The sequence below is a fragment of the Pseudomonas sp. Marseille-Q7302 genome (assembly GCF_965111925.1).
Window position 1 is genome coordinate 3,032,947 of record NZ_CBCOPK010000001.1, and the last position, 113,873, is coordinate 3,146,819.

The following is a 113,873-nucleotide window of genomic DNA, read 5'->3' on the forward strand; positions in this document are numbered from 1 at the left end:
CTTCCCGCAGATGATGAGATTCGCCCTGCCCGGCATCGGCAACAACTGGCAGGTGCTGCTCAAGGCCACCGCGCTGGTCTCCATCATCGGCCTGGCGGACCTGGTGCGTGCCTCCCAGGAAGCCGGCAAGGGGACCTTCAAGCTGTTCTACTTCCTGATCGTCGCCGGCGTCATCTACCTGCTCATCACCGCCGTGACCAATGCCATCCTCGGTGCCCTGGAACGGCGCTATCACGTCGGCGTGCGGGAGGCCAAGCGATGATCGAACTCCTGCAGCAATACTGGAAACCCCTGCTGTGGACCGATGGCTACCACATCACCGGACTGGCCATGACCCTCTGGCTGCTGGTGGCCTCGGTGGTGATCGGCTTCCTGGTCTCGGTGCCCTTGTCGGTGGCGCGGGTATCCGAACGGCGCTGGCTGCGCTGGCCCATCGGCTTCTATACCTATGTCTTCCGCGGCACCCCGCTCTATCTGCAGCTGCTGATCTGCTACACCGGCATCTACAGCCTGGGTTTCGTGCGCGACCAGCCACTGCTGGGCAGTTTCTTCCGTGACGGCCTGAACTGCACCATTCTGGCCTTCGCCCTGAACACCTGCGCCTACACCACCGAGATCTTTGCCGGGGCCATCCGCAACACCCCCCACGGCGAGGTGGAGGCAGCCAAGGCCTACGGCCTGGACGGCTGGCGGCTGTATGTGCACGTGATCCTGCCCTCGGCGCTGCGTCGGTCGCTGCCCTTCTACAGCAACGAAGTCATCATGATGCTGCACTCCACCACCCTGGCCTTCACCGCCACGGTGCCGGATCTGCTCAAGATCGCCCGCGACGCCAACACCGCGACTTTCCTGACCTTCCAGGCCTTTGGCCTGGCCGCGTTGATGTACCTGGCGGTGTCCTTCATCCTGATCGGCCTGTTCCGCCTCGCGGAACGCCGCTGGCTGGCCTTCCTAGGCCCGACCCACTGACCCAAGCGGCCGCGTCCTGCGCGGCCCCGGAGTAGTCATGCGCCATCTCACCCATCAGCTGGTCGCCCCGGTTCCGGGCACCGAGCGCAGCATTCACAGCTTCCACTTCGGCCCCACCGACAGTGGCCGCAAGGTCTATATCCAAGCTTCGCTGCATGCCGACGAATTGCCCGGCATGCTGACCGCCTGGCACCTCAAGCAGCGCCTCAAGGCGCTCGACGCCGCGGGCGAGCTGCTGGCGGAAGTGGTGCTGGTGCCCGTGGCCAACCCCATCGGCCAGGACCAGCAGGTGGCCGACGTCCACCTGGGTCGCTACGAGCTGGAGACCGGCCAGAACTTCAACCGTCGGTTTCGCGACATGACCGCTCAGGTCGAAGCCGCCGTCGCCGAGCGCCTGGGTGACGACATCGCCACCAACCAGGCCCTGGTGCGCGAGGCCTTCCGCACCGCCCTGGCCGCGGAAACCGCTACCACCCAGCTCGACAGCCAACGCCTGATCCTGCAACGCCTGGCCTGCGACGCCGAGGTGGTGCTCGACCTGCATTGTGACTTCGACGCCGTGGCTCACCTCTACACCACGCCGGAAGCCTGGCCCCAGGTGGAGCCGCTGGCACGCTATTTCGGCTCGCAGGCCAGCCTGCTCGCCACCGACTCGGGCGGCCAGTCCTTTGACGAATGCTTCACCCTGCTCTGGTGGAACCTCAACCAGCGCTTCGGCGAGCGCCTGCCGATGGGCAGCCTGTCGGTGACCCTGGAGCTGCGCGGTCAGCTGGACGTGCGCGATGAGCTCGCCGGTCCGGATGCCGATGCCATCGTCCATTACCTGCGTCATCAGGGCTTCGTGAGCGGCCAGGCGGCTCCCCTGCCGCCGCTGCTGGAGCCTGCCACGCCGCTGGCGGCCGTCGAGCCCGTGGCGACCTCCCAGGGTGGCGTGCTGGTGCTCAAGGCCCAGGCCGGCGAGCGCATCGAGGTGGGCCAGGTGCTGGCGCAGGTCATCGATCCCATCAGTGATCGCGTGGAGGAGGTACGCAGTGCGGTCGCCGGTATTCTCTATGCGCGCTCCAATCGCCGCATGGCCACGGCCGGCATGGTGATCGCCCATGTGGCGGGCACCGAGGCCTATCGCAGCGGCTACCTGCTCTCGCCGTGACCCCTATTCCTTTTCACCTGTGGAATCCCTATCCATGTACAAACTGACCGTCGAAGGCCTGCACAAGCGTTACGGCGACCACGAAGTGCTCAAGGGCGTCTCGCTCAAGGCCAAGACCGGCGATGTGGTCAGCCTGATCGGCGCCAGCGGCTCCGGCAAGAGCACCTTCCTGCGCTGCATCAACTTCCTCGAGCAGCCCAACGCCGTGACCATGACCCTGGACGGCGAGACCATCCGCATGGCCGATGACCACGGCGCGGTGCGGGTGGCCGATGCGGCTCAGCTGCAGAATCTGCGCACCCGCCTGGCCATGGTCTTCCAGCACTTCAATCTCTGGAGCCACTTGAGCGTGCTGGACAACATCACCCTGGCGCCACGCAAGGCCCTGGGTGTCGGCAAGGCGGAAGCCGAAGACCGCGCACGCAAGTACCTGGAGAAGGTCGGTCTGGCCGCTAGGGTTGCCGATCAGTACCCGGCGTTCCTGTCCGGTGGCCAGCAGCAACGGGTCGCCATCGCCCGTGCCCTGGCGATGGAGCCGGAGATCATGCTGTTCGACGAGCCCACTTCCGCGCTCGATCCGGAGCTGGTCGGCGAAGTGCTCAAGGTCATCCGCGCTCTCGCGGAAGAAGGTCGCACCATGCTCATGGTGACCCACGAGATGGCCTTTGCACGGGAGGTATCGTCCCAGGTGCTGTTTCTACACCAGGGTGTGGTGGAAGAAGAAGGTCCGCCGAGCGATGTGCTGGTCAATCCGCGCAGTGAGCGGCTACGGCAATTCCTCAGCGGCAATCTCAAGTGATCTCAGGTCCCTGTCGAGGGGCCTCCGCGCAAACCTGGCGCCCTTGGGCTTTCAGGTCCGCGCCCGATCACACTTGAACGCGTCGCTCAGCGACGCTGCTGCTCGTGGCGACGCTGAGCCGCCAACCGCTCCCGCTCCTGGCTGCGAATCGGGATGGCCTTCACCAGGCCGAAACGGGCAAACAGGTCCAGCACCAGGGCTTGTATACGGTCGTTCATGAAAACTCCTCGAGCCAGTGCTCTATCAGGACAGCCACGTCGGGACGGGCCTTGCTGCCCGTCACCCTAAGATATTGAGTCTTCTGCTGCCGATTCAATCCACCAGGCCGCGGTTGTTCGTCGCAATGGCCCTACGCTTTGTCAAAAAGTATGTCCTCGGGCCTGGCAGCCAGGGCGTCATCCGCACCACCCTGCCAGTTGGTGTGTCGATGTTTATTGTTGGAACCCATATCAAATTCGCCTGTCTGGTTACTCTTGGCGAGTTCAATGGATGATCTAGAAACTGACGAATGGCGAAAAAAACCTTGGCCTCGTTGGTTATCATCCAATGGAGATAACGGGTTAGCCGCGGTTTCTCATCTAATAACAACGATGCCATCAAGGTGGTTGCACCCTGGTGTTCTCCCTGCTTGTTGTTATCCCCATCACATCTCCATCAATTGCGCTATCGGCACGGCAGGAGTGCTTCCATGACCAGATCCTTACCTCTACTCCTCATCCTCGGACTCCTGGCGAGCCCGGCGATGGCTGCCAGCTGGGGCATGCAGCGTGAAGTGGGGGATTTCGATCTGAAGATGAGCACGGCGCCGTCACGCAGCATGGCCCAAGGCCTGGTCGCCCCTAACTCCGCCGGCATGGGTGGTGGCTTCGATCTCACCCACGACAGCGGCCTGTACTTCGGCCAGTGGACGACCAACAACGCCTCGTCCGCCGAAGCGCCGCTGCTGGAGATGGACACCTACGCCGGCTACAAGCATCGCTTCGCCCCCGGCTATGGCTACGAACTGGGTGTGATCAACTACAGCAACCTGATCCAGAACGTCGATCCCAGCCGTGAGCTGTATTCCGGCATGACCGTCTACGGCAAGCGCCTGGGCGCGGCCTTCGCCAACGATCCGGGCCGCCACAACGCCTCGGTCTATGCCGACCTGGGTACCCTGCCCCTGATCAAGACCGGCGTCTCGCTCAAGTACACCAATTACGTGCTGGATGTGCCCTCTACCCTCGACAGCGGTGGCATGGTGCGCAGCTTCAACGACTGGTCGGTGAATCTGAGCCGCAAGTGGGTGAACACCCTGTTCAACCTGACCTACAGCGGTACCAGCCTGAGAGGCGCCGACTGCTCGGTGTATTCGGGCCACAACACCTACTGCGACAGTGCCCTCATGCTCAAGGCCTCGCACCCCTTTTTCTAAACACCACGGCTGTCCGCTACTGCCGCAACAGACTGCGCCCAAGCCCCACCTGGGGACGCTCCCGCCCCAATTGCTGCAGAGCCTGACGCGCCCGCACCTGTTCCCCGGCCTCCAGCTCGACCAGCCAATTGACCTTCGTCCCTACCCGGGTGGCGATGGGTACGCCATCGCGATAGAGCAGGCGATTGCCAGCCACGGCAGGCACCTTGGCGCCCGGCAGCAGGGTGCCGACCAGATTGAGCGGATCCAGCGCCGACACGCATACCCATAGATCCTCCGGCGGGCGCTGGCGCCATTCCCGCAAGGGTGCGATGGCCGCCGGATCGGCGAACTGCTCGCCGGACAGGCCGGCGATGAAGCGACCGCCGCGGATCTCGCCACGGGCTTCCAGACGATGACAGGCGCGCAAGAGATCGCGCCAGGGGGGCAACACCTCGCTCTCACGCTGCAGCAGCTGCCAGCAGAGCACGCCATAGCGGCGCAGCAACAGCCAGACCAGCCGCTCCAGCAGGGCATCCGGCAACCGCTCCTCGGTAGGGCCCTCGGCCAGTCGCAAGGCCGCCCAGCGCCCGGCGTCGTCCATGCCGCCATAGAGAGGCATTCGCCCGCGGCGCAGACCGGTGCGGCTGCCGCGCTTGGCTGCTGGTAGCAACAGGGCGCGCAGACCGGCGAAGCTGTCGGCGTTGACCGCGCCCATACCAACCAGCTCGCCCAGGGCCGTTTCCAGCTCGCTGCGCAAGAGGCGCGCTTCGCCGAGCAGCTCATCGAAGTAGGAGGCACCGCGACGCGTGAGCACCTCCAGCACCCGCTGCCCCTTGGGCGACAGGGCCTCGGCCAGCGGGGGCGTGGTGAGGCTGTTCCAGTCGGCGAGATGACGTCGGGGCAGCAGGACGATGGGTGAGCCCTTGACCGGGCCGCCGCCACCGCGTCCGGGTTGCGGCAGGCGCAGCCAGACGACCCGGCCAGCGCGGCAGAGATCATCGAGGTGGGTAAACTGGTAATCCGGTAGACGACTGGGAAGGACCTCCCCTTCCCAGCCCGCGGCGGCGACCTCGAAGCCCTCCAGCAGGCCGATGACCTGTTCCAGGCCTTCTCCGCCCCTCAGGGTCGCCGGACCGGCCAGATGGTGATGCTCCAGCAGGAACCTCAGGTAGTCGGCCAGCGCCACCGGCTCGATGGCCTTGCGCAGGCGTCCCAGGGTATAGCGATGGATTCGCGCCAGCAGGTGGCGCTCGCACCACTCCACCGCGTCGTCCGCCTCGGTAAAGCGCCCCTGCAAGACGTAGCCTTCGCTCTGCAGCACCAGCAGCGCCGGGGTGAGGCGCTCCGGCGGCAGGCCGAGGCTCGCGGCCAACGGACGCTGGTCCACCGGTCCAAGGGCGGTGAGGCGCGCGCGCAAGAGCTCCACCAGTGCCGTTTCAGGATCCACAGGCGCCTTGAATCCGGGCGGCGGGCTGAGCGGCGGCTCCGTGGAGGCCTCGGGAAACAGCACCTGAAAGAGCGGTAGGCGCTCGGCCGCGATCCACAGGGTCGCCTCCGGCAGCCGCAGGCAACCGGCTCGGCCGGCCTTGACCAGCTGGCGGACCTGGGACTGGTGCCGCGTCAGCTCGGCCTCGGTGAGAAAGCCCACACCCAGCAGGGCTTCGTGCAGATCATCCGCCGTCTCCAGACGTGGCCAGGCTTCGTCGCGCACCAGGGCGATGGCGGCGGAATCCAGGGCGCCCAGCTCATCGGGATCGGCGCCGCCAAAGCGACGATTCTGCACCGCCAGCGTCCGCCGCTCCTCGACCGGGGCGTCGTCCAGATAGGCATAGGGCTTGGCCGTGAGTACTTCGGCAGCCAGCGGCGACGGCCCGGGCAAGTCGCGGGTCAGCAGGGTCAGCTGCCCACCGGTGATACGCGCCAGCAGGGCCAGCCACCCCCGGCTGTCGAGGGATTCGTGCAGGCAGTCATCCAGGGTCTGGCGGACCAGTGGATGGTCTGGCACCTGACGCTCGCCCGCGAGATTCTCCAGACAGGCGACCTGGTCGGGAAAGACCGTGGCCAGGAGGTCTTCGCTGCGCATGCGTTGCACCTGGGTAGCCACCTTGCGCCCGGAACTGAAGCGCGGCAGCGCCAGCGCCGTGGTGGCGTTCCAGCGCCAGCGCACGGCGAACAGTGGCGCATCGAGCAGGGCCTGGACTAGCACGGTCTCGGCGGTGGCCGGATGCAGGTAGCGCCAGACCTCGTCGAGCACGAAGCTGTGGCTCGTCGCCAGCGAGAGGATCAAGGCGTTCTCCGTGGCTGCTGCTTGCAGCTCCACATTGAAGTTGCGGCAGAATCTCTTGCGCAGGGCCAGGCCCCAGGCGCGGTTGATGCGGCTGCCAAAGGGGGCATGGATGATCAGCTGCATGCCGCCGGCCTGGTCGAAGAAGCGCTCCATCACTAGCGTCTGCTGCGTCGGTAGCGCACCCAGCGCCTGCCGGGCACGACCCAGATAGTCCACCAACTGGCGGGCGGCACCCTCCTCCAGCTCATAAGCCGCGCCGATGCGGGCGATGGCCGGTTCCGGCGGCTCGTCGGTGCCGGGCAGCAGCGGTTCGAGTTCCGCCCGCAGCCGCGCCAGGCCCGCCGACAACTCGTCGCTGCGCCCCGGCGCCTCACCGTGCCAGAAGGGAATGTTGGGCGGCTGCCCCTTGGCGTCTTCCACCCGCACCTTGCTGCCTTCGATCTTGATGATGCGGTAAGCGGTGTTGCCGAGCTGGAAGACGTCGCCTACCAGGCTTTCGAAGGCGAAATCCTCGTTGACGCTGCCCACCGTATGGCCCTGGGGCTCCAGCAGTACGCTGAAATCACCACTCTCGGGGATGGTGCCGCCGCTCATCACCGCCGTGGCCTTGCCGCCGCGCCGACCGCGTAGCAGGCCATTGACCGCATCCCGGTGCACATAGGCGGCACGCGGCCCGCGGCGGTCCGTATAGCCCTGGCTGAGCATCTCCACGACCGCGGTATAGTCCGCCTCTTCGAGAGCGGCATAGGGTTCGGCCTGGCGTAGCACGGCCAGCAGCGCTGTCTCAGACCACTCCTGGCAGGCCACCTCGGCCACCAGTTGCTGGGCCAGGACATCCAGCGGTGCCTGGGGGATGTGCAGGGTGTCCAGTTCGCCCCGGCGCACGCAATCGAGCAGCGCGACGCATTCCACCAGATCGTCGCGCGAGGTGGGAAACAGTCGTCCCTTGGGCAGGCCGCCGACCTGGTGATTGGCGCGCCCGACCCGCTGCAGAAAGGCGGCGATGGAGCCTGGCGAGCCGATCTGGCAGACCAGGTCGACATCACCGATGTCGATGCCCAGTTCCAGGGAAGCGGTCGCCAGCAGCAGGCGCAATTCGCCGCGCTTGAGGCGCTGCTCCGCATCCAGCCGCTGCTCCTTGGCCAGGCTGCCATGGTGGGCGGCGACCTGGCCATTACCGAGGCGATCCGAGAGCTGACGCGCCATGCGCTCGGCCAGGCGCCGCGTGTTGACGAACACCAGGGTGGTGCGGTGTGCCTCGGCCAGTTCGGCGAGGCGGTCGTAGACCAGCTCCCAGGCCTGGGTGGAGAGCATCGCCTCCAGAGGAACGGGGGGCACCTCCAGGGCCAGATCGCGAGCACACTGGTGGCCGATGTCGACCACCGTACAGGGCCGTGCCTGCCCCTTGGCATCGCGCCCGACCAGAAAGGCGGCGACGGCGGCCAGGGGTTTCTGGGTAGCGGACAGGCCGATGCGTTGCAGTGGACGCCCCGCCAAGGCCTCCAGTCGCGCCAGGCTCAGCGTCAGGTGACTGCCGCGCTTGCCGTCGGCAATGGCGTGGATCTCGTCGACGATCACACCGCGGACGCTACCCAGCATCCGCCGCCCGGAATCCGAGCCGAGCAGCACATAGAGGGACTCGGGCGTGGTGACCAGGAGGTGCGGCGGCCGCCGACGCATCGCCGCCCGCTCCTTTTGTGGCGTATCCCCGGTCCGCACCGCCGTGCGTAACCCCAAGGGCGGTAAATCCCGCGCCTCCAGCGCTGCACTGATGCCGGCCAGGGGTTCTTCGAGATTGAGACGGATGTCGTTGGACAGAGCCTTGAGCGGTGACACATAGAGCCAGAGGCAGGTCTCGGGCAGGCCGCCTTCCCGCAACGCCTCCTGCACCAGGCCATCCAGCACGGCGAAGAAGGCGGTCAGCGTCTTGCCCGAGCCGGTGGGGGCCGCCACCAGCACCGAGGCGCCGGCGCGAATGGCCGGCCAGGCCTGCAGCTGCGCCTCGGTCGGTGCGGGAAAGCGCGTCGTGAACCAGCTGCGCGGCGCGTCGTGAAAGTCCGCCAGGACGGCGGCAGGCGATATCGAGGTCATGAGCCCAATATGGGAGTGGCCATCAGGGGCCACAACCCAAGCCGACCGGCGGCGAATAAGAGCCTGTTTAAAGTCTAGCGAGCTAGAGCCAAACAAGGCGAAGAGACCTGAGGAAGCGGACCGGGCTCGCGTGCGAGTTTACGAGTGGTAAATGAGCATTCCGACCGGGCTGGCGATCCAGGGTGTATTCAACGCCGTTTGGCCGACGCGCAGCAGACTTTTAACAGGCTCTCAGGCGATGCGATTGTGCAATTCGCCCCCCTCCAGCATGGCTTCGAGGTTGGTCAGCATCACCTGTTGCTGGGCCTGTTGGGCCGAAGCCGCATTGGCCGCGACATGGGGGCTGAGCACCAGGTTGGGCTGCTGGCGCAGGCGTTCGGGCACCTCGGGTTCGCGGGCGAAAACATCCAACGCCGCACCGGCGATGACCTGCTGCTCCAGGGCCGCCGCCAGGGCGTCCTCATCGACCACGCTGCCACGGGAGATGTTGACCAGATGGCCCTCCTCTCCGAGGGCGGCCAGGACCTCGGCGTCTATCGCCCCCACGGTCTCGGCGCTGGCACGCACCGCCACCACCAGGACATCGCTCCAGCGCGCCAGCTCCAGCAAGCTGCCGTGATAGGCATAGTCCAGCCCCGTGCGTGGCGAGCGATTGAAGTAGCCGATCTCCATGTCGAAGGCCTCCCCGCGGCGGGCGATGCGCCGACCGATCTCGCCCAGGCCATAGATGCCCAGTCGGCGCCCGGCCAGGCCCGGAACCTGGGGCATGCGCTCGACGGCGTTGCCCTGCCAGCGGCCGCTGCGGACGAAGGCATCGCCCTGCAACAGGCGGCGAGCGCTGGCCAGGATCAGGCCAAAGGTGAATTCCGCCACGGCGGTGGCATTGGCGTCACCGGCGGTGGTCACGGCGATGCCACGCTCGCGACAGGCTGCCAGCTCCACGCCCTCGTAGCCGGTGCCATAGCAGGCTACCAAGCGCAGTGCCGGAAGCGCGTCCAGCAAGGCCGCGCGGGTCGGCAGGCCGCCAATAGTCAGCAGGGCCACCGCCTCCTCGGCGCCGGCAGGCAAGGCGGCGGGATCCGCGGAAGGAAAGGGACCCAGTACCCGGTAGCGGGCTTCGAGCTGGGTAACCAGTCCCTGAGGCAATTGCGGGGCCATCAGCAGCGTCGGTTTCATCTTGTAATACTTTACCTGGCCAAAAAACCCAGCGTCGCCAGCGGAGGGCATGGTCGTCAACCATTCTCTTTAGGCCGCCGCTTTCAGCCTGGCCCACCATGGCGTCGACGCTACTCCAAGTCCTTGATAGGAGAAGCTTTTCGCGCAACTTGTCGACCTGACGCCAGGTCCGATCGGCGTTCGCCAACCACAGAGGGATTTTTGGGATGAGTAGAGTTCTCCGCCAGGCCGGCACCGCCTCCTGCCTCGCCTTGCTTGCCAGCAGCCTGCCGCTGACCGCCATGGCGCTGGAATTCAACGGCTACGGACGGGTGGGCGTCGGTGGCGCCGACACGGGCGGCAAGCAGAGCTGCTTCCAACTGCCCGGCGCACCGGCCAAGTACCGTTTGGGTAACGAATGCGAGACCTACTGGGAACTCGAACTGCACCAGACGCTGTACAAGGGCGTCGATGGCACCGAACTCAAGGTGCACGGCATGGCCAGCCTCTACAACGTCTACGACCAGACGCCCACCTTCAGCGGCGACAACGGCAACGTGCGCCTGCCGCAGATCTGGACCAGCCTCAGCCTGCCGGCGCTCAACGGTGGCGGCGTCTGGGCCGGCCGGCGCTACTACAAGCGCCACGACATCCATATCAACGACTTCTACTACTGGAATCCGAGTGGCACCGGCTTCGGCATCGAGGACTACGGCCTGGGCGACAGCGGTGTGCGATTGAGCTACGCCTTCAGTCGGGAAGACAACATCAACCAGCCAGACAAGGCCAACCGCCATGACCTCAACCTCGGCGGCATCAAGACCAACCCTGGCGGCGAGATCGAACTGGGGTTGTCCTATATCCAGCGCGCCGGCCAGATAGAGGGCGCTCACAGCGGCTGGTCAGCCACCGCCGAGCACAAGCAGGCGCAATTCTTCGGTGGGGTCAACGTCTTCACCGTGCAGTATGGTCGTGGCCCGGGAACCGGGCTGGGCGCCACCGGTAGCCTGACCGCGGATCAGGAATATGAAAGCCTGCGTATCCTCGAATCGCCGCGCTGGCAGATCACGCCACGCTTCGGCGGCCAATTGCTGGCGCTCTACCAGCGCGACCGGGCGCCGGGCGACGGTGGCCAGACCTGGTATTCCTTCGGCGTGCGCCCCAGCTATGCCTTCACCCGGCTGTTCAAGCTGCAGGTGGAATTCGGCCATGACCAGATCCATCCGGACAGCGGCGCCACCCGTACCTTGAACAAGGTCACCGTCGCGCCGACGCTGGCCCTGGGCGGCATGGGCCTGATGGACCGCCCGGAGATCCGCCTCTACTGGACCTATGCCAGCTGGAACCGTGGCGCCCAGGACGCTGCGGTAGCCGGCACGGCGCTATCCGACAGCGGTGCCTTCGGCGATGCCCGCCACGGCAACAACTTCGGCGTGCAGCTGGAAACCTGGTGGTAGAGACCGGCAAGCGAGACCGCCCGTCATAACCGGGCGAACTAAACTTATGCTGCCCGGTCGGTTTCCTGACCACAGGACGACCGATCAGGGAGAACGCCATGAATCCTCTCGCCCGCGAACTGCCCGCCGCGAGCCATACCGCTGCCACCCCGCTGGAGCGTTTTCGGCGGGTCCGGGCCGCCAGCGAGGCGCTCTGTGCGCCCCTGACCACCGAAGACTACGTGATCCAGAGCATGGCGGACGTCAGCCCGCCGAAATGGCATCTGGCGCACGTTACCTGGTTCTTCGAGGCCTTCATCCTCAAGCCCTTCCTGAAGGGCTACCAGACGCCCAATCCCGCCTACGACTACCTGTTCAATTCCTACTACGAAACCCACGGCAAGCCCTTTCCCCGGGCGGCCCGTGGGCATCTGTCGCGCCCAGGCGTGGACGACGTCTATCGCTTTCGCGCGGCCGTGGACGAGGCCATGGCCGAGCTGCTCAGCGCCCCGCCAGTCGAACACACCGCCGAGATCGCGCGGCGGCTGGAACTGGGGCTGCACCACGAGCAGCAGCACCAGGAACTGCTGCTCATGGACATCAAGCACATCCTGGCGCAGAACCCGCTGCATCCGGTCTATCGCGCCGACCTGGCCAAGGGCAGCACGCGCCAGGTCGCGCCTCTGGGCTGGGAGACGCACCCGGGCGGCGTCCGTCATGTCGGCCATGGCGGCGAAGGCTTCGCCTTCGATTGCGAAACCCCGGTTCATCGGCAGTTCGTCGATGACTTCCAGCTGGCCGACCGCCTAATCACCAATGCCGAATACCTGGCCTTCATCGAAGACAACGGCTATGGCCGCAGCGACCTCTGGCTGTCCGACGGCGCGGCGGCCATCCGCAGCCTCGGCTGGCAGGCGCCGCTGTACTGGCAGAAGCTGGATGGTGTCTGGCACCACTTCACCCTGGGCGGCCTGACCCCCGTCGACCCCGCGGCGCCGGTCTGCCACCTGAGCTTCTACGAAGCCGATGCCTATGCCAGTTGGGCCGGTGCCCGCCTGCCCACCGAGGCGGAGTGGGAAACCGTGGCGGCCCGCCAGCCGATCCTGGGCAATTTCGTCGAGCAGGACCGTCTGCAACCGGTCGCCAGCGAAGGCCAGGGCATGCGCCAACTGTTCGGCGATGTCTGGGAATGGACCGGCAGCGCCTTCCGCCCCTACCCCGGCTTCAAGCCACTTCCGGGTAGCCTGGGCGAATACAACGGCAAGTTCATGTCCGGTCAGATGGTGCTGCGCGGTGGCTGTTGCGCCACCCCACAGGACCATGTGCGTGCCACCTACCGCAACTTCTTCTATCCCACCATGCGCTGGCAGTTCTCCGGCCTGCGCCTGGCCAGAGAGGTCTGACCCATGGCCCTTGCCGTGCGCTTCTTCGATCAGCAGCCGGTGGCCAGCGCCGGCATCTCGCTGCGGGACGATGTGCTCCAGGGCTTCGCCCAGACCCCCAAGGCGTTGTCGCCCAAGTACTTCTACGATCAGCGCGGCTCGGAGCTGTTCGAGGCAATCACCCAGCAGCCCGAGTACTACCCTACCCGTACCGAAGAGAAAATCCTCGCCACGGCGGCCGGCGAGATCGCTCGGCTGGCCGGCCGGGACGCCGCGCTGGTCGAGCTGGGCAGTGGCGCCAGTCGCAAGGTGCGCCTGCTGCTGGAAGCCATGCGCCCGGCGGGTTACCTGGGCATCGACATCTCGCGGGAATTCCTGCTCAGCAGCACTCAGCGCCTGGCCGCCGACTATCCCTGGCTGGACGTCAGTGCCGCTTGCGCCGATTTCAGTCAGCCGATGACCCTGCCCGACAGCCTCGACGGCCTGCGGCCCATCGCTTTCTTTCCGGGTTCGAGCATCGGCAACTTCACCCCCGAGGAAGCCGGCGTTTTCCTCGGCAATCTGCACCGGATGCTGCCGGCTACTGGCGGCCTGCTGATCGGGGTGGACCTGATCAAGGACCGGGCCCGACTGGATGCGGCCTACAACGACGCCGCCGGAGTCACCGCGGACTTCAATCTCAACCTGCTGCGGCGCATCCGCCGTGAACTGGATACCGACCTGGATCCGGCGCGTTTTCGCCATCTGGCCTTCTTCGAGCCCATCGCCTCGCGCATCGAGATGCATCTGGTCAGTACCCGCGACCAGACCGTGCGTCTGGAAGGCGAGAGCTTCACCTTCCACGAAGGCGAACGGCTCCATACCGAAAATTCCTACAAATACAGCCTGGAAAGCTTTCGCGCCCTCGCCGAAAACGCTGGCTTCAGACAGATACAGGTATGGACCGACCCGGCCCGGTTGTTCGCCGTTTTCTACTTCGCCGCCTAGGCCGCTGGAGGTGCCGGCGGTCGTGATGCAACCAACAAGGGAACTCTCGATCCGATCACGCTCTAAGTAGCAATCTGCTACTACAGCGCACCGAGACGTTGCTATGGAGCCTGCTCCACTCACTGCGGCCAATGAACGCCAGCGTCTTGCACTGCTGCGTGATCTTGCCTTGATCGATCGTCCCTCCGACCGTGCCTTCCAGGATCTCACCGACCTCTGCGCACGTCTGTTCGACGTCCCCTACGCCATGATCTGCTTTCTCGATGGCCAGCAGGTCCACTGCCGGGCCACGGTGGGCTGCATGCCCTTTACCGTGCCGCGCTCCCAGTCGTTCTGCCAGCACCTGCAGGAAACCTCCCTGCCACTGCAGGTGGAAGACGCCCGCAGCGATGCGCGCTTCGCCGAGCTGAAAGTGGTCAAGGAGGAGCCGAACATCCGTTTCTATCTGGGCGCACCGCTACGCACGGCCGAAGGCCTGATGCTGGGCAGCCTGTGCCTGTTCGATTCGGCACCCCGGGCCGCCCTGCCTCAGGACCGCCTGCTGGCACTGCAGCAACTGGCGGCGCTGGCGGCCCAGCACATCGAGCTGCTGCGTACCGAGGCCTTCTGGGACCCGGTCACCCAGCTGCCCAATGGCCAGCGCTTCATCGAGGACGCCGAAGCCCTGACCCGCCAGGGCACCCGGGTGGTCGCGGTGGCGGCCGACCTGTTCGCCCAGAGCTATCTCAACGACTTCATCAAGGCCATGGGCCAGGCGCACTTCGATGGCCTGCAGCGCGCCATCAAGCAGCACCTGCGCCGCCTGCTGCCGTCCGACCAGCCGCTGTATCGGCTGGGCGCCGCGCGCTTCGGCTTTCTCCTGCACGACGCCGACGAGGCCGCCCAGCGGGACCTGCTCGAACGTCTGCAGCACGAGCTGACCGGGGTGCTGGATTACAACGGCATTCCTATCCAGAGCCGCCTCGGTCTGGGGGTGATGTCCCTGACCGACGACCATCCTACCGACTGGCTACGCGCCCTGATCGCCACCGCGGATGACGCCCGCGCCGAAATGCGCGGCTGCCGGCACTTCGATCCGCAACACGACGCCAGCTACCGCCGCGCCTTCGCCCTGCTCAGCGCCCTGCCCCAGGCCCTGCGTGCGGATGACCAGCTGAGCCTGGTCTATCAGCCGCGTATCGACCTGTCCACGGGGCGCTGCCAGAGCGTCGAGGCCCTGCTGCGCTGGGAGCATCCGCACCTGGGACCGATCAGCCCGGCGGAATTCATTCCCCTGGCGGAAAAGACCGCGCTGATCACCGCCTTGAGTCGCTGGGTGATGCAGAACGCCATCAGCCAGGCCTATGCCTGGCAGCGCGAGGGTCGCGGCCTGGGTGTGGCGATCAACATCTCCGCCCATGACCTCAACGATCCGGACTTCACCGACCAGACCACCGCGCTGTTGCGGCGCTATCCGGTCAATGCTCGGCGTCTGGAATTGGAGGTCACCGAGAATGCCCTGCTGGGCGATGCGGCGCTGATCCACCGCCAACTGGCCGCCTTGCGCGAGCTGGGCATAGGGATCGCCATCGATGACTTCGGCACCGGCTACAACAACCTCTCGCACCTGCGTGAACTGCCGGCCGATACCATCAAGATCGACCGCAGCTTCATCCGCGAGCTGACCCATCGCACCAAGGACCGGCTGATCGTGAGTTCCCTGATCGAGCTGTCCCATCAGCTGGGCTTTCGCATTACCGCCGAAGGGATCGAGACCGCCGAAGCGCTGGCCAGCCTGCTGGCCATGGGCTGCGACGAGGGCCAGGGCTTCTGGATCGGCAAACCCATGCCAGAACCGGAGCTACAGGCCTGGCTGCTGGTCCAGCAACCGGATCTGCAGCGGCCGACCCGTCGCGCGACGGTCTTCCAGCTGTTCGACAACGCCGCCAAGCACTAGCCTGCCCTGCCGTGCGTGAGCGGTACCCGCCTCACGCACGGCGCCGGATCACTCCTGGGTGCGCTTGCGCGGCGGCGCGAAGCCGTCGGCCGAGGTCGGCACCAGGGCACCGGGGCGGCGCTCGGACTTGGGTTTGGCCTTGGTCTTGGCCTTGCCGTCCTTCTTGCCCTCGGTCTTTTTCTTCTTGACGCCAGCGGCCTTGCCCGAGGCCTTGAGCTTTTTCGGACCGTTGTAGCTGGCCTTGAGGCCCGGCAGCTGACGACGCTCGAATCTCAGCTTGAGATAGCGCTCGATGCTGGACATCAGATTCCAGTCGCCATGGGTGACGAAGGAGATCGCCGTACCCGCCTCGCCCGCGCGACCGGTACGGCCGATGCGGTGGACGTATTCGTCGCCACTGCGCGGCAGGTCGTAGTTGATCACCAGGTCCAGGCCTTCGACGTCCAGGCCGCGGGCGGCCACGTCGGTGGCGATCAGCACCTTGACCGCACCGCTCTGCAGCCGCTCGACGGCCAGCTTGCGGTCCTTGGTGTCCTTGTCGCCATGCAGCACGAAGACCTTGAGGCCCTCGGCCACCAGGCGGCCGGTCAGGCGATCGGCCTGCACCTTGGTGTTGGTGAAGACGATGGCCTTGCGATAGGTCTCGTTGGCCAGCAGCCACTGCAGCAGGCGCTCCTTGTGCGGCGGCTCGTCGGCCAGGATCACCTGCTGCACCACGGCTTCGTTCAGTTCGCCGGTACGGTCCAGCATGAGATTCTGCGGCTCGCGCAGGACCTGCTCGACCACCTGGCGCAGGCTGTTGCCGCCGCTGGTAGCGGAGAACAGCAGGGTCTGGCGACCCTCGCGCTCGCAGCTCGCGGCGATCTGCAGCACGTCCTCGGAGAAGCCCATGTCGAGCATGCGGTCGGCTTCGTCGAGCACCAGCATCTCGATGTCTTTCAGGTTCACGTTGCCGGCGTTGCGCTGCTCCAGCAGGCGACCGGGGGTAGCCACCAGGATCTCCGGATTCTTGCGCAGGCCGGCGGCCTGGACGCGGAAGTCCTCGCCGCCGATCACCACGCCGGCCTTGAGAAAGGTGAACTGGCCGAAGCGTTCGATTTCCTTGGCGGTCTGCTGGGCCAGCTCGCGGGTCGGCAGCAGGATCAGCGCACGGGCCCCCGACCGGGGCTGGGGGTCCTTGAGCAGGCGATCCAGCAGCGGCAACAGAAAGGCCGCGGTCTTGCCGCTGCCGGTCCGGGCGGTGACACGCAGATCGTGACCTTCCAGGGCCGGGCCGACGGCAGCGGCCTGGACCGGAGTGGGCGTCTTGAAGCCCAGGGTATCGAGGGCCTTGAGCAGGCGCTCGTGCAGAGCGAGTTCGGTAAACACGGGTAGACCTCGGTAAAGAAAGGGCGGCCGCCGCGGGGCGACCACGGGTGATCAGGGGACCAGACGGCTGCGGAACAGCGCCTGGTGCTCGCGGCATTGGGCGGCGGCGAGCAGGAAGACGCCATGGCCGCCGCGCTCGAATTCGAGCCAGGTGAAATCGACTTCCGGATAGAGCGCCTCGACGTGGACCTGGCTGTTGCCCACCTCCACGATCAGGATGCCCTGCTCGGTGAGGTGATCGGCGGCCTCGGCCAGCATGCGTCGCACCAGATCCAGGCCGTCGTCGCCACAGGCCAGGCCCAGCGCGGGCTCGTGCTGGTATTCGGCCGGCATGTCGGCGAAGTCCTCGGCATCCACATAGGGCGGGTTGCTGACGATCAGGTCGAAGCGCTGCCCCGGCAGACCGGCGAAGCCATCGCCCTGCACGGTATAGACGCGCTCCTCCAGCCCGTGCCGCTCGATGTTCTGCCAGGCCACTTCCAGGGCGTCGTAGGACAGATCACCCAGGGCCACCTCGGCCTCGGGGAAGGCGTAGGCGCAGGCGATGCCGATGCAGCCCGAGCCGGTGCAGAGATCGAGGATGCGCGCCGGCGTGGCCGGCAGCCAGGGCGCGAATTGCGCTTCGATCAGCTCGCCAATGGGCGAGCGCGGCACCAGCACCCGCTCGTCGACGGTGAACGGCAGACCGCAGAACCAGGCCTCGCCAAGCAGATAGGCGGTGGGTACCCGCTCCTGGATGCGCTTGTGCAGTAGCACGCCCAGTTCGTAGCGCTCGTCGTCTTCCAGGGCGCAGTCCAGGTAGCGGTCGGCGGTGTCCCAGGGGAGGTGCACGGCGCCCAGCACCAGGGCGCGGGCCTCGTCCCAGGCGTTGTCATGGCCATGGCCGAAGAACAGCTCTTCGGCATGGAAGCGGCTGACGGCCCAGCGGATGTGGTCGCGCAAGGTGCGCAGGCGGGATTCGCTCATGAAAGGCTCCGGATGATCAGCCGCGCATTCTAACCCGCGCCCGGTCCGGCTGCAGGAACTTAACGTCCGGGCCCTTCTTCCTAAGCCTAGACCTTCAACGAGGAGAACGACATGAGCAAGACCGTAGCCGACCATCTCTGGGAACGTCTCGGCCAGTGGAACGTCGAGCGCATCTTTGGTTATCCCGGCGATGGCATCAACGGCATCATGGGCGCCCTGGGCCGGGTGGCCGACCAGTTCGACTATGTGCGGGTACGCCATGAAGAGATGGCCGCCTTCATGGCCTGTGCCCATGCCAAGTTCAGCGGCGAGGTGGGCGTCTGCCTGGCTACCTCAGGCCCCGGCGCCATCCACCTGCTCAACGGCCTGTACGATGCCAAGATGGACCATATGCCGGTGGTTGCCCTGGTGGGCCAGCAGGCCGCCTCTTCGCTTGGCAGCGACTACCAGCAGGAAGTCGACCTGCATACCCTGTTCAAGGACGTCTCCGCCTACGTGGAGACGGTGGTGCACCCGGCGCAACTGCGCCATGTCATCGACCGCGCCTTCCGCGTGGCCATCGCCGAGCGCCAGGTGGCCACGGTGATCATCCCCAACGACATCCAGCAGCTGCCGGCAGTGGAAAGCCCACCACACCAGCACGCCAATGTACTGTCTGGCGCAGGGGCCATCCCACCCCGGCCCTATGCCCAGGAAGACGATCTGCAGGCCGCCGCCGATATCCTCAATGCCGGCAAGAAGGTCGCCATGCTGGTAGGCGCGGGCGCCCTGCAGGCACGTAGCGAGGTCATGGCGGTAGCGGAAAAGCTCAGCGCCGGGGTAGCCAAGGCACTGCTGGGCAAGGGCGTGGTCTCCGACGAACTGCCCTACGTCACCGGCTCCATCGGCCTGCTCGGCACCGAGGCCAGCGATGTGCTGATGAAGGAATGCGACACCCTGCTGATCGTTGGCTCGACCTTTCCCTATACCGAATTCCTGCCCAAGGAAGGCCAGGCGCGGGCGGTACAGATCGATCTGCATGCGCGCAACATCAGCATGAGGTATCCCATCGAGCAGCCGCTGCTGGGCGATGCCGCGGAAACCCTGCGCCGACTGCTACCGCTGCTGGAGAGCAAGCCCCACGATGGTTGGCGCACGCGCATCGAAAAGAGCGTCGCGGAATCCTGGCACTCGATCAAGCAGCGCGCCCTCGCGCCGGCTGATCCGATCAATCCGCAGCGGGTGTTCTTCGAACTGTCCAGCCAGTTGCCACGCGACGCCATCCTTTGCGGCGACAGCGGCTCCCACACCAACTGGTACGCCCGCGACATCCGCATGAGCGGCCAGATGATGGGCTCGCTGTCGGGCAAGCTGGCGACCATGGGCTGCGGCATTCCCTACGCCATCGCCGCCAAGTTCGCCCACCCGGACCGCCCGGTGATCGCCCTGGTGGGTGACGGCGCCATGCAGATGAACGGCAACGCCGAGCTGGTTACCCTGCAGCAGTACTGGAAGAGATTCAGCAACCCGACCTTCATCGTCATGGTGCTCAACAATGGCGACCTCAACCAGGTGACCTGGGAGCAGCGCGCCCTGGCCGGTGATCCCAAGTTCGCGCCGGCCCAGGACGTGCTCGACTTCCCCTATGCGCGCTATGGCGAGCTGCTGGGCTTCAAGGGCCTGCGCATCCATCGACCGGACGAGGTGGCGGATGCCTGGCAGCAGGCCTTCGAGGCGGATCGCCCGGTCGTGCTGGAATTCGTCACCGATCCCAGTGTGCCACCGTTGCCGCCGCACATCAGCTTCGAACAGGCGCGGGCCTTCCTTGGCTCCATCGCCAGCGGCGATCCGAACGGCTGGGACATGCTCAAGCAGGGTGCGCGGCAGTTGCTGCGCTAGCCCGGGCTTTTCAGGCTCGCCAAGGCACGTCGAGGCGTATAACCTCGGCGGCCTGATAAAAAGCCTGGGGTATGAGCATGCAGTTGCCCGAGCACGACCATTTCGATCCGCCGCCGCTGCGCTTGCGGCGGCCCTTTCTGACCTCCCTGACCGCTGGCGTGGGGACGCTCTCCGCACTCACTGGCCTCGCCGCGTTGCTTGTCGGCACCGTGGCCTGGTTGCAGTTGCCGCAGGTGACGCCTTACCTGCCAATGGCACGCGAGACGGCCCAGGGTTTCCTGGGCGGGGGTATCCTGTCTTTGTTGATCGGGCTCTGGCTCCGCCGAAGCAGCCAGCACCGTGGGCGCTATCGCAACGCCCTGAGCCTGGCCCCGGAACTCAAGCGGCGGCGCTGATCAGCGCTGGCGCAGACGCGCCAGCGCACCGCCCAGCAAGCCGGTAAGGCAGCCCAGCACCAGGCCGCCGACATGAGCGCCATTGGCGATGGAGCCGAAGCCGAGCAGGTCGAAGACCCCGGTGAGGCAGATCAACAGCCAGATCAGCATCATGGCCACCACGCCGCGCGGCATGCGGTAGGCCGGATTGGGTGACAGCCACTGGAACAGCCAGCAATGGCCGAGCAGGCCATAGAGCACGCCGGACAGGCCGCCGAACAGCGCCGGCCCGGTCCAGGCGTACTGCACGAGGTTGGAGCCAATGGCGAAGACCAGCGTCAGGAGCAGCAGCATCAGGCCGCCCTGACGGAATTCGATGCGTCGGCCCAGCTCCCAGAACCAGAGCGCGTTCATCGCCAGGTGCAGCAGGCCGAAGTGCAGGAAGATCGGCGTGACCAGGCGCCACCATTGCCCTCGGGACAGGCTGACGTCGAGATCGAGAAAGGCGATGTGCTCAGCATCGATCAGGCGGAATTCCTGCAGCGTCAGGTAATGGATCAGCGCCAGGTTGTCGCCCAGTTCGGTGACCAGGCCCAGGACCAGGGTGACGATGAGGAAAACCGCGGAGACCGGGCTGGCCTTGAGCTGCGCCAGCAGGCCGAAGCCGCGTAGCCGCCGGGTGATCTGGACTTCGCCCTGGGGATCGCCATCGGGATAGCGCTCATAGAGGCTGCGGGTTTCCTCGACGCGCAGAGGGTCCAGCACCCAGAGCACCTGGCTGTCGCCCTCTTCCACCACGCGATGGCGGATCTGCAGCCGGCGCAGCAGGCGGGTGAAGCCCAGCAGATCGCGGCTCAGCGGCACGCGTAGCACGGGTTGCGGCTGGTTCATCGGCCCTCCTCGCGCTGCACGTCGATCCAGACGAACTTGTCCGGGTCGATCTGGCGCTCGTCATCGAGGCGATAGGCGACCAGCTTGCCGTACTTGACCGCGCTGTAGTCCAGGCAGGCCAGGTTGGGCCGCAGGGGTTCGGGATGACCATCGCGCCAATAGTGACCGACGAACAGCAGCGGCTCACCTTCGCCATAGCAGAGCAGCCCGGCCTTTTCCTCCTCGCTCAGACGCTCACAGGCGATTTCCGCCGGCAAGGCATCGGGCTGGAAGACCACGTCGCCGTAGGTCTGGGGATCGCTCTCCCAGAACTTGGTGCGAAAGCGCGCTCGCACATAGCCATCGCTGCCGGTGAGGCGCAGACCATGAGGCAAGGGCAGTGACACGCCGTTGAGCAGTCGCGAAGCGACCCGACTCGGCAGGCTGCCGGCGATGATGGACTGGCGCACGAAATCCTCGTCGATACAGGCATCGGGATAGTGATGCAGCAATTCATCGATCAGCGGCTGATCCCAGCAGGCGTGGACGATGCGGAAGTGGCCGAAGTCCTTGCACAGCGGCAGGGTGTACAGCCAGCGCAGGTGGTCCTGCCACTCCTGGGGATGATCGGCGAAGGCGGCCAGGGTCTCCTGGATCAGCTGGCGGTGCCGAGGGGTGTGTTCACGCACCCAGGTCTGGCCGGTACCGGGACTGGCCGGGGTGTGCCAGGCCAGGGCGTTGAGTTCGTGGTTGCCGAGGATGCAGTGGGCATGACCGCCCTCAACCATGGCGCGCACCCGGCGCAGGGAGCCGCGGATGCGCGGCCCGCGGTCGACCAGGTCGCCGAGAAAGATCGCCTGGCGCTCGGGGTGCTGCCAGACGCCGTCCACCTGCCGGTAGTCGAGGCGCTCCAGCAGCAGGTCCAGGGTATGGGCGCAGCCATGGATGTCGCCGATCAGATCGTAGCCCAGGGGCATCAGTCGTCTCCCAGCCGACTGCCCCAGCCGAGCTTGGTCCGGCAGATCTCGTAGTAGTTGTGATCCAGCGGATGGATCAGCCTGAGCTTGTGGGGCTTCTTCTGAATGGTCACGGTATCGCCGGGTGCGCAGGTGAAATGATTCTGGCCATCACATGAGACCTGCGGATAGATCGTCATGTTCGGCGACACCAGGATCGACAGGGTGCTGTCGCCGGACACCACGATGGGTCGGCTGGACAGGGTGTGGGGGTACATGGGCACCACCACGATGGCATCCAGCTTGGGATGCATGATGGGGCCGCCGGCCGACAGCGAGTAGGCGGTGGAGCCGGTGGGCGTGGCGACGATCAGGCCATCGGCGCGCTGGCTGCAGACGAATTGCCCATCGATGTACAGCTCGAACTCGATCATCCGGGTGGACTTGCCGGGGTGCAGCACCACGTCGTTGAGCGCATCGCCCTGGCCGATCATCTCGCCGCCGCGCTCGACGAAGGCGTCGAGCAGGAAGCGCGTCTCCATCAGGTACTGGCCGTCGAGCACCTCGGCGACCTTGGTCTCCAGCTCGTCGGGACGGATGTCGGTGAGAAACCCCAGCTTGCCACGGTTGATGCCCAGCACCGGCACGCGTGGACGGACCAGGGCGCGGGCGGCGCCGAGCAGGCTGCCGTCGCCGCCGACCACGATCACCAGGTCGCAGATCTCGCCCATGAGCTTGCGCGACACCGTCTGCAGACCATGCCCGGGCAGCACCTCGGCAATGGTGTTTTCCAGGATGACGTTGCACCCGCGTTGCAGCAAAAAGGTCTTGAGCCGGCGGATGGTATCCAGCACCTGGGTGCTGCCGAGTCGACCGATGATGCCGATGTTACGAAAGGAGTCCATGACGCGCCGGCGGCCCCGTTGACTGGATTGGGCGGAAAGTATGGGCGAAAGCCCGTGGCAGCGGCAAACCGCCTCCATCCGACCACGGGTCGCCCGAGGTGATCCGCAGGGGCCTCGCTTGGCCTATGCTGGCACCATGACGCCCTTCGCCGAGCTGCACGCCCTGCCCCGCCGCCTGAGCCAGCCCCAGGTGCGCGCGCTCGCCTGGACCCTGGTCGCTCCGCCGCTGCTGACGACCACCGATACCCGTCATCCGCTGCGCGCCAGCGACTGGGCGCGAGAGCCGGCACGACTGGCCGACTGGCTGCGGCAACAGGACGCGGCGCCCGCTGAGCTGGCCGCATGGCTCGCCCAGGGCAGCGACCGCCGCCTGGGCCGGCAGTATGAAAGACTCTGGCAATTCGCCCTGGCGCGCGCACCTGGCATACGGCTGCGCGCGGCCAACCTGCCCTTGCGCGAAGGCGAGCGCACCTTGGGTGAACTGGATCTCCTGGTGGAGGATGCCGAGGGGATCCATCACCTGGAACTGGCGGTGAAGTTCTACCTGGGTGAAGGCCCACCGGACGCGCCGCGCTGGCTGGGTCCCGGCGGCGAAGACCAGCTGGCGCGCAAGCTCGCCCATCTGCGCCAGCGCCAGCTGCCGCTGTCGGCTACGCCCCTGGCCCAGGCCAGCCTGGCAGCCCTGGACATAGCGCCCCCACGGGCAGCGCTGTGGATGGGTGGGTATCTGTTCCAGCCGCTCGCCAGTCCCCTGCCCTGGCCGACCGGCGCCCTGCCACCCCCGCAACCCCAGCTATGGTGCGAGCGAAGGCTGATGCCTGAGGGGCACTGGGAGGTGCTGCCCAAGGGACATTGGTTGGCGCCAGCCGTGGCCGACACCCCCTGCCTGCCGGTGCCGGAAGGCGAACCGATCTGGCCGCAGCTGCTGGTGCGCCGCGACCTCGCGGGTGAGGAGGAAGCCCGCCTGTTCCTGGTGCCCGAAGGTTGGCCGACTCAGTCTGCCGCCAGCCTGGCCAGCTGAGCCTCCAGCGCGCGGCGACCCTGGAGGCCGCCACTGTGAATCAATACCAGGCGACTGCCCGCTGCCACTGCGCCGCGCTCGATCTCCTGCCACAGGGCGAGCCAGAGCTTGCCGGTATAGAGCGGATCCAGAGGAATGCCCGTCTGGTCCTCGAACGCCGCCATGGCCCTGGCCAATTCGGCGTCGATCCGACCGAAGCCGCCGCGACTGGCATCCACCAGGCGCCAGTTCGAAGCGGCCTGCCCAGCCAGCAGTGTGTCGAGAGTGGCCTCGACGCCATGCCCGGGTGGCACCGCCAGGCCACCTACCACCTGCCAACCGGGAGCGGCGGCGCGGATCACCCCGGCCAGGGTGGTGCCGGTGCCGGCGGCCAGCCAGAGTTGCTGGCAATCGGGCCAGCCCAGGGCGGCGAGGCCCTGGCGCACGTCCGCGACGATTCCCGTGCAGGCCTGGGCGGCTCGCTCATCGCAACCGCCTTCGGGGATGGGCAGCAGGTGCGGATAGCGCGTCTGCCAGGGCTGCCAGAAGTCGGCGTCGTGGCGACGACGATAGCCGCCATAGCCTAGCCAGTGCAGGGTCATGCCACTGTCCTGGAGATCCTGGACGGTAGGCGTCAGGCAGGCTTCGCCGCGCAAGAGGCCGACGGTCACGAAGCCCTCCTCCCGTCCAGCCGCCGCCAGGGCGTGCAAATGGTTGGAATGGGCGCCGCCCAGGCTGATCAGGCCACGGCCCTCGCCCCGCGCCAGGCATTCGCGCCAGGGCCGCAGCTTGTAACCCTTGTTGCCATTCTGGCCAGCCGGGCGCTGATCCAGGCGCAACACGGCGAGACGCAGGCCATGCGCGGCCAGGGGTGCAAGATGCACCTCCTGAAGCACGGCGGGTGAAGGATAGGTCATCGGAAGAGCCGCAGGGATCAGAGCGCGACGGCGTCGCCACCGCTGTCATCGCCGCGATGCTCGGCGCAACGGGTCGAGCGCAGGGGATCGAACTGGGCGGGATGCTCCACGCGGACCACTGGCCGACCGCAGCGCTCGCCGTCCACCTCGGCCTGGCACACCGGCTGCTGGTGATGCTCCAGCCAGCGCTGGTACTGCTCCCGGCTGACCTTGCAGTGGTCGGCGACGAAACCCAGCGGATCGGCGCTGAAGCGCGGAACGTCCTGGCGACTGAGGATGAGGTGCCCGGCACCCGGCTGGAAGGTAACGAAGAGGATGCCCTGGCGCGCCAGGCGCTCCAGCTGACCCTCGTTGCTGTCGCCGACCAGTTGAGCGCAGCGTTCGCGCAGCTGGCGGATGTCGTCCTGCAACTGGCCGTCCAGCTCGTCGCGGTACTTGAGCTCTACCTCGCGGATGGTCAGCTGGTTCTTCAGCTCGCCTACCGCGGCGGCTACCCGGGCCTCGCTTTCGGCCTCGGCCTGGATGCGCAGCGCTTCGATCTTGTAGAGGGCGTTTCTTTCCAGGGTGTGCATCTGTTCGTTGAGTTCTTCGCGCTGCTGACGAGCCAGCTCGTGCTGCTGCTCCAGGTGCTGGGCCAGGGCCGCGTAGCGCACCTCCAGCTCGGCCTTGGCGGTGCGCAACTCGTCGGCGTCGCGTTGCAGGCGCGCCAGGTCTTCCTGGTGCTGGCGGGTCAGGGTGAGCAGACGGGTGCGCTGGCCGGCGATCAGCTTGTCCAGCGCCTCCTGATGCTCCTGGGCGAGGATGCGGCGGACCCGTTCGAGACGGGCCTCGACGTCGATGCCGTCAGCGGCGCTGGGATGGTATTCGCCGGCCAGCTCGACCTCGCCATCGCGGGGCGCGACCAGCCCTAGGCAGTCACGGATCGCCTGCCAGTCGTCGTGTTCGGCATCGCTGCGTGGATCCCAGAGATCGCCCTGGTGCCAGGAAAGGGGACATTGGCTGCGGCTGGCCAGCCGGATTGGTCCGGCGCCCAGATCGGGACCAACGCCGCCGCGCTCGGCCAGCTCCCCCAGCGGCAGATCCCATTCCGGCAGCGGACTGCCCTGGGCATCGAAGGCCAGCAGAAAGAACACCGCGGCCTTGACCCGGCGATGGTCATCCAGCAGCAGATAGACGAAGCGATGGCGCCGTCCGGCACAGTCGAGCAGCCCCTGCTCGCCCTGCCAGAGCGCCTGGAAATCGGGAAACAACAGGGCGCGGTTCACGCCCTGGTCGCCGAACCCCAGCACCACCGGGGTCAGTACCGCCTCTTCGTTCAACGTCTCTGCCATCTGTAGCCGCGTGCTCTGTCGATCCCACATGAATTCCGAGGCTGGCGCCAGGCGCCCGCTTGGGCATGGGCATGCCAGGGTCGAAGCGACCGGACAGGCCCCTACCGCCAACCTCCAGGCGACGACGCGCTCGTGCTGCGTCCCGCCCGACGTCTCCGAAACGCCAGGCCCCCACCCGGCGCATCAGGACGGCAGCTTAGCCAATCCTGGTCGACGGGATGGAAGAGAGACCGGACATTGGGACGAGGGTCGGCCCAGAGAAGATGTTATGCGGAGCGCGTCACAGAAATCATCCCTGATTGCAACGAAGAGTTACAGCTGAGCGGCAAGCCGGGTGGCCTGGTCGATGGCGCGCTTGGCATCGAGCTCGGCCGCGACATCCGCGCCACCAACCCGGTGCACCGCCATGCCAGCGCCGACCAGCTCGTCTTCCAGCTCACGCAGGGATTCCTGACCGGCGCAGAGCACCACGTTATCCACCTCAAGCAGCTGCTCGGTGCCATCGGGCAGGCGCAGGTGCAGGCCGGCATCGTCGATACGTAGATATTCCACGCCACCCACCGCCTGGACGCCGCGCTGCTGTAGCCGCGCGCGATGGATCCAGCCGGTGGTCTTGCCGAGGCCCTTGCCGGGCTTGCCGGGCTTGCGCTGCAACAGCCAGACCTCACGCGGCACTGCCGGCGGCGCGGCCGGGGCCAGGCCACCGCGGCTGCTGAAGCTGGGATCTATGCCCCACTCCTGGTAGAAGGCGGTGATGGGGTCGGCGTCCTGGTGCCCATGGGTGAGGAAATCCGCCACATCGAAGCCAATGCCGCCGGCACCGATCAGGGCCACCCGCCGCCCTACCGGCTTGCGCTCCAGCAGCACGTCCAGATAGCCCAGCACCTTGGGATGGTCGACGCCGGGGATGGGTGGAACGCGCGGGGTCACCCCGGTGGCCAGCAGCACGGCCTCGAAGCCACCGGCCTGCAGCTCGGCGGCGGTGACCCGGTGATTGAGACGGACCTCGACGCCGAGCCGCTCCAGGCGGCGCTGGAAATACCTAAGGGTCTCGCCGAACTCCTCCTTACCGGGGATGCGCTTGGCGACATTGAACTGGCCTCCAATGCACTCGCTGGCCTCGAACAGCACCACGCCATGGCCCCGCTCGGCCAGGGTGCAGGCGGCGGCCAGGCCGGCCGGTCCGGCACCGACCACGGCGAAGGTGCGGGGCTGAGCCGTGGGCAGGATCTGCAATTCGGTTTCGTGGCAGGCACGCGGATTGACCAGGCAGCTGGTCAGCTTGCCGGCGAAGGTATGGTCCAGGCAGGCCTGGTTGCAGGCGATGCAGGTATTGATCTCGTCGGCCCGGCCGGCGGCGGCCTTGGCGACGAACTCGGGATCGGCCAGCAGCGGGCGCGCCATGGACACCAGGTCGGCCTGGCCGGCGGCAAGGATGGCCTCGGCCACCTCCGGGGTATTGATGCGGTTGGTGGCGATCAGCGGCACCCTGACGTGGCCCTTGAGCTGGGCGGTGACCGCAGCGAAGGCACCACGCGGCACCAGGGTCGCGATGGTGGGAATGCGCGCCTCGTGCCAGCCGATGCCGGTATTGATCAGGCTCACCCCGGCGGCCTCCAGCCAGCGCGCCAGCTGCAGGCATTCCTCGGGCGTGCTGCCCTGCTCCACCAGATCCAGCAGCGAGAGGCGGAAGATGATGAGGAAGTCCGGACCGGTGACCGCACGGATGCCCTCGACGATGGCCAGCGCCAGGCGGCAGCGACTGGCGAAATCGCCACCCCAGCGATCCGTGCGATAGTTGGTCCGCGCGGCGATGAACTGGTTGATGAAATAGCCTTCGGAGCCCATCACCTCGACGCCATCGTAGCCGGCCTGCTGCGCCAGCTGGGCGCACCGGATGAAGGCGGCGATCTGCGCCTCGACCTCGGCATCCTGCAACTCGCGCGGAGTGAAGGGATTGATCGGCGCCTGCAACGCCGAGGGCGCCACCAGCAGCGGGTTATAGGCATAGCGACCGGCATGCAGGATCTGCAGGCAGATGCGACCACCCGCGGCGTGTACGGCTTCGGTCACCGGGCGGTGGTGCTCGGCTTCCTCGGCGGTGGTCAGCTTGGCCGCGCCCTTGGCCACGGCGCCTTCCTCATTGGGCGCGATGCCACCGGTGACGATCAGCCCCACGCCACCGCGGGCCCGCTCGGCGAAAAAGGCCGCCATTCGTGCGAAACCACCCGGCCGCTCTTCCAGCCCGGTATGCATGGAGCCCATCACCACACGATTGCGCAACGTGATCGCTCCCACTGGCAGGGGTTCGAGCAGATGCGGATAGCGGTTCATAGGGGTGGTATTACGAGGGGCAAGCTCAATCATGGCGGTCTCCGGTCATTGGCCTTTCTAGGAAAGCCTGGCGCCACGATAGGAGCAGCAGGGCCGGGCCTCAATCACCAGAAATGACAACCTCTTTACCCAAATGCACAGCCACCCCTTGGCAGTGACGGCGCGGTCTCCTACCCTGAGCACCTTTATTCCGCCCGCCCAAGGGGGCCGGGACCGCTCTGGAGTGCCGATGCGCAAGCTCGTGTTCCTGGTGCTGATCGCCCTGTTCGCCGTGCTGGCGGGCTGGGTGGCCCAGCGGCCAGCCTTCCATTACCTGTCTGATCTGCGCAGCAGCCTGGCGTTGGATCTGACCACCACGCCGGCCGCGGCTACCACCGGCAACCTGCTGGGAATCGAACCCGAGCTGGTGGCCCTGGACTATGGCAATCCCGAGCGGCTGCGTCTCAAGCTCGACGCCTACCTGGCCAATGCCCGCCGGCTGGGCCTGATCGGCGCCCAGACCATCGTGGTGCTGCCCGAGCACCTGGGCACGCCCCTAGCGCTGATGGGCGAAAAGCCCGAGGTCTACGCCGCCGCTCAGAGCAAGGAAGCCATCGAATGGCTGGTCCTGGGCAACCCGCTACGGGTCGCCCGGGCCTGGTTCCAGAGCGAAGGGGATCGCCGCCTGGCCGACAGTTTGCTGCGCATGAAGGCCTGGGACATGGCGAGTGCCTATCAGCAGCTCTTCGCCGGCCTCGCCCGCGAGTACGGCGTCACCCTGGTGGCCGGCTCCATCGTCCTGCCTGGTCCGGCGCTGGTCGACGGCGAATTGCAGGTGGGCAGCGGACCGCTACGCAATGTCACCCTGGTGTTTGGCCCTGATGGCAAACCACTGGGCGAGCCGCTGGTGCGACCGCTGACAGCCAGCGAGGTAGGCGATGACCTGAGTCCGCCGCTGTTGCGGCTGGATACGCCGCTGGGCCGCCTGGGCGTCATCCAGGGTAGTGATACCGGACGCACCGGCGTGCTGGACGCCCCCCAGGTGGATCTGCTGGCCATTCCCGCCCTTGCCTCGGGGGCCACCCCGGCACCCGCGCCCTTCGATCCTCAGCGTCTGCGCGCCGCCGGTATCCGCGCCGCGCTGGAAGTTCACCTGCGGGGACGCCTCTGGGAATGGCAGGCCAGCGGCCCCAGCCAGGCCTTCACGCCGGACGGAGAATCGGCGACCGACCCCGCCCGCAGCGGCAGCAAGCTGCTCAATCTGCGGCTATGAGCGCACCCGCGCTGCGCCTGGGCGACCTCTCCACCGGTTTCGTGCTGGCGCTGGCCGCCGCGGTGGCGACTCGCGGGGCGGACGCCACGGGTCTGCTCAATCGCTTTGGCCTGACGGCGGCGCGGCTGGCCGAACCCGGTGGACGGCTGTCGATCCCCCACTACATGCGTCTTGGTCATTCCGCCCTGGAGCTGACCGGCGATCCGGCGCTGGGTCTGGCCATGGGCCAGGCGATGCGTCCGGCCTTCCTCGGGCTCGCGGGGGTGACGGTGGCCCAGGCACCGGATGTCCGCCATGCCGCGGAAACGCTGCTGGCGCTGGAGCCGCTCTATGGTCGTAACTACCGTGGCCAGTCGCGCTATGCGGCCCAGGGGCGCGACGCCTGGCTGCACTTCTATAGCATCAGCCCCTACAACGCCTACAACAGCTTCGTGGTCGACGTGGTGCTCAGCGCCTGGCTGGCGTTGCTGGGCACCGTGGCCGGTGGTCCCCTGCAGCCCCGCCGTGTACTCATCGAATACCCGGCGCCGGCGGACCTGGCGCCCTACGAGGCCGCCTTCGGTTGCCCGGTGGAATTCGGCGCCGCCGAGAACGCCCTCTTGCTCGACGCCCGCGCCCTGAGCCTGACCGGCCCCGAGCACTGCCCCGCCACCTGGCGCCAGTTGCTGGCCCTGAGCGAAGCCGAACGTGCCCGCCTGACGCGTACCCGTGGCCTCAGCGAACGGGTGATCGAGGTCATGGGGCCCTTGCTGCGCCATGGCGAGCCGACCCTGGAGCAGATCGCGGTGCGGCTGCGCCTGCCCTCCTGGACCCTCAGGCGCAAGCTCGCCGAGGAAGGCACCCAGTACCGCACCCTGCTCAATCTCACCCGCCGCGACCTGGCGCTGGCCTATATCCGCGATACCGAGGCCAGTTTCGGCGAGATCGCCTATCTCCTGGGTTTTGCCTCGCCGGCTGCCTTCCAGCGCGCGTTCAAGCGCTGGACCGAGCAGACGCCCGGCGACTGGCGCCGCCTGCAGCGGCAGACGATCGCAGGTTGAAGGGAGCATAGGCGGCGATAGAAGGTCCTAACTGGCTGACTCCTGGCCATGACCGCTGCCCTGCCCATGCCGACTCTCCTGCTCTCCCTGTTGCTGCTGTTCCTCGCCCTGCCCCTGCGGGCTGCCGAAACCCCTGCCAACGCCCCTGCCGGACTCGACCCGCAGCAGGCGCGCCAGGTCGCGGCCCTGTTGCAGGATCCGCAACGTCGCCAGGAGCTGATCCTGACGCTCCAGGCCATCGCCAGCCAGCCGGCGAGCGCCAGCGGAACGCCTGCCGCCGCGGCGCCGGCCACGGCGGCTGCCTCAGCCCCCGCTCCGGCAGCCAGCGAGGAAAAGGCGCTGGTACCCCTGGAGGCCAACGGTCTCATCGCCCAGACGCTCAATCGCGTCGGTCGCTGGGCCGACCACCTGGGCACCGAGCTGAATCAGGTGCAGCGGGCGATACGCACCTTGCCGGACTGGTCACGTGCCAGCTTTACCTCCGAAGCGGGCCGCCGCGCCCTGTTGCAGGCCCTGCTGACCCTTGGCACCCTTTTCGCCGCCGGCCTGCTCGGCGAATGGCTGGTGCACCGGCTACTCCAACGCCCGCGACAGAACCTGCAGCGTCATGCCGATCAGGCCGACAGCCACGCTCGGCACCAGGCCCAGCAGGCGGCCACTCAGCAGCCTTCCCCCGCTGCCACCGCCGCCGATGAAGAAGCCGCTACCCGTCCAGCCGAATCTGCCGTGGCGCTGGTCAAGATCCAGCGCGATGGGGTGGACCAGCTGGAAGAGGTGCCCATCGCGCCAGCCGACAGCGCCGCGCCGCCACAGAGCGAGCCTGTCGCCGAGTCCGCCAGCCCAGACGCCAGCGCTGCCACGCGCGCCCGGCCCAGCGCCGAGGAACACTGGACCACCCTGCGTCACCTGCCCTTCGCCCTGGGTCTGCTGCTGCTGGAACTGCTACCGCTGCTGGTGTTCTGGACGGTCGCGGCACTGCTCATCCACTACCTGGTGGGGACGGACGCCAGCCAGCGCGAACTGGTCGGAGGCTTCATCGGTGCCTATCTCACCACCCGCCTCGCGTTGATCGTCGTCCGCCTGTTGATCGATCCCGCCGCCCACGGTATCCGCCTGCTCAAGGTACGGACGGGACTGGCCTGCACGCTGCTACGCTGGCTGCATGCCTTCGTCGCCTTGGTCACCTTCGGCCTGGCGCTGGCGCAGGCGGCGGACATCCTCGGTGCCAGCGAGGCCGGGCGCGAAGCCATCGTCAAACTGGTTTCGCTGCTCGCGCACCTGCTGGTGGTCGGCCTGATCTTTCACGTCCGCCGTCCGGTGGCCATGCGCATCGCCGGGCGCCAGGACGGCAATGGCGCCCTGACCGTGCTGCGTGCCTGGCTGGGTCAGGTGTGGGCGCTGTTCGCCGCGGTCTTCGTGCTGGGCGGCTGGACCATGTGGGCGCTCGACATCGAAGACGGCCTGCCGCGGCTGATGAATTTCGTCGCCCTTTCCGCCGGCATCGTCATCCTTGGCCGCCTGGCGGCGGTTTTCCTGCTCGGCCTGCTCGGCCGCCTGTTCCAGCCGGCACCGAGCGAAGGCGCCAGCAGCATCGATCTGCACCTGCAGCGCTACTATCCGCTGGCCCGCTGGCTGGTGGGGGTGATCGTCACCCTGGTCACGGTCCTGGCGCTGTTCCAGTCCTGGGGCTGGAGCGTGCTGGACTGGTTCGGTGACGGCAGCATCGGGCGCAGCCTGCTGTCCGCCTTCCTCACCATCCTCATTGCCGCCATCATCGCCGTGGTGGTCTGGGAAGGCGCCAATGTCACGGTGAACCGGCGCCTGAGCAGCTGGACGGAGCGTGGCGACACGGTACGCGCGGCCCGTCTGCGCACCCTGCTGCCCATGTTGCGCACCGGCCTGTTCATCCTGGTCGCACTCATCGTCGGCCTGACCGCCCTGAGCGAACTGGGCATCAACACCACGCCCCTGCTGGCCAGCGCCAGCATCATCGGCGTGGCCCTGGGCTTCGGCTCGCAGAAGCTGGTGCAGGACTTCATCACCGGCATCTTCCTGCTGCTGGAAAATGCCATGCAGGTCGGCGACTGGGTCACCGTCGCCGGGGTCTCGGGCACCGTGGAATACCTGTCGATTCGCACCGTGCGCCTGCGCGCCGGGGACGGCTCCCTGCACATCGTGCCCTTCAGCTCGGTGTCGGCGGTCAACAACATCAACCGCGGCCTGGGCAACGCCGCCTTGCGCATCAGCGTGGGCTACGCCGAAGACATCGAGCGTGCCATTGCCGAACTCAAGGATATCGGTGCCGGCATGCGCGCCGATGACGCCTTCAAGGACCTGATCCTCGCCGATCTGGAAATCTGGGGCGTGGATGCCGTCGATGGCTCCATGGTGACCATCGCCGGCCAGATGAGATGCATCGACAAGGGCCGCTGGGGTGTGCAGCGCGAACTCAACCGCCGCATCCTCGAACGCTTCCGCGAGCGCGGCATCGAGATCGCCAACCCGCGTGCCAGCCTGTTGCTGCCCAGCGAAGCCGGTATCGTACCCTCCACGCCCATCCAGCCACGTCCCGCGGAGTAGACCTCGTGCAGTTTCGCCAAGATGCCTTCAATGGCCTGATCATCGACGCCGCCTCGCTGCCCACCACCCGCGAGGCCTTCGCCCCAGCCCTGGCGGAGCTGCTCGACGGGGCCCGGCGCGAAGGTCGCAACCTGATCTGGCTGACCCTGCCCCTGGCCCTGGGCGAACTGGTCGGCGTGGCGACCGCTGCCGGCTTCGTCTTTCACAACTGTCTCGAACAGGAACTGACCCTGGTCTGGCGCGGCACGCCCACGGCCTTCGCGCCCTTCGTGCCGACCCACAGCCTGGGTGTGGGCGGACTGGTGCTCAATGCCCGCGGTGAGCTGCTGGCGATCCGCGAACGCGGCAGCCAGGGCTACAAGCTACCGGGTGGCCACGTCGAGCTGGGCGAGGACCTGGGCCCTGCGGTGATCCGCGAGGTCTGGGAAGAAACCGGCATCCACAGCGCCTTTCGCAGCATCGCCGGCCTGGTGACCACCCATCCCTACCGTTTCGGCAAGTCCAATCTCTATGTGGTCTGCCACCTCGACCCCCTGGATGTCGACATCGCCATCCAGGATCCCGAGGAGATCGAGGACGCCCGCTGGCTACCGCTGCCCGACTACCTGGCCGATTCAGGCAACAGCGCCTTCAATCGCGAGCTGGTGCGCAGCCTGGCCCAGGCCGAGGGCCTGCTGCCCAGCGCCCTGAACAGCGAGCGCTATCCCAAGGCAGAAGTCTTTCTGGCTCAGCCGTCGAAGGACTGATCCATGCTCTCGGCCGGATGGGCGTCGCGCGGGCGGCCCACCGGCCGGGCGGGAATGCCCACCACCGTGGTATGGGGCGCCACGGGGCGCAGCACCACGCTGTTGGCACCGATCTTGGCGCCTTCGCCGATCTCCAGATTGCCAAGGATCTTGACCCCGGCGCCGATCATCACGCCGCGACGCACCTTGGGATGACGATCGCCCTGCTCCTTGCCGGTACCGCCCAGGGTCACCTGCTGCAGGATGGACACCTCATCCTCCACCACCGCGGTCTCACCAATGACGATGCCGGTGCCGTGGTCGAGCATGATGCCGCAGCCCAGCCGTGCGGCCGGGTGGATGTCGATGGCCAGCAGGCGATTGCAGCGCGCCTGCAGGTGCAGCGCCAGCAGACGCTCGTCGTGGGCCCAGAGGGCATGTCCCAGGCGATGGGCCTGCAGCGCCAGGAAGCCCTTGGAAAAGAGAAATATCTCCAGCAGGCTGGCATAGGCCGGATCCCGTGCCAGCACCGCCTCCAGGTCCGCGCAGGCGGAGGCGACCAGCGCCGGACGCTCGGCATGCAGGGCGGCGAAGCGCTGGGCGAGCCGGTCGGCCTGTTGCGGATCTTCGGCCAGGGCCTCGGCGCAGCGCCGGCCCAGGGCCGCAGCCAGGTCCTCCGGTTCGAGCAGCGCACGCGTCAGCCCAGCGGCCAGGGCAGGCGCCTCATGGCACCCGGCCTCGGCCTGGGCGCGCAGGAGTTGCCAGAGTTGGGTAGCGGAGCGAAGGCGCATGGCGAGCGGTGTCTTTCAGCGAGGGGCGCCAAGCTTAGCGGGCCTGGCGGACAGCGTCTTGTACATCAGGGTGGTGCTGTCACGGCGCTCGGGTTGCCGGGCATCCAGGGCGTAGCCAGGAATCCTGCCGACCACCTGATAGCCGAGGGACAGATAGAGCGGCTCGGCATGGTCATCACTGCGGGTATCCAGGGTCAGCAATTCCCGCCCCTGGGCCTGGGCGGCCGCTTCCACCGCCTGCATCAGCCGACGGGCCAAGCCCTGCCGGCGGTACGCCGGATGCACCAGTAGCTTGACCACCTCGGCGCGGTGCGGCTGATTGGCCGGGGTATCCAGCACCAGTTGCACGCTGCCGACCACACGCCCGGCCTGGAGGGCGGCGAACAGCAGGCGATCGCCGCGGGCCAGGCCCGGCGCGACTCCTTCCGTCCAGAAGCGATGATTCACGGCGTCGGTGAGTGGCAGGATGAAGCCGATGCTCGCCCCCTCCAGCACACAGGCGGCCAGCAGCTGCTGGAATTCGTCCAGGTGCGCCTTGAGGTCGGCGACCTCCAGCCGTTCGATGCGACAAGCAGTGGTCATGGCAGCTCCTCAGATCATGAACAAAAGATAGCGAGCGCCGTCAGCGCCGCTGAGAAAACGGCTGCTGCCCCACAGGCGATAGCGCAGGCAATCGCCACTGCTCAGCCGATAGGGCTGTTCCTCGATCCAAAGCTGCAACTCGCCCTCCAGCATCAGCAGATGGTGTTCGAGGCCTGGTCGAGGGGAGGCCTCATAGCGGATATCGACGCCGGGGCCCAACTGACTCTCGATCACCTCACCCGCCAGCGCCTGGGCCGGCGGTGACACGGAGCGGCGGCTAAAGGCCTGCGCGGGATCCGTCCAGACCTGCTGGGCCTGGCGCTGGACCTGTGCCGGAAAAGACTGCTCCACGCTGTGCAGCAGGCGCGTCAGGGTCAGGCCGTAGGCCGAACAGAGCTGGCCAAGCACCGCCGTGGTCGGGCTGACCTCGGCATTTTCCAGCCGGGACAGGGTTGCGCGACTCACTCCACTAAGGGTTGCCAGCTGTTCGAGTGACAAACCGCCTTCGAGGCGCAAGGCCTTGAGTCTGAGTGCCAAACGTTCATCGAGCATCGTTCATCTCCCATTTTCGGGATTTTTTCTCACAAAAGAGAAAATCGAGCAACCCGTTTCTTGGGAAACTTGCTATCCAGCCTATGACTATCGCATTAAACTTTATCGGAAAAACCCTTTAACCTCTGGCTATTATATTAGCGACCCGGCGTCCGTTAATAAGGCAACCAGAGGCTCTGGAAAGAGTGCCTGAAAAATTTCGTTTATTGAGAGGCCACTAAGCCACCGCGCTAAACACGAAACCTTGGAATGACATTTTCCATGTCCAAAAAGAACGTGACGGCAGAATAGACGTCTCAGTTATTGACCGCGCCGGACACCAGCCTGGGCGCGCCTTTATGCGATCTATTTCAAAAAATGTCGGCACTCCAGGGTTATTGCCCAAACATTGGCAGTAAAACCGCTGAAATCCTTTACAACCCCTGTACAACTTTCTTTGCAGGGGCTCTAGTCCGGCCAGTAGAAACTCAAGCCTTGTATTCAAATTAAACGTCGTCCAATAAAACGCCCTCCTATCAGCCTGCTCGAACTCGCTCGTTAAACTCCTACTCTCAATAAGCGAACCGCCTGGCCTTTGGGGGGCACGGCGCTCGACTCGTCAGTAACCTGAAGTAGGAGAAGTTCTTATGGCTAACAAGAGCAGCAATCCAGGCAACTTCGCCAACAATCGCGAACGCGCCGCCGATGCCGGACGCAAAGGTGGACGGGCCAGTGGTGGAAACTTCGCCAACAATCCCGCGCGAGCCTCTGAAGCCGGGCGCAAGGGTGGCCAGAACAGCCACGGTACCCGTAAGACCGAGGCTGAAAGCGACGCTGTCTCCTCCTGACAACCGCCCATCGGGCCGGCAGCCGCCTGGTAGTCGCTACCCTTGGCAGGCTGCCCTTGGCGTTGAGCCTGGGCACCCCTCGGCCCCACTTTACTCAGCCTGTCCAGAACTGAGCTTCAACTCACATAAATGTATGGCCGTGCTACTTTTAGCGGACAGCCCGAGTGGCCCGCAGGGCTCACTCCCCCAGCCCTCGTCCGCCAGCACCGGTGCCCATGCTCAACAACATTCGCATCCAGAACAAACTCTTCGCCGGCTTCGCCGCCATTATTGCCCTGGTGGTCCTGCTGCTCTGGTTGACCTATGCCTCGTTGCAGAGCCTGGTCGATGCCAATCGCTGGGACCGGCATACTGCCGAGGTACTGCTGTCCGTCACGGCGCTGGACAACAACCTCCTCGAAGCCCGTGCCAAGGTGCGCAACTACTGGTATTCCGGAGCCGCCGCCGACGCCGAGGTTGCCCGCCAGGCGCTGCCTCTGCTGATGGCAGCGGTGCGCGTGCCCCAGCAGCTGACCCAGGACAATCCCGAGCAACAGCAGCGCCTCGCGCGGCTGACCGCGGATCTCGACAGTTGGCGGCAACAGACCTTCGAACCCCTGCTGCGGCTGCGTGACACCGGCAATCTCTCTCCAGCGCAGTTGGCCAACGAACCGCTGATCACCGCCTTGATCAGCCAGGTCGCAGCCATGCGCCAGCAGATCCAGAGCATCGCCGATGACGAGCGCCACCTGTCCGCCCAGCGCGCCGACCATACCGAAGAGGTACGTAGCCAGCTGACCTGGACCCTGGTCGCGGGCGGCTCCTTCTGCGTACTGTTGGCCGCGCTCATCGCCTGGTTGCTCTCCCATCACCTGCTGCGCTCGATTCGTGCTCTGACCGACACGGTGGCACGGATCTCCGCGGGCGAAAGCAGCGCCCGGGTGAAGGTGCAGGGCCGGGACGAACTCGGCCAAGTGGGGCTGGCCTTCAATCAGATGGCCCAGCAGATCCAGGACGACCATGCCCGCGAGCAGGCATTGATGCAGCGCCTGCGCGCCGACGTCGACGACCTGCTCGGGGTGGTCAACAAGGCCGCAGCGGGAGACCTCACCGGGCGCACCGCGGTCAGTGGCGACGATGCCATCGGCCAACTGGCCCGCGGCCTGGGCAAGATGATCGAGGACCTGCGCGGCATGATCGCCAAGGTCCAGCGCGCCGGCATCCAGGTGACCTCCTCCACGACGGAAATCGCCGCGTCCTCGCGCCAGCAGGAAGCCACCAGCATCGAACAGGCCCAGACCAGCGTGGAAGTGCTGAGCACCACACGGGAAATCGCCGCCAACGCCAATGCTCTGGTCCGCACCATGGAAGAAGCCGTGCAGGTGGCGGACGAGACCACCAATGGCGCGGTACAGGCGCGCACCAGCCTGACGAGCATGGATGGCACCATGCAGCGCATGGTGGCGGCGACCGACTCCATTAACGCCAAGCTCGCCGCCCTGTCGGAGAAGTCCAGCCACATCAACAAGGTGCTGACCACCATCACCAAAGTGGCTGACCAGACCAATCTGCTGTCGCTCAACGCCGCCATCGAGGCGGAAAAGGCCGGTGAGGCGGGTCGCGGCTTCTCGGTGGTGGCGACCGAGATCCGCCGCCTGTCGGACCAGACCACCGCCGCGACCGACGATATTGAGCAGATGCTCAAGGACATGAATTCCGCGGTATCCGCCAGCGTCATGGGCATGGACAAGTTCTCCGAGGAAATCCGCCGCAGCGTGCAGGAAGTGGCAAGCGTCAGCGATCAGCTGGCCGAGGTGATCGAAGACGTACAGAAATTGCCGGCGCGCTTCGACATCGTCCTGGAAGGCATGCAGTCCCAGGCGATAGGCGCTGGCCAGATCGCCGAGACCATCACCCAGCTCAACGACAGCACCCAGCAGACCACTGAGGCGCTCAAGGCCACCAGTGAGGCCGTCCAGTATCTCCAGCAGGCGGCGCAGGACCTGCAGAGCAGTGTCGCTACCTTCTCGGTCACCCGTTGAGCATGCAGATCCTGGTCTTTCAACTGGCCGATACCGCCGCGGCCCTGCCCACGGCAGTCATCCGCCAGGTGCTGCCCTTTCTCCAGCTCTCCCGGTTTCCCGCCGCGCCGCCCGGGGTCGCCGGCCTGATGAACCTGCACGGTGAGGCGATCCCGGTGGTGGACGTCGCCGCCATGAGCGGTGCCTCGGGCGCCCAGGCGCGGCAGGACACGCGCATCCTGCTGGTGGACTATCCCCTGCCCGCCGGTGGCCATCGGCCGCTCGGCCTGGTGGTGGAAGGCGTCGCTGGCGTACGCCGGATCAGCACCACCCCGCCGCGTCCGGCCGGTATCCGCCTGCCCGACTATCCCTGGCTGGGCGACGTGCTGGAAACACCCGAAGGCCTCTGGCTGTGGCTGGACCTGGACCGGCTGCTCTCGCCGGCCCTGGCCGCCCTGCTGTTCCAGGAGGCCGCGTGACGCTCGATCCCCGTCTTGCCCCCCTGGTGCGGGCGCGCACTGGCCTGGCCATCGCCGACGACATGCTGGCCCGCGCCATCCGCCAGCGGCTGCGCGAGCGCCAGGAAAGCGACGCGGAGTCCTATGTCGCGCGTATCCTCGAAGACGAGGCCGAATTCGCCGATCTGCTGGACCTGCTGGTCATTCCCGAGACCTGGTTCTTTCGCGATCCCCAGGCGATCGCCCACGCCGCCCGCTTTGCCCAGGAGCGCCATGCCCGGACCGGTTTGCCGGTACGCCTGCTCAGCCTGCCCTGCTCCACCGGCGAAGAGCCCTACACCCTGGCGATGGCCCTGTTCGATACCGGGCTGCCAGCCACCGCGTTCCAGGTCACTGCGGTGGATATCAACGAACCCTCGCTGGAGCGCGCCCGCCGTGGGCTCTATGGGCGCAATTCCTTTCGCGCGCGGGATCTCGCCTTTCGCGAGCGCTACTTCGCCCCCGAAGGCGATCGCCACCGCCTGGCCGAGGCGGTGCGCAACCAGGTGCGCTTTCGCCAGGGCAATATCCTTCAGCTGGGCAGCCTGCGCGACGGCGCCGCCTTCGACGTGGTGCTCTGCCGCAATCTGCTGATCTACTTCGATGACCAGACCCAGGGCCGTGCCCTCAGCCACCTGGCGGCGCTGATGCACGACGACGGCCTGCTCTGCGTCGGCAGTTCGGAAATGGTGAGCGCCATGCGCCATGGCTTCGCCAGCCTGGGCGTCGCCCACGCCTCGGCGTTGATCAAGCGACAGGCGGCCACGCCCGAGCTGGTGCGGTCTCCGGCTACGGCGCCGGCGCCTCGCCGCAAGGCCACCACCCGCTCGACCGGCCCCAGTCATCCGCTGCCTGCGCGCCTGCGGTCCAGAAGCGCGCCAGCGTCCGAGCCGGCCGCGCCCGTCGCCCCCCAACGCTCGGCACTGGAGGAAGCCCAGCGCCTCGCCGATGCGGGGCGCGGCGCCGAAGCCGAAGCCCTGCTGCGCCGCCTGCTGGAGGCAGACCGCGGCCAGGCGGGCGCCCACTTCCTGCTGGCGCTCATCCTGCCCGACGACCGCGCCGCCGAGGCCGAGCGGGCGCTGCGCCAGGCACTCTATCTGGAGCCCGGCCACTATCCGGCGCTCTGTCGCCTGGCGTTGATCTGCGAAAGAGCCGGTCGCCTGGACGAAGCCGGTCGCCTGCGCGAACGCGCCGCCCGCATCCAGACCCGCGGAGGTGAGGACGCATGAGTCTGACGCGCGACCTCACCTCCGCGGAGCGCCTCGACTGGGCCGAACGCTATGCCCAGCCACCGGATGATCGTCAGGCCCGCTCGACCAGCGCCCTGGTCTTCCGCCTCGGTGCGGAATGGCTGGGTCTGCCCGGCAGTTGCCTGGTCACGGCCAGCGAACCCACCGTGGCGCACCGCATCCCCCACCGACGCTCGCCGCTGCTGCGCGGCATCGTGCCGGTGCGCGGCCAGCTGCATCCCTGTATCGCCCTGGATCTCCTCTTGGCGGTAGCCCCGGCAGGCCAGACCGGCGGCTTTCCACGCCTGTTGCTGCTGCGCGTCGGTCGCCGTGACTGGGCCGTGCAGGTGGACGAGGTCCTGGGCCTGCAGCGCTATGCGCCGAGCGACGTGCAGCCGCCGCCGGCCACCTTGGGCGGCGAACTGCTCAGCTATCTCGGCGGCGTCTATCGCGAAGGTCCGCATCAGGTCGGCCTGATCGATCTGGCGCGGCTGGAGCGGGCTCTGGAAGAGGCGCTGCGATGAGCCAGCCACCGCGCGATGTGCGCGAGATGTCGCTCTATGATCTCTTCGCCAGCGAGGTGCAGAGTCATCTGCAGGCGCTGGATGCCGGCCTGCTGCGGCTGGAGCGTGATCCCACCGATACCTCGGTGATCGAGCCGATGATGCGTGCGGCCCATTCCATCAAGGGCGCGGCGCGTATCGTCGACCTGGACGGACTGGTCGAACTCACCCACGCCATGGAGGATTGTCTGGTGGCGGTGCAGACCGGGCGCCGTCAGCTCGGCGCCGGGGATCTGGATCAGCTGTTTCGCTGCGTCGATTTCCTCGGCGAGGTCAGCCGCCTGGACGAAGCCGCCAGCCAGCGCTGGCAGGTCGAACAGCGTGATGCCCAGCGCGCACTGGCGCAAGCCCTCAGCGCCGGTGACAGCGCCCCGTCCTCGCCCGCCCCGGTGGCCCCGCGCGATCCGCCGCCGGCCCCGGCCGCGCCGGAAGAACCGGCAGTCGACGCCGAACGCACCCGTGACCTTCTGCGGGTCGATAGCGGCCGCTTCAACCAGATTCTCGCCCTGACCAGCGAGGCCCGGGTGATGGGCCTCGGACTGCACGGCCTGGTCCAGGGTTTCCAGGGTTATCGTGGGGAGCTGCAGGGCCTGTTCGGTCAGGCATCGGCGGCCAGCAGCGAACTGCGCCAGCGCCAGGAGAGCCTGCTCGATCGCTATCAGCAGCAGCTGCAGGCCCTGGAAGCCTATGAACGACGCCTGCTGGGAGTCTGCCAGGGCCTGCTGGACGAGGTGCTCGGGGTACGGATGCGCCCGCTGCGCGACGCGGTCCAGGGTTTTCCCCGCTTGGTACGGGATCTGGCCCGCGGCCTGGACAAGGAAGCGGTGCTGCAGGTGGACGGCGCCGATACCCTGATCGACCGCGAGGTGCTCACGCGCCTGGAGAGTCCGCTCAACCATCTGTTGCGCAATGCCGTGGACCATGGTCTGGAGCTACCTGCCGAACGCCGCGCGCTGGGCAAGCCCGACTGCGGTCAGATCCGTCTCGAAGCCCGCCATGTCGCCGGCCGCCTGCAGGTCAGCCTGCACGACGACGGCCGCGGCCTGGACCTGGAGCGCATTCGCGCCGCGGTCATCGCCCGGCGGCTGAGTCCCCCCCAGGTCGCCGCCGAGTTGAGCCCGGCCGAACTGCTGGAATTCCTGCTGCTGCCAGGCTTCAGCCTCAAGGAAACGGTTACCGAGCTGTCCGGGCGCGGCGTGGGGCTCGACGTGGTAGCCGACGCCATCCGCGCCCTGGATGGCGAGGTGCGCCTGGAAACCCGTCCCGGTGAAGGCTTCAGCACCCATCTGCTGGTGCCGGTCAGCCGCTCCATCGTCCGCGCCCTCATCCTCGACATTGCCGGCGAGGCCTATGCCCTGCCGGTCAATCGCATCGAACGGGTGCTGCGCCTGGAAGCGGCCGAGGTCCATTCGCTGGAGGGCAAGGCCTTCTTCCTGCTGGGCGACGATCGCCTGGGCCTGGTCGCCGCCCACCAGCTGCTGGAACTGGAGGGCGCTCCGCCCAGCGGTGATCTGGCGGTGCTGGTGATCGGCGGCGGCGAGCGGCGTTATGGCCTGGTGGTGGATCGCCTGCGTGGCGAGCAGGGCCTGGCGCTCAAGCCGCTCGACGAGATCTTCGGCAAGCTGCGCTCGGTCACCGCGGGCGCCCTGCTCGACGATGGCAGCCCGGTGCTCCTGCTGGACGTCGCCGACCTGCTGACGGGTATCGAGCGTCTGCTCGGCGAGGGCCGCCTGCGCCAGGTGCAGGGTAGCACCGTCGCCGCCAGTCACCGAGTCAAGCGAATCCTGGTGGTGGACGATTCCCTTACCGTGCGCGAGATGGAGCGCAAGCTGCTGGAAGGCCAGGGTTACGAGGTAGAGGTCGCGGTCGATGGCATGGACGGCTGGAACGCGGTGCGCGCCGGCGAATTCGACATGCTGCTGTCGGACATCGACATGCCGCGCATGAACGGCATCGAACTGGTGGAGCTGGTACGCCGCGATCCGCGGCTGCATGCCCTGCCGGTCATGATCGTGTCCTACAAGGACCGTCCGGAAGATCGGCTCAAGGGCATGCAGGCTGGTGCCGACTACTATCTGACCAAGGGCAGTTTCCACGACGACGCCCTCATCACCGCCGTGCAGGACCTCATCGGAGCGCCATGAGAATCGCCATCGTCAACGATCTGCTGCTGGCCACCGAAGCCCTGCGCCGCCTGCTGGCGAGCGACGGGCGCCATACGGTCGCCTGGATCGCCCACGACGGCGAGGAAGCCGTGGCACGCTGCGCCGAAGACCGCCCCGACCTCATCCTCATGGATCTGCAGATGCCGCGTCTGGATGGCATCGAGGCGACGCGCCGGATCATGGCCCGATCGCCTTGCGCCATCCTCATGGTGACCGCCACCCCCGACGATTGCGAAGGGGTGTTTCGCGCCATGGGCGCGGGCGCCCTGGACGTGACCGCCACCCCGGCACTGAGCGGCGGCGCAGATGGCGGCGCCCTGCTGCGCAAGATCGCCCGGATCGAGCCGCTGGTGCGCCTGCCAGAGCGCACCGCCCGCCCCGCGCCCTTCACCGCGCCGGCGCCCGCCGGCACGGTTTCCTCACCCACGGACACCCTGGTCGCCATCGGTGCCTCCACCGGCGGCCCGGCGGCCCTGGTGAGTCTGTTCGACGCCTGGACGCCAACGCCCCAGGCGAGTGTGGTGCTGGTGCAGCACATCGACCGGCGCTTCGCCCCCAGCTTCATTGGCTGGCTCGGTACGCAACTCGCCTGGCCGGTCACGGCGGCCATGCCCGGCGCCCTGCCGCAGCCTGGCCAGGTCTGCGTGGCCCTGGGCGATGACCACCTGCTGCTGGACGAACAGGGACGCTTCGCCTACACCGCCGAACCGCTCGACTATCCCTATCGTCCCTCGGTGGATGTGTTCTTCACCCACCTCGCCAGCCACCCGCTAAGGTCGGGCAAGGCGCTGGGTATCCTGCTGACCGGCATGGGACGCGACGGTGCCAGCGGCCTCTATGCCCTGCGCCAGAGCGGCTCTCCGACGCTGGCCCAGGATGAAGCCAGTTGCGCCGTATACGGCATGCCCGCGGCTGCGGTTAGAATGGGCGCCGCGGAGCGCGTCCTCAGCCCCACCCAGATCGGTGCCTGGCTGCAAAGGCGCTTCGGCGCGGGCTCACGGAGCTCGACATGACAGGTCGCCAACAGGAGCGTTGGACGATGCAGCGGCAGGGACTGGCCAAGATGAGACTCGGGACGCCCGACCCCGCTCGCAGAAGGACTCGCAGTAATGGCCACAGACGAGGGTAACGCCCTGGACAGCCTGACCGCCCCCAAGGTGCGCCTGCTGCTGGTGGATGATCAGCTGATCATCATCGAAGCCCTGCGCCGGATGGTCGCGGATCAGCCCGACATCGAACTGCATTACTGCCTGGATGCCAACCAGGCGGTCAACATGGCCCTGCAACTCAAGCCTACGGTGGTCTTGCAGGACCTGATCATGCCGGAGATCGACGGCCTGGAAACGGTCAAGCGCTTCCGTGCCGAGCCGGCGCTGCGCGATGTCCCCATCGTGGTGCTCTCGTCCAAGGAAGACCCCCAGGTCAAGGCGCAGAGCTTCGCCACGGGCGCCAACGACTACCTGGTCAAGCTGCCCGACAAGCTGGAACTGCTGGCGCGGGTGCGCTACCACTCCGAGGCCCATGTACTGCGGGCCCAGCGCGACGAAGCGTTCCGCTTCCTGCGCGAAAGCCAACGCCAGCTCGCCGAGGCCAACATCCAGCTGCAGAAGCTGGTGGCCATCGACAGCCTCACCGGCATCAACAACCGTCGTCACTTCGACCAGACCTACGAAGGCGAATGGCTGCGTGCCCGGCGCAATCGCCAGCCGCTGGCCCTGCTGCTGTGCGACGTCGACCACTTCAAGCGCTACAACGACACCTATGGCCATCTCAGCGGCGACCTCTGCCTGAAGAAGGTGGCCGCGGTGCTGACCGAGCAACTCAAGCGCCCGGCGGATCTGGTAGCCCGCTACGGTGGCGAGGAGTTCGCCATGGTGCTGCCGGAGACCGACGCCGAAGGCGCGCGCAAGGTCGCCGAAGCCTGCCGCGCGGGCGTGGAGCGACTGCAGGTCGCCCACTCCGGCAGTGACCTGGGCTTCGTCACCATTTCCATCGGCGTTGGCAGCATCCAGCCGCAAAGCGGCGATGACCACGAAGCCTTCATCGAACAGACCGATCAGGCACTGTATCAGGCCAAGGCCGAAGGCCGTAACCGGGTGCATCTGCTGCCAAGCCCCGGTACCGACGCCTAGTCAGCCCTTCGGCAGGACTAGAAGCTGCGACTGACCAGGCGATCACGACCTTCCGCCTTGGCTTGATAGAGCAGGTTGTCGGCGGCCTTGAGCATCTCTTCCGGGGTCTGCTCGGGCGTCGGATTGCAGCACGCGAGGCCCATGCTCATGGTCAGCCAGAGGCGGTCCTCCGCCAGCGGGTGGGCGATGCGCAATTCGGCGATGCCCTGGCGGCAGCGCTCCAGCACCGCTTCGGCTGCGGTACGCGAGGCGCCCGGCAGCAACAGCACGAACTCCTCCCCACCATAACGCGCCAGGCAGTCCCGCTCGCGGATGCGCTGTTCCAGCACCTGGGCCACCCGCGCGAGCGCCTGATCGCCCGCACCATGGCCGTGGGTATCGTTGTACTGCTTGAAGTAGTCGATATCGAGCATGGCGATAGCCAGGGAACCACGGCGGGAGACCGCCAGCTGCCATTCGATCGCCAGTTGCTCATCGAAGCGGCGGCGGTTGCCCACCGCCGTCAGCGGATCCATGTGCGCCAGCTCTTCCAGCAGCCGGCGCTGCCGGGCCAGTTGCAGGTGCAGCCGTACCCGGGCCAGCACGGCGAGCGGATTGAAGGGCTTCTGGATGAAATCGCTGGCGCCCAGCTCGAAACACTCGACTTCGCGGTGCAGGTCGTTGGCGGCGGTGATGAAGATCACCGGAATGGCACTGGTCTCGGCGCGGCGCTTGAACAGCTGGATCAGCTGCAGGCCGTCGATGCCGGGCATCACCACGTCAAGCAGGATCAGATCGGGATGCTCGCGGGCCGCCTTGGTCAGCGCCTGGACGCCACTCTTGGCCAGCATGATGCGCGCCTCGTTGCGCAGCAGATCACCGAGGACACGCAGGTTGCTCTTCTGATCGTCGACGATGAGGATCAACGGCAATTCGGGACGACGCCCCTCCATCGGCCGCTATCCCGACCGTTGTCCGGCCTGACGCACCCGCCGCAGCAGATCCGCGGTGGCATCGGCGGCATGCTCGAACTCGACGTCGTTCACCCACTCCCGGATCCGCGCCACGTCGGCGCCATGGGTGTTACTTACGCAGGCCCGCAGCAGGGTATCGAGCAGCTCTTCAGCGGCGAAGTCCGAGGTCTGCAGAAGCCCGACCAGCCGTTCGAGCAAGACCTCGAAGGCTTCCGTGGAGGCCTCCACATCCTGGTCGACCGGCAGCAGGATCTCGTCGAGCGCCGTCAGGCAGCGCTCGGCCTCCACCTGTAGCCGGCGCACGTCGTCACCGATGGGCTGAGCCAGACGAATCCGCTGGGTGAGACGCTGAGCGGCCTCCTGCAAGGCGCTGGCCCCGACATAGGCTGCCGTGGCCTGCAGACTATGAGCACACTCGAACAGGGCGGTGACATCGTCCGCCGCGCGCCAGGCGGCGACCTTCTCGGGCAATTCGGCCTGCTGCAGGCGGAAATCCCGGAGCAGCTGTTCATAAAGCTCGGCACTGCCGCGCAGCAGGTGCAACGCCGGCTCGGGTTCGAGTACCGCACTGGCGCGGGCCCGGGCCAGCACGCCGACGTCCTTGCTCTCCTCGACCTCTTCCACCGCCTTGCGCTCGGCACGCTGCAGCTGTTCGAGGTTGGCCCAGGCGGCGATGATGCGGAACAATTCGGCGGGATCGAGTGGCTTCACCAGGTGATCGTTCATGCCCGCGTCCAGGCAGCGTTCCCGATCCCCTGGGAGGCCGTTGGCGGTCATGGCGATGACTGGCAGCCCTGCCAGCGCCGGGCGGGTACGCAGCTCGCGGGTCGCCGACAGGCCATCCAGTCGCGGCATGTGCACATCCATCAGCACCAGGTCGTAGCGCTCGCGCTCCAGCTGATCCAGCGCCGCCTGGCCGTCCTCGGCCACGTCGATGAGAATGCCGCTGCCCTGCAGGAAGCCGATGACCACCTGACGATTGATGGCATTGTCGTCCACCAGCAGCAGGCGAATGCCCTGCAGGTCCACCACGCTCTGGCCCATGGTCGGCGAGGCGACGGGCGCCATGCCCAGGCCGGCCAGCAGGCGCTGCAAGGCCGGCCCGGTGACCGGCTTGTCCAGCAACTCCAGCCCTGGCAGATCCTCGCCCAGGCTGCGCACCTCCTCCGCCTCATAGGGTGAGGCCAGCAGGGTCAGCGCCAGCTGCGGCTGGCATTCGCGCAGACGCCGTGCCAGCACCAGGCCATCCTCGGCGCCGAGACGCCAGTCGACGATGGCCAGTTCGAAGGCCGCGGCGTGATCGATCATCGCCCCCAGGGCCTGCTCGCCGGACTCCGCTTCCACCACCTGCATGCCCAGTTCGCGCAGGCGCTGGCCGAGGGTACGCCGGGCCAGGCCATGATCGTCCACCAGCAGCACCTGACGCGGGGTCTGGCTGGGCAGCCTCTCGGGCTCGCCGACCATTGGCAGCGTCAGGCGCAGGGTGAAGCAGGAGCCCCGTCCCGCCTCGCTGTGAACCTCCAAGGTGCCGCCCATGAGCTCGGTGAGCTGGCGCGAGATCGCCAGGCCCAGGCCGGTGCCACCATAGCGGCGACTGATGGAGCCATCCGCCTGGGTAAAGGGCTGGAAGAGCTGTGCCTGCTGTGCCTCGGTCAGGCCGATACCGGTGTCTTCCACCGCCAGGCTGAAATGCGCGCGACCCTCCTCGCAGACGGCGCCGACGCGAATCAGCACATGGCCCCGCTCGGTGAACTTGACCGCGTTGCTCAGCAGATTGACCAGCACCTGCTGCAGCCGCAGCGGATCCCCTTCCAGCGCCAGGGGAACGTCCGGGCTGCAATCCAGGATCAGTTCGACCCCCTTCTCGTGGGCCTTGAGCGCGCAGAGATTGAGCGTGCGTTCGAGTACCTTGGCCAGGTTGAAGCCCAACCGTTCGAGCTGGGTACCGCCGGCTTCGTTACGCGAGTAGTCGAGCACGTCGTTGATCACGCCCAGCAGGGTCTCGCCGGAATCGAGGATCTTGCCGACATGACCGCGCTGCTCGCCGGACAGCCGGGTACCCAGCGTCAGGCGACTCAGACCGATCACCGCATTGAGTGGCGTGCGGATCTCGTGGCTCATGGTCGCCAGGAACAGCGACTTCGCCGCCGCCGCTTCCTCGGCGCGGATCCGTGCCTGGTCCAGCTCGAGGGTCCGTTCGGCGACGCGATGCTCCAGGGTCTCGTAGATCTGCGCGTGTTCCAGGGAAATGGCCGCCTGCGTGGCCAGGATGCCCAGCACCTGCAGGCGACCCGGGGTAAAGGCCTGGGCCAGCAGGTTGTTTTCCAGATAGAGGATGCCGATCAAGCGCCCCTGGCGCAGCACCGGCAGGCAGCAGATCGAGCGCGGACGGCGAGCGCGGATATAGGCATCGCGGACGAAACGCCCGGCACGGGCGGCATCGTCGAGAATCACCGGCTCCCGATGACGGATGACGTGGGCCACCAGGGTCAGGGGCACCAGCCCTTCGCCGGCGTCCTGCTCGTTCAGCGCCAGGGGCAGGCCCTGCAGCACCCTGGGCTCCGTCGCGCCGCTGCTCACCGAGGCCTGGACCAGCCAGCGCCCGCCTTCGGGCAGCAGCAACAGACCCTGCTGAGCCCCGCCCTCCTCCAGGATGATGCGCATCATCCGCGCCAGCAGCTGATCCAGCGCCAGTTCGTTGGAGATGGTCTGTAGCGACTTCAGCACCGACAGCCAGTCCAAGCGCATCATCTCGCTGGTGGACTGGCCCTGGGTACGCTGCATCGTCAGGGCGCTGGTCTCGGCCACGCGCAGCCAGTGTGGGAATTCGTCTTCCAGCGCCTGGGCCTTGGCCGCCGCGCCCCAGTGCAGGTAGCTGCGCTGGGCATCCTGCAGATAGGTCCGGGCCAGACGCGGTCGCTGCCGCTCCAGCCAGAAGCGGCCATAGAGCTCTTCGGCCAGCGCCGCGCCCTGCCGGAAACCGTGCAGGCGAGCGGACTCCAGCGCCTGCTCGTAGAGATCCATGGCAGCCTCGACGCGTCCGTCGCGCCGAGCCAGCTCGGCGTCCACCAGGTCACGCTTGTGCGCGAAGTTCTCCGGGCAGTGCTCCGCCCACCCGGCCAGACGCTCGCGGGCGCTCTGGACCTTTGCCAGGTCCTCGTCCACCAGTTCGCCTTCCGCGAGCAGGATCAGCGCTTGATAGAAGGCATGTTCGGCGATGCTGAACCAGCCGAAGCTCGCCGCCAGCGATGCCTCCATGGCTTCGGCATGGTGCCGAGCCTGGGGTAGCCGGCGGAACAGCAGCGCCGCCTGCATCTTGTTGAAGTCGTAGTAGTTCAGGCAGAGGACATGACCACTGTCCTGCATCTGCTGCACCAGTGCCGCCTCGTCCTGTCCCTCTTCGTCCCAGCGCTCCTGCCCCGGCGTGAGGCCCTGCAGCAGGCGCAGTGACTGACGCAGAATGGTGAAGACCTCGAGGGTGTTGGGATCGCCGATCCCCAGCAGGATCCGCTCGATCTCCTCGGTTTCGGCCAGGATGTCGTCCAGCGGTGCGCCGGCATGCTGCAGGTGCTTGAGGATGTGGAAGGCGCTATAGGCGGTAAAGATGATCTCGCCGGTGCGTTGCCCGGCTGCCAGGGCTTCGCGCAGCAGGGTGACGTTGTCCGCGATGGGGCTCGACCAGGGACTATTGGTCACCGCGAACATGGTGTAGACCTTGCACTTGAGCGGCAGATTGCCGGTGCGGTCCACCAGGTCGACGGCCAGTCGGCCGATCTGATAACCCAGTTCGTAGCGGCCATGAAAGGCCGACAGCACGGAGCCGTAGTTGGCGTAGCCGAAAGGCGACAGATCGCCGTTGCCGTACCGGATCGACAGTTTGACGATGCGCATGATCGCCAGCAGGCTCATGGCCAGGTCGACGTTGGTGGCCGGTCCCCAGAGCAGGCCCAGCAAGCGGATCAGCAACTGGGCGCGGGGATCTTCCATGCGCGGTAGGTCGAGCAGCGCCGCCGGGGTGCGCTCGGCCAGCCAGGCCTCGACCTCGGCGCTGTCGCTGCCGATGGCCTGGTTGATCGCCTCTGGCGCCTCCGGCCAGGGTTCGTCCAGCGCCTGGATACCGGCCACCGCGACGGCCACGGCCTCGATGAAGCGACCCAGGCCGCTGTACAGGTCGATCTGCAGGGCCCGGACCCCGGCCTCTTCGAAGGTGGTAAGGGCTCGCGGCAGCAAGAGGTCGCAGATGCGCAACGCTTCGCTGGCATCGCCACAGAGATGGGCCACTTCGGCCCATTCCCGATGCACCTGGAACAGCAGCGCGTGGCGGCTGCCCCAGGCCGCCTCGTCGATCAGCGCGACGGCCGTGCGCAGGAAGTCCAGCGCAGCGGGATAGGCATTGGCCTGACGCGCCTTGCGTGCGGCCTCCAGGTTGAGTTCCAGCAGTTGCAGGCGCTCGGCGGGCGTTTCGATCAGCGCCAGCGCCAGATTGAGATGACTCACGGCGTCCAGCCGCTGGTTGCTGCCCTCGGCGAGGTACAGCTGACCGGCGCGCAGATGGACTCGCTCGCGTTCGGCGGGCGCCAGCAGCGAGTAGGCGGCGTGCCGCACTTGATCGTGGGGAAAGCTGTAGCGGGTGGGGGTCGCCTCGCCCGTCTGGCCGCCGTCGGTTTCGGTGAGCAAGCCTTCCTGCACCAGCGATTGACAGAGCCGGCGGATATCCGCCGGTGATTCGGCCATCAGCGCGGCGAGGCGGTCGCTGGAGAAATGCGTGCCCAGGCAGGCCGCCCACTGCAGCAGCAGCGAGGTCGCCGCTGGCAGTTCCTTGAGCTTGCCGACCATGAAGTCGACGACATTGTCATAGACGTCCAGTGCCTGAAGGCGCTGCAGCTCCCAGTGCCACTGCCCGCGTTCACCATCGAATTCCAGCAGGCCATCCTGCTGCAGGCTACGCAGCAGCTGTTCGATGAAGAAGGGGTTGCCGAGGGTCTTGTCCAGGCACAGGCCAGCCAGCGCCGCCTGGTCCGCAGCCGGCGCCGGCAGCAGTTCGGCGATCAGCCGCTCGATCTCCACCCGTGACAGCGGGCCCAGCGAGAGGGTGCGGATCAACCCCGCGCTCAGCAGTCTTTCCAGGCTACTACCGGCCAACTGCTCTTCGCGATGGGTGGCCACCAGCAGCAGCGAGCCGTGGTCGCCCCGCGCCAGCAACCGTTCGATCAGTCGCAACGAGGCGCTGTCGGCCCATTGCAGGTCATCCAGCCAAAGCAACAGCGGGCGGGTGTCCGTGGCAAAGGCCCGCAACAAGGTGATCACGGTTTCGTCGAAGCGCTGTTCGGCCTGCTGCGGCGGTAGCTCGGCCACTGGAGGCTGGGGCCCGAGCCAGGTGGCCAGCTCAGGAGAGACTTCGGTCAGCACGCCCGCGTTGCCAGCCAGGGCGCCTACCAGGCGTTCGGCGAACGCCTCGCCCAGGGTCTGGCCGATCTCGACCAGCTCACGCACGGCCTGGCGCAGGGCGCCATAGGGCACGCCGCTGCCGAGCGTCTCGAACTTGCCATGGGCAAGGATCACCCGTTCGCCCTGGCGGCGAACGAAGGCCTGTACCAATGCCGACTTGCCCACCCCGGAGCTGCCGCTGACGAAGATCGCCTCGATCCGGCCCAGGGTCGCCCGGGCCAGGGCCTCCTCCAGCATCCGCAAGGGCACGCCGCGCCCCTGCAAGGTGCGCACCGGCATCAGCCGGGCCGGCGGATCCTGTTCACCCAGAGTAAAGTCTGACGAATCGCCCCCTTGATAGGCTGCCTGGCAACGCGTCAGATCACTCAGGATGCCGAAACAGCCCTGGTAACGTTCCTCGGCGGCCTTGGCCATGAGCTTGTCCACCAGCGCCGCCAGCATGGGCGGTACCGTCGGCACGCGCTCGACCAGCGACGGCGGCCGCATCGCCAGGTGCGCGTGCATCAATTCCAGGGGATCCTGGGCGCGAAAGGGCGGCTCACCGGCGAGCATCTCGTAGAAGGTCACGCCCAAGGCGTAGAAATCGCTGCGATAGTCCTGGTGACGCCCGGTTCGCCCGCTCTGCTCGGGAGCCAGATAGGTGAGGGAGCCTTCCAGACGGACATCGTTGCCATTGACGGCGCCAAAGGCCGTGGCGATTCCCAGGTCGGTGAGGCGTAGCGTGCCGGTGGCGCAGTTGCAGACGATGTTGCGCGGATTGAGGTCGTTGTGGGCGATACGCAGCCGGTGCAGTCGCGCCAGGGCGCGAACGATGGACAGTGCCCAGTCGAAGAAGTCCTCCAGGGCCATAGGGCCCGCCGCGAGCAGCTCGCCCAGATCGGTACCGCCGATGTCTTCGAGTACCAGGACCAGGCTGCCCTCGTGGTCCAGCAGGTCCAGGGCCGCGCTCACAGCGCCACTGGCGCTGGCCCGGCGGGTCAACTCGAACTCCTGGCGCAGCGTAGCCTGGGCCTGGGGCGTGGGGTAGTCGGTGGCCAGCAGCTTGAGGATCACCGGCTGACCATCGTCCAGCCGGGTTCCTCGATAGATCAGCGCATGGCGGCTTTCACTCACCCGCGTCGTGCAGCTGTAGCCTGGAATATTCAACAACGCGTTCGCCTCAATCCTCGTCTGACCAGGCGCAATGCCGGGTCAGCGCCTCCACTATTTCCGTTGCCTTGCTAAAGCTTCAAGGGAACCTTTCGATAAAGTGATATTACCTTAGCCATCACTTGGCATTCGTCCACTCACGCAACAATTTGCACACTCCGGAGCAATAGGCATGGAAGCGTTACCCTCTGTCCGCAAGATCGCCATTCTGGGTGGAGGAGTGTCCGCCGTCACCGCCGCCTTTCGTCTTACTAGTGAGCCCAACTGGCGTGAGCGTTACCAGATCACCCTGTATCAACAGGGCTGGCGCCTGGGGGGCAAGGGGGCCAGCGGACGTAACGCCGCCGATCACCAGCGGATCGAGGAACACGGCATCCATGTCTGGTTCGGCTTCTACTACAACGCCTTCCATAACCTGAGGCAGTGCTACGAAGAACTGGCTCGACCAGCGGGAGCGCCCCTGGCCACGCTTGACGAGGCCTTCTTCCCCCACTCCCATACCGCCTTCGCCGACGAGTTCCAGGGCCACTGGACCACCTGGCCCATCGATACCCTGGCGTTGCCCGGCAAGCCCGGCGAAGGCTGGAATCCCAAACCCTTCATGGCCGCCCTCGGCGACCTGCTGGAGTGGCTCTTGCGCCTGGGCGAGGTGGACGACACCCCGGTCACTGCCGAGCCGGCCGGCCTGTTCGCCCGGTTGCGCGCCCATTGTCGCGAGGAGTTGCAGGAGCTAGCGCTGGATGAGGCGGAGCGACACCTGCAGCGGGCCCGCACGGCACTGCCCGATGGCGTCGATCATCCGCTACTGCTGTGGCTGCTGCGCGAAGCACGCGGCCTGCTGGGCAAGGTGCTGCACGAGCGCAGCCAGACTCGCCTCAGCGCCCACCGGCTGTGGCTGCTGATGGACTTCGGTCTCACGGTGCTCATCGGCATGCTCGCCGACGAGGTCTACTCCAAGGGCTTCGAGGCGCTCAACGCGGAAACCTTCCTGGCCTGGCTCGAACGCCATGGCGCCAGCACCGCGACCCTGGACGGTGCGGTGCTCAAGTCGTTGCACGGCGGCATCTTCGCCTATCGCGACGGCAATCTCGGCCAACCCGATGTCGAGGCCGGCACCGTGCTGCGCGCCGCCCTGCTAGCCCTGACCACCGCCAAGGGTTCCTTCATCTGGCGCATGCAGGCCGGCATGGGCGACGTGGTCTTTGCGCCCTACTACGAGGTGCTGGCCCGCCGCGGGGTGGAGTTCCGCTTCTTCCACCAGGTCACCGGCATCGAAGCCGCCGACGATGGCCAGGGCCCACGGGTGACCCGCCTGCAGATTCAGCGCCAGGCCCCCCTCAAGGGTGACGCCTACCAGCCGCTGGTGGACGTCAAGGGCCTGCCCTGCTGGCCTTCGGCGCCGCTATACGAGCAGATCGACGACCAGGTCGCCAAGGACCTGCAAGACGGCCAGATCAACCTGGAATCCAACTGGAGTGGCTGGCAGGGCGTCGAGCAGCTGGAGTTGCAGGTCGAGCGGGACTTCGACGAGGTGGTGCTGGGCATTTCCGTGGCTGGCCTCGCCGCTCTCTCCCCCAGCCTATGTGCCCTGGACCCGGCCTTCGCCCGGATGACCCAGGCAGTGGCGACCGTTGCCACCCAGGCCGTGCAGCTCTGGCAGAACCGTGATGCCTGGCAACTGGGCTGGACCGGTTCGCCCCAGGGCGGCCAGGCGCCGGAGCTGCTGGGCTTCGCCGCCCAGCCGATGGATTCCTGGGCCGACGTCAGCTATCTGGTGGAGCGTGAAGACTGGTCGCACGGCACGCCGCCGGCGGACATCAGCTATTTCTGCGGCGTACTCGAGGCTCCGCCCGCCCCGCCTATCGGCAAGCGAGACGACTATCCGCAAAAACAGGCCGCCCAGGTAAGAGCCGCCTTCATCGACCTCATGAACGCCAAGCTGAGCGCCTACTGGCCGGAGGCCGTGACCGCGGCGGGCTACCGCTGGGACTGTCTGCTGGCGCCCGACGATGTCCAGGGACCGGCACGCTTCGACTATCAGTACTGGCGCGCCAACGTCGATCCCAGTGAGCGCTATGTACAGAGCGTGGCCGGCAGCAGTCGCTATCGGCTGCCCACCGACGGCACGGTCTGTCGCAACCTCTATCTGACCGGGGATTGGATCCGCAACGGCTTCAACATGGGCTGCGTGGAGTCGGCGACCCTATCCGGCCTGCAGACCGCTCGCGCCCTGCTCGGCCACACCGAGGCCCTGCCCGGCGAGGACGCCTTCCAGTAGCGCCACCGTTTCGGCCGCGGCGCGCTCGGCGCAACGGTCCGCGGCGGGCGGATAGGCCGGCTCGTCGCCATTCAGGTACGCCAGCAGTTCGGGAGCCTGGTTCCATTCGGCGGCCTCGGCATAGAGCCGAGGCAGCTCCAGGCGGATCCAGCCGTCCATGAGCCGCACGCCCAACTCGCCGATGCCCAGGCCATGCCCCTCGATCACCTCGCGATCCGCCTCGGTGAGCGGATAGTGCGGCGGATAGAAATCGGCCAGGCTGACCAACAACTTGACCGAAAAGCCGCGCGGATCGGCCAGCAGCGCGCCCAGCTCGGCGAACAGCGTCGCCTCCTCGACCAGCGCCTGGGCGAACATCAGCCGATACAGGGTGATGTTGAGAAACAGCTGGCCTACGGCGTTTTCCGCGCGGGCATCCTGCTGATAGCGGGCAAAACCGGCAAGGATGGAAGCGTTGTGCGCCCGGTACCAGTGCCGCGGGCTAGGATCGGCGATGAAGGTCAGCCAGCAGCGGGTTGGATACGGCGCCTGGTCATCCGGCAGGCCATGGTGCGCCAGGCACCCGGCCAGCTCGGCCAGATAGATGAAGTGCAGATTGACGTTGCGCCACCAGGGGCTGCCGGTCATCGGCTCCAGGACACCGGCCTGGAGTTCCCAATCGAGAAAGGCCAGCTCCGAATCACCGTAGCTCAGGCCATCGTTATCGGTATCGCCGAAGCGCTGATAGAAGGCTTCACGGACCGCTCGCCGCCGCGTGGGGCAATTCTCGATCTGGCGACAGAGCTCGGTAGTCGCGGCAACCGCCTCTTCGTAGCTGTACATGACTTCCCTGCCTCCGCTGTCGAAATTCAGCACAATCATGGCGCAATGCTATCACCAGGCTCCACGCGCAATAGGCTGAACGTACTAGAAGAGAGGTCCAACGGGCCTCCCTCATGGCGCCAGTCACCCTTGAGCGGATCGCCGCCGCGAGCGATGACCACCACGGGCCGCACCTGACGATGAGCGGACAGGCGCCGGCTGGGCAACATGGCGTCGCCATCGTCCAGATGCACCCGCCGTGGCAGATCGGCAGCCCGCAGGCGCCGTACCGCCAGCGGCGGTCCCGGCTCGTCCACCGCCAGCGCCAGCACGAAGACGCTGTCCTCGGGCCTTACCCGTTGCGCCACGGCGGGCGACAGACTGACCTCCACCTCCAGTCCAGGCCGCGCAAGCGCCTGGCCAGCGGCTCGGGCCGCCTTTTCTGCCCGGGCGACCCCGTCGGCAAGGGTGCGACGCAGAGGATCCGCGGGCGGTAGAACGGCGACCAGCCTCTGCCAGTAGTTGGCCGCGCCGGCATAGTCGCCACGCTCGTAGGCGGCCATGCCCAGCAGCCCCAGGGTGGTGGGCTCGCCGGCATCCGCCGCCAGGGCCTCATCGGCCAGCGCCTGGGTCTGCGCATCCAGGGTGCGGCCGGCGGCGAAGAAACGTGCCTGAGCCAGTTGCCCCAACACCTCAGGTCGCCGGCCATCGCGCGGCAGGACCTGCTCGAAGGCCGCCACCGCGTCCTGGTAGCGGCCCAGGCCGGCATAGGCGCGGGCAAGCAGGTACCAGTTGTCGGCCGCCTGGGGTTGCAGGCGGGTGGCCGCTTCCAGGTTGGCCAGCAGCGCCTGGGGAGAGCGCGGTGGCGCGGCAAGCTGCTGACTCAGCTGTAGCGCCGGCCAGGCGCCGAGCAGCAGGTAGAGGCCCAGGGCCAAGGCCGGTACCGCCAGGGCAGCGCCAACACCCAGACGCCGGCCACGTCGCAGGGGGAATGCCGCCCGGGCCGGGCTGTCGGCGAGCAGGCTCCGACCTGCCTCCGCTTCAGCCAGCGCCAGTGCCTCGGCATCCAGCTCGCCCCGCTCGGCACGCCCCCGTAGCTCGGTCAGGCGCTCCCGATAGAGGATGCGATTGAGGGCCGCACGCTGATCGACGGCTGCCCGTCCCCCGCGCAGCACCGGAACCAGCAGGATCAGGGCCGCCAGCATCAGCAGCAGTCCGGCCGAGCCCCAGAACGTCAGCATCAGGACTCCTCCTCCGCCTGCAGCGCCGCCAGCCGTTGTCGCTCCGCCTCGCTCAGCCCTGGCGCCGGACGGCGCCGCCGCGTCAGGGCGATGAGCAGTCCGGCTCCACCCAGCAGGCCCAGGCCAGGCAGCAGCCAGAGCAGCAGGGTGCGGCCTTCAAAAGGTGGCCGATAACGGATGAATTCACCGTAGCGCTGTTCCAGGTGGGTGATGATCTCGTCGTCGCTCTGCCCGGCCGCCATCAGCCGCTGGATCTCGCGACGCAGATCGCCGGCGATGGGCGCATTGGAGTCGGCCAGGTCCTGGTTCTGGCACTTGGGACAGCGCAACTCGCGGGTGAGGGCCTGGAAGCGATCTCGCTCAGCCTCGTCGTGAAAGCCATAGGGATCGATGGTGGCACCGGCCAGGGCCGACCAGACCAGCAGGACCAGCGCCAGCCACCTCATGGCGCCGCCACCAGGGCGTGATAGCGCGGGCCGAGCTCTTCAGCCCAGACCCGCTGATCGACCACGCCGACATGGCGATAGCGCACCACGCCCTGGGCATCGATCAAGAAGGTTTCCGGCGCGCCATAGACGCCCAGGTCGAGCCCCAGGCGACCGGCGTCGTCGCGGAGATCGAGCTGATAGGGATCGTGGAATTCCGCCAGCCAGCGGCGGGCGCTGGCGTTGTCGTCCTTGTAGTTGATGCCGTGGATCACCACGCCCTGGGCCTTGAGCTGATTCAGCACGGGGTGCTCTTCGCGGCAGGCCACGCACCAGGTGCCCCAGACATTGACCAGCGCCGGGCGGCCGAGCAGGTCCTGGCGGCTGAACAGTTGGTCATCCTTCACGCCTGGCAGCGAAAAGGCGGGAAACGGCTGCCCCATCAGCGCCGAGGGCAAGGCTTGGGGATCGCGATGGAGCCCGCGAAAGAGAAAACCGGCCAGGACCAGAAAGGCCAGCAGTGGCAGACAGAGCAACAGGCGACGACGCATCATGGGGACTCCATGGGCAAGGAGGCGCCTGGCCGGCGGCGGCGATAGCGAGGATCGGTCAGCGCCACCAGGCCACCCAGGGCGGTGAGCAGGCCACCCAGCCAGATCAGCCTGACGAAGGGCTTGATCTGCAGGCGCACGGCCCAGGCGCCCTCCCCCAGTGACTCACCGAGCGCCACATAGAGATCGCGGGTCAGGCCGGCGTCGATGGCGGCTTCGGTCATGACCGCGCCGCTGGCCAGGTAGCGGCGTTTTTCCGGTGTCAGCAAGGCGACGACCCGACCGTCACGCTCGACCTGCAACAAGGCACGTTCGGCGGTGAAGTTCGGCCCCTCGTAGTGCTGGGTGCCCGCGAAGCCGAAGCGATAGCCGCCAAGCTCGACGTGCTCACCCGGCGCCAGGCGCAGATCGCGCTGCATATCCAGCTGGCTGGCCAGCACCACGCCCAGGGCCAGCACCGCCAGGCCCAGATGCGCCAGCTGCATGCCCCAGTAGCTGCGTGGCTGGCCGCGCAGGCCGCGCCGCCAGCCCAGGGCCGCGACCTTGCCCAGCAGATCGCGCAGCGCGGTGAGGACGATCCAGGCGGCCAGCGCCAGCACCGCGAGGATCGCTGCCTTGGGCTGGTCCAGCCAGAAGGCCGCAAGGCCGGCCAGGGCGGCGCAGGCCAGCAGGAGGGGCGCCAGCAAGCGGGCCAGCCAGCGCCCCGGACTGTTTTTCCAGCGCACCAGCACCCCGACGCCCAGGGCCAGCATCAGCAGCGCCATCAGTGGCACGAACAGCAGGTCGAAATAGGGCGGGCCGACCGACAGCTTGGCCCCGGTGAGGCTGTCGATGATCAACGGATAGAGGGTACCCAGCAGGACCGTGGCGGCGGCGGTCACCAGGATCAGGTTGTTGACCAGAAGCAGCGCCTCGCGCGAGGCCAGGCTGAAGGATGCCGTACCCGTGAGCGCGGGCGCTCGCCAGGCGAACAGCGTCAGGGAGCCGCCAACCACCAACAGCAGGAAGGCCAGGATGAAGACGCCGCGGGTGGGATCGCTGGCGAAGGCGTGGACCGAGGTCAGCACTCCCGAGCGCACCAGGAAGGTCCCCAGCAGGCTGAGGGAAAAGGCGGCGATCGCCAGGAGCACCGTCCAGCCCTTGAACAGGCCGCGTTTCTCGGTCACTGCCAGGGAGTGCAGCAGGGCTGTCCCTACCAGCCAGGGCATGAAGGAAGCGTTCTCCACCGGATCCCAGAACCACCAGCCCCCCCAGCCCAGTTCGTAGTAGGCCCACCAGGAGCCCAGTACGATGCCGCAGCCGAGAAAGGCCCAGGCCAGCAGGGTCCAGGGTCGTGCCCAGCGCGCCCAGGCGGCGTCCAGCCGTCCTTCCAGCAGGGCCGCGAGGGCGAAGGCGAAGGCCACCGAAAAGCCGACATAGCCCATGTAGAGCATGGGCGGATGCAGGATGAGACCGGGGTCCTGCAGCAGCGGATTGAGGTCGTTGCCCTCGCGCGGGAACTGCGGCAGCAGTCGGGCGAAGGGATTGGAGGTGGCGACCGTGAAGGCCAGAAAGCCCGTGGCCACCAATCCGAGAACCCCCAGCACCCGCGCCAGCAGCGCCTCGGGCAGTTGCCGCGAACGGACCGCCACCGCCAGGCTCCAGGCCGAAAGCGTCAACGCCCAGAGCAGCAGGGACCCCTCGTGGGCCCCCCAGGTGGCACTGATCTTGTAGTACCAGGGCAGGCGACTGTTGGAATTGGCGGCCACATAGGCCACCGAGAAGTCGTCCTGCAGGAAGGCCCAGGTCAGGGCAGTGAAGGCCAGCACCAAAAACAGGCACTGGCCGAAGGCGGCCGGACGTGCCAGCCGCATCCAGTCGACCTGACCGCGCCAGGCGCCCAGTAGCGGCAAGGTGCCCTGCACCAGGGCCATGACGAGTGCCAGCAGCAGACAGAGTTGCCCCAGTTCAGGAATCATGGCGCCGGCCTCGCGCCGTCCAGCGGCCGCCCAGCCTGGCGCAACGCCTGGCTGACCTCCGGTGGCATGTACTTCTCGTCGTGCTTGGCGAGAATCTGGTCGGCGACCAACTGCCCCTGGTCATCCAGCCGACCCAGGGCCACCACGCCCTGCCCTTCGCGGAACAGGTCCGGCAGGATGCCGGCATAGCTCACCCGCACCTCACGCTGGAAGTCGGTGATGACGAAGCTCACCGCCAGCGAATCCGCGGCGCGCACCAGGCTGCCCTTTTCCACCATGCCACCGGCGCGGATACGGGTATCCCGCGGTGCCTCGCCCTGGGCGATCTGGCTGGGGGTATAGAAGAGGTTGATGTTCTGCTGCAGCGCGCTGAGGGCCAGCGCCGCCGCGCCGCCTACGCCAAGCAGCAGCAACAGGATCCACAACAGCCGTCGGCGCCGGATCGGATTCATGGACGCCGCTCCCGGCGCCAGCGCTGGCGCAACGTCCGTTCCAGACGTCGACGCGCCAACCAACCCTGCAACAGCAGACCGCCGAGGATCGCCAGGGTCAGACCAAAGGCGGGCCAGACATAGAGGCCATGGCGTCCCATGCTCAGGGCTTGAGTCCAGTCCATCCCGGTCATGCCCGCGCCTCGCCCAGTTCCGCCTGCACCCACCGACTGCGCCACTCGCGCCGCAGCAGCTCCAGACGCATCCGCTGCAACAGCAAGCCAGTGAAGAACAGATAGAAACCCAGCACCATCACCAGCAGCGGCAGCCACATGGCTGGCGGCATCGGCGGGCGCTCCACCAGGCTGAAGGTCGCCGGCTGGTGCAGGGTGCTCCACCACTCCACCGAGTACTTGATGATCGGCAGGTTCACCGAACCCACCAGCGCCAGGATGGCGCAGGCTCGGGCAGCGCTTTCACGCTGGCCGATGGCCTGCCCGAGGGCGATGACGCCCAGGTAGAGGAACAGCAACACCAGCATCGAGGTGAGGCGGGCATCCCAGATCCACCAGGTGCCCCAGGTGGGGATGCCCCACAGCGACCCCGTGGCCAGGGCGATCACCGTCATCCAGGCGCCCAGGGGCGCGGCTGCGCGCAGGGCCACATCCGCCAGCTTGAGCCGCCAGATCAGGCCGACGGCGCCGGCGATGGCGAGCAGCAGATAGCAGGACTGCGCCAGGAAGGCGGCCGGCACGTGCACATAGATGATGCGAAAGCTGTCGCCCTGCTGGTAGTCCGGCGGCGCCAGGAACAGCCCCCAGACCAGCCCAACCGCCAGCAGCAGGCCGGCCAGTGCCAGGCAGGGTCCCTGCAGGCGGCCGGCCAGCCGGTAGAAGATCGCCGGCGAGCCCAGGCGATGCAGCCAGGTCCAGTTCATGTCGTCCTCGTCATTGGGCGGCGCCGATGCGCAGGCTGGCGGCCACCGCCAGGGGTGCCAGGGTCAGGGCCAGCAGGGTCAGGCAACCCAGCCAGAGCAGTAGCCCCGCCACCGGCAGGCCCAGCCGGGCAGCATCCAGGGTGCTGGCGCCAAGAATGAGCACCGGGATCTGCAACGGCAGGTTGAGCAGCGCCAGCAGCAGGCCACCGCGCGCCAGGCCCACGGTGAGCGCCGCGCCGATGGCACCGATCAGGGTCAGCGCCAGGCTGCCGAGGGTCAAGGCCGCCAGGGTTGCTGGCAGGGCCGCGGCCGGCAGCCCCAGCATCAGCGCCAGCAGCGGGGTCAAGGCCACCAGCGCCAGGCCGGCGAAGCACCAGTGCACCAGCAGCTTGAGCAGCACCAGCAGCGCCAAGGGCTGGGGCGCCAGTAGCCAGTGTTCGAGGGAACCGTCCTGCCACTCGCTGCGAAACAGGGCCTCCTGGCCCAGCAACAGGGCCAGCAGCAGCGCGATCCACAAGAGCCCAGGTGCCAACACGGCGAGTTGCCGGCTGTCCGGGCCCAAGGCGAGGGGAAACAGGGTCACCACCAGGGCATGGAACGCCAGCGGCGTAAGCCACAGCGCCGGGCGGCGGCAGGCCAGGCGCCATTCTCGGCGCAGGATGGCCCGGCAGGCGCCGCTCACCGGCCACCGTCCAGTTGCAGACGACGATGACCGGCAGGCAGGTCATCCAGCTCGCGATGGCTGGTCAGCGCCACGGCGCCGCCGGTGGCGCAATGCTCGTGCAGGCGCTGCTCCAGATGCTGGCAGGTGCCGGCATCCAGGGCCGTGAAGGGTTCGTCCAGCAGCCAGAGCCGCGGGGGATGGGGCAGATACAGACGTGCCAGGGCGACGCGGCGCCGCTGGCCGGCCGACAGCTGTGCGCAGGGTTCGTCCGCCCACTCGGCCAGACCGACCGCCGCCAAGGCGGCGACGCAGACCTCGCTCGTGGCCGGTCGCCACAGATTCGCCAGGACCTGGAGATTTTCCACCGCTGTCAGGGCCTCGCTGACGCCGGGCGCATGCCCCAGCCAGAGCAGCTCCGCCGCCGGTGGCCGGCGCACGTCACCGCCATCGGCTGGCAGCAGCCCCGCCAGGATACGCAGCAGGCTGGTCTTGCCGCTGCCATTGACGCCCCCGATCTGCAGCAGCTCACCCGCCTGCACGCTCAGGCTCAGATCGTCGAACAGCAGGCGGCCGCCCCGTTCGCAACGGAGCGCGACGGCGTCGAGCAGGGGCTGATTCAAGACAGGAGATCTCACGGCACTAAAGTCGGTCGGGCAATGGCCGTTAACCCGGCACACGCCTTTGAAGGCGCGCCATTATACACAGGCGACTCTTCCGGACCTGCCCGATGAACTCCATCTCCGCGATCCCACCCAGCGTCGGCGTCACGCCCGCCCTGCCCGTCCGGGCCGCGGCGGCGCAGGCGTCGGATGCCGGCGCGCAGATCCTGCAGGCCCTGCAGTCCCTCGACGACCTGATTCCGGCCGGCAGCACGGCCACTGCCGAGGTGCTCGCCACGCGGCCGGCCGGCCAGAATTTCCAGTTCCTGCTGCAATTGCAGCTCGCCCAGGGTGGCAGCGTCCTGCTCACCACCCAGAGCCCGACCAACAATTTGCCGGTGGGCAGCCAGCTGCTGGTGAGTACCCTGGGGTCCACCCAGCTGGCGGTGCTGCTGCAAAGCCTGGAGGGCGACGCGCCGCCGCCGCCCTTGCAGCAACTGGATCTGCGCCAGTTGCCGGTAGGCACCACGCTGCAACTACGGGTGCTGAGCAACCTGCTGCAACAGCCCCCGGGAACGGCGCCTACCTACGAGGTGATCGCCAAGGCGCTGAGCTCCAACCTCGAAGGCCGCCAGCTCAAGCTGGAATCAGCCCGTCCGGTGCCGGTGGGCAGCCTGTTGACCGTGGTGATCAAGGACAGCCAGGAGGTCACGGTGCTGCCCATGGCACAGCGCCTCGACCAGCTCGACATCGATCGGCAACTGCAGGGCCAGGGACAGCGGCAGCTGTCGATGAACGCCCTGCTGCAATGGCTGGAGGACGTCCCCGAGGCAGACCTGCCGCCCTCGGTCGGCGCGGCCCTCAAGTCGCTGCTGGCCAACCTGGAACACACCGAGGCCCTCACCACGGCCCAGGGCTGGACCCGCGCCCTGGCCCGCAGCGGACTGCAACTGGAGCAGCAGTTGCTGGATCGCAGCGGTCCCGACCTCCAGGAAGATTTCAAAGCCAATCTCTTGCGCCTGGTGGATCGCCTGCTGGCCAGCGTACCGGGCGATGCGCTGCGCAATCCCCAGGTCGCGGTTCAGACCGCCCAGCAGAATCTGCCCGATGCCCTGCGTCGGGCCTTGGGCGACGCCGCCACCGCCAATCGCCAACCCACCGCCCTGGACTTTCCGCTGGGCGAGCGCGATGGCCGCGGCCTCAGCGCCGCCAATGCCGAACTCGACGAATTGCTGCAACTGGCCACGGGGGTCATCGCCCGGCTGCAGACCCATCAGCTGGCCAGTCTGGCCCAGACCCAGGTACTGCCGGATGGCTACTACCTGTCCACCTGGCAGACCGAGATCCCCTGGCGCGACGGCGAGCGCCTTGGCGCGGTGCAGGTCCGCTTCCAGGAAGAACGGCCTCCACCGGATAGCCGCGGCGAGGCCCGCGACAGCCTGTGGAAGGTGGAGCTGGCCTTCGACCTTGCCCCGCTCGGCCCGCTGCAGGTCAGGGCCCAACTCGCCAGCGGCCGGCTATCGAGCGAATTCTGGGCGGAAAAAGGTGCCACCGCGACCCTGATCGATACCGAATTGCCCCACCTGCGCGACCGTCTGCTGGCCGCCGGCTTCGTGGTCGGCGACCTCAGCAGCCGCCAGGGCCGCCCCGCACGCAATCCGCGTACCTCCCTCGAACAACGCTGGATCGACGACACCGCATGAGCACGCCCTCCCCCCGCCAGGCCATCGCCCTGTCCTATGACGGCAGCAGCGCTCCGATCCTCTCCGCCAAGGGTGATGCCGAACTGGCCGAGCTCATCCTGGCCACGGCCCGCGAGCACGAGGTGCCCATCTACGAGAACGCCGACCTGGTGCGCATCCTGGCACGCCTGGAATTGGGCTCGGAAATTCCCGAGGCGCTCTATCGTACCCTGGCGGAAATCATCGCCTTCGCCTGGCACCTCAAGGGCAAGTGCCCAGCGCATCTGGCCGACCAACCGGACCTGTCGTACGGCTGGGAGCGGATGCCGTAGGTTGCGGTTGAGCGCAGCGAAGCCCAACAGCCGGGCTTGGACGACACGTCGAAACCCGTTCAGATCTCGGCAACGTTGGGCTTCGCTATGCTCAGCACCAACCTACGCCCGGTTTCAGCGGCCCTGCAACGAATGCCCGACGACGCCCTTCTCTTCCACCTTGGCGGCGTCCCAAAACGCGTCCATCTCCTCCAGGCTGGCTTCCTGCGGCGTGCGCCCCTGGGCTTTCAGCGCCTCTTCGATATAGCGAAAGCGTCGTTCGAACTTGGCATTGGCCTGGCGCAGGGCGTCTTCGGCATCGACGTGCAGGTGGCGCGCCAGGTTGACCATCACGAACAGCAGATCGCCCACCTCCTCCGCCACCTGGGCGGCCTGGCCGTTGGCCATGGCGTCGCGCACCTCGTCCAGCTCCTCCTGGATCTTGGCCACCACCGGGGTCGCATCGGCCCAGTCGAAGCCCACGTTGGCGGCGCGCTTCTGCAGCTTGGCCGCGCGGCTCAGGGCCGGCAACGCGGCTGGCACGTCGTCCAGCAGCGACAGCTGCTCGGGCGCCATGGCCTTTTCCGCGCGCTCCTCGGCCTTGATCTCCTCCCAGCGCCGCTTGATGGTGGCCTCGTCGAGGCGCGGCAGGTCCAGGGGGCCGTGCAGGTCGCCGTCGGGAAAGACATGGGGATGACGGCGCACCAGCTTGCGGGTAATGCCGTCCACCACCTGAGCAAAGTCGAAATGGCCGTCCTCGCGGCCCAGCTGGCTGTAGTAGACGACCTGGAACAGCAAGTCGCCCAGCTCGTCGCGCACCTGGGGGAAGTCCTGCTTGGCAATGGCATCGGCGACCTCATAGGCCTCTTCCAGGGTATGCGGCACGATGCTGGCGTAGTCCTGCCGCAGATCCCAGGGGCAGCCGTGCTGGGGATCGCGCAGCCGGGCCATGAGGTGCAGCAGGTCGTCGAGCTGGTACATGGGTAAATCCTGTGACTGGAAAAAGAACGAGGCGCCAGAGGCGCCTCGTGGGGTCGTCACCACACCACTCAGGCGGCGCGGTTACGACGGGCTTCGATGATGTTGGGCAGCTGCGAGATGCGCCCCAGCAAGCGCCCCAGGGCGTCCAGGCCAGGGATCTCGATGGTCAGCAGCATGTTGGCGGTGTTCTCCTCGCGATTGGAGCGGGTGTTCACCGCCAGCACGTTGATCCGCTCGTTGAGCAGGATCTGCGAAACGTCACGCAAGAGGCCGGAGCGGTCGAAGGCCTTGATGAGGATGTCGACCGGATAGGTCTGCACCGGCACCGGTCCCCAGCTCACCTGGATGGTCCGCTCCGGTTCGCGACTGGCCAGCTGCAGGGCGTTGGCGCAGTCCTGCCGGTGGATGGTCACGCCGCGCCCCAGGGTGATGTAGCCGACGATGGCATCACCCGGTACCGGCTGGCAGCACCCGGCGATCTGCGTGAGCAGGTTGCCGACGCCCTGGATCTGCACGTCACCGCGCTTGCCCGGCTTGTTGGTGGGTTTGCGCGGAAGCAGATCGAGGGTATCGACGCCCTTGTCCGGCTCCACCAGCTGCTGGGCCGCGTGCATCACGTGGGCCAGGCGCAGATCGCCGGCACCCAGGGCCGCGAGCATGTCCTCGGCGCCCTTGTAGTTGACCTTTTCGGCGAGGGTGTTGAAGTCCACCGGCGGCAGTGCCAGGCGCGACAGCTCGCGCTCGACCATGGCTTTGCCGGCGGCGACGTTCTGATCCCGCGCCTGGAACTTGAACCAGTGGACGATCTTGGCCCGCGCCCGCGAGGTGTTGACGTAGCCGAGGTTGGGGTTGAGCCAGTCACGACTGGGCGAGCCCTGCTTGCCGGTGATGATCTCCACCTGCTCGCCGGTCTGCAGCTGGTAGTTCAGTGGCACGATGCGGCCATTGATCTTGGCGCCGCGGCAGTTGTGACCGATCTCGGTGTGCACCCGATAGGCGAAGTCCAGCGGGGTCGCGCCCTTGGGCAGATCGATGGCGTGGCCGTCGGGCGTGAAGACATAGACCCGGTCCGGCTCGATGTCGACTCGCAACTGATCGGCCAGACCTCCGATGTCGCCCAGCTCCTCGTGCCACTCCAGCACCTGGCGCAGCCAGGAGATCTTCTCTTCGTAGTGGTTGGAGGCCGATTTGACGTCGGTGCCCTTGTAGCGCCAATGCGCGCAAACCCCCAGCTCGGCCTCCTCGTGCATGGCGTGGGTGCGGATCTGCACTTCCAGCACCTTGCCTTCCGGGCCGATCACCGCCGTATGCAGGGAACGGTAGCCGTTCTCCTTGGGATTGGCGATATAGTCGTCGAACTCGCGGGGAATGTGCCGCCAGAGGGTGTGCACGATACCCAGCGCGGTATAGCAGTCACGCACCTCGGGTACCAGCACGCGCACCGCGCGCACGTCATAGATCTGGCTGAACTCCAGGCCCTTGCGCTGCATCTTCCGCCAGATGGAATAGATGTGCTTGGCCCGGCCACTGAGGTCGGACTTGATCCCGGTGGCAGTGAGTTCGTCGCGCAACTGCCGCATGACGTCGGCGATGTACTGTTCACGATCCAGCCGCCGCTCGTGCAGCAAGGTGGCGATCTGCTTGTACTGCTGCGGCTCCAGGTAGCGGAAGGACAGGTCCTCCAGCTCCCACTTGATATGGCCAATGCCGAGGCGATGGGCCAGCGGCGCATAGATGTCGGCGACCTCACGGGCCACCCGGTTGCGGCGTTCTTCAGTGGCATTCTTGACCGCGCGGATGGCGCAGGTGCGTTCGGCCAGCTTGATCAGGGCGACGCGAACATCGTCGACCATGGCCACCAGCATGCGCCGCAGGTTGTCGACCTGGGTCTGGCTACCCAGCACCATGGACTTGCGCGGATTGAGACTCTCGCTGATCGCCGCCATGCGCAGCACGCCTTCGATCAGCTTGGCCACCACCGGCCCGAAATGCTCGGCCGCGGACTCCAGGGTCGCCTTGCCCTCGCGCACCGCCCGATAGACGACGGCGGCGATCAGGCTGTCCTGATCCAGCTTGAGGTCGGCGAGGATCTCGGCCATCTCCAGGCCGGTACGGAAACTGGACGTGCCCTCCGCCCAGGTATGCTCGACCTGCCCGGAGTTCTCTTCCGCCGTGCGGGCGAAGCCGCAGGCATCCAGCAAGGCCTCGCGATCGAGATTTGGATCCACGCTCTGGATATGATCCAGCCAGGCGTGAAGGTTGATGCTGCCATCGACATTGACTGGCTGATGCGCTCTGACCTGTACCATCTACCCCTTCCTCACGGCGCAGCGTTCTCGCCGGATTGGCTCGCATCGGTTGGCGAGCCGTCGTTACCCGGGCATCCCGCCCGCTTCGAACAACACCATGGCTTCCACATGGGCGGTCTGCGGAAACATGTCGAGAATGCCCGCTCGTGTCATGCGATAGCCCTGTCGCACCAGCTCTCCCGCATCCCGTGCCAGGGTGGACGGATTGCAGGACACATAGACCAGCCGCCCTATGCCCAGGCCCCTGAGCTGCCGGACCACCTCCAGCGCACCGTCGCGCGGTGGATCCAGCAGGGCCAGCGAATGGGTACCCAGATCGGCGGGTAGCGGGTTCGACAGGTCCACCTGTAGAAAGTGCGCGTTGCCGATGCCGTTGTCACGTGCATTTTGTATTGCCCGGGATGTCATCGCCGCGACACCTTCGATGCCGGTGACCGCAGCCGCCTGTCGCGCCAGCGGCAAGGCGAAGTTGCCCAGGCCGGAGAACAGGTCGAGCACCCGGTCGTCAGCCGTTGGCGCCAGCCAGTCCAGGGCCTGGGCCACCATGGCCTCGTTGATGGGCGCATTGACCTGGACGAAATCCCCTGGCCGATAGGCAAGGGTCAACGCCCACGGCGCCAGCTGGTAACCCAGAACGGCATCGACCTGATCCGGCTCGGGCTCACCCTTGCCCTGCCACCAGAGCTGTACCTGCGCAGCGGCGCAGAACTCGCGCAGACGAACCTGATCGCCCGGCAGCAGCGCCTGGGTATGGCGGACCAGCAGCGCCGTCGCCGTGCCCTGGAAAAGCTCGACATGGCCGATGGCCTGGGGCTGTTCCAGGCTCCCCAGCACGCCCGGCAGCGCCCGTAGCAGGACCTGCAGCTCGGGCACCAGCACCAGGCAGTCGTCGGGCGTGACGATGTCCTGACTGGCTTCGGCGCGAAACCCCACTTCCAGCCGATTCTGCCGCTCATCCCAGCGCACCGCGACCCGGGCGCGCCGGCGATAGCCGAATTCGGGGCCCACCAAAGGCGCAGCCCAGACCAGCGGCTGGACCCCCGCCAGGCGCTGGAACTGCTCTGCCAGCGCCTGCTGCTTGAGGGTCAGCTGATCGGCATGGGGCAGGTGCTGCAAGGTGCAACCGCCACAACGGTCGGCCACGGTACAGGGCGGGGTGCGCCGCAACGGGCTGGCGTCCAGCACCTTCAAGGTACGGGCCTCGACCACCTGGCTGCGGGCACCGAGCACCCGTGCCTCGACGCGCTCGCCCGGCAGGGCACCGGCGACGAACCAGGTCCGCCCGCCTTCGTGACCGATGCCACGGCCGTCATTGGACAGACGATCGATGCCCAGCACCTGGCGCTTGCCGGTGGGTACCGCGACCGAACGCGCTCCGCCGGCCGGCTGAAAACGCAGGCCGCCACCGCCTCGCTTAGCGCGGGTCATAGACGCCGGTCGACAGGTAGCGATCGCCTCGGTCACAGATGATCGCGACGATCACCGCATTGTCCACTTCCCGGGCGATACGCAGGGCGCCCGCCACCGAACCGCCGGAAGACACGCCGCAGAAGATGCCTTCTTTCCGCGCCAGTCGGCGCATGGTGTCTTCGGCTTCCTGCTGGCCCATGTCGATGATGCGATCCACGCGGCTGGATTCGTAGATCTTGGGCAGATAGGCCTCCGGCCAGCGGCGGATGCCGGGAATGGCCGCACCCTCCTCCGGCTGCAGCCCGACGATCTGCACCTTGGGATTCTGCTCCTTGAGGTAGCGCGAGGTGCCCATGATGGTCCCGGTGGTGCCCATGGAGCTGACGAAGTGGGTGATGCTGCCATGGGTCTGGCGCCAGATCTCCGGACCGGTACCCAGGTAGTGGGCGACGGGATTGTCGCTATTACCGAACTGGTCGAGCACCTTGCCACGGCCTTCGGCCTGCATGCGGGTAGCGAGATCCCGCGCGCCTTCCATGCCGTCTTCCTTGCTGACCAGGATCAGCTCGGCGCCATAGGCGGTCATGGCCGCCTTGCGTTCGGCACTGGAGTTGTCGGGCATGATCAGGATCATGCGATAGCCCATGATGGCGGCGGCCATGGCCAGGGCGATCCCGGTGTTGCCGGAGGTCGCCTCAATGAGGGTATCCCCCGGCTGGATATCGCCGCGGGACTCGGCCTGCCGGATCATCGACAGCGCCGGGCGATCCTTGACCGAGCCGGCCGGGTTGTTGCCTTCCAGCTTGAGCAGCACGGTACTGCGGGTGTCGCCAGCCAGGCGCTGCAGGCGCACCAGCGGCGTGTTACCGATGCAATCGGCGATGGTGGGATAGTGCAGACTCATGGATCAGCTCGTTCCGCCAGGGGGTGAAAGCCTTCCATGATACCCCCAAACCCGCGTCGACCCTACCCACCCGACGCAGGGCTAGGGTCGCGGTGCAGCGGCACCGTCGCTGGCCAGCTCCAGGGCGGCCGGCAGGCTCAGCGACAGGATGGCTTCCGGCCCCAAGTTGGGCCGCAGCTGGGGCGTCACCTCCAGCCCGGGCAGCCCCGCCAGCCGTTCGGCCAGTCGTTTGGCGGCCTCGGGCGCGACCTTGCGGGTCATGTCCTCGGTGCCGGAAAACAGCGAGAGCTGCACGGGACGGGCACCACCCACCCCCTGGAACTCCTGGGCACGCTTGAGGATGTAGCCCTGCTGCCAGCCATAGGCCACGTCGCTCGCGACATAACGCTGGAAGGCCTGGGGTTGCCTGAAGAGCGTATCGAGCACGAACAGGCCACCATAGCCATGCCCCCAGAGGGTCTGGCGATTGGGATCGAACGGCACGCTCTGGGTCAGCAACGGCTTGATGCGCTGTTCGATCAGATCGAGAAAGGCCCGCGAGCCGCCGGTTGGCCACTCCTTGCGTGCATCGTCACGATTGCGCCCGCCATTGACCGCCGGGGTGTAGTCGTAGGTGCGCTCCTGCATGGCATCCGCCGCGTCGGCATAGCCAATGGCGACCAGAACCGGGGGACTCTTCAGTTTATGCGGCGACAGCCAGACATCCTGGAGCTGCGCCAGGGCCGTCTCGCCGTCGAGCAGGAACAGCGCGGGATAGCCCATCATGGGTGCCGGTTGCTTGGGGATGCCGATATAGACCCGATAGCGCCGCTTGCCGTCCGCCGAGTCGAGCAGGTGCGTCTCGAAGCTGTAGTACATCGACCCCCGCTCCACCAGGGTGGCCTGCTTCGTTTCCTGGGCCTGGGTCGGTGCCATCCAGCCGGCCCCTAGCAACAGGGCGCCCGCCAGCATCAGACTGCAACTCTTCTTCAAAGGATCTCCTCGAACATAACCGTACCGGAACGACCGGCAATCCCTACCAGACCGCCGATGGCGCCAATGGTTGTCCACCCCGGCCAGGGACCGTGGCAGCCTTCGCGCATTTTCGCGGATCAACGTCGCGAGGGGGTGCGACCCCTTTCGCAAAGACTCTCTTTACATTTGGTAAAGAGGTTAGACTCGCCAATTTCCTCGGGGGACGCGTAGTGCTGGACGAATTGGGACTCAAGGGACGCATTCTGCTGTTGAGCGTCCTCCCGACCTGCTGCATGGCGGCCCTGCTCGGGGTCTACTTCAGCTGGGTCCAGCTGTCGGACATGCGCAGCCAGCTCATCGAGCACGGCCAGCTGGTCGCCCAGCAGATGGCGCCTCTTATCGCGCCGGCCATGCGCACCGGTGACAACGATCAGCTCAATCGCATCGCCCAACGGGCCCTCGATCAGGCCGACGTCCGGGCGATCAGCTTCCTTGATGCCGATGGCAACGTCCTCGCCCATGCCGGCCCCTCCATGACCGTGGAGCTGACCGGGCGCGACTTCCAGACCATCAGCATGAGATCCGGCCTCGACATCACCCACTTCAATCTGCCGGTGCAGACCCACGATCTGCGCTTGACCCGCAGCGACGGCAGTCCGGCCTCGCCCCAGACCCTGGGCTGGATCCAGCTCGAACTCTCCCACCACGCCACCCTGCTGCGCGGTTATCGCAACCTGGTGGCCGGCCTGCTGCTGATCCTGCTGGGCCTGGCCTTCACCGCCTTCATCGCGGTGCGCATGGGCCGGCGGATCAATCGTCCGCTGCAGGTGATCGCCCAGGGCGTCAGCCAGCTGCAGGAAGGCCGCCTGGAAACGCGCTTGCCCACCCAGCTCGGCAGCCCCGAATTCGACGAACTGGCGACCGGTATCAATCGCATGGCCGAAGCCATGGAAAACGCCCAGTTCGAGATGCAGAACAACATCGACCAGGCCACCGAAGACGTACGCCAGAATCTGGAAACCATCGAAATCCAGAACATCGAACTGGACCTGGCACGCAAGGCCGCCCTGGAGGCCAGTCGCATCAAGTCGGAATTCCTGGCCAACATGAGCCATGAGATCCGCACCCCGCTCAACGGCATCATCGGCTTCACCAACCTGATGCAGAAAAGCGAGCTGACTCCCCGCCAGCAGGACTACCTGAGCACCATCCAGAACTCCGCGGAAAGCCTGCTGGGCATCATCAACGAGATCCTCGACTTCTCGAAGATCGAGGCCGGCAAGCTCGTGCTGGAAAACCTGCCGTTCAATCTGCGCGACATGATCCAGGACACCCTGACCATCCTCGCGCCCTCGGCCCACGAAAAGCACCTCGAACTGGTCTGCCTGGTGTATCGCGACACCCCGACCCACCTGGTCGGCGATCCCCAGCGCCTGCGCCAGGTGCTCACCAACCTGGTGAGCAACGCCATCAAGTTCACCCACTCTGGCACCATCGCCGTACGGGCCATGGTCGAGGAAGAAACCGACGACCATGCCCAGCTGCGCATCAGCGTGCAGGACACCGGGGTCGGGCTGACCGACGAAGACCGGCAGATGCTGTTCCAGGCCTTTTCCCAGGCCGACAACTCCCTGACCCGCCAGGCGGGCGGCACCGGGCTGGGCCTGGTCATCTCCAAGCGCCTGATCGAGCAGATGGGCGGCGAGATCGGCCTGGAAAGCATTCCCGGCGAAGGCTCGGAATTCTGGATCACCCTCACCCTGCCCAAGGCCCATGGCAGCGTCGAAAACCACAAGCGCATCGCCCTGGCCGGCCGTCGCGTTGGCCTGGTGGAACCGCACCCCCTCACCCGCCAGGCGCTGCAGCACCAGCTCGAGGAGTGTGGCCTGAGCGTCGAAGTCTTCGAGACCCTTGAACAGCTGAGTGACGCCGTCGCCCATCCGGCGTCTGGCAAGCTGCCGGTCAGCCTGGCGGTGCTTGGCGTCAGCGCGCGCACCATTCCCCCGGATCTGCTCACCGAGCGCATCTGGGAGCTGGGTCGCCAGGACTGCAACACCCTGGTCTATTGCCCGACCACCGACCAGGCGGTGTTCCACGCCTCCCTGCCGGACGTCCACTGTCAGCTGCACGCCAAGCCAGCCTGCAGCCGCAAGCTAGAGCAGGCCGTGGCCGAACTGCTCAACCAGCGCCCTCAGCGCAACGAAAGCGGCGGGATGGGCATCACCGACCGTCCGCCCCGCCTGCTCTGCGTGGATGACAATCCAGCCAACCTGCTGCTGGTAGAAACCCTGCTGACCGATCTTGGTGCCCAGGTCACCGCGGTGGACAGTGGCTATGCTGCGGTGGAGGCGGTCCAGCAGGAGCGCTTCGACCTGGTATTCATGGATGTGCAGATGCCTGGCATGGACGGTCGCCAGGCCACCGAGGCCATTCGCGACTGGGAAGCCAGCGAGGGCGGCACCCCGGTGCCTATCGTCGCGCTCACCGCCCACGCCATGGCCAACGAGAAACGCGCCCTGCTGCAGAGCGGCATGGACGACTACCTGACCAAGCCCATCAGCGATCGGCAACTGGCCCAGGTCATTCTCAAGTGGACGGGCTTGCGCCTGCTGCACAGTTCGGCACCCGAGGTCACCAGCCTCAACAGCGGCGGCCAGGACATTTCCACCCTACCGGTGATGGACGCGGACGAAGGCCTGCGCCTCGCCGCCAACAAGCCCGACCTGGCCAAGGACCTGCTGAGCATGCTGCTCGCCTCCCTGGCGGCGGATCGCCAGGCCATCCGCCAGGCCCGCGAGGACGGTGATCGCATTGCGCTCATCGAGCGCGTCCACCGCCTGCATGGCGCTACTCGCTATTGCGGCGTGCCCCAGTTGCGCGCCGCCTGCCAGCACAGCGAAACCCTGCTCAAGCAGGGTGCTCCGACCTCCAGCCCGGCGCTGGAAGAGCTGGACGCCGCCATCGTCAATCTCTCCGCTCAGGCCAAGAGCCCGCTCTAGCGGGCGCTAGTCCTCGAACAGCCTGAGCTGCAGCGCGGCTTCGCGCAGATCCAGCAGACGCACGCCGACGCCCAGCAGCCGGACCGGCCGATTGCCACGGCGATAGGCCTGCTCCAGCAGGCGCCGATAGCTGTCGAGATCTCGACCGGCGCCCTGCTGCTCCAGGGTGGTCTGGGTGAAGTCGTGGAACTTGACCTTGATAAAGGGTCGTTCCGGGCGATAGCGATCGGCCAGCCGTACCAGCCTTTCTTCCAGCTTGGCCAGCAATTCCGGCAACTCCTTCACACAGGCAGCGGCGTCGGGCAGGTCCTGGTCGTAGGTGCGCTCCACGCTGGCCGATTGCCGCTGACTGTCCACCTTGACCTGACGCTCGTCGATACCATGGGCCAACGACCAGAGTCGCTCGCCGAAGCTGCCGAATTCGCGCAACAGATCGAAGCGCGACCAGGTCTGCAGATCGCTGCACAGGACGATGCCGCGCCGCTTGAGCTTGTCCGCGGTGACCTTGCCGACGCCGTGCAGCTTGGCCACCGGCAGTGTGGCGACGAAATCATCCACCTCGTGCGGCGCGATGACGAACAGGCCGTTGGGCTTTTTCCAGTCGCTGGCGATCTTGGCAAGAAACTTGTTGGGCGCCACCCCCGCTGACACCGTGATGTTCAGCTCCTGCCACACCCGACGGCGGATGTCGCGCGCGATCAGGGTGGCGCTGCCGTTGAACAGGTCGCACTGGGTGACATCCAGGTAGGCTTCATCGAGGGACAGCGGCTCGATCAGCTCGGTGTAGTCCTGGAAGATCCCATGAATCTGCCGCGACACTTCCTTATAGACATCGAAGCGCGGCTTGACGAAGACCAGGTCGGGACAGAGCTTCTGCGCCTGATGGGACGACATGGCGGAGCGCACACCGAAGGCGCGGGCCTCATAGTTGCAGGTGGCGACCACCCCACGCCGATCAGGGGTACCGCCTACCGCCAGGGGCTTGCCGCCCAGACGCGGATCGTCGCGCATCTCGATGGACGCATAGAAGCAGTCGCAATCGACATGAATGATCTTGCGCTGACGCTTGGGGGGAAGTTGGGCGGTGGAGTTGTCCGGAGCCATGGAGAGAGATGCCGGGCCGGGCACTGCGGCTGATTATCCGTACAGTAAGCCAAGCCCGTCCGCATTTGTCCATGGCGAACGACGAATCGACCGTTAACCGACGTCCTGCAACAGGCGTTGGCGATGAACGACCTCTTCACGCAGCTCATCGACCACGGCCTTGAGGTCATGGGCGTGATGCAACTGATCATAATAGAGGTGACGCTCGGCGATTACCCCATCCGGCGTGGTGACCATCAGTCGCGCGAAATGGTCGCTGCGCTCGAAGAACTCGATACGCCCCAGACCCTGAAGATGATGAAGCAAGGTTTCCAGCAGGAGATTCATGGCGGCCCCTTGGACTTTCCTGGTCAAACGGCTCAGTCGCGCTGCCCATCGTCGAAAGGTGCACTCTCGTCGCCGGCGATGACGATCCGATCTTCTAATTGGCCGGATCGAACATGGCGAGACGGGGTATCCAGCAGCGCTTGCGCTGCGGTACGAAGCGTCTTCATGTCGTCGACGAGCAATTCGACTTTCTGCACGACTTGAAGTGCCATCTCGCCAGCGCCGTTGATACTGCTGCCGGTCAGGGCAAGGGAAAGATTGCACAGCTGGGCGACGAGCGTCGCTACATCCTGTTCCATCATGCGCATGATGCGCTGATCCAGACAACTCGAATCCTGGGAAGGGTGCATGGGGTTCTCCGCGAGACACCTCGAGGATAGCATATGGCCACCACCGGCCCTGGTGGTGATGCGGCGTTTTGCTATCACCGTCTCACTTGCTCGCGCGCTCTCATCGGATTCGTGGACCCTTTGCCACGCACACAGGTCGACTGATGACGTGCAACCAGGAGATCCCCCATGAAACGCCCCCTACTGCTTTCTTCCGCCCTGTTGATCACCCTGGCACTCAGCGGCTGCTTCGACCGTGACCAGTCGGATCAGCAAAATCGCTCCAGCGGTGAAAAGGCCTCGGTGCAGATGCAGAAAAGCGATACCGACAAGTGACCTTACCTCGCCTCCTTAAATAAGCCTTTGAAGAATATTAAATTTTTCCTTGACGTTTTTTTTCTTGGCCCTATACTGAGCCACATCGGACGCGGGATGGAGCAGTCTGGTAGCTCGTCGGGCTCATAACCCGAAGGTCGTTGGTTCAAATCCAGCTCCCGCAACCAAATTCGAAAAAACCACTCTTCTGAGTGGTTTTTTTTTGCGCTGAATTTGACCTGGGCCAGATCCCAGCGGGGCGAACTCTGGAGCTACAAGAGCTACAAAGGTTGGTATAGAGCTTTTTTATCTGTACAAGGCTTGGCAAACCGCGCGCGAGCAGTAATCTGACGCGCGTTTCCTGTCTAGAGGAGTTTGCATGACTGCACCTGATCCAGCCAAAGAGGTCTCCTCGAAGCCGGTATCCCCTGCGGATCATCCCGTTTCGCCCCCTCCCGCCCTACCCTGGCGCCTGCTGGAACGGCTGACCGCCTACCGGCAACCCATCGAGCTGGGTCTCACGCTGGTGTTGTTCGCCGTCGCACTGGTGGTGTGCTGGCACCTGCTGAGCAGCATCGATGGCGAAGCCCTGCACGATGCCCTGCATGACATCCCACACTCGTCACTGATCGGCGCCCTCCTGGCGGCGGCAGCCGGCTTCACCATCCTGTTGGGCTACGAGTGGTCGGCCATGCACTTCGCCGACGTCAAGCTGCCGGCGCGGACCTGGACCCTGGGCGGTTTCACTGCCTTCGCCATCGGCAACGCGGTGGGTCTGTCCATGCTGTCCGGTGGTTCGGTGCGCTATCGCCTCTATGCGCGCAAGGGCCTCAGTGCCCTGGAAGTGGCGCAGATGACGGTGTTTTCCAGCCTGGCGCTGGGAACCGCACTGCCACCGCTGGCCGCTATCGCCGCCTTGACCAATCTGCAGGCCTCCACCCAGGCCCTGCGGGTACCGGAGGCGGTGATCATCACCGTGGCCGGGCTGATCCTGGTCGGCTATGCGGTGGGTATCCTGGCATTGCGTCGCTGGCGCGCCCCCGAACAGCCCTCCGCCCATGCCCTGCACTTCCGCATCGGCAAGAGAGCGCTGCGTCTGCCGACCCTGCGCCTGTCCGCCCTGCAGCTGGCGATCACCATCCTCGACGTCGTCGCCGCGTCCATGGTGCTCTACCTGCTGCTGCCGACCGCACCACCCTTTGGTGCCTTCCTGCTCGTTTATCTGCTGGCGCTGGCCGCCGGGGTACTCAGCCACGTCCCGGGTGGCGTCGGGGTCTTCGAAGCCGTACTGCTGGCAGCCTTCGCCAACGAGCTGGGCGCTGCCCAGCTGGCTGCCGCCCTGGTGGTCTACCGGCTGTTCTATGTGCTGCTGCCCTTCGTGCTCGCCTGCCTGGTGCTGCTGTTCAGCGAAGGCCGCCGCCTGCTGTCGAACAGTCCGGCGGTTCGCGTGGCGTCCGGCCTGGCCGCGCCCATCCTGGCTATCCTGGTGTTCTTTTCCGGGGTAGTCCTGCTTTTTTCTGGGGTCACCCCTGAAATAGACACCCGTCTGGAAGGCATGGATTTCCTGCTGCCCCAGCGGTTGATCGACGCCTCCCACCTGGGCGCGAGCCTGATTGGCGTCGTCTGTCTATTGCTGGCGCAGGGATTGCGCCGGCGCCTGTCCGCGGCTTGGGCGGTGACCTTGGTTTTGCTGTTGCTGGGCTCTCTGCTGTCCCTGTTGAAAGGTTTCGACTGGGAGGAAGCCTCCATCCTGGCGCTGACGGCCGCGCTGCTCGCCATCTTTCGCAAATCCTTCTATCGCCGTAGCCGGCTGATGGAGCAGCCGTTCTCGCCGCTGTACGTGACCGCCAGCATCTGCGTGGTCGCGGCTTCGGTCTGGCTGCTGCTGTTCGCCTATCAGGACGTTCCCTACGATACGCGCCTGTGGTGGCAATTCGCGTTGGACGCCGATGCCCCCCGCGGTCTGCGCGCGGCCCTGGGCAGCTCAGTACTGCTGCTGATCATTGCTCTGGGCTGGCTGCTGCGCGCCGCGCCGCCACCCATCGAAGCGCCCGATACGGCAGAGCTCGAACGGGCCTTCGGCATCGTGCGCAAATCCAGTCAGCCGGATGGCGGCCTGGTGATGACCGGGGACAAGGCCCTGCTCTTCCACGAGAGTGACGACGCCTTCCTGATGTACGGTCGCCGCGGGCGCAGCCTGATCGCCTTGTTCGACCCCATCGGTCGGGCACAACCCCGCGCCGAGCTGATCTGGAAATTCCGCGACCTGTGCGATCTGCACCATGCGCGACCGGTGTTCTATCAGGTACGCGCCGAGAACCTGCCGTTCTACATGGACATCGGCCTGACAGCCCTGAAGCTGGGTGAGGAGGCGCGGGTCGATCTGCACGCCTTCGATCTCGACAGCAAAGGCAAGAAGGACCTGCGCTATACCTGGAACCGGGGCCAGCGCGATGGCCTGTCCATCGAATTCCATGCACCCGGCGAAGCGCCCTTCGACGAACTCAAGGCCATCTCCGACGTCTGGCTGGAGAGCAAGCAGGTGCGGGAGAAAGGCTTCTCTCTGGGCCGTTTCGATCAGGCTTACCTCAAGCACTTCCGCATCGCCGTGGTGCGCTTCCAGGACCGAGCGGTGGCCTTTGCCAATCTGCTGGAAACCGAACGGCCTGACCTGGCCAGCATCGATCTGATGCGTGTCACCGCCGATGCGCCCAAGCAGACCATGGAATTCCTCATGCTCGGCCTGATCCTGCATTTCAAGGCCGCCGGTTTCGCCCGCTTCTCGCTGGGCATGGTGCCACTGGCAGGACTACACCCCCGTCGCGGCGCACCCATTACCCAGCGCCTGGGCGCCATGGTGTTCAGGCGCGGGGAACAGTTCTATAACTTCCAGGGACTGCGTCGCTTCAAGGACAAGTTCGATCCGGAATGGGAGCCGCGCTACATGGCCGTGCCTGCCGGCCTGGATCCCCTGGTAGCCTTCGCAGACACCGCCGCCCTAATCGCCGGGGGTTATACCGGCCTGGTCAAACGTTGAGAGTCCTATGCTGAAACGTGCACTCGTCGTACTGCTCGTCCTTCTGCTGATCGCCGCGGGCCTGGGCTGGTGGTGGTTTCATCGCTGGCCATCGGCTCCCCAGGTCAAGGTCCTGGCGCAGCCGGACGGCCGTCTGCTGACCATGGCCGCGCCCAAGGGCGAGCCGCATGCCCGCGTCGTGCTGGCGACCCCGCCTGATCTGCAGCTGGCGGATGCCGACCTGCTGAGCCTGGCAACCGACACTGGCGCCGAGATCGTTCAGTACGAAATCAAGGTGCTCAACAGCTGCCAGGCCCAGGGTGACGATTTCGCCACTGCGGCCAAGGAACTGAGCGGTGCTCCAACCTTCGTCGGCGGTATCGGCCCAGGCGCGGCCCGGGCATGGCGCTGGCTGGCCACCCAGGACAACGCCAAGGCCGCGGCCCTGAGCGTCGGCTTCAACGTGGAATCCCTGGATTGCCCGGATGCACTGCCGGCCAAGGCGGCGAACGGCCACTGGCATATCGCCTGGAACGATCATCCCACCGATGACTCCGCCATCTTCGTGCGCCAGCAGAGCAATGCCGATCTGACCATCGCCGACTATGGCACCGCCCTGCCGGTGGTACTGCGCGAGCAGCTCAAGACCCGGCTGCTGGGCGAGCACAACGATATCCCCACCATCGAGATGCCGGCCGATCCGGACGTCAAGCCCGGCCACCCCGACGTAGTGACCATCTTCTACTCCGGTGACGGCGGCTGGCGCGACATCGATCGTCTCTCGGCTCAGGCCATGAACGAAGCAGGTTATCCGGTGATCGGCGTGGATTCGCTGCGCTACTTCTGGCAGCACAAGAGCCCGGAACAGGTGGCTGCCGACCTGGCCAACCTGATGCAGGAGTACCGCGAGAAGTGGAACGCCAAGCACTTCGTGCTGGCAGGCTACTCCTTTGGTGCCGACATCCTGCCGGCGGTCTACAACCGTCTGCCCAAGGCGGATCAGGACCAGGTGTCCTCGCTGCTGCTGCTGGCCTTCAGCCGCAAGAGCAACTTCGAGATCGCCGTGGAAGGCTGGCTGGGCAAACCCGGCGACGAAGCCGATACCCTGCCGGAAACCAGCAAGATTCCCGCTGCCAAGCAATTCTGCGTCTATGGCGAGGAAGAGAAGGACGACAGTGGTTGCACGCAACCCGGTCAGCCGGGCGAGAAGCTGGGGCGCCCGGGCGGTCACCACTTCGACGAGAACTACGACAGGCTGGCTGACTTCATGGTCAAGGCTATCGAGGCCCGTACGCCGCAGTAGCTGTTGGGTAGAGCGGGCGTGAAGCCCGCTCTACGTCTCCTGAGTTGGAGACAGGCAGGCCTGCAAGGTCCCGTGAAACCCGCTGAAGACGGTACCGGAGTCGCCCGAATTTAAGACGGGCAAGGGAGCATCCTTCCAGGCCATGTCCAACGCAGCCTGACCAGCGCCTAGCAGAGACTGGGCAGTCACTCGGGGCCCGGACGAACGGCTGGAACAACAGGGCGGTCTCCCGCGGTCTATCGCTCCATCAGCCCCGGAGACCTTCGCCATGACTACACCGCTTTCTGCCGACGCCGCCAGCAAGATCCTGGTCGACGCCTTCCAGCCTCTGGGTTGCGTGGTGTCCTCTGGCGCCGATGGCCATGACCTGGCATTGGGTGTAGTCGATGCGCAAGGTAAGACGCTCTACGCGGAAGAGCAGCTCGGCGAAGCCGACTACAGCGATCCGCTACGCCTGGCCGGCTACATAGGCACCGTGCGCAGCGAACTGGAAGGCCGCGGCCAGACCCTCGATAGCTGGCAGATGCCCTTCATCACCGATCCTGACGCCCTGCCCCCGCCGGTATTCAACTAGGCAAAGAAAAGGCCCCTTCCGGGGCCTTTGTTCTTTCTGCGCTCGGTCAGATCTCGACCTGGGTGCCCAGCTCGATCACCCGATTCACCGGCAGCTTGAAGAATCTCAGGTTGCCGTTGGCGTTCTTCATCAGGAAGACGAAGAGATTTTCTCGCCAGGGCGCCATGCCCAGGCGCTTGGAGGCGATCACCGTTTCCCGGCTGAGGAAGTAGGTGGTGCGCATCGGGGTGAAATCCAGACCTGGATAGGGGCAATGGCTGAGCGCCAGGGGGATGTCCGGCTCGTCCATGAAGCCGTAGTGCAGTACCACCCGATAGAAGCCGTCACCAAAGTCCTCGACCTCCATGCGCTCGCCGCGCGATACCCGCGGCCGGTCCTCATAGCGCACCGTGAGCAGCACCACCTGCTCATGCAGCACCTGGTTGTGCAGCAGGTTGTGCAGCATGGCATGGGGGACCACATCGGTCCGCGCAGTGAGGAACACCGCGGTGCCCTTGGCGCGGAATGGCGGCTGGGCGCGGATGCTGCTGATAAAGATCGGCAGCGGCAGCGCCCCGTCGTCCAGGCGCTCCACCACCAGCTGCCGGCCACGCTTCCAGGTGGTCAGCAGGATGAAGATGATGATACCGGCGATCACCGGGAAGGAGCCGCCGGAGAAGATCTTCGGCGCGTTGGCGGAGAAGTAAAGGACATCCACCATCAGGAAGCCGATCAGCAGCGGCACCATGATCCAGCGAGGCCACTTCCACAGCAGCAGGATCACCGCCGACACCAGGCAGCTGGTGATCAGCATGGTACCGGTCACGGCGACGCCATAGGCTTCGGCCAGGTTGGCGGAAGACTGGAAGGTGAGGATCAGGAAGATCACACCCAGCATCAGCGCCCAATTCATCAGCGGGATGTAGATCTGCCCTTGCTCCTGGCTGGAGGTGTGCTGGATCTGCATGCGCGGGATGTAGCCCAGCTGGATGGCCTGGCGAGTCATGGAGAAGGCACCGGTGATCACCGCCTGGGAAGCGATGACGGTGGCCAAGGTCGCCAGGCCGATCATCGGCAACAGCAGCCATTCCGGCGCCAGCAGGTAGAAGGGATTGCGCACGGCCGCGGGATCGGCGAGCAACAGCGCACCCTGACCGAAATAGTTGAGCACCAGCCCCGGCAACACCAGCATCAGCCAGGCGCGGGCGATGGGCTTGCGGCCGAAGTGGCCCATGTCGGCATAGAGCGCTTCGGCGCCGGTAAGCGCCAGCACGGCGGCGCCCAGGACGATGAAGCCCTTCACCGGGTTGGCGGCAAAGAACTCCACCGCCCAGTAGGGATTGAAGGCCTTGAGCACCTCGGGCTGCTGGACGATGCCATAGACACCCAGAGCGCCCAGGGTGGTGAACCAGAGCACCATCACCGGCCCGAAGAACTTGCCGATGGTGGCCGTGCCGCGCTTCTGAATGGCGAAGATGCCGACCAGGATCACCAGGGCGATGGGTACCACCCAGGCTTCCAGCCCATCGAAGGCCAGTTCCAGGCCTTCCACCGCCGACAGCACCGAGACCGCCGGGGTGATCATGCTGTCGCCATAGAAGAGCGCCGCACCGAACAGGCCCAGCAGCACTAGGGTGGTGGCCAGCCGGGGCGAGCCTTGCGCCGCGCGACGGGCCAGCGCGGTCAGGGCCATGATGCCGCCCTCGCCCTGGTTGTCGGCGCGCATGACGAAGGTGATGTACTTGAGGGTGACGACCCAGATGAGCGACCAGAAGATCAGCGACAGGATGCCGAGTACGCTGTCGTGATTCAGCGGCAGGCCGTAGTGCGGGGAAAAGACTTCCTTGAGCGTATAGAGAGGGCTGGTGCCGATGTCGCCGTAGACCACGCCGGTGGCGAGCACGATCATTCCCAAGGCCGAAGGGGCTTTACCACCGTGCTCGTGTTCCGGACGGCTCATGCGGGGCTCCTAGAGTCGAAAATCGGCGCATCCTGCGCCGAAGCGGCGCCGGGATCAAGCTGAAAAGGCCAGGGGCGTGGTGCCGGCAACCTCTCAGCGCCGCGCTTCACGCACCCTAGACTCTCTCGTCGGCAAAAAGCTCCGTGCTGTCGACAGGGCTTGCATGCCCCTTCCAAGCAGCGAAATAGATGGCTAGAATCGCGCGTTTTTTGATCAAGGCGCCTCCTGAGCGCCCGCCGAGGTTAGCCCATGTCCATCCAAACGTCCGCCCCCAAGGTCGGTTTCGTCAGCCTCGGCTGCCCCAAGGCCACCGTCGATTCCGAACGCATCCTCACCCAGCTGCGCATGGAAGGCTACGAGATCGTACCGACCTATGAAGACGCCGACGTGGTGGTGGTCAACACCTGTGGCTTCATCGACAGTGCCAAGGCCGAGTCCCTGGATGCCATTGGCGAGGCCATCGCCGAGAACGGCAAGGTGATCGTCACCGGGTGCATGGGTGTGGACGAGGGCAATATCCGCGGCGTCCACCCCAGTGTGCTGGCAGTGACCGGTCCGCAGCAGTACGAGCAGGTGGTCAGCGCCGTGCACGAGGTGGTGCCGCCGCAGCTGGAGCACAATCCGCTGATCGATCTGGTGCCGCCCCAGGGCATCAAGCTGACCCCGCGCCACTACGCCTACCTGAAGATTTCCGAAGGCTGCAACCACAGCTGCAGCTTCTGCATTATCCCCTCCATGCGCGGCAAGCTGGTCAGCCGCCCGGTGGGCGACGTGCTGTCCGAGGCCGAGCGGCTGGTCAAGGCGGGCGTGAAGGAGCTGCTGGTGATCTCCCAGGACACCAGCGCCTATGGCGTCGACCTCAAGTACCGGCTGGACTTCTGGAACGGCCAGCCGGTCAAGACGCGCATGCTGGAACTCTGTGAGGCGCTGTCGGGCATGGGGGTCTGGGTGCGCCTGCATTATGTCTACCCCTACCCCAATGTCGACGACGTCATCCCGCTGATGGCCGCCGGCAAGCTGCTGCCCTACCTGGACATCCCCTTCCAGCACGCCAGCCCCAAGGTGCTCAAGTCCATGAAGCGCCCGGCCTTCGAGGACAAGACCCTGGCGCGCATCAAGCGCTGGCGGGAGATCTGCCCGGAGCTAACCATCCGCTCTACCTTCATCGTCGGCTTTCCCGGCGAGACCGAGGAAGACTTCCAGTACCTGCTGGATTGGCTGACCGAAGCCCAGCTGGATCGCGTCGGCTGCTTCCAGTATTCGCCCGTTGAGGGCGCACCGGCCAACGAGCTGGGCCTGGAGCCTGTTCCGGACGAGATCAAGCAGGATCGTTGGGAACGCTTCATGGCGCATCAGCAGGCCATTTCCGCGGCGCGGCTACAACTCAAGGTAGGTCGTGAGATCGAGGTGCTGATCGACGAGGTGGACGATCAGGGCGCGATCGGCCGCTCCTATGCCGATGCCCCGGAAATCGACGGCAACGTCTATGTCGACAGCGCGACTCCGCTCAAGCCGGGCGACAAGGTCTGGGTGCGGGTCACCGACGCCGATGAATACGATCTCTGGGCGGAAGTGATCTAATCCTGCAAGCGGTGAGTGCCGGGCACATGGGCATGCCCGGCCGCACTGCAACTGGCGGTGGTCGATGACGGCGCCGCCGGCTGGCCGAGTTCGCGCAGGATCCCGCAGCGATCCCCCTCGCCTTCCCCCTGGCACTGGCGCCTCAGGGTCACCAGTTGCTCGCGTAGCTGATCCAGCTCGCGGATGCGCACCTCGACATGGTGCAGGTGAGCACCGATCAGGGCATCCACCTGGGCACAGCCGGGTTCGCTGGTATCGCGCAGGGCCAGCAACGCGCGGATCTCTTCCAGGGTCATGTCAAGGGAGCGGCAATGACGTACGAAGACCAGTCGCTCGACGTGGCGCTCGTCGTAACTACGGTAATTGCTGCTGCTGCGGGCGGCAGGACTCAGCAGCCCCTCACGCTCATAGTATCTGATGGTCTCGACCGCGCAGTCGGTGCGCTTGGCCAATTCGCCGATCTTCATCGCCCCCACCTCAACGCTCTGTCAGCCATACAGACTGCCGCGCCAGAGGCTCTGGAGCAAGGTTTATCGGCGCAGGAAGGAGGTACTGGTTCGGGAGCGTTAGTGGGCGGTGGAGAAAAGCCGACGCCCCGGCGATGAGTGGATCGCCAGGGCGTCGTGACAGCGACCAACCTAGTTGGCGTTGTTCTGGTAGAGCGCGGAGGCGTGCGCCGGATGTTCCGACTGGAACTGGGTCTGGGAATTGGCGCGAATGGACTTGCTGGACACATCACGGCTGGCAGCCGATGCGGTGCCTGACAGTAGACCCAGGAACAGAACGGTAACAATGGCTTGGACACCCAGGACTTTCATAGCGAATACCTCTTGGTTGTGCTGTTTCAATAGACACAGCGTACCTCCAGTACCAATCCGCTAAAAAGTAGCCTTTTAGAGAGTGATCATTACCTAAAAGGCAAATATCGTAGGAGAACTCTTGCCACTCTCCGGTCGTCCCTTGCCTGATCGTCCAGCGGCTAGCGTAGCTCTACCAGATGCTTTTTCAGCCCCATGGCGTCATCAGCACCCAGGCTGGTCATGTGGAAGAAGCCATAGTCCTCCAGATAGCTCCAGTGACTCAGGGGCCCCTTGCTCGCCTTGCCATGCCGACACTCCAGCGTCTTGGCTCGTCCGCTCAAGGACGCCAGTACCTGGCGCGCCTCGCCCTCGGCTACCACCTTGCAGGACACCTGGATCTCCCGCTGCTCGCGACCCTGCAGATTGCCGGTCAGGGTCTGCTGCGCCTGATAACCGACCTGACTGCCCACGGCCAGCGCCCGCCAGTCACCATTGAACGTCAGGCGTGTCAGGCTGGCCGATTCCTCGACCGGCAACCCACCGTTGTCGACCTCCGTACGCCGCACCAGATCGATCAGGCCACGCCAGCTGAGCGCATCCATCCGTGCTGCCTTGCCCTGTGCAGTGAACCTGAACAGGCCTGGCAAGGGGCCGGCACTGACCTGCAGGGCCTGGCGATAGGGATGAGACTGGCCGGCGTAGCGACTCTCGCCCTCCTCCACCACGGTCTGAATGGCGGCACGGGGCGCGGGTAGCGCCAGCGCCTGGAGGGCCTGCAATGGCTGAGGCTGGGCCACAGGCAATTCGGTCGGAGATGCCATGGTCGAGGCTGGGACCGCGGCGGCCGGAGTGGTCGCCACCGCAGGCATTCGCGGTGCGGCCAGCAGAGCGTCACGATGATCGCATACGGCTTCCAGCACATGCCGACGTTCGACCGGAGCGGTGGTGAAGGCCTCCTGGGTCAACCTGGCCGATTCGCTATCGGTAATGCGACCGCTGTCATCGAGGCCATAGCGCGCCAGCAGGAGGTAGCGGCGCGCCGTGCAATCCGCGGCCAGGGATTCACGCCACTGGCGCACGGGGGCGCTGTAGCGCGGTGTCTTGACCGTAACGCCCAGTTGCTGCCCGCCCCAAAAACGACGGACGCCCTGACCGTCCACCAGGCTGTTGCGGTCGATGGCCAGGGTATCGCCACCGGCGGAACTGGCCAGGACGCGCCAATCCGTGTTCGCCGGCTGGGCGCAAAGTGCCGCGATATCGGCACGCTGCCTGAGCGCGGCGCTCTTGGCGGTGCTCAGGGGCAGCGGTGCGGCATAGGCATTCACCTGCCCCGGATAGACTCGCTGGGCGCCATCGAGATAGAGCAGCTCCGCCTGGTCGGCGGCGCAGTCCAGAGCGACCAGCGCCGACCCCTCTTCCGGCAAGGCCAGCGCGAATTGGAGCCGAGAGCCGTCTCGTAGCACGGTTTCTGGCATGAGAGGACGAGTGAAGAGGTCTTCGGCCTGGGGAGCAGGCTCGGTCGACTGCTGCTGAAGGGTGCAGCCGGCCAGGATCGATAGCAGGCAGAGGGCGGAAAGACGACTGGGAATCATGGATCCTCTCGGCAGCAAATCGCGATGGATATCGCGAACAACGAACTGGACCTGAACGAAATGCGTCTGGTGCGGATCAATAAGGGAAGCATGTCGTTTGGCATGACCTCCCCCGTTCCCACAACACGAGGTGCATTTATGAATACCGATCAGATCATAGGCAATGCCAAGGACGCTACCGGCAAGGTCCAGGATAGCTTTGGTGCCGCCACCGGCAACACCGACTGGCAAGCCGAGGGCAAGTCCCGTCAGCTAGAGGGCAAACTGCAGGAGCAGTATGGCCAGGCTGTCGATTGCGCACGCAACGTGACGGCCGACAAACCCTTTACCGCACTGGCCGTGGCCGGTGGCATCGGTTTCGTCCTCGGCGTACTGCTGTCGCGCTCCTGATCGGAGACGCGGGGCTGGCCGTGATGCCAGCCCCAAAACAAAAAGGCCTGCTCAGACAGGCCTTTTTGTTTTGGGGCTTTTCACTGATTGAGGGTGAGGAGATGCTTGCGTACCGTCTCCACGATGTCGCCGATATTGAAGGGCTTCTGGAAGACGGCGTCGAACAGCTCGGAACTCTCCTGCGCCAGATGCGCCTGAGCGCCACTCATCAGGATGATGGGAAGGTGCTGCAGGCCCTGACGTTCACGTAGCGCTTCTGCGAGCTCGCGGCCATTCATCACCGGCATCATGAAATCGGTGATGACCAGCGACGGTAGTTCGCGATCGAATACGTCTAGCGCTCGGCGTCCGTTGCTCGCCTTGACCACCATGTAGCCTTCGTCTTCAAGAGCGAAGGCTAGGATGTCCGCTATCAGAAATTCGTCATCGACTACCAGTATCGTCGTCATGTGGAAGCTCTCCCAGCCGACGCGATCATGGTTGTATTGAGGGCATGGCTGAACCTGAAAGCACCTTCACCATGTCTTTGAACGCCTTTTTCAGTTCGATTCCCGAATCGTCTATCACCATCTCACGTAGCGAGGGGTCATAAAGGCTATCCCGCACCTTGAGGATGGACAGGACCCTTTTGATCTCCGCCTCAGCCTCGACGAATCGCAGCAAGATCAGATTGTCCACCATGCTGGAAAGTTCGGGGGCCGGCGCTGCTATATCCGCGCCAAACACGTCCCGTAATTCCCAGGTGGCTAGAACTGTGACGCCCTGGGTACGCAGCTCGTTCAGTAACGCGCTGAAGTATTCGATGAGCCGCCCCTGTGGCAGGGCGAAGCGGGCAATGGCGCCCAGACTGTCGATCACCAGCCGCTTGATGCCATGCTGCTTGACCAGCGCGAGCAGCTTCAGACCTACCTCATCAAGGCGCAATTCGGTCGTGGGCTGCCAGTGCATATGCAGCGCGCCCTCGTCGATACGGCCGGCCAGATCGAGCCCTAGGGCATTGGCCTTGAGCTGCAGCCGCTCCGGCGGCTCATAGAAGCTGAACATCAGGCCGGGTGCCTCGGGCGTGCAGGCGGCCAGGAAGTTCAGGCAGATGGATGTCTTGCCGGCCCCCGAAGGCCCCATGAGCAGCGTGGTCGAACTTTCCGGCAACCCGTTTTCGATCATCGCATCCAGCGAGGCCACGCCGCTGGTCACCCGCTGGTGACCGACGCGGTAGGTTGCCCCGGCCGAGGGATCTCGATACAGGGTTTCCAGCCGTGGAAACACCGTGATGCCGGCATTGGAGATGGTGAATTCGTGAAAACCCGACAGGGCTCCGCTACCGCGGGTCTTGCGCAGCGCCATACGGCGGATACTGCGACTGCCGATGTCCTCTTCGTGCAGATCCAGCACGCCATCGACCATGGTGTGTTCCGGACTGCCGTCTTCGAGGCGAGCGCTGGTGAGAAAGATCACCGTACAGCCGGCGAAGGCCGCGTGCCCCTGCAGTTCGGCGATGAACTTCTTGGTGTCGATGGGCGTTTCCGCGCGCGAGCGGGCATTGAGCAGGCCGTCCACCACCAGCAGACTGGCCTTCTGCCGGCTGATTTCTCGCCGCAAGAGCCGCACGACCTCATCCAGCCCTTCGCCTTCCATGGTATCGAAGGCACTCAGGTACTGGACCTGATCCCCGATGCAGGAACGATCGAAGAAATCCAGTGTGGAAAAGAACTGGAACATCCGCTCGTGAGTTTCCGACAGCATGGTCGCGAACAGCACCCGGCCACCGCCACGCACATGATTGAAGGCGATCTGATTGGCCATGATCGATTTGCCGGAACCCGGACGACCCTGGATGACATAGGACGCACCTGCAACCAGGCCTCCTTTCAAGATCTCATCCAGCCCCTGGATACCGGTTACGACGCGCTCGAGTCGATTCAAGAACGATGCCTCAAACTAATGATGTGTCTGGGACGCCTTTGGACAGGCGCCCGGTGCTTCGCAGGCAAGAGGGTATAAGCCTGGTGCGCAAATAGCCAGCTAGAGCGCGCGCGTTCAGCCGCGTTTGCGAATCAGGCCTTCCTGGGCCACCGAGGCCACCAGCTGGCCCGCGCGGTTGTAGATGCTGCCGCGGCACAGGCCACGTGCGCCGCCCGCCCAGGGGCTGTCGATGGCGTACAGCAGCCAGTCGTCCAGGCGGAAGTCGCGATGGAACCAGACCGCGTGGTCGAGACTGGCGATCTGCAGGGAGCGATCCCAGAAACTGGTGCCATGGGGCAGCAGCGAACTGGGCAGCAGATTGAAGTCCGATGCATAGGCCAGCAGGTAGCGGTGCAGCGCCGGCTGATCCGGCAGATCGCCAGTGGCGCGGAACCAGACGTGGCGGACCGGCTCGGTGGGTTCCGGCTTGAAGGGGTCGGTAAAGACTACTGGGCGCATTTCGATGGGGCGTGGTCCCAGTAGCTTGTCGCGCAGCGGCGCCGGAATCAGCTCGGCATACTGCTGGGCATGGGCGATCTCCGATTGCAGGGTCTCGGGCGCGGGCACCTCGGGCATGGAGGTCTGATGCTCGAAACCCGGCTCCTCTATATGGAAGGAGGCGCTGCAGAAAAAGATGGGTTGCTCATCCTGAAAGGCGGTGACCCGGCGCGTGGAGAAGCTGCCACCGTCGCGGATGCGATCCACCTGATAGGTCACCGCCTCCACCGCCGAGCCGGCGCGCAGGAAATAGCCATGCAGGGAATGCACGCGGCGCTCCGCCGGGACGGTCTGACTGGCAGCCGACAGGGCCTGCCCCAGTACCTGGCCACCAAAGAGCTGGGGAAAGCCGAGGTCCTGACTGCCGCCGCGATACAGGTCGGGAGCCAGGGAGTCGAGGCTCAGGAGATCGACCAGGTTGTCCAGCACCTTGCTCATGGGTAGGGTTCCTTGACAGAGAGTGGCCATCATACGCAAAACCGGTCAAATCCTGTGCGTTCGCCGTGCATCTGCCCACGTTACTCATCGTATGACGACAATTGGTGGAGCTTGTGGCTGCAATAGCGGTCACAATGACGTATTCGCTGTTCGCTCGCAGGCTTCCTCTCCATGACCGAAACCTCAACCGCTTCGTCTCCTGCACCCTCCGCGCCTCAGATTGCGGAGCTGGGCAAGCGTCTCGGGCACAACGACGTCTTCTTCGCCGCCGTGAAGAAGACGCGTATGCCGATGATCGTGACGGACCCGCATCAGCCGGACAATCCGATCATCTTCGCCAACGAGGCCTTCTTGCGCACCACCGGCTACGAGCTGGATGAAGTGATGGGCCGCAACTGCCGTTTCCTGCAGGGGCCTGATACCCGTCCGGAACACATCGCCGAAATCCGCAACGCCCTGCGCGAACACCGCGATTGCAATGTCGAGTTGCTGAACTACCGCAAGGATGGCACCACCTTCTGGAATGCCCTCTTCATATCCCCGGTCCTCGACGCGGAAGGCACGCTCATCTACTACTTTGCCTCGCAATTGGATGTGTCCCGCCGCCGCGATGCCGAGGACGCCTTGCGCCAGTCGCAGAAGATGGAGGCGCTGGGCCAACTCACAGGCGGTATCGCCCACGATTTCAACAACCTGCTACAGGTGATGGTTGGCTACCTGGATATCCTGCGAATCAATCTGAATCGTCCCGAATTGGACCGCGACAAGGCCAAGCGGCATGTCGACAACACCCGCGATGCGGTGAATCGAGCCGCGACCCTGACGCAGCAGTTGCTGGCCTTCGCCCGCAAGCAGCGCCTGACCGGGCGTGCGGTGGACCTGAACAAGCTCATCGAAGCCGGCCAGGGACGTTTCTCGCAGGCGTTGGGCACCCCCTTCCGCTTCATCTTCCGTCCCGCCCACAGTCTGTGGAATTGTCGCCTTGATCCAATCCAACTGGAAACAGCGCTGCTCAACATCATCGACAACGCCCGCCTGGCCATGCTGGAGCGTGGTACCGGCACCCTGACCCTGGAAACCCTCAATGTAGAGGTCAATGGGCAGGATCTGGCCCATGGTGGACTTTCCCAGGGACACTATGTCTGCATCGCCCTTACCGACACCGGATGTGGCATGTCCACCGATGTGCTCGGGCGTGCGCTGGATCCCTTCTTCACCACCCGTGACGAGGGACAGGGCAGCGGCCTGGGCCTGTCCATGGTCTATGGCTTTCTCAAGCAGTCGGGCGGTCTGGTCCGACTCTATTCCGAAGTTGGGATAGGGACTTCGGTACGTCTCTACTTCCCGGTCTCGGAGGAGGAGGCACGCGAGCATCCGGCGCCGCTCCCTAGCCTGCACGAGGATGGCGGTGGCTCCGAAACGATTCTGGTGGTGGACGACCGCCCGGACGTGGCAGCCCTGGCCCAGGCCATCCTGGAAGAAACCGGCTATCAGGTGCTGGTCGCGCACAACGGGCAACAGGCTCTGGATATCCTCGCCCGTGAGCCTTCCATCGATCTGCTGTTCAGTGATCTGATCATGCCCGGCGGTATGAACGGTGTCATGCTGGCCAAGGAGGCGCAAAAGCGGCAACCGCACCTGCGTATCCTGCTCACCACCGGCTATGCCAACAATGCCCTGGACGTCGAAGAAGGCAATGGCGAGCGTTTTCCCATCCTCAACAAGCCCTATGGTCGCCAGGATTTGACCCGTTGGATTCGCCGCATGCTGGACGCCGAGCAGCCATGAGTGACGAAGCCCTGGAGCGCGAGCCAGCCAGCTGTGACGCCGGGCAGGATGGCCCGGTGGATCTCCAGAGCTTCCTGGCCTGTCTCGAACGCGTGGGCAACAGTCCCGAACAGGTGTCGGTCCAGCATCTGATCGATGCCATCGGCAGTCGCTCCTTCGGCCCCATGATCCTCTTGCCAGGCGTGCTGGCGATCTCGCCGCTGACCGGCATTCCTGGCATCGCCACGGCCATTGCCGTCTTCGTGATGCTGGTGAGTGCCCAGTTGCTGCTGGGACGCGACCATTTCTGGCTGCCACGCTGGGTCCTGCAGCGCAATGTCTCGCGCGGCAAGCTGCGCAAATCGCTGCGGCTGCTGCAGAAGCCGGCGCGGTGGGTGGACAAGGTGGTCAGGTCACGCCTGCGGGTGCTCACCTCGCGACCGGCGCACTTCGTCACTGCCCTGCTCTGCATCCTCATCGCCGCGACCATGCCGGTGCTGGATCTGGTGCCCTTCGCCAACACCACGGCCGGGCTGGCCCTGACCTCCTTCGCCCTGTCGCTGATCGCCCGCGACGGGCTGCTATTCCTCCTGGCACTGGGCTTCTGCACCGGGATCGTCTGGTTCATCCTGGAGCTGTTGGTGTTTTGAGCGCCCGCCTGCCGCTGGTCTATCACGAGGACTACAGTCCGCCCTTCCCCGCCAGCCATCGCTTTCCGATGGATAAATTTCGCCTGCTGCACGAGCACCTGAGCGCGACCGGCATACTGGGCGCGGACAATTGGCAGCGCCCCGAGCCATGCCCAGACGCGCTGCTGGCCCTGGCGCACGCGCCCGACTACATCCAGGCCTTCCAGGCCGGCGAACTGGCACCGCCGCTGCAGCGCCAGCTGGGCCTGCCCTGGAGCGAAGCCCTGGTGCGCCGCACCGTCCGCGCGGTGGGCGGCTCCTTGCTCACACTGGAGCTGGCGCTGCGCCATGGCCTAGCCTGCCACCTCGCCGGCGGCACTCACCATGCCCACCATGACTATCCAGCCGGCTTCTGCATCTTCAATGACCTGGCGATCCTGGCGCTGTCACTGCTGGAAAGTGGTCGCGCCGGGCGGGTACTGATCCTGGATTGCGACGTCCACCAGGGCGATGGCACGGCGCGCATTCTCGCCGAGGTCCCTGACGCCATCACCGTCTCGCTGCACTGCGCCACCAACTATCCGGCACGCAAGGCGCAAAGCGACTGGGATATCCCGTTGCCACGCGGCCTGGACGACGCTGGCTATCTGCGGGTCCTCGACGACGCCCTGGGCTATCTGCTGCCCCTCCACCAGCCCGACGTGGTGCTCTACGACGCCGGGGTGGATGTGCATCGCGACGATGCCCTGGGGTATCTGGCGCTCACCGACGCCGGCCTCGCGGCTCGTGATGGCCTGGTCTTGCGACGCTGCCTGGCGGCGGATATACCGGTGGCAGGGGTGATCGGCGGCGGCTACTCGGCCGATCGCACCGCCCTGGCCCGCCGCCACGGGATCCTGCACCACACGGCGACCCAGGTCTGGCATGAGCTGGGCCTGAACTGAACGGGAGTTTTCATGAGCAAGACCGCCAAGACATCCGAATCCAGCCAGGCACGCCTGGCCGTGCTGATCGACGCTGACAACGCACCCGCCGCCATCGTCGACGGGCTCATGGCCGAGATCGCCCGCTTCGGCGTGGCCAGCGTCAAGCGCATCTATGGCGACTGGACCCAGCCGCAACTGAACAGCTGGAAGAAGGTGCTGCTCGACCATTCCATCCAGCCGGTGCAGCAATTCGGCTACACCAAGGGCAAGAACGCTACCGACAGCGCCCTGATCATCGACGCCATGGACCTGCTCTACACCCGGCGCTTCGATGGTTTCTGCCTGGTCTCCAGTGACAGCGACTTCACCCGCCTGGCCGCGCGACTGCGCGAGGAAGGACTGACGGTCTATGGCTTCGGCGAGGAGAAGACGCCGGATCCCTTCGTCTCGGCGTGCGACAGATTCATCTACACCGAAATCCTCAGGTCCAAGCCACGCGAGGAGAATCGCGAGACGACGCCTGCCGACAAGCCCGCCAGCAGCAACCGCGGCAAGCCCAAGTTGAGCGCCATCCTCAAGCTCATCGAACAGGCGGTGGAAGATGCCTCCGACGAAGGCGGCTGGGCGAATTTGGGGCTGGTCGGTACCAACCTGGGCAAGGTGCGTCCGGACTTCGATTCCCGCCTCTATGGGCACCGCAAATTCAGCGGCCTGGTAAAGGCCTACGGCGATCGATTCGAGGTTCAGGAACGGGATCCCGCCGATGGCAGCGCCGGCAAGGCCGTCTACATCCGCAACCGCTGACGCCGTCCCGCTTGCCCGGCTCTGGACCGGGCAATGGCAGCGAAAGCCGGTGATCGGTCGCCATCAAGGTGCCATACCATCGGTCTGACGTTGCGGAACCGCTCGGCTGGCGGCGGCCTCCACCTCTAGGTAAACGCTACCCAACGGAGACCGCCATGCGAGCCTTGACCTACCACGGTGCCCACGATGTCCGTGTCGATACCGTACCTGATCCGACCATCCAGGATGCCGACGACATCGTCCTGCGGGTAACCGCCACGGCCATCTGCGGCTCGGACCTGCACCTGTATCGCGGCAAGATTCCCACGGTCGAGCATGGCGATATCTTCGGCCACGAGTTCATGGGCGTCGTCGAGGAAACCGGACCCGCCGTCACCGCGGTCCAGAAAGGCGACCGGGTAGTGATTCCCTTCGTCATCGCCTGCGGCAGCTGCTTCTTCTGCAACCAGGATCTCTACGCGGCCTGCGAGACCACCAATACCGGGCGCGGCGCCATTCTCAACAAGAAGCAGATCCCGCCGGGCGCGGCGCTGTTCGGCTTCAGCCATCTCTACGGTGGCGTACCGGGCGGCCAAGCCGAATACGTGCGCGTACCTAAGGCCAATACCGGCCCCTTCAAGGTGCCCGGCACCCTCGCTGACGAAAAGGTGCTGTTCCTTTCCGATATCCTGCCCACCGCCTGGCAGGCAGTGCTCAACACCGGCATCGGCCAGGGTTCGAGCATCGCCATCTATGGCGCCGGACCGGTCGGCCTGCTGTCGGCCGCCTGCGCGCGGATGCTGGGTGCCGACCGTATCTTCATGGTCGACCACCACCCCTACCGCCTGGCCTATGCCCAGCAGACCTATGGCGTGATCCCGATCAATTTCGACGAGGACGACGATCCGGCGGCCACCATCATCGAGCAGACGCCCGGCAAGCGAGGCGTGGACGGAGTCGTGGATGCCGTGGGCTTCGAGGCCAAGGGCAGCACCACCGAGACCATTCTCGCCAACCTCAAGCTGGAAGGCAGCAGTGGTAAGGCCCTGCGCCAGTGCATCGCGGCCGTACGACGCGGTGGCACCGTAAGTGTCCCCGGGGTCTATGCCGGCTTCATCCATGGCTTCCTGTTCGGCGACGCCTTCGACAAGGGCCTGACCTTCAAGATGGGCCAGACGCATGTCCAGCGCTATCTGCCGGAGCTGCTCGAACACATCGAGCGCGGCGATCTCGCCCCTGAGGCAATCATTACCCACCGGATGTCCCTGGAGCAGGCGGTCGAAGGCTACAAGATCTTCGACAAGAAGCAGGAAGACTGTCGCAAGGTGATCCTCACGCCCGGCCGGACCGAGCCACTGGTGCCCGAGCGCCTGGAGGAGCCCTTGGCAGCGCCACTGGGCCAAGCCGGCGTGGTCTAAGAGCCTAGCACCTCGCGTACAATGGCGGCCTTTCCGTAGTCCCCTGGATGCCGCCATGCCGCTCTCCCCTTCCACCCCTGCCGTCGCTGTCATCGGGGGTGGCCCCGCCGGTCTGATGGCGGCCGAGACCCTGGCCGCTGCCGGCATGCCTGTCGACCTCCTCGATGCCATGCCCTCTGTCGGCCGCAAGTTCCTGCTGGCAGGCGTGGGCGGTATGAACATCACCCATGCCGAAGAGCAGGCAGCGTTCCGTCAGCGATACCGTGAGCGCGAAAGCCAGGTAGGCGTCTGGCTCGACACCTTCGACAGCGACACCTTGCGCGCCTGGATCCATGAGCTGGGCATCGAGACCTTCGTCGGCACCTCGGGGCGGGTGTTTCCCGCCGACATGAAGGCCGCGCCCCTGCTGCGCGCTTGGCTACATCGCCTGCGTGACCAGGGGGTGCGGATCCATACCCGCAGCCGTTGGCTCGGCTGGGACACCGAAGGCCGGCTACGCCTCGCCACTCCGGAAGGTGAACGGCTGTTGCAACCACAAGCCTGTGTGTTGGCATTGGGCGGCGGCAGCTGGCCACGCCTGGGCTCGGATGGCGCCTGGCAAACCCTGCTGGCCTCGCGCGGCATCGAATTGCGCCCACTGGAACCGGCCAACTGCGGTTTCGAGGTAAAGGGCTGGAGCGATTTTCTCAAGACCCGCCATGCCGGCGCGCCGATCAAGCCCGCCGCCCTGGCCTTGCCCGGGCAGCCAGCGCGCCAGGGCGAATTCGTCCTGACCGATGCCGGGATCGAAGGCAGCCTGGTCTACGCGCTAGCTGCCGAGATCCGTACGGCCATCGACCGCGACGGCCAGGCGACCCTGAGCCTGGATCTGGCACCCCAGCGCAACCTGGCCGAACTGGACCGGGCCCTTTGCAGACCCCGTGGCAGCCAGTCCCTTGCCAACCATCTGCGGCGCCATGCCGGAATCGACGGCGCCCGAGCCGCCCTGCTTCGCGAGCTGGCTCCGGCTGAGGCCTTCCAGGACATGACCCGGCTGGCCCAGGCCTGCAAGGCCGTGCCCCTCACCGTGGTCCGACCGCGCCCCCTGGCGGAAGCCATCAGCAGCGCTGGCGGCGTGCCCCTGGAGGCGCTGGACGACGGCCTGATGCTCCGGCAACTGCCGGGGGTCTTCTGTGCCGGCGAGATGCTTGATTGGGAAGCTCCCACGGGCGGCTATCTGCTCACCGCCTGCTTCGCCAGTGGCCGTGCAGCGGGCCAGGGCGTGTTGCGCTGGCTGGCCGGCCGCTAGCGTCAGGCCGGGCGCTCGACGAACTCGGTGGCTGGGGAGCCATTGGCATTGTGCTGGCGGATCACCGCCGGGCGCCCTTCCTCATCCAGTAGCACCTGACCGATACCGGCCCCGTTCCACAGGCGCTCGCCAGCCTCGCGGCGGTCCGGCAGACGCGGCTGCAACTCCCAGCGCCGTCGCTTGGTGAAGCCGTTGAGCGGCGACCAGGGCGCATAGAGCCAGCGATTGAGCCTGTCCAGGGTCGCCAGCAGACGCGGCGGAAACTCGTTCTTGATACCGCTGCTGGTGATCTGCCACAGCCGTGGCTCGCCGCGCCTGTCGCGAATACGGATGTCGTAGGCGAAGGAATAGTGGACATCGCCGGAGAGCACCACATAGTTGCCCGGGGTACGGCGATGGCGAAAGATATTGAGCATGGTCTTGGCGGCACCGGGGTGGGCCATCCAGTTCTCGGCATCCACCATCAGCGGCTGGCCGAACCAGGTGAAGATCCGCTGCACCGCCTCGATCAGCTTGACGCCGAACATGGGCGCGGCCGAGACGATCACCGCCGAGGGATGATCCAGCAGCTCCTGCTGCAGCTCGCACAGGGCCTCCCAGTCCATCAGCCCCGAGGGGTGCCCCAGACGCCGCTCGCTGCGCCAGCGACGGGTACGGGTGTCCAGCACGATCAGCGGCGGTTCGGTCTTGAGCACATAGTGCCAGCCCTGGAAACGCAAGAGGTCGTCGATGCAGGCGTTCTGCGTCTGACAATCCAGCCAGCCGTCTTCGGCGGCCGTGGCCAGTAGCCGATCGGCCGCCGCCAGGGGTTCGGCCACCGACTCGGGCGCGTTGCCCCAGGCCTGGCAGAGGAGATAGGCCAGCAGGGCATTGCCGATGATCCGGCGGGAGAACGGATGACCATAGGCGGTCTCCTCCCAGCGCGCCGATAGATTCCAGTCGTCGGTGACATCGTGATCATCGAAGATCATCAAGGTCGGCACTCCGGCCAGGGCCCGCGCCGCCTGGGGCAGCGTCGCGACGAAAGCCCTTATGCACTCCGATTCGGCCGCGTACCGCTCGCGGTCCTTGTCGTCGAGCACGGGTGGCACGACCTCGATCAGGGTCCAGGGCGTCGGCGACCAGCTGAGCAGGTACAGCGCCAGCACCTCGCTCAGGGTCACCAGATGATTGTGGGCATTGGTGGAGGTGAAGATCGGCTTTTCCACCCCACCGAAGAAGCGCTCGCGCAGCGCCCGATTGGACTTGAAGGCCGGCAGCAGGTCTTCGCGGTGATAGAGGTTGGCGGCATGGGCCATCAGCGCATCGCTGTCCGCCACCACGGCGCCTTCGAGACATTCGCCATAAAGCCCGAGGCGCCGGATCAGCGCCTGTACGGCCAGCAGCATGGGGCCGGCCACGTCGTCGGCATAGACCTGGTCACCGGTGAGCAACAGCGCCGCCGGCCGCTCCTCGGGCGTCGCACAGTCCTGCAGCAGGCGATCGACCGCGACCAAGCCATCGGCCGAGGAGTGATGGGGCTTGCGACAGGAACCGTGGAGCAGATGATCGAAGCGGGTGCGCAGGACCAGGCGTGGCAGGTCGCCGTTGGCCGAAAGCAGATGCGGCGCCCAGTCGCGGATCCCGCCCGCGCTCAATTGCAGGTCGTATTGGATGAAGGTATCCAGCGGCAGCTCGATCTCGGGCCGGACGTCCAGCAACTGCAGATAGGCCTGCTCGCCCAGGCGCAGGCGCTGGACCTCGCTCTGTATCCCCCACTCGGCCTCACCCTGCCAAAGCCGCGGCACAGGTGTCTCGGTGGTGGTGGTCACCAGCCAGAGCAGCAACCGGGACGACTCGACCCGGCGCAACAGCGGACCGGCCAGTACCGGGGGCAAGGCAGAGGTATCGCTCATGGGCTCTCCTGTGGACGCAGAACTGACCACTATGCCGCGTCCGGATTCAGCCCGCAGCCGCCGCCTGGCTACAAAGTTTGAGCGCGCATCACAGTCAGCCTAGAATTCGCTCCCTTTTCGTCGCCATCCGGGCCTGTCATGACCTTTGCCGACCTCGGCCTCATCGATCCGCTGCTGCAGGCGCTCGCCGCGCTGGAGCACAGCTCCCCCACTCCCATCCAGCGCCAGGCCATCCCGGCGGTGCTGGCCGGACGCGATCTGCTGGCCGCGGCCCAGACCGGTACCGGCAAGACCGGCGCCTTCGGGCTGCCGCTCTTGCAGCGACTGGTGCAGGAGGGTCCGGCGGTGACGCCCAACCATATCCGTGCGCTGATCCTCACGCCTACCCGCGAACTGGCCGAGCAGGTCCATGCCAGCCTGCATGACTATGCCCGGCACCTGCCGCTGCGCACCGCGGTGGCCTATGGTGGCGTGAGCATCAATCCGCAGATGATGAAACTGCGCAAGGGTGTCGATGTGCTGGTGGCGACCCCGGGTCGCCTGCTCGACCTGTTCAGCCAGAACGCCGTGCGCTTCGATCAGGTGCAGCTGCTGGTGCTGGATGAAGCCGATCGCATGCTCGACCTCGGCTTTTCCCGCCAACTGGGCGAGCTGTTCGTCATGCTGCCGCGCAAGCGCCAGACCCTGCTGTTCTCGGCGACCTTCTCCGACGCCGTGCGCCAGCTGGCCGCCCCGGTGCTGCGCGATCCCCAGACCATCGACGTCAGCCCACGCAACACGGCTGCCGTGACCATCAAGCAGTGGGTCGTGCCGGTGGACAAGAAGCGCAAGACCGAGCTGTTCCTGCACCTCTATCGCAGCGGTCCTCGCCAGCAGGTGCTAGTGTTCGCCAAGACGCGCAAGGGCGTGGAGCAACTGGTGGAGGTGCTGCAGGCCGAAGGCCTGGCGGCGGAATCCATCCATGGTGACAAGCCCCAGCCGGCGCGGCTGCGCGCCCTCGCTCGCTTCAAGGCTGGCGAGGCGGATATCCTGGTCGCCACCGACGTGGCCGCCCGCGGCCTGGACATCCAGGACCTGCCCCTGGTGGTCAACCTGGATCTGCCCATCGTCGCCGAGGATTACGTGCACCGCATTGGCCGGACCGGCCGCGCGGGCAACCAGGGCCAAGCGGTTTCGCTGGTCTGCGCCGACGAGGTGGACCAGTTGGCGGCCATCGAGACCCTCATCGGCCAGGTCCTGCCGCGCCGCGACGAACCGGACTTCATCCCCGATCACCGTGTTCCGGAAACCCGGCCCAACGGGCTGGTGGTGAAAAAGCCCAAGAAGCCGAAAAAGCCCAAGGTCGGCGCACCGGTGTCCGACAAGCCGCTGGGGCGCTGGGTGGAAGATGGCAAGCCCAAGGTCAAGTCGGTGCGTAAGTCACCCGGCTTCGGCAAGGCGCGCAAGAAGCCCTGAGGATTGGGGTGGCGGACAAGGCTGCGCCGTTGTCCACCCTATGGGATTGGCGGTGGAGCGGCGGTAGAGGGTGATCGCGGCCATGGGCCGCTCCTACAAGAGAATCCGTACCGATAGCCTGGAAAACCGCGCAGCGTTTTCCAGGGATGGGATCGAAGTGTCTTGCACCGGGTGAAGGAGGCGAAGCCGTCATTCACCCGGCCCTGCCCCCTACTCCGCCAGGCGCCAGGTGGTGCCGCCCTTGCCGTCTTCCAGCACCACGCCCAGGGCGGTGAGCTGGTCGCGAATGCGGTCGGATTCCGCCCAGTTCTTTTCGGCACGCGCGCTCAGGCGCGCCTGGATCAGTGCCTCGACCTCGGCCGCATCCACCCGGCCCGCCGCATCGGCGCGCAGGAAGGCTTCCGGCTCCAGCTGCAGCACACCCAGCACATCAGCCAGCTCGCGCAGACGCCCGGCCAGACCGGCCGCGGCGGCGGGATCGCTCTCGCGCAGGCGATTGATCTCACGCGCCAGTTCGAACAGCACGCCGCAGGCACCGGCGGTGTTGAAGTCGTCGTCCATGCACTGGGCGAAGCGCTCGGCGTAGCTTTCGCCGCCTTGCGCCGGAGCCTGGGGCAAACCCTTGAGCGAGTGGTAGAAGCGCTCCAGGGCGCCCTTGGCTTCGCGCAGGTTGTCTTCCGAGTAGTTGATCGGGCTGCGGTAGTGGCTGGCGATCAGCAGGTAGCGCACCACTTCCGGGTGATACTTCTCCAGCACCTCGCGCAGGGTGAAGAAGTTGCCCAGGGACTTGGACATCTTCTCGCCATTGATGGTGATCATCCCGCAGTGCAGCCAGGCGTTGGCGTAGGGCTTGCCAGTGGCCGCCTCGCTCTGGGCGATCTCGTTCTCGTGGTGCGGGAATTCCAGGTCGTTGCCGCCACCGTGGATGTCGAAGGTGTCGCCCAGGCAGCAGGTGGACATCACCGAGCACTCGATGTGCCAGCCCGGACGCCCGGCGCCCCAGGGCGACGGCCAGCTCGGCTCACCCGGCTTGGCGGCCTTCCACAGGACGAAGTCGAGCGGATCTTCCTTGGCCTCGCCTGGCTCGATGCGAGCGCCGATGCGCAGGTCCTCGACGCGCCGCCGCGACAGCTTGCCGTAGCCGGCGAAGCGGTTGACCCGATAGTAGACGTCGCCATTGCCCGCGGCATAGGCGTAACCCTTGTCGATCAGGGTCTGGATCATGGCGTGCATGCCATCGATATGATCGGTAGCGCGCGGCTCCTGGTCCGGCTTCTTGATATTCAGCCGTGCCTCGTCCTCGTGCATCGCCTCGATCATCCGCGCCACCAGGTCGGTGAAGGGCTCACCGTTGGCGTTGGCGCGGTTGATGATCTTGTCGTCGATGTCGGTGATGTTGCGCACGTAGGTCAGGTCGTAGCCGCTATGGCGCAGCCAGCGGGTGATGACGTCGAAGGCCACCATGCTGCGACCATGACCCAGGTGGCAGTAGTCGTAGACGGTCATGCCGCAGACGTACATGCGCACTTGCCCCGGCACCAACGGCGTGAAGGCTTCCTTGGTCTTGGTCAGGGTGTTGTAGAGGTGCAGCGCCATCATTGCCCCCAGGAATCGCGCAGGGTCACGGTGCGGTTGAATACCGGCTTGCCCGGCGCCGAATCCTTCAGATCGACGCAGAAGTAGCCTTCGCGCTCGAACTGGAAGCGGTCTTCCGGCTGGGCCTGGGCCAGCGACGGCTCGGCACGGCAGCCCTTGAGCACCACCAGGGAATCAGGATTGATGTTGTCGAGGAAGCTGCCGCCCTCCTCGCTCTTCTCCGGCTGCGCCGAACGGAACAGGCGATCGTAGAGGCGCACCTCGCACTCCACGCTGCCCTCGGTCGGCACCCAGTGGATCACGCCCTTGACCTTGCGCCCTTCCGGGTTCTTGCCCAGGGTGTCCGGATCGTAGCTGCAACGCAGTTCGACCACGTTGCCGTCGGCATCCTTGATGGCCTCGTCGGCGCGGATTACGTAGCTACCGCGCAGGCGCACCTCGCCACCCGGCTCCAGGCGCTTGTAGCCCTTGGGCGGATTCTCTTCGTAGTCACCCTGGTCGATGTACAGCTCGCGGGCAAAGGGCAGCTGACGCAGCCCCAGATCCTGCTTGGGATGCCGCGCCAGCTCCAGGTTTTCCACCTGGCCCTCGGGGTAGTTGGTGATCACCACCTTGAGCGGCTTGAGCACGCACATGGCACGCGGCGCGTTCTGGTCCAGGTCCTCGCGAATGGCGAATTCCAGCATGGCCACGTCGACCACGCCATTGGAGCGGGTCACGCCGATCATCTCGCAGAAGTTGCGGATGGCGGCCGGGGTGTAGCCACGACGGCGATAGCCCGACAGGGTCGACATGCGCGGATCGTCCCAACCCTGCACATGGGCCTCGTCCACCAGTTGCTTGAGCTTGCGCTTGCTGGTGACGGTGTAGTTCAGGTTGAGGCGGGCGAATTCGTACTGGCGCGGCTGGGCCGGCACCGGCAGCTTGGCCAGGAACCACTCGTACAGCGGACGATGGTCCTCGAACTCCAGGGTGCAGATGGAGTGGGTCACGCCTTCCAGGGCATCGGACTGACCATGGGTGAAGTCATAGCTCGGGTAGATGCACCAGGCGTCACCGGTCTGGTGGTGATGGGCGTGGCGGATGCGATAGAGGATGGGATCGCGCAGGTTCATGTTGGGCGAGGCCATGTCGATCTTGGCGCGCAGCACCTTTTCGCCGTCCTTGAACTCGCCGGCCTTCATGCGGGCGAAGAGGTCCAGGTTCTCGGCCACCGAGCGATCGCGGAAAGGACTGTTGCGACCCGGCTCGGTGAGGCTGCCGCGGTATTCGCGAGCCTGCTCGGGGGTCAGGTCGCAGACATAGGCCAGGCCCTGCTCGATCAGGTTCACCGCCCAGGCATAGAGCTGGTCGAAATAGGCGGAGGCGTAGCGCACCTCGCCGGCCCAGTCGAAGCCCAGCCAGTGCACGTCGCTCTTGATGGCGTCGATGTATTCCTGGTCTTCCTTGGCCGGGTTAGTGTCGTCGAAGCGCAGATGGCAGTCGCCGCCGAATTCCTTGGCCAGGCCGAAGTTCACGCAGATCGACTTGGCGTGGCCGATGTGCAGGTAGCCATTGGGCTCCGGGGGAAAGCGGGTGACGATCTTGGCCTGCTTGCCGGCGTCCAGGTCAGCCTGGACGATCTGCCGCAGGAAATGCGCGGGGGCGGCTTTGGCGGCGGTGGACGAGTCGGAAGTCGGCTTGCTCATGGGATCCTTAACTGGGCAGGCGCACGGCCAGGGTAGGCCGAGCAAAGGTAAACCCGTATCATAGCCCAACCCGTCAAGTCCCGGCGAAACCCTTGAGGCCCTCGCCGGGTCTGGATGCTGTCCCCCTTAGCTACGGATTCGCTGCCATGATCAAGCTGCACACCAACCACGGCGTCATCACCCTGGAACTGTTCGAGGACAAGGCGCCCGAAACCGCGGCCAACTTCAAGGAATACGTCAAGAGCGGTCACTACGACGGCACCATCTTCCACCGTGTGATCAGCAACTTCATGGTCCAGGGCGGTGGTTTCGAGCCGGGCATGAAGCAGAAGCCGACCCGCGCCCCGATCAAGAACGAGGCCAACAACGGCGTTTCCAACGAGATCGGCACCGTCGCCATGGCTCGTACCATGGATCCGCATTCCGCCTCGGCGCAGTTCTTCATCAACGTGTCTGACAACACCTTCCTCAACCACACCGCGCCTACCAGCCAGGGCTGGGGCTATGCAGTGTTCGGCAAGGTCGTCGAGGGCATGGACGTGGTCAACGCCATCAAGGCCGTCGCCACCACCAGCAAGGCCGGTCACCAGGACGTGCCGAGCGAAGACGTGATCATCGAGAAGGCCGAGATCGTCCCCGCCGAGTAAGATGAGCATTTTACTGGTCTCAGACCTGCATCTCGAACCGCAACGCCCGGACCTGGTCCGGGCGTTTTTGCATTTCCTCCAGAACCGCGCCCGCGGTGTCGAGGCGCTGTACATCCTTGGGGATCTGTTCGAGGCCTGGACCGGCGATGACGCCATGGGCCCCTTCGAGCAAGAGATCGCCACCGCCCTGCGTCAGCTGGCGGACAGCGGTACGGCCATCTATCTGATGCATGGCAATCGCGATTTCCTCATTGGCAAGGCGTTCTGCCGCCAGGCAGGCTGCCAGCTACTGCCGGATCGCCATATCGCCGACTTCCACGGCCGCCGGGTGCTGCTGTTGCATGGCGATACCCTCTGCACCCGTGACGAGGGCTACCAGAAGCTGCGCCGCATCCTGCGCAACCCCCTCACCCTCTTCGTACTGCGCCACCTGCCGCTGGCCAGCCGCCAGAAGCTGGCGCGCAAGCTGCGCAGCGAGAGTCGCCAGCAGACCCGGGCCAAGGCCATGGACATCACCGATGTCACCGAGGCCGAGGTCGAGCGAGAGATACGCGCTGCCCAGGTGACGACGCTGATCCACGGCCATACCCACAGACCCGCTCGCCATGAGCTGCTGCTCGATGGCCAGCCGGCCGAGCGCATCGTGCTGGGGGACTGGGACCGCCGAGGCTGGGTGCTGGAAGCCAGCGAAGCGGGCCTGACCCAGGTCGATTTCGCTCTCGACGAACGGTAATGGCGCGGCCAGGCATGCCTGGCTTTCTTGCAGCAATTACCTGATCAGTAAAGCAATTTTGCTTGGCTACCCGGTCGTGGCCACTCCGGCTGCGACCGATCGTCACATGACCGCTACAGAAATCCGCGCAGGCGACCGATGACGAGGGTGTAAGGAGATGTAACCCTTTTCGCGGAGACGCCCATGCAACTCGATACCCTCTTTGCCCAGCTGCACAACCTGCCCAACGTCCCCGAAGTGGCGCAGGTCCTGATCCAGCAGTTCGACGACCCCAACACCAGCATCGAAACCCTGTCGCGCACCGTGGCGCGTGACCCGGTCATTGCCGCCAAGGTACTGCGCCTGGCCAACTCGGCGCGTTTCCGTGGCGCCCGCGAATCTACCAGTATCGAAGACGCTGCCCTGCGCCTGGGCTTCAACACCCTGCGCACCCTGGTGCTGGCCTCGGCCTTCGCCAGCGGCTTCAAGGCCGCGCCTGGCTTCGACCTGCAGGCCTTCTGGTACAACAGTTTTCTGGTCGCAAGCCTGTGCAAGCCACTGGCCAAGCAGGCCGGCCTGGACCAGGAAACCGCCTTCACCTGCGGCATGCTGCATGACATCGGCGAATTGCTGATTCAGAGCGGCGCGCCCGAACTGGCACCGAGCCTGGCCGGTCGCGCGACCGCCAGCAGCCACCGCGCCGCCGACGAGACCCTGCAACTGGGCTTCGGCTATCCGGAAGTCGGTGCGGAACTGGCCCGCCGCTGGCAGCTGCCCCAGGTACTGCGCGACGCCATCGCCTTCCAGGCGCGTCCGCTGCAGGCGCCCGAGGGCAAGGGCTATGCACTGATCGTGGCCCAGGCAGTGGCCGTGGCCGAGGTCCTTCACGAGAACGCCGGTGACAGCAAGGTGCAGGACCTGGGCGGCCCGCTGTTCGCCAGCATCGACCTGGAACAGCTCACCGCCGTACTGCCAAGCGCCCGGGATACCGCGGCAAGCTTCAGTCAGGCCGCCTGAATTCCTGGCGCCTGGCCGAATCGCAGGCAAGAAAAAACCCCTGGAGCTGGGCTCTCAGGGGTTCTCTCAGATCTGGCGGTGAGGGAGGGATTCGAACCCTCGATAAGATTTCTCCTATACACACTTTCCAGGCGTGCTCCTTCAACCGCTCGGACACCTCACCAGATTTGCTCGGCATCTGCATCTGCATCACCGAGGCGCGCAACTATAGGCAAAGACGATTTCGTTGGCAAGCTTTTTCTTCAATCTATTCATGCATTTGCACGACGCACTGGCGCGAGGGGGTCGTAAGCACCGTTCACAGGATGACCGGCCGGTCGCTGTTGCCAGCCCGCCCGCCTGTCAGGCGTCCGACCAATGGTAGCGTCGTAACCAACTCACTAATCGCCTGAAAGCAAAGGAGAAATATTGCAAGACGACACTTTTGATAACCAGTTGGTCGTTACCTGCCACAAAACTGAAATTTATGTTCTATAGCTACTGGATAGTGCTTAAGTCCGCGGGAATCAGTAGCTACATGCCGCTGTTGCGCAAGCGCTACGCGCTGAAGACGTAAAGGCTCTAAACAGCTAACAATAAAGGCCCCGAGTCATGTTCAAGAATCCCGTCCCCAAGTGGCGTCAGGCGAGCTTCGTGTTTATCGTTACCACCGTGGTGTTGGTCATACCTAACCTCTCGCGGTTCTTTGGCTGATCTCCCAGGACCACCGTTCGCGTGCGCATTCCTTCGCCCAGCCCTTGCATGAGGCCTGGACGCCGGGTTCATTGCATCCCCGAAGCGCTGGCGGCTGACCTGCATCCGAATGAATCTTGGCTGGACCACTGGTACCAGCGGCAGCCCTAACGGCACCTCGCTGCGGATGACGGTATCGAAGGAAGGCCGCGCGCCGCGCAAGCCATCGCTAGTAGGCAATCGAGCATTGGCTTGCCCTACCTGTTCACACCGATCTGGCGAGCAGACCTATCGTGGATGGCACCTGTGCCATTGCCGTGAGACTGCTCTATGGCAGCGCAACAGACGAAGGTGGCCCCTGGCCGCCTCCGCGTTTGTTGCAGGCACCTTTGATCACTGCTGTTGCTGCACCTGCTGCAACGGCTCGACCAACACCCTGGCTTCCATCTGCTCTACCCCACCACCCCGGCGCATGCCCCGTACCGGACAGGCATCGAGGTAGTCCAGGCCTATGGCCAGGCGCAGGTGGCGCTCAGGCCGGATCAGGCGATTGGTGACGTCATAGCTGTACCAGGCACCTTCATGCCAGGCTTCGGCCCAGGCATGGCTGGAGAGGTGTGCGCTGTCGTCGGTGCATAGATAGCCGGACACGTAGCGCGCCGGAATGCCCAGACTGCGGGCGCAGGCCAGGAAGGCATGGGCATGGTCCTGGCAGACGCCAGCGCCCTTGGCGAAAGCCTGGGCGGCGTTGCCATCCACCTCGGTGGAACCGGGTAGATAGGTCATGCGCTCGTGTAGCCGCTCCATGAGCTGGATCAGCGTGGCGCGATCCCGGCGACCGTCGCAGATGTCACGGGCGAAGGCCGTCAGGGCCTCGTCGGCGTCCGTCAGGCGGGTCTGACGCAGGAAGGGAAAGGGTGAGGCCTGGCAGGGCTCGGATTCGAAGCCCTCGTCGATTTCCACCTGACCACTGGCGGTGATGGTGATGGCGTCATGCGGGGTGTCCAGGGTCAGGACATGCAGGATGTTGCCGAAGGGATCGCGCTGTGCCCGCGCCGGGCGCGGCAACGACAGTTCCCAGCCGAGGATTCGCTGACGCGCGTCATCCTGGGGCGTGAGCCGCAGGTACTGGATGCTGGCGCGAACCTGGTCGGCGTAGCGATACAGCGTTTCGTGATGGATCGCGAGCCTCATACGGCCTCCAGATAAGCGGTGTTGATGGCGCTGGCGAGCTGGCGGACATGGACGATGAAGCCGCCGATCCAGGCATGTAGCCCTTCGTCCAGCACCTCGTCGATGCTGGTATAGCGCAGCCGCGCCTCCAGGCCGGCGGCCAGGCGCTTGGCCTCGCGGCCGTTCTCGCCCGGCAGGCTGGCCAGCACCCGGTGCAGTTCGATCACGCAGGCCAGCAGCGAGCGTGGCAAGTCTTCCTGCAACAACAGCAACTCGGCACCGTTGCGCACATTGAGGGCATCGCGATAGAGCTCGGTGTAGGCCTCGAAGGCGCTCAGGGCGCGCAAGAGCGCACTCCACTGATAGAAGCCGCGGGCGGAGGCGTCGCTGATGGCTTCGGCCTCCTCCTCGCCCAGTACCTGGTAGCGGGCGTCGAGCATGCGCAGGGTGTTGTCGGCGCGCTCGACGAAGGTACCCAGGCGGATGAAACGATAGGCGTCGTTTCTCATGATGGTGCCGACGGTGGCCCCGCGGAACAGGTGGGATCTCTCCTTTACCCATTCGCAGAAGCGGCTGATGCCGAAACGGATCAGGCCGGTGACGGCGATCTCGCGCATCTCTAGCCAGGTGGCGTTGACGTTCTCCCACATGTCGGCGGTGATGCGCCCACGCACCGCGTGGGCATTGCTGCGCGCGGCCTGCAGACAGCAATAGATGCTGCCGGGATTGCGCTCGTCCAGGGCGAAGAAGTGCAGCAGGCGCTCGGGGTGCAGGGCCCCGTGCTTTTCCCGGTAGTCATCCAGGGTGCCGGTGATGAGCAGTGGCATGGCCAATTCATCCAGGCCTCCGCCCTGCCCGCTCTGCGGCATCATCGACAGCGAATAGCTCACGTCCAGCATCCGCGCGAGATTCTCGGCGCGCTCAAGGTTGCGGGACATCCAGTACAGATCGGCAGCGGTACGACTCAACATGGTGGGGTCGCCTTTCAAAGGTCCTTGCGGGGCCGCCGTGGCGGCCACTGTTCTGTGGCGATCTAGTCCTGGACCACCCAGGTGTCCTTGGTGCCGCCGCCTTGGGAGGAATTCACCACCAGCGAGCCTTCCCGCAGCGCGACCCGGGTCAGGCCGCCGGGCACCAGACGCGTCTTGCGCCCGGACAGCACGAAGGGCCGCAGGTCGATGTGCCGCGGCGCGATGCCGCTTTCGACGAAGGTCGGACAGGTGGACAGCGACAGGGTCGGTTGGGCGATGTAGGCGCTGGGATTGGCCTTGAGCCGCGCGCGAAAGGCTTCGATCTCCATGCTGCTGGCGGTGGGACCGACCAGCATGCCGTAGCCGCCGGAGCCATGGACTTCCTTGACGACCAGCTCGGGCAGATTGGCCAGCACATGGGACAGCTCGTCCGGCTTGCGGCACTGCCAGGTGGGCACGTTGTAGAGGATGGGTTCCTCACTGAGATAGAAGCGGATCATCTCCGGCACATAGGGATAGATCGACTTGTCGTCAGCGACCCCGGTGCCGATGGCATTGGCCAGGATGACGTTACCGGCGCGATAGGCGGCCAGCAGGCCCGGCACGCCGAGCATGGAGTCCGGATTGAAGGCCAGGGGATCGAGGAAGGCATCGTCGAGACGTCGGTAGATGACATCGACCTTTCGGAAGCCCGACGTGGTACGCATGAACACCTGTTCGTCGCGCACCAGCAAGTCGGCCCCCTCCACCAGTTCCACGCCCATCTCACGAGCCAGGAAGGCATGTTCGAAGTAGGCGCTGTTGAAACGGCCTGGTGTGAGGACCACCACCGTGGGGTTATTGACCGGGGTGGAGCTGCGCAAGGTATCGAGCAGGATGTTCGGATAGTGGTCGATGGGCGCAATGCGCTCCAGGGTGAACAGCTCGGGAAACAACCGCATCATCATCTTGCGGTTTTCGAGCATGTAGGACACCCCGCTCGGAGTGCGCAGGTTGTCTTCCAGCACGTAGTAGGCACCATCGCCGTCGCGGACCAGATCGACACCGGCGATATGGGCATAGATGCCGTTGGGCAGATCCAGCCCCTGCATGGCCAGCTGGTACTGGTCGTTGGCCAGCACCTGCTCGGCCGGAATGACCCCGGCCTTGATGATGCGCTGGTCATGATAGAGGTCATGGAGAAACATGTTCAGCGCCTGGACCCGCTGAATGCAGCCGCGCTCGATGATCTGCCACTCGCTGGCGGGAATCGCCCGCGGCAGGGCGTCGAAGGGAATCAGACGTTCCGTGCCCTGCTCGTCGCCATAAAGGGTGAAGGTGATACCCGCGCGATGGAACAGCAGGTCGGCTTCGCGGCGGCGCTGGGCCAGGAGTTCAGGGGGTGTTTCCTTCAGCCACTGGGCATAGCGACCATAGTGCGGTCGGCATTGCGCCCGGACGTCGTACATCTCGTTATACAGTTGGCGGCTCATGCCGATCTCCTTGTCACCCACGGTGCAGCGTCGCAAGCCGCGTGCCACCGTAAGAGCCCTCAAGATCAGGCCCTCGCGTAGCTGCGAGGCGCGCGGTGCACCAAAGCCAGGCACGTAAGCGTGCGCATGCACCGCAACGTTTCCGTCATGAGCCTAAGACGGTGCGCCAAGCGGAAAGTGCGATGATTGAGGGGCGCGACGGTTACCGGAGATGAGACGGGCATCCCGTCCGGGATGCCGCCTCGCAACGCGTGGGATCAGGCGGGGCTGCGGTTGACTTCCTGGGTGACGCCCCAGCCATCGAGCTGCCCGCCGAGAGGTACCACCACGGCCTCGAGATCGCTTTCGAAATCATCGATAGTGGCGTGGGTAGCGAACATCACCTTGCTGACCTGCAGGTGCCAGCCGCCCTCTTCGTGGGGCACCACCTGGGCGTTGAGGGACTCGCCGTGAAACTGGTCCGCAGCGATGCGGGCCTTGCCTTCATCGGCGAAGATGGCGAAGAAGTCGATGGGATGAAAGCGGGCGAAATCGAAGCCGCCCTCTTTCATCCGCTGCAGCAGGTTCAAGCTCACATCATCGGCAAACGACAAGGACATAGGACTTCCCTCCTCTGGTTCGGATGATCGTCTCGCTGGCCATCGCTACCGACGCCAGCGAGTCGCGGCTGAGAACTCGAACGGTGCCGCGACTGCCAGGGCTTACGCCTTGCCGATGGCCTCCAGCACGTATCGAGGTAGAGCAAAGGCAGCGGCATGCAGCTCCGGGGTGTAATAACGGGTCTGGATGCCTGTATCACTGTAGCGTTGCGCCAGGGTTTCGGCACTCTGCCGACGCAAGGTCGGGTCCTTGCTACCCCAGGCCAGGGTCATGACGCCCCCTATGTAGGTAGGCACCGCCGACAGATAAAAGTGCCAATCGGCGAACAGCCCGGACAGGCGGCTGGCGGTGGTCTTGACCTCGTCCAGCTGCAGGAACGGGGTACCGTTCTGCGCGACCATCACACCGTTGTCGTTCAGGCAGCGGTGGCAGGCCTCATAGAAATTCTCGGAAAAGAGCACCTCGGCCGGGCCGATGGGGTCGGTGGAATCGGAGATGATGACGTCGTAGCGCTCGGTGGTGTTGGCGACGAAATTCATGCCGTCGTCGATCACCAGATTCAGGCGCGGATCGTCGAAGGCACCCGCCGAATGACCGGGGAAGTATTCCTTGCACATCTCCACCACCGAGCCGTCGATCTCGACCATGGTGATGTGCTCGACGCCCTGATGCTTGGCCACTTCACGCAGGATGCCGCCGTCACCACCGCCGATGATGAGCACCCGCCGCGGGGCCGGATGGGCGAGCAGGGGCACCTGGGTCAGCATCTCGTGATAGATGAATTCATCGGCCTCGGTGGTCTGGATGACGCCATCCAGGGCCATGACCTTGCCCAGCACCGCGTTCTCGAAGATCACCAGGTGCTGATGCTCGGTCCGCACCTCGTGGAGCAGGCGCTGGACGGTGAACCGCTGACCGTAGCCGTCGTAGAGGGTTTCCAGGTAGTCGCTCATGTCGATCTCCGCAGGTAGCTGGCCGAGACAGACAATGCCCGACCAAAAGCCGGGCATTGTAAGAGCTGGATGTGACAGGCTCCAGCGTTGCGCTGACTAGCCTTTATGGGTAGGCGCGGTGGCCGATCGATTGCCGCGCGGACCGGCGGCGGCCCAGGCGATCAGGCCGATCACCGGCAGTACGATGATGAGCACCGTCCAGACGATCTTGGCGTTGCTGGTGCTGTCACTGCGGATCACGTTGACGATTGCCCAGATGTCGAGCAGGAAGACGATGAAGCCCAGTACACCGCCGATGGTGGAATTGATCATGTCGCGACTCCCGTTGCGAGGACAAAGGTCTCGTCAATTGGGACTGGCGATGAGGGCGTGGAGTTCGGCCGGCTCGCTTGGCAGCGGCGCCAGCCGTGGGCCTCAACCGAAAGCGGTGAGATCGATGTCGGCGAAGGACGTAACGCAAGGATGATCGCCCAGCTGGCCGCCGGCACGCACTAGGCCACAGGTGGGCAGACCGGCCTGCCGCGCGGCATCCAGCTCTTCCACCACGTCGGATAGGAACAGCAGTTCCGCCGGCACGTGGGTGGTAGCCGAGGCGATGCGCGCATAGGACTCGGCCTCGCGCTTGCCGCCGGTCAGGGTATCGAAATACCCGGAAAACAGCGGAGTGAGATCACCATGCTCGGAGCAGCCGAAGATCAGCTTCTGCGCCTGCACCGAGCCCGAGGAATAGACATACAGTGGAATACCGGCAGCGTGCCACTGGCGCAGGGCCTGGACGGCGTCGGGATAGACGTGCCCCTGGAGCGTGCCAGCGCGATAGCCCTCCTCCCACACCTGCCCCTGCAGCGCCTTGAGCGGCGTGGCCTTGCGGTCGCTGGCGAGCCACTCCAGCAGGATGGCAATCACTCGCTCCACATCGGCATCCAGCTCGCCGGCTTCGGCGCGCACGGCGTCGAGCTGTTCGGCTACTGCCGGCTCCCCGGCATGGGCACGGACATGGGCCGGCAGATGCTCGCGGGCATAGGGAAAGAGCACGTCGAAGACGAAGCTGACGGCGCTGGTGGTGCCTTCGATATCGGTCAGGATGCCCTTGATGGTCACGCCTCGACCTCCAGGCGCGGGAAGCGCTGGGCGATGTCCACACCGGTGAAGTGGGCGACCCAGCCGTCGGGATTGTCGAACAGGCGGATGACGACGAAGGACGGCGACTCGCTCATGTCGAACCAGTGCGGCGTGCCGGCCGGCACCGAGATGAGGTCATCCTTCTCGCAGAGTACGGCATAGACCTGGTCGTCGATGTGCAGGGTGAAGAGGCCCTGACCGGCGACGAAGAAGCGCACCTCGTCCTCGTTGTGACGGTGCTCTTCGAGGAACTTGGCACGCAATGCCTCCCTCTGCGGGTGCTCCGGGCTCATGCTGATGACGTCGACGGTCTGGTAGCCGCGCTCCTGGATCAGGCGGTCGATCTCCGGCCGGTAGGCGGCGATCACCTCCTCCTGGCTGGCACCGGGCGCCACCGGTGCGCTGGCCTGCCAGCGCTCGAAACGCACCCCGACCTCGGCCAGGGTGGCGGCGATGTGTTCGCCATCGCTGATCACCTTCAGCGGCTGGCGGGGTTCGGCATCATGGTAGACGG

Annotated in this window: 95 protein-coding genes, 2 tRNA genes and 1 pseudogene (2 of these 98 only partly in view); 45 read left to right on the plus strand and 53 right to left on the minus strand. The window is 66.0% G+C overall.

The genetic code is table 11. The features are described 5' to 3' along the window. The 4 genes in view from ACWPW1_RS14160 to ACWPW1_RS14175 are tightly spaced (at most 37 nt apart) and all read left to right on the plus strand, a layout consistent with a single transcriptional unit that may run on beyond the window. Positions 1–262, plus strand: partial view of an ABC transporter permease gene (locus ACWPW1_RS14160; protein WP_059315345.1) — the 3' end only. It extends 479 nt beyond the left edge of the window; 262 of the gene's 741 nt are visible here — the last part of the coding sequence; the start codon falls outside the window, past its left edge; it ends in the stop codon at positions 260–262. Beyond that, entirely contained in the window at positions 259–969 is a 711-nt protein-coding gene (locus ACWPW1_RS14165; RefSeq protein WP_059315346.1) for an ABC transporter permease, read from the plus strand. The genes ACWPW1_RS14160 and ACWPW1_RS14165 overlap by 4 nt, the downstream gene beginning before the upstream one ends. Positions 970–1,006: 37 nt before the next feature. After that, the gene (locus ACWPW1_RS14170) at positions 1,007–2,119 is read left to right on the plus strand and encodes a succinylglutamate desuccinylase/aspartoacylase family protein (RefSeq protein WP_454253246.1); all 1,113 of its coding nucleotides are present in this window, start codon (positions 1,007–1,009) and stop codon (positions 2,117–2,119) included. A 34-nt stretch (positions 2,120–2,153) separates the two neighbouring features. Continuing rightward, positions 2,154–2,918, plus strand: a complete 765-nt coding sequence (locus ACWPW1_RS14175; protein WP_059315348.1) for an ABC transporter ATP-binding protein — start codon at positions 2,154–2,156, stop codon at positions 2,916–2,918. Positions 2,919–3,004: 86 nt separating this feature from the next. Here ACWPW1_RS14175 and ACWPW1_RS14180 read toward each other — a convergent pair whose 3' ends face one another. Further along, positions 3,005–3,136 carry a hypothetical protein gene (locus ACWPW1_RS14180; RefSeq protein WP_257721099.1) on the minus strand — a complete coding sequence of 44 codons (132 nt, stop codon included), beginning with the start codon at positions 3,134–3,136 and terminating at the stop codon, positions 3,005–3,007. Positions 3,137–3,606: 470 nt separating this feature from the next. Here ACWPW1_RS14180 and ACWPW1_RS14185 point away from each other — a divergent pair, with 470 nt between their 5' ends. Continuing rightward, positions 3,607–4,332, plus strand: a complete 726-nt coding sequence (locus ACWPW1_RS14185) for a TorF family putative porin (protein WP_313647228.1) — start codon at positions 3,607–3,609, stop codon at positions 4,330–4,332. Between the two features lie 16 nt (positions 4,333–4,348). Here ACWPW1_RS14185 and ACWPW1_RS14190 read toward each other — a convergent pair whose 3' ends face one another. Then, the gene (locus tag ACWPW1_RS14190; protein WP_454253247.1) at positions 4,349–8,692 is read right to left on the minus strand and encodes a DEAD/DEAH box helicase; all 4,344 of its coding nucleotides are present in this window, start codon (positions 8,690–8,692) and stop codon (positions 4,349–4,351) included. Positions 8,693–8,923: 231 nt separating this feature from the next. Then, on the minus strand, positions 8,924–9,868 hold the full coding sequence (locus ACWPW1_RS14195; RefSeq protein ID WP_454253248.1) for an NAD(P)-dependent oxidoreductase: 945 nt from the start codon (positions 9,866–9,868) through the stop codon (positions 8,924–8,926). Between the two features lie 206 nt (positions 9,869–10,074). Between ACWPW1_RS14195 and ACWPW1_RS14200 the strand changes: the two genes are divergently transcribed. From ACWPW1_RS14200 to ACWPW1_RS14215, 4 genes are all read left to right on the plus strand, one after another. Next, complete coding sequence (locus ACWPW1_RS14200; protein ID WP_454253249.1) at positions 10,075–11,304, plus strand: carbohydrate porin; 1,230 nt, start codon at positions 10,075–10,077, stop codon at positions 11,302–11,304. Positions 11,305–11,402: 98 nt separating this feature from the next. Then, positions 11,403–12,686, plus strand: coding sequence for an ergothioneine biosynthesis protein EgtB (gene egtB / locus ACWPW1_RS14205; protein ID WP_454253250.1), 1,284 nt, complete (start codon positions 11,403–11,405; stop codon positions 12,684–12,686). A 3-nt stretch (positions 12,687–12,689) separates the two neighbouring features. Next, positions 12,690–13,652, plus strand: a complete 963-nt coding sequence (gene egtD, locus ACWPW1_RS14210) for an L-histidine N(alpha)-methyltransferase (protein WP_454253251.1) — start codon at positions 12,690–12,692, stop codon at positions 13,650–13,652. A 103-nt stretch (positions 13,653–13,755) separates the two neighbouring features. Then, positions 13,756–15,588: a GGDEF and EAL domain-containing protein gene (locus ACWPW1_RS14215; RefSeq protein WP_313647222.1), complete on the plus strand. Its 1,833-nt coding sequence runs from the start codon at positions 13,756–13,758 to the stop codon at positions 15,586–15,588. 48 nt (positions 15,589–15,636) lie between these two features. Here ACWPW1_RS14215 and ACWPW1_RS14220 read toward each other — a convergent pair whose 3' ends face one another. Both ACWPW1_RS14220 and prmB read right to left on the minus strand, forming a co-directional pair. Next, complete coding sequence (locus tag ACWPW1_RS14220) at positions 15,637–16,956, minus strand: DEAD/DEAH box helicase (RefSeq protein WP_059315355.1); 1,320 nt, start codon at positions 16,954–16,956, stop codon at positions 15,637–15,639. A gap of 51 nt (positions 16,957–17,007) precedes the next feature. After that, positions 17,008–17,922 (minus strand): 50S ribosomal protein L3 N(5)-glutamine methyltransferase, encoded by a 915-nt coding sequence (gene prmB / locus ACWPW1_RS14225; RefSeq protein WP_059315356.1) that lies wholly within the window; start codon positions 17,920–17,922, stop codon positions 17,008–17,010. 111 nt (positions 17,923–18,033) lie between these two features. Here prmB and ACWPW1_RS14230 point away from each other — a divergent pair, with 111 nt between their 5' ends. Both ACWPW1_RS14230 and ACWPW1_RS14235 read left to right on the plus strand, forming a co-directional pair. Beyond that, entirely contained in the window at positions 18,034–19,800 is a 1,767-nt protein-coding gene (locus ACWPW1_RS14230; RefSeq protein WP_454253252.1) for a thiamine pyrophosphate-requiring protein, read from the plus strand. Positions 19,801–19,871: 71 nt separating this feature from the next. Then, the gene (locus ACWPW1_RS14235; RefSeq protein WP_454253253.1) at positions 19,872–20,195 is read left to right on the plus strand and encodes a hypothetical protein; all 324 of its coding nucleotides are present in this window, start codon (positions 19,872–19,874) and stop codon (positions 20,193–20,195) included. Here ACWPW1_RS14235 and ACWPW1_RS14240 read toward each other — a convergent pair whose 3' ends face one another. From ACWPW1_RS14240 to ACWPW1_RS14250, 3 genes are read right to left on the minus strand one after another with little or no spacing between them, the layout of a single operon-like run. Beyond that, a complete protein-coding gene (locus tag ACWPW1_RS14240) occupies positions 20,196–21,065 on the minus strand; it encodes a rhomboid family intramembrane serine protease (protein WP_454253254.1) in 870 nt (289 codons plus the stop codon). Beyond that, the gene (locus ACWPW1_RS14245) at positions 21,062–22,021 is read right to left on the minus strand and encodes a metallophosphoesterase (RefSeq protein WP_454253255.1); all 960 of its coding nucleotides are present in this window, start codon (positions 22,019–22,021) and stop codon (positions 21,062–21,064) included. The genes ACWPW1_RS14240 and ACWPW1_RS14245 overlap by 4 nt, the downstream gene beginning before the upstream one ends. Then, entirely contained in the window at positions 22,021–22,905 is an 885-nt protein-coding gene (locus ACWPW1_RS14250) for an NAD(+) kinase (RefSeq protein WP_059315361.1), read from the minus strand. The genes ACWPW1_RS14245 and ACWPW1_RS14250 overlap by 1 nt, the downstream gene beginning before the upstream one ends. A 40-nt stretch (positions 22,906–22,945) precedes the next feature. On the opposite strand from ACWPW1_RS14250, the gene ACWPW1_RS14255 reads away from it, so the two are divergent. Continuing rightward, positions 22,946–23,926: a DUF1853 family protein gene (locus ACWPW1_RS14255; RefSeq protein ID WP_454253256.1), complete on the plus strand. Its 981-nt coding sequence runs from the start codon at positions 22,946–22,948 to the stop codon at positions 23,924–23,926. Here the strand turns inward: ACWPW1_RS14255 and ACWPW1_RS14260 are convergent. The 3 genes from ACWPW1_RS14260 to ACWPW1_RS14270 all read right to left on the minus strand — a co-directional run bounded on the left by ACWPW1_RS14260 (position 23,899) and on the right by ACWPW1_RS14270 (position 28,487). After that, on the minus strand, positions 23,899–24,822 hold the full coding sequence (locus ACWPW1_RS14260; RefSeq protein WP_454253257.1) for a 1-aminocyclopropane-1-carboxylate deaminase/D-cysteine desulfhydrase: 924 nt from the start codon (positions 24,820–24,822) through the stop codon (positions 23,899–23,901). The two genes, ACWPW1_RS14255 and ACWPW1_RS14260, sit on opposite strands and share 28 nt — an antisense overlap. Positions 24,823–24,839: 17 nt before the next feature. Then, positions 24,840–26,153 (minus strand): chromosome partitioning protein ParA, encoded by a 1,314-nt coding sequence (locus tag ACWPW1_RS14265; RefSeq protein ID WP_174523139.1) that lies wholly within the window; start codon positions 26,151–26,153, stop codon positions 24,840–24,842. Positions 26,154–26,465: 312 nt separating this feature from the next. Then, positions 26,466–28,487, minus strand: coding sequence for an oxidoreductase (locus ACWPW1_RS14270; protein WP_454253924.1), 2,022 nt, complete (start codon positions 28,485–28,487; stop codon positions 26,466–26,468). A 229-nt stretch (positions 28,488–28,716) separates the two neighbouring features. Between ACWPW1_RS14270 and ACWPW1_RS14275 the strand changes: the two genes are divergently transcribed. Genes ACWPW1_RS14275 through ACWPW1_RS14290 form a run of 4 tightly spaced genes read left to right on the plus strand, consistent with a single transcriptional unit; the run spans position 28,717 to position 34,105 of the window. Next, entirely contained in the window at positions 28,717–29,739 is a 1,023-nt protein-coding gene (locus tag ACWPW1_RS14275; RefSeq protein WP_323150095.1) for a carbon-nitrogen hydrolase family protein, read from the plus strand. Next, the gene (locus ACWPW1_RS14280; protein WP_454253258.1) at positions 29,736–30,779 is read left to right on the plus strand and encodes an AraC family transcriptional regulator; all 1,044 of its coding nucleotides are present in this window, start codon (positions 29,736–29,738) and stop codon (positions 30,777–30,779) included. Before ACWPW1_RS14275 ends, ACWPW1_RS14280 begins: the two co-directional genes overlap by 4 nt. A 48-nt stretch (positions 30,780–30,827) precedes the next feature. Then, positions 30,828–33,359 (plus strand): mechanosensitive ion channel domain-containing protein, encoded by a 2,532-nt coding sequence (locus tag ACWPW1_RS14285; RefSeq protein WP_454253259.1) that lies wholly within the window; start codon positions 30,828–30,830, stop codon positions 33,357–33,359. A gap of 5 nt (positions 33,360–33,364) precedes the next feature. Then, a complete protein-coding gene (locus ACWPW1_RS14290; RefSeq protein ID WP_454253260.1) occupies positions 33,365–34,105 on the plus strand; it encodes an NUDIX domain-containing protein in 741 nt (246 codons plus the stop codon). Here the strand turns inward: ACWPW1_RS14290 and cysE are convergent. From cysE to ACWPW1_RS14305, 3 genes are read right to left on the minus strand one after another with little or no spacing between them, the layout of a single operon-like run. Further along, positions 34,087–34,875: a serine O-acetyltransferase gene (gene cysE / locus ACWPW1_RS14295; protein WP_454253261.1), complete on the minus strand. Its 789-nt coding sequence runs from the start codon at positions 34,873–34,875 to the stop codon at positions 34,087–34,089. The genes ACWPW1_RS14290 and cysE overlap by 19 nt on opposite strands. Positions 34,876–34,890: 15 nt before the next feature. Next, a complete protein-coding gene (locus tag ACWPW1_RS14300; RefSeq protein ID WP_454253262.1) occupies positions 34,891–35,457 on the minus strand; it encodes a GNAT family N-acetyltransferase in 567 nt (188 codons plus the stop codon). Positions 35,458–35,466: 9 nt separating this feature from the next. Further along, positions 35,467–36,009 (minus strand): helix-turn-helix domain-containing protein, encoded by a 543-nt coding sequence (locus ACWPW1_RS14305; RefSeq protein WP_454253263.1) that lies wholly within the window; start codon positions 36,007–36,009, stop codon positions 35,467–35,469. A 650-nt stretch (positions 36,010–36,659) separates the two neighbouring features. Here ACWPW1_RS14305 and ACWPW1_RS14310 point away from each other — a divergent pair. The 8 genes and pseudogenes from ACWPW1_RS14310 to ACWPW1_RS14345 all read left to right on the plus strand — a co-directional run. Further along, positions 36,660–36,836, plus strand: a pseudogene (locus ACWPW1_RS14310) (general stress protein); the annotation flags it as partial. A gap of 215 nt (positions 36,837–37,051) precedes the next feature. Then, complete coding sequence (locus ACWPW1_RS14315) at positions 37,052–38,857, plus strand: methyl-accepting chemotaxis protein (RefSeq protein ID WP_323150161.1); 1,806 nt, start codon at positions 37,052–37,054, stop codon at positions 38,855–38,857. Positions 38,858–38,859: 2 nt separating this feature from the next. Beyond that, positions 38,860–39,315: a chemotaxis protein CheW gene (locus tag ACWPW1_RS14320; RefSeq protein WP_454253925.1), complete on the plus strand. Its 456-nt coding sequence runs from the start codon at positions 38,860–38,862 to the stop codon at positions 39,313–39,315. Further along, the gene (locus tag ACWPW1_RS14325; RefSeq protein ID WP_271655287.1) at positions 39,312–40,562 is read left to right on the plus strand and encodes a CheR family methyltransferase; all 1,251 of its coding nucleotides are present in this window, start codon (positions 39,312–39,314) and stop codon (positions 40,560–40,562) included. The genes ACWPW1_RS14320 and ACWPW1_RS14325 overlap by 4 nt, the downstream gene beginning before the upstream one ends. Next, entirely contained in the window at positions 40,559–41,086 is a 528-nt protein-coding gene (locus ACWPW1_RS14330; protein WP_454253264.1) for a chemotaxis protein CheW, read from the plus strand. The genes ACWPW1_RS14325 and ACWPW1_RS14330 overlap by 4 nt, the downstream gene beginning before the upstream one ends. Beyond that, the gene (locus ACWPW1_RS14335; RefSeq protein ID WP_454253265.1) at positions 41,083–43,269 is read left to right on the plus strand and encodes a hybrid sensor histidine kinase/response regulator; all 2,187 of its coding nucleotides are present in this window, start codon (positions 41,083–41,085) and stop codon (positions 43,267–43,269) included. Before ACWPW1_RS14330 ends, ACWPW1_RS14335 begins: the two co-directional genes overlap by 4 nt. Continuing rightward, positions 43,266–44,303 (plus strand): chemotaxis-specific protein-glutamate methyltransferase CheB, encoded by a 1,038-nt coding sequence (cheB, locus tag ACWPW1_RS14340; RefSeq protein WP_454253266.1) that lies wholly within the window; start codon positions 43,266–43,268, stop codon positions 44,301–44,303. Before ACWPW1_RS14335 ends, cheB begins: the two co-directional genes overlap by 4 nt. A gap of 96 nt (positions 44,304–44,399) precedes the next feature. Further along, positions 44,400–45,422, plus strand: coding sequence for a GGDEF domain-containing response regulator (locus ACWPW1_RS14345; RefSeq protein WP_454253267.1), 1,023 nt, complete (start codon positions 44,400–44,402; stop codon positions 45,420–45,422). Positions 45,423–45,439: 17 nt separating this feature from the next. On the opposite strand, the gene ACWPW1_RS14350 is transcribed toward ACWPW1_RS14345, so the two are convergent. Then, complete coding sequence (locus ACWPW1_RS14350; RefSeq protein ID WP_059315379.1) at positions 45,440–46,354, minus strand: diguanylate cyclase domain-containing protein; 915 nt, start codon at positions 46,352–46,354, stop codon at positions 45,440–45,442. A 6-nt stretch (positions 46,355–46,360) separates the two neighbouring features. Beyond that, complete coding sequence (locus tag ACWPW1_RS14355) at positions 46,361–52,972, minus strand: response regulator (protein WP_454253268.1); 6,612 nt, start codon at positions 52,970–52,972, stop codon at positions 46,361–46,363. 172 nt (positions 52,973–53,144) lie between these two features. On the opposite strand from ACWPW1_RS14355, the gene ACWPW1_RS14360 reads away from it, so the two are divergent. Next, positions 53,145–55,250 (plus strand): NAD(P)-binding protein, encoded by a 2,106-nt coding sequence (locus ACWPW1_RS14360; protein WP_454253269.1) that lies wholly within the window; start codon positions 53,145–53,147, stop codon positions 55,248–55,250. Here the strand turns inward: ACWPW1_RS14360 and ACWPW1_RS14365 are convergent. The 10 genes from ACWPW1_RS14365 to ccmA are packed head-to-tail and all read right to left on the minus strand — an operon-like array spanning position 55,176 to position 62,878. After that, entirely contained in the window at positions 55,176–56,072 is an 897-nt protein-coding gene (locus tag ACWPW1_RS14365; RefSeq protein ID WP_454253270.1) for a hypothetical protein, read from the minus strand. The genes ACWPW1_RS14360 and ACWPW1_RS14365 overlap by 75 nt on opposite strands. A 35-nt stretch (positions 56,073–56,107) precedes the next feature. Then, complete coding sequence (gene ccmI, locus ACWPW1_RS14370) at positions 56,108–57,292, minus strand: c-type cytochrome biogenesis protein CcmI (protein WP_454253271.1); 1,185 nt, start codon at positions 57,290–57,292, stop codon at positions 56,108–56,110. After that, positions 57,292–57,738 (minus strand): cytochrome c-type biogenesis protein, encoded by a 447-nt coding sequence (locus ACWPW1_RS14375; RefSeq protein WP_454253272.1) that lies wholly within the window; start codon positions 57,736–57,738, stop codon positions 57,292–57,294. The genes ccmI and ACWPW1_RS14375 overlap by 1 nt, the downstream gene beginning before the upstream one ends. After that, positions 57,735–58,268, minus strand: a complete 534-nt coding sequence (locus ACWPW1_RS14380; protein WP_454253926.1) for a DsbE family thiol:disulfide interchange protein — start codon at positions 58,266–58,268, stop codon at positions 57,735–57,737. The genes ACWPW1_RS14375 and ACWPW1_RS14380 overlap by 4 nt, the downstream gene beginning before the upstream one ends. Next, positions 58,268–60,226, minus strand: coding sequence for a heme lyase CcmF/NrfE family subunit (locus ACWPW1_RS14385; RefSeq protein WP_454253273.1), 1,959 nt, complete (start codon positions 60,224–60,226; stop codon positions 58,268–58,270). Before ACWPW1_RS14385 ends, ACWPW1_RS14380 begins: the two co-directional genes overlap by 1 nt. Then, entirely contained in the window at positions 60,223–60,678 is a 456-nt protein-coding gene (gene ccmE / locus ACWPW1_RS14390) for a cytochrome c maturation protein CcmE (RefSeq protein ID WP_059315386.1), read from the minus strand. The genes ACWPW1_RS14385 and ccmE overlap by 4 nt, the downstream gene beginning before the upstream one ends. After that, entirely contained in the window at positions 60,675–60,851 is a 177-nt protein-coding gene (ccmD, locus tag ACWPW1_RS14395) for a heme exporter protein CcmD (RefSeq protein WP_454253274.1), read from the minus strand. The genes ccmE and ccmD overlap by 4 nt, the downstream gene beginning before the upstream one ends. Then, positions 60,848–61,594, minus strand: a complete 747-nt coding sequence (locus ACWPW1_RS14400; protein WP_323150142.1) for a heme ABC transporter permease — start codon at positions 61,592–61,594, stop codon at positions 60,848–60,850. The genes ccmD and ACWPW1_RS14400 overlap by 4 nt, the downstream gene beginning before the upstream one ends. Before the next feature lie 10 nt (positions 61,595–61,604). Next, a complete protein-coding gene (gene ccmB, locus ACWPW1_RS14405; protein WP_454253275.1) occupies positions 61,605–62,276 on the minus strand; it encodes a heme exporter protein CcmB in 672 nt (223 codons plus the stop codon). Next, positions 62,273–62,878 carry a cytochrome c biogenesis heme-transporting ATPase CcmA gene (gene ccmA, locus ACWPW1_RS14410; protein WP_454253276.1) on the minus strand — a complete coding sequence of 202 codons (606 nt, stop codon included), beginning with the start codon at positions 62,876–62,878 and terminating at the stop codon, positions 62,273–62,275. The genes ccmB and ccmA overlap by 4 nt, the downstream gene beginning before the upstream one ends. Positions 62,879–62,985: 107 nt before the next feature. On the opposite strand from ccmA, the gene fliK reads away from it, so the two are divergent. Both fliK and ACWPW1_RS14420 read left to right on the plus strand, forming a co-directional pair. Further along, entirely contained in the window at positions 62,986–64,560 is a 1,575-nt protein-coding gene (fliK, locus tag ACWPW1_RS14415) for a flagellar hook-length control protein FliK (RefSeq protein ID WP_454253277.1), read from the plus strand. After that, on the plus strand, positions 64,557–64,871 hold the full coding sequence (locus ACWPW1_RS14420) for an EscU/YscU/HrcU family type III secretion system export apparatus switch protein (RefSeq protein ID WP_059315391.1): 315 nt from the start codon (positions 64,557–64,559) through the stop codon (positions 64,869–64,871). The genes fliK and ACWPW1_RS14420 overlap by 4 nt, the downstream gene beginning before the upstream one ends. A 114-nt stretch (positions 64,872–64,985) precedes the next feature. Here the strand turns inward: ACWPW1_RS14420 and mazG are convergent, their stop codons facing one another. The 5 genes from mazG to ACWPW1_RS14445 form a co-directional block, all read right to left on the minus strand. Further along, positions 64,986–65,831, minus strand: coding sequence for a nucleoside triphosphate pyrophosphohydrolase (gene mazG / locus ACWPW1_RS14425; RefSeq protein ID WP_059315392.1), 846 nt, complete (start codon positions 65,829–65,831; stop codon positions 64,986–64,988). A 68-nt stretch (positions 65,832–65,899) separates the two neighbouring features. Then, positions 65,900–68,140: a GTP diphosphokinase gene (relA, locus tag ACWPW1_RS14430; protein ID WP_059315393.1), complete on the minus strand. Its 2,241-nt coding sequence runs from the start codon at positions 68,138–68,140 to the stop codon at positions 65,900–65,902. A gap of 63 nt (positions 68,141–68,203) precedes the next feature. Next, positions 68,204–69,568, minus strand: a complete 1,365-nt coding sequence (gene rlmD, locus ACWPW1_RS14435; protein ID WP_454253278.1) for a 23S rRNA (uracil(1939)-C(5))-methyltransferase RlmD — start codon at positions 69,566–69,568, stop codon at positions 68,204–68,206. Beyond that, entirely contained in the window at positions 69,555–70,454 is a 900-nt protein-coding gene (gene cysM / locus ACWPW1_RS14440; protein ID WP_454253279.1) for a cysteine synthase CysM, read from the minus strand. The genes rlmD and cysM overlap by 14 nt, the downstream gene beginning before the upstream one ends. An 81-nt stretch (positions 70,455–70,535) precedes the next feature. Continuing rightward, entirely contained in the window at positions 70,536–71,426 is an 891-nt protein-coding gene (locus ACWPW1_RS14445; protein WP_313647544.1) for an alpha/beta hydrolase-fold protein, read from the minus strand. Between the two features lie 212 nt (positions 71,427–71,638). On the opposite strand from ACWPW1_RS14445, the gene ACWPW1_RS14450 reads away from it, so the two are divergent. After that, on the plus strand, positions 71,639–74,407 hold the full coding sequence (locus tag ACWPW1_RS14450) for a response regulator (RefSeq protein WP_059315397.1): 2,769 nt from the start codon (positions 71,639–71,641) through the stop codon (positions 74,405–74,407). A gap of 6 nt (positions 74,408–74,413) precedes the next feature. Here the strand turns inward: ACWPW1_RS14450 and dinB are convergent, their stop codons facing one another. The 3 genes from dinB to ACWPW1_RS14465 form a co-directional block, all read right to left on the minus strand. Next, positions 74,414–75,511, minus strand: a complete 1,098-nt coding sequence (gene dinB / locus ACWPW1_RS14455; RefSeq protein ID WP_271655304.1) for a DNA polymerase IV — start codon at positions 75,509–75,511, stop codon at positions 74,414–74,416. 93 nt (positions 75,512–75,604) lie between these two features. Then, positions 75,605–75,838: a hypothetical protein gene (locus ACWPW1_RS14460; protein ID WP_059315399.1), complete on the minus strand. Its 234-nt coding sequence runs from the start codon at positions 75,836–75,838 to the stop codon at positions 75,605–75,607. Between the two features lie 32 nt (positions 75,839–75,870). Continuing rightward, on the minus strand, positions 75,871–76,188 hold the full coding sequence (locus ACWPW1_RS14465; RefSeq protein ID WP_059315400.1) for a hypothetical protein: 318 nt from the start codon (positions 76,186–76,188) through the stop codon (positions 75,871–75,873). A 168-nt stretch (positions 76,189–76,356) separates the two neighbouring features. Here ACWPW1_RS14465 and ACWPW1_RS14470 point away from each other — a divergent pair, with 168 nt between their 5' ends. The 5 genes from ACWPW1_RS14470 (at position 76,357) to ACWPW1_RS14490 (ending at position 81,375) form a co-directional block, all read left to right on the plus strand. Continuing rightward, the gene (locus ACWPW1_RS14470) at positions 76,357–76,503 is read left to right on the plus strand and encodes a hypothetical protein (protein WP_167348565.1); all 147 of its coding nucleotides are present in this window, start codon (positions 76,357–76,359) and stop codon (positions 76,501–76,503) included. Positions 76,504–76,593: 90 nt separating this feature from the next. Continuing rightward, positions 76,594–76,670: transfer RNA gene (locus ACWPW1_RS14475), tRNA-Met, on the plus strand. A gap of 191 nt (positions 76,671–76,861) precedes the next feature. After that, positions 76,862–79,519, plus strand: coding sequence for a bifunctional lysylphosphatidylglycerol flippase/synthetase MprF (mprF, locus tag ACWPW1_RS14480; RefSeq protein WP_059315401.1), 2,658 nt, complete (start codon positions 76,862–76,864; stop codon positions 79,517–79,519). Between the two features lie 7 nt (positions 79,520–79,526). Next, positions 79,527–80,801, plus strand: coding sequence for a virulence factor family protein (locus tag ACWPW1_RS14485; RefSeq protein ID WP_059315402.1), 1,275 nt, complete (start codon positions 79,527–79,529; stop codon positions 80,799–80,801). A gap of 268 nt (positions 80,802–81,069) precedes the next feature. Beyond that, on the plus strand, positions 81,070–81,375 hold the full coding sequence (locus tag ACWPW1_RS14490) for a hypothetical protein (RefSeq protein WP_059315403.1): 306 nt from the start codon (positions 81,070–81,072) through the stop codon (positions 81,373–81,375). 46 nt (positions 81,376–81,421) lie between these two features. Here the strand turns inward: ACWPW1_RS14490 and ACWPW1_RS14495 are convergent, their stop codons facing one another. Then, positions 81,422–83,263 (minus strand): potassium transporter Kup, encoded by a 1,842-nt coding sequence (locus ACWPW1_RS14495; RefSeq protein ID WP_059315404.1) that lies wholly within the window; start codon positions 83,261–83,263, stop codon positions 81,422–81,424. Positions 83,264–83,569: 306 nt separating this feature from the next. On the opposite strand from ACWPW1_RS14495, the gene rimO reads away from it, so the two are divergent. Beyond that, the gene (rimO, locus tag ACWPW1_RS14500; RefSeq protein ID WP_059316908.1) at positions 83,570–84,895 is read left to right on the plus strand and encodes a 30S ribosomal protein S12 methylthiotransferase RimO; all 1,326 of its coding nucleotides are present in this window, start codon (positions 83,570–83,572) and stop codon (positions 84,893–84,895) included. On the opposite strand, the gene cadR is transcribed toward rimO, so the two are convergent. The 3 genes from cadR to ACWPW1_RS14515 form a co-directional block, all read right to left on the minus strand. Continuing rightward, positions 84,892–85,362 (minus strand): Cd(II)/Pb(II)-responsive transcriptional regulator, encoded by a 471-nt coding sequence (gene cadR / locus ACWPW1_RS14505; protein WP_271655305.1) that lies wholly within the window; start codon positions 85,360–85,362, stop codon positions 84,892–84,894. The genes rimO and cadR overlap by 4 nt on opposite strands. Positions 85,363–85,533: 171 nt before the next feature. Continuing rightward, the gene (locus ACWPW1_RS14510) at positions 85,534–85,713 is read right to left on the minus strand and encodes a hypothetical protein (RefSeq protein WP_454253280.1); all 180 of its coding nucleotides are present in this window, start codon (positions 85,711–85,713) and stop codon (positions 85,534–85,536) included. A 161-nt stretch (positions 85,714–85,874) separates the two neighbouring features. Next, a complete protein-coding gene (locus tag ACWPW1_RS14515) occupies positions 85,875–87,287 on the minus strand; it encodes a hypothetical protein (protein WP_454253281.1) in 1,413 nt (470 codons plus the stop codon). 138 nt (positions 87,288–87,425) lie between these two features. Between ACWPW1_RS14515 and ACWPW1_RS14520 the strand changes: the two genes are divergently transcribed. Next, positions 87,426–87,677, plus strand: coding sequence for a CsbD family protein (locus ACWPW1_RS14520; RefSeq protein WP_059315408.1), 252 nt, complete (start codon positions 87,426–87,428; stop codon positions 87,675–87,677). Positions 87,678–87,757: 80 nt separating this feature from the next. Here ACWPW1_RS14520 and ACWPW1_RS14525 read toward each other — a convergent pair whose 3' ends face one another. From ACWPW1_RS14525 to tesB, 3 genes are all read right to left on the minus strand, one after another. Beyond that, entirely contained in the window at positions 87,758–88,126 is a 369-nt protein-coding gene (locus ACWPW1_RS14525) for a response regulator (RefSeq protein ID WP_059315409.1), read from the minus strand. 25 nt (positions 88,127–88,151) lie between these two features. Beyond that, positions 88,152–89,600, minus strand: coding sequence for an ATPase domain-containing protein (locus ACWPW1_RS14530; protein WP_059315410.1), 1,449 nt, complete (start codon positions 89,598–89,600; stop codon positions 88,152–88,154). 114 nt (positions 89,601–89,714) lie between these two features. Then, complete coding sequence (gene tesB, locus ACWPW1_RS14535; RefSeq protein WP_454253282.1) at positions 89,715–90,575, minus strand: acyl-CoA thioesterase II; 861 nt, start codon at positions 90,573–90,575, stop codon at positions 89,715–89,717. Positions 90,576–90,746: 171 nt separating this feature from the next. Between tesB and ACWPW1_RS14540 the strand changes: the two genes are divergently transcribed. From ACWPW1_RS14540 to ACWPW1_RS14565, 6 genes are all read left to right on the plus strand, one after another. Continuing rightward, positions 90,747–92,363 (plus strand): histidine kinase famiy protein, encoded by a 1,617-nt coding sequence (locus ACWPW1_RS14540; protein WP_454253283.1) that lies wholly within the window; start codon positions 90,747–90,749, stop codon positions 92,361–92,363. Further along, positions 92,360–92,992 carry an exopolysaccharide biosynthesis protein gene (locus tag ACWPW1_RS14545; RefSeq protein ID WP_059315413.1) on the plus strand — a complete coding sequence of 211 codons (633 nt, stop codon included), beginning with the start codon at positions 92,360–92,362 and terminating at the stop codon, positions 92,990–92,992. The genes ACWPW1_RS14540 and ACWPW1_RS14545 overlap by 4 nt, the downstream gene beginning before the upstream one ends. After that, the gene (locus ACWPW1_RS14550; protein WP_059315414.1) at positions 92,989–93,915 is read left to right on the plus strand and encodes a histone deacetylase family protein; all 927 of its coding nucleotides are present in this window, start codon (positions 92,989–92,991) and stop codon (positions 93,913–93,915) included. The genes ACWPW1_RS14545 and ACWPW1_RS14550 overlap by 4 nt, the downstream gene beginning before the upstream one ends. Before the next feature lie 12 nt (positions 93,916–93,927). Further along, positions 93,928–94,701: an NYN domain-containing protein gene (locus ACWPW1_RS14555; RefSeq protein ID WP_454253284.1), complete on the plus strand. Its 774-nt coding sequence runs from the start codon at positions 93,928–93,930 to the stop codon at positions 94,699–94,701. A gap of 155 nt (positions 94,702–94,856) precedes the next feature. Further along, positions 94,857–96,098, plus strand: a complete 1,242-nt coding sequence (locus ACWPW1_RS14560) for a zinc-dependent alcohol dehydrogenase (RefSeq protein WP_059315416.1) — start codon at positions 94,857–94,859, stop codon at positions 96,096–96,098. Positions 96,099–96,153: 55 nt separating this feature from the next. After that, positions 96,154–97,386: an NAD(P)/FAD-dependent oxidoreductase gene (locus ACWPW1_RS14565; RefSeq protein ID WP_454253285.1), complete on the plus strand. Its 1,233-nt coding sequence runs from the start codon at positions 96,154–96,156 to the stop codon at positions 97,384–97,386. A gap of 2 nt (positions 97,387–97,388) precedes the next feature. Here the strand turns inward: ACWPW1_RS14565 and ACWPW1_RS14570 are convergent, their stop codons facing one another. Then, the gene (locus ACWPW1_RS14570) at positions 97,389–99,281 is read right to left on the minus strand and encodes an alkaline phosphatase family protein (protein ID WP_454253286.1); all 1,893 of its coding nucleotides are present in this window, start codon (positions 99,279–99,281) and stop codon (positions 97,389–97,391) included. A 138-nt stretch (positions 99,282–99,419) separates the two neighbouring features. Between ACWPW1_RS14570 and ACWPW1_RS14575 the strand changes: the two genes are divergently transcribed. Then, positions 99,420–100,736, plus strand: a complete 1,317-nt coding sequence (locus ACWPW1_RS14575; protein ID WP_454253287.1) for a DEAD/DEAH box helicase — start codon at positions 99,420–99,422, stop codon at positions 100,734–100,736. 210 nt (positions 100,737–100,946) lie between these two features. Here the strand turns inward: ACWPW1_RS14575 and cysS are convergent, their stop codons facing one another. Continuing rightward, on the minus strand, positions 100,947–102,332 hold the full coding sequence (gene cysS / locus ACWPW1_RS14580; RefSeq protein ID WP_454253288.1) for a cysteine--tRNA ligase: 1,386 nt from the start codon (positions 102,330–102,332) through the stop codon (positions 100,947–100,949). Then, a complete protein-coding gene (locus tag ACWPW1_RS14585; RefSeq protein WP_271655317.1) occupies positions 102,332–104,020 on the minus strand; it encodes a glutamine--tRNA ligase/YqeY domain fusion protein in 1,689 nt (562 codons plus the stop codon). The genes cysS and ACWPW1_RS14585 overlap by 1 nt, the downstream gene beginning before the upstream one ends. Before the next feature lie 146 nt (positions 104,021–104,166). Here ACWPW1_RS14585 and ACWPW1_RS14590 point away from each other — a divergent pair, with 146 nt between their 5' ends. The 3 genes from ACWPW1_RS14590 to ACWPW1_RS14600 all read left to right on the plus strand — a co-directional run bounded on the left by ACWPW1_RS14590 (position 104,167) and on the right by ACWPW1_RS14600 (position 106,396). Next, entirely contained in the window at positions 104,167–104,667 is a 501-nt protein-coding gene (locus ACWPW1_RS14590) for a peptidylprolyl isomerase (protein WP_454253289.1), read from the plus strand. Between the two features lies 1 nt (position 104,668). Further along, on the plus strand, positions 104,669–105,400 hold the full coding sequence (lpxH, locus tag ACWPW1_RS14595) for a UDP-2,3-diacylglucosamine diphosphatase (RefSeq protein ID WP_454253290.1): 732 nt from the start codon (positions 104,669–104,671) through the stop codon (positions 105,398–105,400). Positions 105,401–105,583: 183 nt separating this feature from the next. Then, positions 105,584–106,396 carry an HDOD domain-containing protein gene (locus ACWPW1_RS14600; RefSeq protein ID WP_064308253.1) on the plus strand — a complete coding sequence of 271 codons (813 nt, stop codon included), beginning with the start codon at positions 105,584–105,586 and terminating at the stop codon, positions 106,394–106,396. Positions 106,397–106,469: 73 nt separating this feature from the next. Here ACWPW1_RS14600 and ACWPW1_RS14605 read toward each other — a convergent pair. The 9 genes from ACWPW1_RS14605 to ACWPW1_RS14645 all read right to left on the minus strand — a co-directional run. Then, positions 106,470–106,559: transfer RNA gene (locus tag ACWPW1_RS14605), tRNA-Ser, on the minus strand. A gap of 902 nt (positions 106,560–107,461) precedes the next feature. Continuing rightward, the gene (locus ACWPW1_RS14610; protein WP_059315425.1) at positions 107,462–108,262 is read right to left on the minus strand and encodes a transglutaminase family protein; all 801 of its coding nucleotides are present in this window, start codon (positions 108,260–108,262) and stop codon (positions 107,462–107,464) included. Further along, a complete protein-coding gene (locus ACWPW1_RS14615) occupies positions 108,259–109,212 on the minus strand; it encodes an alpha-E domain-containing protein (protein WP_059315426.1) in 954 nt (317 codons plus the stop codon). The genes ACWPW1_RS14610 and ACWPW1_RS14615 overlap by 4 nt, the downstream gene beginning before the upstream one ends. A 62-nt stretch (positions 109,213–109,274) precedes the next feature. Further along, positions 109,275–110,684, minus strand: coding sequence for a circularly permuted type 2 ATP-grasp protein (locus tag ACWPW1_RS14620; RefSeq protein ID WP_454253291.1), 1,410 nt, complete (start codon positions 110,682–110,684; stop codon positions 109,275–109,277). A 257-nt stretch (positions 110,685–110,941) separates the two neighbouring features. Beyond that, positions 110,942–111,283, minus strand: a complete 342-nt coding sequence (locus ACWPW1_RS14625) for a ribonuclease E inhibitor RraB (protein ID WP_059315428.1) — start codon at positions 111,281–111,283, stop codon at positions 110,942–110,944. Between the two features lie 102 nt (positions 111,284–111,385). Then, a complete protein-coding gene (gene speE, locus ACWPW1_RS14630) occupies positions 111,386–112,237 on the minus strand; it encodes a polyamine aminopropyltransferase (RefSeq protein ID WP_271655319.1) in 852 nt (283 codons plus the stop codon). Positions 112,238–112,333: 96 nt separating this feature from the next. Further along, positions 112,334–112,546 carry a PLD nuclease N-terminal domain-containing protein gene (locus ACWPW1_RS14635; protein ID WP_420480519.1) on the minus strand — a complete coding sequence of 71 codons (213 nt, stop codon included), beginning with the start codon at positions 112,544–112,546 and terminating at the stop codon, positions 112,334–112,336. A 105-nt stretch (positions 112,547–112,651) separates the two neighbouring features. Then, a complete protein-coding gene (gene mtnC, locus ACWPW1_RS14640; protein ID WP_059315431.1) occupies positions 112,652–113,338 on the minus strand; it encodes an acireductone synthase in 687 nt (228 codons plus the stop codon). Then, a protein-coding gene (locus ACWPW1_RS14645) for a 1,2-dihydroxy-3-keto-5-methylthiopentene dioxygenase (RefSeq protein ID WP_454253292.1) crosses the window boundary here: on the minus strand, positions 113,335–113,873 show its 3' portion. Its footprint extends 13 nt past the window's final position; only the last 539 of its 552 coding nucleotides appear in the window; its start codon lies beyond the right edge, outside the window; it ends in the stop codon at positions 113,335–113,337. Before ACWPW1_RS14645 ends, mtnC begins: the two co-directional genes overlap by 4 nt.

Coding starts and splice junctions, on each gene's coding strand:
- ACWPW1_RS14165 (WP_059315346.1), top strand. CDS start 259: ATGATCGAACTCCTGCAGCAATACTGGAAACCCCTGCTGTGGACCGAT.
- ACWPW1_RS14170 (WP_454253246.1), top strand. CDS start 1,007: ATGCGCCATCTCACCCATCAGCTGGTCGCCCCGGTTCCGGGCACCGAG.
- ACWPW1_RS14175 (WP_059315348.1), top strand. CDS start 2,154: ATGTACAAACTGACCGTCGAAGGCCTGCACAAGCGTTACGGCGACCAC.
- ACWPW1_RS14180 (WP_257721099.1), bottom strand. CDS start 3,136: ATGAACGACCGTATACAAGCCCTGGTGCTGGACCTGTTTGCCCGTTTC.
- ACWPW1_RS14185 (WP_313647228.1), top strand. CDS start 3,607: ATGACCAGATCCTTACCTCTACTCCTCATCCTCGGACTCCTGGCGAGC.
- ACWPW1_RS14190 (WP_454253247.1), bottom strand. CDS start 8,692: ATGACCTCGATATCGCCTGCCGCCGTCCTGGCGGACTTTCACGACGCG.
- ACWPW1_RS14195 (WP_454253248.1), bottom strand. CDS start 9,868: ATGAAACCGACGCTGCTGATGGCCCCGCAATTGCCTCAGGGACTGGTT.
- ACWPW1_RS14200 (WP_454253249.1), top strand. CDS start 10,075: ATGAGTAGAGTTCTCCGCCAGGCCGGCACCGCCTCCTGCCTCGCCTTG.
- egtB (WP_454253250.1), top strand. CDS start 11,403: ATGAATCCTCTCGCCCGCGAACTGCCCGCCGCGAGCCATACCGCTGCC.
- egtD (WP_454253251.1), top strand. CDS start 12,690: ATGGCCCTTGCCGTGCGCTTCTTCGATCAGCAGCCGGTGGCCAGCGCC.
- ACWPW1_RS14215 (WP_313647222.1), top strand. CDS start 13,756: ATGGAGCCTGCTCCACTCACTGCGGCCAATGAACGCCAGCGTCTTGCA.
- prmB (WP_059315356.1), bottom strand. CDS start 17,922: ATGAGCGAATCCCGCCTGCGCACCTTGCGCGACCACATCCGCTGGGCC.
- ACWPW1_RS14230 (WP_454253252.1), top strand. CDS start 18,034: ATGAGCAAGACCGTAGCCGACCATCTCTGGGAACGTCTCGGCCAGTGG.
- ACWPW1_RS14235 (WP_454253253.1), top strand. CDS start 19,872: ATGAGCATGCAGTTGCCCGAGCACGACCATTTCGATCCGCCGCCGCTG.
- ACWPW1_RS14240 (WP_454253254.1), bottom strand. CDS start 21,065: ATGAACCAGCCGCAACCCGTGCTACGCGTGCCGCTGAGCCGCGATCTG.
- ACWPW1_RS14245 (WP_454253255.1), bottom strand. CDS start 22,021: ATGCCCCTGGGCTACGATCTGATCGGCGACATCCATGGCTGCGCCCAT.
- ACWPW1_RS14250 (WP_059315361.1), bottom strand. CDS start 22,905: ATGGACTCCTTTCGTAACATCGGCATCATCGGTCGACTCGGCAGCACC.
- ACWPW1_RS14255 (WP_454253256.1), top strand. CDS start 22,946: ATGGGCGAAAGCCCGTGGCAGCGGCAAACCGCCTCCATCCGACCACGG.
- ACWPW1_RS14260 (WP_454253257.1), bottom strand. CDS start 24,822: ATGACCTATCCTTCACCCGCCGTGCTTCAGGAGGTGCATCTTGCACCC.
- ACWPW1_RS14265 (WP_174523139.1), bottom strand. CDS start 26,153: ATGGCAGAGACGTTGAACGAAGAGGCGGTACTGACCCCGGTGGTGCTG.
- ACWPW1_RS14270 (WP_454253924.1), bottom strand. CDS start 28,487: ATGAACCGCTATCCGCATCTGCTCGAACCCCTGCCAGTGGGAGCGATC.
- ACWPW1_RS14275 (WP_323150095.1), top strand. CDS start 28,717: ATGCGCAAGCTCGTGTTCCTGGTGCTGATCGCCCTGTTCGCCGTGCTG.
- ACWPW1_RS14280 (WP_454253258.1), top strand. CDS start 29,736: ATGAGCGCACCCGCGCTGCGCCTGGGCGACCTCTCCACCGGTTTCGTG.
- ACWPW1_RS14285 (WP_454253259.1), top strand. CDS start 30,828: ATGACCGCTGCCCTGCCCATGCCGACTCTCCTGCTCTCCCTGTTGCTG.
- cysE (WP_454253261.1), bottom strand. CDS start 34,875: ATGCGCCTTCGCTCCGCTACCCAACTCTGGCAACTCCTGCGCGCCCAG.
- ACWPW1_RS14300 (WP_454253262.1), bottom strand. CDS start 35,457: ATGACCACTGCTTGTCGCATCGAACGGCTGGAGGTCGCCGACCTCAAG.
- ACWPW1_RS14305 (WP_454253263.1), bottom strand. CDS start 36,009: ATGCTCGATGAACGTTTGGCACTCAGACTCAAGGCCTTGCGCCTCGAA.
- ACWPW1_RS14315 (WP_323150161.1), top strand. CDS start 37,052: ATGCTCAACAACATTCGCATCCAGAACAAACTCTTCGCCGGCTTCGCC.
- ACWPW1_RS14320 (WP_454253925.1), top strand. CDS start 38,860: ATGCAGATCCTGGTCTTTCAACTGGCCGATACCGCCGCGGCCCTGCCC.
- ACWPW1_RS14330 (WP_454253264.1), top strand. CDS start 40,559: ATGAGTCTGACGCGCGACCTCACCTCCGCGGAGCGCCTCGACTGGGCC.
- ACWPW1_RS14335 (WP_454253265.1), top strand. CDS start 41,083: ATGAGCCAGCCACCGCGCGATGTGCGCGAGATGTCGCTCTATGATCTC.
- cheB (WP_454253266.1), top strand. CDS start 43,266: ATGAGAATCGCCATCGTCAACGATCTGCTGCTGGCCACCGAAGCCCTG.
- ACWPW1_RS14345 (WP_454253267.1), top strand. CDS start 44,400: ATGGCCACAGACGAGGGTAACGCCCTGGACAGCCTGACCGCCCCCAAG.
- ACWPW1_RS14350 (WP_059315379.1), bottom strand. CDS start 46,354: ATGGAGGGGCGTCGTCCCGAATTGCCGTTGATCCTCATCGTCGACGAT.
- ACWPW1_RS14360 (WP_454253269.1), top strand. CDS start 53,145: ATGGAAGCGTTACCCTCTGTCCGCAAGATCGCCATTCTGGGTGGAGGA.
- ACWPW1_RS14365 (WP_454253270.1), bottom strand. CDS start 56,072: ATGTACAGCTACGAAGAGGCGGTTGCCGCGACTACCGAGCTCTGTCGC.
- ccmI (WP_454253271.1), bottom strand. CDS start 57,292: ATGCTGACGTTCTGGGGCTCGGCCGGACTGCTGCTGATGCTGGCGGCC.
- ACWPW1_RS14375 (WP_454253272.1), bottom strand. CDS start 57,738: ATGAGGTGGCTGGCGCTGGTCCTGCTGGTCTGGTCGGCCCTGGCCGGT.
- ACWPW1_RS14380 (WP_454253926.1), bottom strand. CDS start 58,268: ATGCGTCGTCGCCTGTTGCTCTGTCTGCCACTGCTGGCCTTTCTGGTC.
- ACWPW1_RS14385 (WP_454253273.1), bottom strand. CDS start 60,226: ATGATTCCTGAACTGGGGCAACTCTGTCTGCTGCTGGCACTCGTCATG.
- ccmE (WP_059315386.1), bottom strand. CDS start 60,678: ATGAATCCGATCCGGCGCCGACGGCTGTTGTGGATCCTGTTGCTGCTG.
- ccmD (WP_454253274.1), bottom strand. CDS start 60,851: ATGACCGGGATGGACTGGACTCAAGCCCTGAGCATGGGACGCCATGGC.
- ACWPW1_RS14400 (WP_323150142.1), bottom strand. CDS start 61,594: ATGAACTGGACCTGGCTGCATCGCCTGGGCTCGCCGGCGATCTTCTAC.
- fliK (WP_454253277.1), top strand. CDS start 62,986: ATGAACTCCATCTCCGCGATCCCACCCAGCGTCGGCGTCACGCCCGCC.
- ACWPW1_RS14420 (WP_059315391.1), top strand. CDS start 64,557: ATGAGCACGCCCTCCCCCCGCCAGGCCATCGCCCTGTCCTATGACGGC.
- mazG (WP_059315392.1), bottom strand. CDS start 65,831: ATGTACCAGCTCGACGACCTGCTGCACCTCATGGCCCGGCTGCGCGAT.
- relA (WP_059315393.1), bottom strand. CDS start 68,140: ATGGTACAGGTCAGAGCGCATCAGCCAGTCAATGTCGATGGCAGCATC.
- rlmD (WP_454253278.1), bottom strand. CDS start 69,568: ATGACCCGCGCTAAGCGAGGCGGTGGCGGCCTGCGTTTTCAGCCGGCC.
- cysM (WP_454253279.1), bottom strand. CDS start 70,454: ATGAGTCTGCACTATCCCACCATCGCCGATTGCATCGGTAACACGCCG.
- dinB (WP_271655304.1), bottom strand. CDS start 75,511: ATGGCTCCGGACAACTCCACCGCCCAACTTCCCCCCAAGCGTCAGCGC.
- ACWPW1_RS14460 (WP_059315399.1), bottom strand. CDS start 75,838: ATGAATCTCCTGCTGGAAACCTTGCTTCATCATCTTCAGGGTCTGGGG.
- ACWPW1_RS14465 (WP_059315400.1), bottom strand. CDS start 76,188: ATGCACCCTTCCCAGGATTCGAGTTGTCTGGATCAGCGCATCATGCGC.
- ACWPW1_RS14470 (WP_167348565.1), top strand. CDS start 76,357: ATGAAACGCCCCCTACTGCTTTCTTCCGCCCTGTTGATCACCCTGGCA.
- mprF (WP_059315401.1), top strand. CDS start 76,862: ATGACTGCACCTGATCCAGCCAAAGAGGTCTCCTCGAAGCCGGTATCC.
- ACWPW1_RS14485 (WP_059315402.1), top strand. CDS start 79,527: ATGCTGAAACGTGCACTCGTCGTACTGCTCGTCCTTCTGCTGATCGCC.
- ACWPW1_RS14490 (WP_059315403.1), top strand. CDS start 81,070: ATGACTACACCGCTTTCTGCCGACGCCGCCAGCAAGATCCTGGTCGAC.
- ACWPW1_RS14495 (WP_059315404.1), bottom strand. CDS start 83,263: ATGATCGTGCTCGCCACCGGCGTGGTCTACGGCGACATCGGCACCAGC.
- cadR (WP_271655305.1), bottom strand. CDS start 85,362: ATGAAGATCGGCGAATTGGCCAAGCGCACCGACTGCGCGGTCGAGACC.
- ACWPW1_RS14510 (WP_454253280.1), bottom strand. CDS start 85,713: ATGAAAGTCCTGGGTGTCCAAGCCATTGTTACCGTTCTGTTCCTGGGT.
- ACWPW1_RS14515 (WP_454253281.1), bottom strand. CDS start 87,287: ATGATTCCCAGTCGTCTTTCCGCCCTCTGCCTGCTATCGATCCTGGCC.
- ACWPW1_RS14520 (WP_059315408.1), top strand. CDS start 87,426: ATGAATACCGATCAGATCATAGGCAATGCCAAGGACGCTACCGGCAAG.
- ACWPW1_RS14525 (WP_059315409.1), bottom strand. CDS start 88,126: ATGACGACGATACTGGTAGTCGATGACGAATTTCTGATAGCGGACATC.
- tesB (WP_454253282.1), bottom strand. CDS start 90,575: ATGAGCAAGGTGCTGGACAACCTGGTCGATCTCCTGAGCCTCGACTCC.
- ACWPW1_RS14540 (WP_454253283.1), top strand. CDS start 90,747: ATGACCGAAACCTCAACCGCTTCGTCTCCTGCACCCTCCGCGCCTCAG.
- ACWPW1_RS14545 (WP_059315413.1), top strand. CDS start 92,360: ATGAGTGACGAAGCCCTGGAGCGCGAGCCAGCCAGCTGTGACGCCGGG.
- ACWPW1_RS14555 (WP_454253284.1), top strand. CDS start 93,928: ATGAGCAAGACCGCCAAGACATCCGAATCCAGCCAGGCACGCCTGGCC.
- ACWPW1_RS14560 (WP_059315416.1), top strand. CDS start 94,857: ATGCGAGCCTTGACCTACCACGGTGCCCACGATGTCCGTGTCGATACC.
- ACWPW1_RS14565 (WP_454253285.1), top strand. CDS start 96,154: ATGCCGCTCTCCCCTTCCACCCCTGCCGTCGCTGTCATCGGGGGTGGC.
- ACWPW1_RS14570 (WP_454253286.1), bottom strand. CDS start 99,281: ATGAGCGATACCTCTGCCTTGCCCCCGGTACTGGCCGGTCCGCTGTTG.
- ACWPW1_RS14575 (WP_454253287.1), top strand. CDS start 99,420: ATGACCTTTGCCGACCTCGGCCTCATCGATCCGCTGCTGCAGGCGCTC.
- cysS (WP_454253288.1), bottom strand. CDS start 102,332: ATGGCGCTGCACCTCTACAACACCCTGACCAAGACCAAGGAAGCCTTC.
- ACWPW1_RS14585 (WP_271655317.1), bottom strand. CDS start 104,020: ATGAGCAAGCCGACTTCCGACTCGTCCACCGCCGCCAAAGCCGCCCCC.
- ACWPW1_RS14590 (WP_454253289.1), top strand. CDS start 104,167: ATGATCAAGCTGCACACCAACCACGGCGTCATCACCCTGGAACTGTTC.
- lpxH (WP_454253290.1), top strand. CDS start 104,669: ATGAGCATTTTACTGGTCTCAGACCTGCATCTCGAACCGCAACGCCCG.
- ACWPW1_RS14600 (WP_064308253.1), top strand. CDS start 105,584: ATGCAACTCGATACCCTCTTTGCCCAGCTGCACAACCTGCCCAACGTC.
- ACWPW1_RS14610 (WP_059315425.1), bottom strand. CDS start 108,262: ATGAGGCTCGCGATCCATCACGAAACGCTGTATCGCTACGCCGACCAG.
- ACWPW1_RS14615 (WP_059315426.1), bottom strand. CDS start 109,212: ATGTTGAGTCGTACCGCTGCCGATCTGTACTGGATGTCCCGCAACCTT.
- ACWPW1_RS14620 (WP_454253291.1), bottom strand. CDS start 110,684: ATGAGCCGCCAACTGTATAACGAGATGTACGACGTCCGGGCGCAATGC.
- ACWPW1_RS14625 (WP_059315428.1), bottom strand. CDS start 111,283: ATGTCCTTGTCGTTTGCCGATGATGTGAGCTTGAACCTGCTGCAGCGG.
- speE (WP_271655319.1), bottom strand. CDS start 112,237: ATGAGCGACTACCTGGAAACCCTCTACGACGGCTACGGTCAGCGGTTC.